86 protein-coding genes and 3 pseudogenes (1 of these 89 running past the window's edge) are annotated in these 95463 nt (G+C 68.4%); 52 read left to right on the plus strand and 37 right to left on the minus strand.

What is annotated here, in order from left to right; translation table 11 throughout:
- A protein-coding gene (locus D187_RS58915; RefSeq protein ID WP_051256652.1) for a sensor histidine kinase crosses the window boundary here: on the plus strand, positions 1-653 show its final stretch. Its footprint begins 1003 nt before the window's first position; only the last 653 of its 1656 coding nucleotides appear in the window; the start codon falls outside the window, past its left edge; the stop codon is at positions 651-653.
- A 28-nt stretch (positions 654-681) separates the two neighbouring features.
- Positions 682-900 carry a hypothetical protein gene (locus tag D187_RS33035; protein WP_002630523.1) on the plus strand — a complete coding sequence of 73 codons (219 nt, stop codon included), beginning with the start codon at positions 682-684 and terminating at the stop codon, positions 898-900.
- A 13-nt stretch (positions 901-913) separates the two neighbouring features.
- Here the strand turns inward: D187_RS33035 and D187_RS33040 are convergent, their stop codons facing one another.
- Entirely contained in the window at positions 914-2230 is a 1317-nt protein-coding gene (locus tag D187_RS33040) for a DnaA N-terminal domain-containing protein (protein ID WP_002630524.1), read from the minus strand.
- A 280-nt stretch (positions 2231-2510) separates the two neighbouring features.
- Between D187_RS33040 and D187_RS33050 the strand changes: the two genes are divergently transcribed.
- A complete protein-coding gene (locus D187_RS33050) occupies positions 2511-4169 on the plus strand; it encodes a methyl-accepting chemotaxis protein (protein WP_002630525.1) in 1659 nt (552 codons plus the stop codon).
- 6 nt (positions 4170-4175) lie between these two features.
- On the opposite strand, the gene D187_RS33055 is transcribed toward D187_RS33050, so the two are convergent.
- From D187_RS33055 to D187_RS33075, 5 genes are all read right to left on the minus strand, one after another.
- On the minus strand, positions 4176-5318 hold the full coding sequence (locus D187_RS33055) for a polysaccharide deacetylase family protein (protein WP_002630526.1): 1143 nt from the start codon (positions 5316-5318) through the stop codon (positions 4176-4178).
- A gap of 19 nt (positions 5319-5337) precedes the next feature.
- A complete protein-coding gene (locus D187_RS33060) occupies positions 5338-6528 on the minus strand; it encodes a DUF2135 domain-containing protein (RefSeq protein WP_002630527.1) in 1191 nt (396 codons plus the stop codon).
- Positions 6529-6679: 151 nt separating this feature from the next.
- A complete protein-coding gene (locus tag D187_RS33065; protein WP_002630528.1) occupies positions 6680-7846 on the minus strand; it encodes a hypothetical protein in 1167 nt (388 codons plus the stop codon).
- A 3-nt stretch (positions 7847-7849) separates the two neighbouring features.
- The gene (locus D187_RS33070; RefSeq protein WP_002630529.1) at positions 7850-9148 is read right to left on the minus strand and encodes a hypothetical protein; all 1299 of its coding nucleotides are present in this window, start codon (positions 9146-9148) and stop codon (positions 7850-7852) included.
- 180 nt (positions 9149-9328) lie between these two features.
- Positions 9329-9613, minus strand: coding sequence for a hypothetical protein (locus D187_RS33075; protein ID WP_002630530.1), 285 nt, complete (start codon positions 9611-9613; stop codon positions 9329-9331).
- A 138-nt stretch (positions 9614-9751) separates the two neighbouring features.
- Between D187_RS33075 and D187_RS33080 the strand changes: the two genes are divergently transcribed.
- The 5 genes from D187_RS33080 to D187_RS33100 all read left to right on the plus strand — a co-directional run bounded on the left by D187_RS33080 (position 9752) and on the right by D187_RS33100 (position 15652).
- Complete coding sequence (locus D187_RS33080) at positions 9752-10012, plus strand: NAD(P)-dependent oxidoreductase (RefSeq protein ID WP_002630531.1); 261 nt, start codon at positions 9752-9754, stop codon at positions 10010-10012.
- Between the two features lie 432 nt (positions 10013-10444).
- Entirely contained in the window at positions 10445-10903 is a 459-nt protein-coding gene (locus tag D187_RS33085) for an immunity 26/phosphotriesterase HocA family protein (RefSeq protein ID WP_043432634.1), read from the plus strand.
- A gap of 136 nt (positions 10904-11039) precedes the next feature.
- Positions 11040-12557 carry a carboxylesterase/lipase family protein gene (locus D187_RS33090; RefSeq protein ID WP_002630533.1) on the plus strand — a complete coding sequence of 506 codons (1518 nt, stop codon included), beginning with the start codon at positions 11040-11042 and terminating at the stop codon, positions 12555-12557.
- A 193-nt stretch (positions 12558-12750) separates the two neighbouring features.
- Positions 12751-15171 (plus strand): GxGYxYP domain-containing protein, encoded by a 2421-nt coding sequence (locus D187_RS33095; RefSeq protein ID WP_002630534.1) that lies wholly within the window; start codon positions 12751-12753, stop codon positions 15169-15171.
- 130 nt (positions 15172-15301) lie between these two features.
- Positions 15302-15652, plus strand: coding sequence for a YbaN family protein (locus D187_RS33100; RefSeq protein WP_002630535.1), 351 nt, complete (start codon positions 15302-15304; stop codon positions 15650-15652).
- Between the two features lie 45 nt (positions 15653-15697).
- On the opposite strand, the gene D187_RS33105 is transcribed toward D187_RS33100, so the two are convergent.
- The 4 genes from D187_RS33105 to D187_RS33120 all read right to left on the minus strand — a co-directional run bounded on the left by D187_RS33105 (position 15698) and on the right by D187_RS33120 (position 18693).
- Positions 15698-16375 (minus strand): tetratricopeptide repeat protein, encoded by a 678-nt coding sequence (locus D187_RS33105; RefSeq protein WP_002630536.1) that lies wholly within the window; start codon positions 16373-16375, stop codon positions 15698-15700.
- Positions 16376-16584: 209 nt separating this feature from the next.
- Positions 16585-17091 (minus strand): GNAT family N-acetyltransferase, encoded by a 507-nt coding sequence (locus D187_RS33110; RefSeq protein ID WP_002630537.1) that lies wholly within the window; start codon positions 17089-17091, stop codon positions 16585-16587.
- A 3-nt stretch (positions 17092-17094) separates the two neighbouring features.
- Positions 17095-18213: a mannan-binding protein gene (locus D187_RS33115; RefSeq protein ID WP_002630538.1), complete on the minus strand. Its 1119-nt coding sequence runs from the start codon at positions 18211-18213 to the stop codon at positions 17095-17097.
- A gap of 69 nt (positions 18214-18282) precedes the next feature.
- Positions 18283-18693 (minus strand): RidA family protein, encoded by a 411-nt coding sequence (locus D187_RS33120; protein ID WP_002630539.1) that lies wholly within the window; start codon positions 18691-18693, stop codon positions 18283-18285.
- A gap of 106 nt (positions 18694-18799) precedes the next feature.
- Between D187_RS33120 and D187_RS33125 the strand changes: the two genes are divergently transcribed.
- The 4 genes from D187_RS33125 to D187_RS33140 all read left to right on the plus strand — a co-directional run bounded on the left by D187_RS33125 (position 18800) and on the right by D187_RS33140 (position 24234).
- Positions 18800-19705, plus strand: a complete 906-nt coding sequence (locus D187_RS33125; RefSeq protein WP_002630540.1) for a LysR family transcriptional regulator — start codon at positions 18800-18802, stop codon at positions 19703-19705.
- Between the two features lie 130 nt (positions 19706-19835).
- On the plus strand, positions 19836-21467 hold the full coding sequence (locus D187_RS33130; RefSeq protein WP_002630541.1) for a trypsin-like serine peptidase: 1632 nt from the start codon (positions 19836-19838) through the stop codon (positions 21465-21467).
- A 190-nt stretch (positions 21468-21657) separates the two neighbouring features.
- Entirely contained in the window at positions 21658-22884 is a 1227-nt protein-coding gene (locus tag D187_RS33135; RefSeq protein WP_002630542.1) for a cytochrome P450, read from the plus strand.
- A 48-nt stretch (positions 22885-22932) separates the two neighbouring features.
- Positions 22933-24234: a transporter substrate-binding domain-containing protein gene (locus tag D187_RS33140; RefSeq protein ID WP_002630543.1), complete on the plus strand. Its 1302-nt coding sequence runs from the start codon at positions 22933-22935 to the stop codon at positions 24232-24234.
- A gap of 215 nt (positions 24235-24449) precedes the next feature.
- Here the strand turns inward: D187_RS33140 and tcmP are convergent, their stop codons facing one another.
- From tcmP to D187_RS33160, 4 genes are all read right to left on the minus strand, one after another.
- A complete protein-coding gene (tcmP, locus tag D187_RS33145; protein ID WP_002630545.1) occupies positions 24450-25652 on the minus strand; it encodes a three-Cys-motif partner protein TcmP in 1203 nt (400 codons plus the stop codon).
- 3 nt (positions 25653-25655) lie between these two features.
- On the minus strand, positions 25656-26459 hold the full coding sequence (locus tag D187_RS33150) for a DUF5131 family protein (RefSeq protein WP_043432636.1): 804 nt from the start codon (positions 26457-26459) through the stop codon (positions 25656-25658).
- A gap of 212 nt (positions 26460-26671) precedes the next feature.
- Complete coding sequence (locus tag D187_RS33155) at positions 26672-28033, minus strand: hypothetical protein (RefSeq protein WP_002630546.1); 1362 nt, start codon at positions 28031-28033, stop codon at positions 26672-26674.
- Between the two features lie 55 nt (positions 28034-28088).
- Positions 28089-29105 carry a zinc-binding alcohol dehydrogenase family protein gene (locus D187_RS33160; RefSeq protein WP_002630547.1) on the minus strand — a complete coding sequence of 339 codons (1017 nt, stop codon included), beginning with the start codon at positions 29103-29105 and terminating at the stop codon, positions 28089-28091.
- Positions 29106-29222: 117 nt separating this feature from the next.
- Here D187_RS33160 and D187_RS33165 point away from each other — a divergent pair, with 117 nt between their 5' ends.
- On the plus strand, positions 29223-30107 hold the full coding sequence (locus D187_RS33165) for a LysR substrate-binding domain-containing protein (RefSeq protein WP_043432691.1): 885 nt from the start codon (positions 29223-29225) through the stop codon (positions 30105-30107).
- Positions 30108-30158: 51 nt separating this feature from the next.
- Here the strand turns inward: D187_RS33165 and D187_RS33170 are convergent, their stop codons facing one another.
- The 4 genes from D187_RS33170 to D187_RS33185 form a co-directional block, all read right to left on the minus strand.
- The gene (locus D187_RS33170) at positions 30159-30995 is read right to left on the minus strand and encodes a cyanophycinase (RefSeq protein ID WP_002630549.1); all 837 of its coding nucleotides are present in this window, start codon (positions 30993-30995) and stop codon (positions 30159-30161) included.
- A 242-nt stretch (positions 30996-31237) separates the two neighbouring features.
- Positions 31238-33895: a cyanophycin synthetase gene (cphA, locus tag D187_RS33175; RefSeq protein WP_076606273.1), complete on the minus strand. Its 2658-nt coding sequence runs from the start codon at positions 33893-33895 to the stop codon at positions 31238-31240.
- A 43-nt stretch (positions 33896-33938) separates the two neighbouring features.
- Positions 33939-34628, minus strand: coding sequence for a cyanophycinase (locus D187_RS33180; RefSeq protein WP_081713954.1), 690 nt, complete (start codon positions 34626-34628; stop codon positions 33939-33941).
- Between the two features lie 13 nt (positions 34629-34641).
- Positions 34642-35973, minus strand: a complete 1332-nt coding sequence (locus D187_RS33185) for a hypothetical protein (protein ID WP_076606274.1) — start codon at positions 35971-35973, stop codon at positions 34642-34644.
- Positions 35974-36236: 263 nt separating this feature from the next.
- Here D187_RS33185 and D187_RS33190 point away from each other — a divergent pair, with 263 nt between their 5' ends.
- From D187_RS33190 to D187_RS33200, 3 genes are all read left to right on the plus strand, one after another.
- Positions 36237-37139 (plus strand): glycoside hydrolase family 16 protein, encoded by a 903-nt coding sequence (locus tag D187_RS33190; protein ID WP_002630554.1) that lies wholly within the window; start codon positions 36237-36239, stop codon positions 37137-37139.
- Between the two features lie 181 nt (positions 37140-37320).
- The gene (locus tag D187_RS33195; protein WP_002630555.1) at positions 37321-40692 is read left to right on the plus strand and encodes a hypothetical protein; all 3372 of its coding nucleotides are present in this window, start codon (positions 37321-37323) and stop codon (positions 40690-40692) included.
- 233 nt (positions 40693-40925) lie between these two features.
- On the plus strand, positions 40926-41129 hold the full coding sequence (locus D187_RS33200; protein WP_043432638.1) for a cold-shock protein: 204 nt from the start codon (positions 40926-40928) through the stop codon (positions 41127-41129).
- A gap of 114 nt (positions 41130-41243) precedes the next feature.
- Here D187_RS33200 and D187_RS33205 read toward each other — a convergent pair whose 3' ends face one another.
- A complete protein-coding gene (locus D187_RS33205) occupies positions 41244-41516 on the minus strand; it encodes a hypothetical protein (protein ID WP_002630557.1) in 273 nt (90 codons plus the stop codon).
- Positions 41517-41973: 457 nt separating this feature from the next.
- On the opposite strand from D187_RS33205, the gene D187_RS33210 reads away from it, so the two are divergent.
- Entirely contained in the window at positions 41974-44535 is a 2562-nt protein-coding gene (locus D187_RS33210) for a UvrD-helicase domain-containing protein (protein ID WP_162159730.1), read from the plus strand.
- Positions 44484-44765: pseudogene (locus tag D187_RS58920) on the plus strand (tyrosine-type recombinase/integrase); the annotation flags it as partial. The gene D187_RS33210 and the pseudogene D187_RS58920, both read left to right, overlap by 52 nt.
- Before the next feature lie 34 nt (positions 44766-44799).
- Here D187_RS58920 and D187_RS58295 read toward each other — a convergent pair.
- Both D187_RS58295 and D187_RS58925 read right to left on the minus strand, forming a co-directional pair.
- Positions 44800-45582, minus strand: coding sequence for a hypothetical protein (locus tag D187_RS58295; protein ID WP_002630559.1), 783 nt, complete (start codon positions 45580-45582; stop codon positions 44800-44802).
- Positions 45583-46162: 580 nt separating this feature from the next.
- Positions 46163-46873 carry an IPT/TIG domain-containing protein gene (locus tag D187_RS58925; RefSeq protein ID WP_043432643.1) on the minus strand — a complete coding sequence of 237 codons (711 nt, stop codon included), beginning with the start codon at positions 46871-46873 and terminating at the stop codon, positions 46163-46165.
- Between the two features lie 531 nt (positions 46874-47404).
- Between D187_RS58925 and D187_RS52930 the strand changes: the two are divergent.
- Positions 47405-47914 (plus strand): annotated as a pseudogene (locus D187_RS52930) (hypothetical protein); the annotation flags it as partial.
- 75 nt (positions 47915-47989) lie between these two features.
- On the opposite strand, the gene D187_RS33230 reads toward D187_RS52930, so the two are convergent.
- From D187_RS33230 to D187_RS33250, 5 genes are read right to left on the minus strand one after another with little or no spacing between them, the layout of a single operon-like run.
- Positions 47990-48784 carry a DUSAM domain-containing protein gene (locus D187_RS33230; RefSeq protein ID WP_002632394.1) on the minus strand — a complete coding sequence of 265 codons (795 nt, stop codon included), beginning with the start codon at positions 48782-48784 and terminating at the stop codon, positions 47990-47992.
- A gap of 54 nt (positions 48785-48838) precedes the next feature.
- Positions 48839-49528: a hypothetical protein gene (locus D187_RS33235; RefSeq protein WP_043432645.1), complete on the minus strand. Its 690-nt coding sequence runs from the start codon at positions 49526-49528 to the stop codon at positions 48839-48841.
- A gap of 36 nt (positions 49529-49564) precedes the next feature.
- Complete coding sequence (locus D187_RS58305) at positions 49565-50350, minus strand: c-type cytochrome (protein ID WP_002632392.1); 786 nt, start codon at positions 50348-50350, stop codon at positions 49565-49567.
- 11 nt (positions 50351-50361) lie between these two features.
- Complete coding sequence (locus D187_RS33245; protein WP_002632391.1) at positions 50362-51480, minus strand: metallophosphoesterase family protein; 1119 nt, start codon at positions 51478-51480, stop codon at positions 50362-50364.
- A 3-nt stretch (positions 51481-51483) separates the two neighbouring features.
- Positions 51484-52755 carry a cytochrome-c peroxidase gene (locus tag D187_RS33250; protein WP_043432649.1) on the minus strand — a complete coding sequence of 424 codons (1272 nt, stop codon included), beginning with the start codon at positions 52753-52755 and terminating at the stop codon, positions 51484-51486.
- Positions 52756-53123: 368 nt separating this feature from the next.
- Here D187_RS33250 and D187_RS56835 point away from each other — a divergent pair, with 368 nt between their 5' ends.
- The 3 genes from D187_RS56835 (at position 53124) to D187_RS33260 (ending at position 55388) form a co-directional block, all read left to right on the plus strand.
- Complete coding sequence (locus D187_RS56835; RefSeq protein WP_002632388.1) at positions 53124-53270, plus strand: hypothetical protein; 147 nt, start codon at positions 53124-53126, stop codon at positions 53268-53270.
- A 70-nt stretch (positions 53271-53340) separates the two neighbouring features.
- On the plus strand, positions 53341-54597 hold the full coding sequence (locus tag D187_RS33255) for a metallophosphoesterase family protein (protein WP_002632386.1): 1257 nt from the start codon (positions 53341-53343) through the stop codon (positions 54595-54597).
- Positions 54598-54608: 11 nt separating this feature from the next.
- Positions 54609-55388, plus strand: a complete 780-nt coding sequence (locus D187_RS33260; protein WP_002632385.1) for a hypothetical protein — start codon at positions 54609-54611, stop codon at positions 55386-55388.
- A 10-nt stretch (positions 55389-55398) separates the two neighbouring features.
- Here D187_RS33260 and D187_RS33265 read toward each other — a convergent pair whose 3' ends face one another.
- Complete coding sequence (locus tag D187_RS33265) at positions 55399-55851, minus strand: hypothetical protein (RefSeq protein ID WP_002632384.1); 453 nt, start codon at positions 55849-55851, stop codon at positions 55399-55401.
- A 128-nt stretch (positions 55852-55979) separates the two neighbouring features.
- Between D187_RS33265 and D187_RS33270 the strand changes: the two genes are divergently transcribed.
- On the plus strand, positions 55980-56687 hold the full coding sequence (locus tag D187_RS33270) for a glutamine amidotransferase-related protein (RefSeq protein WP_002632383.1): 708 nt from the start codon (positions 55980-55982) through the stop codon (positions 56685-56687).
- A 110-nt stretch (positions 56688-56797) separates the two neighbouring features.
- Here the strand turns inward: D187_RS33270 and nth are convergent, their stop codons facing one another.
- Positions 56798-57457: an endonuclease III gene (gene nth, locus D187_RS33275; RefSeq protein ID WP_002632382.1), complete on the minus strand. Its 660-nt coding sequence runs from the start codon at positions 57455-57457 to the stop codon at positions 56798-56800.
- Between the two features lie 80 nt (positions 57458-57537).
- On the opposite strand from nth, the gene D187_RS33280 reads away from it, so the two are divergent.
- Positions 57538-58311, plus strand: coding sequence for an ABC transporter ATP-binding protein (locus D187_RS33280; protein ID WP_002632381.1), 774 nt, complete (start codon positions 57538-57540; stop codon positions 58309-58311).
- Entirely contained in the window at positions 58308-60038 is a 1731-nt protein-coding gene (locus tag D187_RS33285; protein WP_002632380.1) for a putative ABC exporter domain-containing protein, read from the plus strand. The genes D187_RS33280 and D187_RS33285 overlap by 4 nt, the downstream gene beginning before the upstream one ends.
- A 1-nt stretch (position 60039) precedes the next feature.
- Here D187_RS33285 and D187_RS33290 read toward each other — a convergent pair whose 3' ends face one another.
- Positions 60040-60348 (minus strand): hypothetical protein, encoded by a 309-nt coding sequence (locus D187_RS33290; RefSeq protein WP_043432651.1) that lies wholly within the window; start codon positions 60346-60348, stop codon positions 60040-60042.
- Positions 60349-60367: 19 nt separating this feature from the next.
- Positions 60368-60724, minus strand: coding sequence for a hypothetical protein (locus D187_RS33295; RefSeq protein WP_043432653.1), 357 nt, complete (start codon positions 60722-60724; stop codon positions 60368-60370).
- 81 nt (positions 60725-60805) lie between these two features.
- Here D187_RS33295 and sppA point away from each other — a divergent pair, with 81 nt between their 5' ends.
- The 18 genes from sppA (at position 60806) to D187_RS33385 (ending at position 78125) form a co-directional block, all read left to right on the plus strand.
- Positions 60806-62521 carry a signal peptide peptidase SppA gene (gene sppA, locus D187_RS33300; RefSeq protein ID WP_002632377.1) on the plus strand — a complete coding sequence of 572 codons (1716 nt, stop codon included), beginning with the start codon at positions 60806-60808 and terminating at the stop codon, positions 62519-62521.
- Positions 62522-62534: 13 nt separating this feature from the next.
- Positions 62535-63065, plus strand: a complete 531-nt coding sequence (locus D187_RS33305; RefSeq protein ID WP_043432655.1) for a TFIIB-type zinc ribbon-containing protein — start codon at positions 62535-62537, stop codon at positions 63063-63065.
- Between the two features lie 283 nt (positions 63066-63348).
- The gene (locus D187_RS33310; RefSeq protein WP_002632375.1) at positions 63349-64326 is read left to right on the plus strand and encodes an ABC transporter permease; all 978 of its coding nucleotides are present in this window, start codon (positions 63349-63351) and stop codon (positions 64324-64326) included.
- Between the two features lie 25 nt (positions 64327-64351).
- Positions 64352-65341 carry an ABC transporter permease gene (locus D187_RS33315; RefSeq protein ID WP_002632374.1) on the plus strand — a complete coding sequence of 330 codons (990 nt, stop codon included), beginning with the start codon at positions 64352-64354 and terminating at the stop codon, positions 65339-65341.
- Entirely contained in the window at positions 65331-66320 is a 990-nt protein-coding gene (locus tag D187_RS33320; protein WP_051256653.1) for an ABC transporter ATP-binding protein, read from the plus strand. Before D187_RS33315 ends, D187_RS33320 begins: the two co-directional genes overlap by 11 nt.
- Positions 66317-67342 carry an ABC transporter ATP-binding protein gene (locus D187_RS33325; protein ID WP_002632372.1) on the plus strand — a complete coding sequence of 342 codons (1026 nt, stop codon included), beginning with the start codon at positions 66317-66319 and terminating at the stop codon, positions 67340-67342. Before D187_RS33320 ends, D187_RS33325 begins: the two co-directional genes overlap by 4 nt.
- A gap of 103 nt (positions 67343-67445) precedes the next feature.
- The gene (locus D187_RS33330; RefSeq protein ID WP_002632371.1) at positions 67446-68819 is read left to right on the plus strand and encodes a GH1 family beta-glucosidase; all 1374 of its coding nucleotides are present in this window, start codon (positions 67446-67448) and stop codon (positions 68817-68819) included.
- A gap of 68 nt (positions 68820-68887) precedes the next feature.
- Positions 68888-69514: a hypothetical protein gene (locus D187_RS33335; protein ID WP_043432657.1), complete on the plus strand. Its 627-nt coding sequence runs from the start codon at positions 68888-68890 to the stop codon at positions 69512-69514.
- Positions 69515-69641: 127 nt separating this feature from the next.
- Positions 69642-70730: an Mrp/NBP35 family ATP-binding protein gene (locus D187_RS33340; RefSeq protein ID WP_002632369.1), complete on the plus strand. Its 1089-nt coding sequence runs from the start codon at positions 69642-69644 to the stop codon at positions 70728-70730.
- A gap of 31 nt (positions 70731-70761) precedes the next feature.
- The gene (locus D187_RS33345) at positions 70762-71241 is read left to right on the plus strand and encodes a hypothetical protein (protein ID WP_002632368.1); all 480 of its coding nucleotides are present in this window, start codon (positions 70762-70764) and stop codon (positions 71239-71241) included.
- Positions 71242-71246: 5 nt separating this feature from the next.
- Entirely contained in the window at positions 71247-71654 is a 408-nt protein-coding gene (locus D187_RS33350) for a hypothetical protein (protein ID WP_002632367.1), read from the plus strand.
- Between the two features lie 65 nt (positions 71655-71719).
- Positions 71720-72568: a 3-hydroxyacyl-CoA dehydrogenase family protein gene (locus D187_RS33355; RefSeq protein ID WP_002632366.1), complete on the plus strand. Its 849-nt coding sequence runs from the start codon at positions 71720-71722 to the stop codon at positions 72566-72568.
- 15 nt (positions 72569-72583) lie between these two features.
- Positions 72584-73360, plus strand: coding sequence for an enoyl-CoA hydratase-related protein (locus D187_RS33360; protein ID WP_002632365.1), 777 nt, complete (start codon positions 72584-72586; stop codon positions 73358-73360).
- Positions 73361-73460: 100 nt separating this feature from the next.
- Positions 73461-74603, plus strand: a complete 1143-nt coding sequence (locus D187_RS33365) for an acyl-CoA dehydrogenase (RefSeq protein ID WP_002632364.1) — start codon at positions 73461-73463, stop codon at positions 74601-74603.
- A gap of 14 nt (positions 74604-74617) precedes the next feature.
- On the plus strand, positions 74618-75109 hold the full coding sequence (locus tag D187_RS33370) for an AgmX/PglI C-terminal domain-containing protein (RefSeq protein WP_002632363.1): 492 nt from the start codon (positions 74618-74620) through the stop codon (positions 75107-75109).
- Between the two features lie 10 nt (positions 75110-75119).
- Positions 75120-76265: an acyl-CoA dehydrogenase family protein gene (locus D187_RS33375; RefSeq protein WP_002632362.1), complete on the plus strand. Its 1146-nt coding sequence runs from the start codon at positions 75120-75122 to the stop codon at positions 76263-76265.
- 37 nt (positions 76266-76302) lie between these two features.
- On the plus strand, positions 76303-77562 hold the full coding sequence (locus tag D187_RS33380; protein WP_002632361.1) for an AAA family ATPase: 1260 nt from the start codon (positions 76303-76305) through the stop codon (positions 77560-77562).
- Complete coding sequence (locus D187_RS33385) at positions 77559-78125, plus strand: hypothetical protein (protein WP_002632360.1); 567 nt, start codon at positions 77559-77561, stop codon at positions 78123-78125. The genes D187_RS33380 and D187_RS33385 overlap by 4 nt, the downstream gene beginning before the upstream one ends.
- Before the next feature lie 25 nt (positions 78126-78150).
- On the opposite strand, the gene D187_RS33390 is transcribed toward D187_RS33385, so the two are convergent.
- Positions 78151-78837, minus strand: coding sequence for a TetR/AcrR family transcriptional regulator (locus D187_RS33390; protein ID WP_002632359.1), 687 nt, complete (start codon positions 78835-78837; stop codon positions 78151-78153).
- 35 nt (positions 78838-78872) lie between these two features.
- On the opposite strand from D187_RS33390, the gene D187_RS33395 reads away from it, so the two are divergent.
- Positions 78873-82040 carry an efflux RND transporter permease subunit gene (locus D187_RS33395; RefSeq protein ID WP_002632358.1) on the plus strand — a complete coding sequence of 1056 codons (3168 nt, stop codon included), beginning with the start codon at positions 78873-78875 and terminating at the stop codon, positions 82038-82040.
- Between the two features lie 37 nt (positions 82041-82077).
- On the opposite strand, the gene D187_RS33400 is transcribed toward D187_RS33395, so the two are convergent.
- A complete protein-coding gene (locus tag D187_RS33400) occupies positions 82078-83550 on the minus strand; it encodes a methyl-accepting chemotaxis protein (protein WP_002632357.1) in 1473 nt (490 codons plus the stop codon).
- A gap of 151 nt (positions 83551-83701) precedes the next feature.
- Between D187_RS33400 and D187_RS33405 the strand changes: the two genes are divergently transcribed.
- From D187_RS33405 to D187_RS33430, 6 genes are all read left to right on the plus strand, one after another.
- A complete protein-coding gene (locus D187_RS33405) occupies positions 83702-84508 on the plus strand; it encodes an SDR family NAD(P)-dependent oxidoreductase (protein WP_002632356.1) in 807 nt (268 codons plus the stop codon).
- 109 nt (positions 84509-84617) lie between these two features.
- Positions 84618-86243, plus strand: a complete 1626-nt coding sequence (locus D187_RS33410) for a DUF1800 domain-containing protein (protein ID WP_002632355.1) — start codon at positions 84618-84620, stop codon at positions 86241-86243.
- 11 nt (positions 86244-86254) lie between these two features.
- Positions 86255-87490: a DUF1501 domain-containing protein gene (locus tag D187_RS33415; RefSeq protein ID WP_002632354.1), complete on the plus strand. Its 1236-nt coding sequence runs from the start codon at positions 86255-86257 to the stop codon at positions 87488-87490.
- A 25-nt stretch (positions 87491-87515) separates the two neighbouring features.
- Complete coding sequence (locus tag D187_RS33420) at positions 87516-87995, plus strand: hypothetical protein (RefSeq protein WP_155893769.1); 480 nt, start codon at positions 87516-87518, stop codon at positions 87993-87995.
- Between the two features lie 115 nt (positions 87996-88110).
- Positions 88111-88395, plus strand: a complete 285-nt coding sequence (locus tag D187_RS33425) for a hypothetical protein (protein ID WP_043432660.1) — start codon at positions 88111-88113, stop codon at positions 88393-88395.
- Positions 88392-88850 carry a hypothetical protein gene (locus D187_RS33430; RefSeq protein ID WP_002632353.1) on the plus strand — a complete coding sequence of 153 codons (459 nt, stop codon included), beginning with the start codon at positions 88392-88394 and terminating at the stop codon, positions 88848-88850. The genes D187_RS33425 and D187_RS33430 overlap by 4 nt, the downstream gene beginning before the upstream one ends.
- 87 nt (positions 88851-88937) lie before the next feature.
- On the opposite strand, the pseudogene D187_RS33435 reads toward D187_RS33430, so the two are convergent.
- Positions 88938-89294: pseudogene (locus tag D187_RS33435) on the minus strand (patatin-like phospholipase family protein); the annotation flags it as partial.
- A gap of 87 nt (positions 89295-89381) precedes the next feature.
- Here D187_RS33435 and D187_RS33440 point away from each other — a divergent pair.
- Positions 89382-89627, plus strand: coding sequence for a hypothetical protein (locus D187_RS33440; RefSeq protein ID WP_306413583.1), 246 nt, complete (start codon positions 89382-89384; stop codon positions 89625-89627).
- On the opposite strand, the gene D187_RS33445 is transcribed toward D187_RS33440, so the two are convergent.
- A complete protein-coding gene (locus D187_RS33445; protein WP_002632350.1) occupies positions 89603-90847 on the minus strand; it encodes an MFS transporter in 1245 nt (414 codons plus the stop codon). The genes D187_RS33440 and D187_RS33445 overlap by 25 nt on opposite strands.
- A gap of 42 nt (positions 90848-90889) precedes the next feature.
- Positions 90890-91564 carry an HAD family hydrolase gene (locus D187_RS33450; protein ID WP_002632349.1) on the minus strand — a complete coding sequence of 225 codons (675 nt, stop codon included), beginning with the start codon at positions 91562-91564 and terminating at the stop codon, positions 90890-90892.
- Positions 91565-91704: 140 nt separating this feature from the next.
- Between D187_RS33450 and D187_RS33455 the strand changes: the two genes are divergently transcribed.
- Positions 91705-92511 (plus strand): DeoR/GlpR family DNA-binding transcription regulator, encoded by an 807-nt coding sequence (locus D187_RS33455; protein ID WP_002632348.1) that lies wholly within the window; start codon positions 91705-91707, stop codon positions 92509-92511.
- A gap of 102 nt (positions 92512-92613) precedes the next feature.
- Here D187_RS33455 and D187_RS33460 read toward each other — a convergent pair whose 3' ends face one another.
- Both D187_RS33460 and D187_RS56480 read right to left on the minus strand, forming a co-directional pair.
- Positions 92614-94533 carry an FG-GAP-like repeat-containing protein gene (locus tag D187_RS33460; protein ID WP_002632347.1) on the minus strand — a complete coding sequence of 640 codons (1920 nt, stop codon included), beginning with the start codon at positions 94531-94533 and terminating at the stop codon, positions 92614-92616.
- Between the two features lie 211 nt (positions 94534-94744).
- Positions 94745-95463, minus strand: a 719-nt coding sequence (locus D187_RS56480; RefSeq protein WP_162159731.1) for a hypothetical protein, incomplete at its 5' end; no start/stop codon positions are given.

A 95463-nucleotide genomic window follows, 5' to 3' on the forward strand; every position in this document is an offset into this window, starting at 1 on the left:
AGTTCAAGACGCCGCTGGCCGCCATCCAGGGCGCGGTGGAGCTGTTGCGCGACAGCGCCGAGGGCATGTCCGCCGCCCAGCGCGAGCGCTTCCTCTCCAACATCGACGCCGACGCCCGGCGCCTCACCCGGCTGGTGCAGCGGCTGCTGGAGCTCGCGCGTGCGGACTCCCTCGTGGCCCGGCCCTCGCGCACGCCCGTCGCCCCCGTGCTCGAGGCGCTCGCCGCCCGGGGCCGGGCCGAGGGGCTCACGGTGGAGGTGGGCCCCCTGCCTCCGGGAGTCGTCCTGAACCTGCCCGCCGAGGTGCTGGAGGATCTCCTCTGGCAGCTCATCACCAACGCGGCCCAGCACGGAGGCGAGGGGGTGCGCGTGCGGCTGGAGGCGGAAGGGGGGAGCGAGGGGGGCCGGGTGGTGGTGCGCGACGACGGCCGGGGCATCTCCGAGGCCAACCGGGCCCGCGTCTTCGACGCCTTCTTCACGACGGCCCGGGAGCGGGGGGGCACGGGGCTCGGGCTGACCATCGCCCAGTCCATGTTGCGCGCCTTCGGGGCCCGGCTGGAGCTGCTGCCCGCGGAGGGCAAGGGGGCCGCCTTCGCCGTGGTGGAGGGCACTTCCTGGAATTCCGGAGCAACTTCTGGCGCGCTGATGCGATAAGACAATGCCCTGGGCGGAGGGTTCACGCATGAGCATGCCGGGTATTCCAGTCGAGGTGCAGACGGGCTTTCGTCTCGAGTCCCGTGCCGAGCGGGACATGCTCGCCCAGGCTCCAGCGGAGATGCGTCCGTTCCTGGAGGCCCAGATGAAGATGGCGATGGAAATGGAGATGTGCGAGTTCCTCACCCGCATGTTCAAGAGCGATCACGAGCAGGCGACGACGGTGATGAAGAACATCGGCGGCTGAGGCCGGCTCCCGGCTACGCCCCCGTCGCCTGCCGCCCGGCGTCCGGGGAACCGGAGATCCGCCAGCGCACCCCCACGAGCCCCGCCTCCTTCACGAGCCCCTCCACCAGGGGGCCGTAGTTCTCCTCCACCCATTGACGGAAGTAGGCGTCGGGGGCCGCGAGCACCAGGTGCCCGTCCTCCACGTCCACCGCGCGAGCCTGGGCCAGCCACGAGAGCGCGTAGCGCTTGCCGTTGTCCCGCAGCCACCCGAGGCACTCGTTCCACCGGCGGCCCGCCTCGGTGGACTCGTCCGCGGACGGAGCGGGGGACGGCTCGGAGACCGGCTCCAGGTAGCGCGCCCACACCCGGGGCGAGCAGAACGCCTGGGCCGTGCAGCGCGGCTCGCGCGTGCGGCCCCACTCCGAGTGCAGGTAGCCGCGCCACGCCGCCTGGAGCCGGCGCTCGTCCCCCCCCACCTTGTCCAGGGCGAAGCGGTACCAGGCGCCCCACGTCCGGGGACGCTCCTCGGCGGGGATGCCGGGCAGCGTCTGGCAGCGCTCGCGCTGGCAGGACTCGAAGAAGGCCTCGGCCTGGGCCTCTTCCTCCGCCGGGCAGGGCTCGGCGGAGGCGGACGTGCTCCGGGTCGTCAGGGCGGTGGCGGCCGCCTGGAGCCGCACCTCCGGGGGCGGAGAGGCCGGCACCATGTGCATGCCCGGCAGGCAGCGCTGGATGGGCGTCGTCTCCTCGGGCACGTCCTCCACCGTGGGTGGGGGCACGGGCAGGAGCCTGCTCGCGGACGTCCCCGTTTCCCTGACCTCCGCCGCGGCAGCAGCAGAAGAAGTCTTCTTCTCACTCTCCCTTTCCTTCTTCTTTCTGGGCGAGGACGTCCCGGACGCGTCCGCCGGACGTCCCGCGGACACGCCGGAGCCCTTGGCGGCGCGCTCCTTCCTCTTGCGCTCGGCTTCCTTCTGCCTCTTTTCGAGGACTTGCACGTAGCGATCGCACAGCGTGAGGCGGACCGTGTCCCCCTCCCGGACGAGGATCCGGGCGCGCAGCAACGCGTCCCAGAACGCACCGGGGGTGCCCGTCCACCGGACCGCGCCTTCCAGGGCCTCGCACCACACCGCCTCGTCCGCGGACGCGTCCGGCACCTGTCCGCCGGACTGTCCTCCGGACATGGCGAAGGGCTCGAAGCGCCCGGAGGGCAGCGCCTGCACCGCCCAGATCTGCAGTTCCACGATGGAGCCCAGGAAGGCCCGCCGGTCCATCCCCAGGGTACGTGCCGCACACACCGCCTCGAGGCTCATGGGAAAGCCCACGTCGACCTGTACCCAGTCCAGTCCGGCCATGTCATCGCCTCCCGTGGAACCGCCGCGCGTCCGCCGCTCTGTCTCCGGGAGCACAGAGCTGATCCCCTCGCGAGTGAGGCTCGGGGAGGACGCTGATCGCCGGGTGATCCACGTTCGCGATCTGAGGCGTCCCCGCCCGGTCGTCTACCCCCCGGGGGTTCTGGCCCTCCAGGATCAGCGGATCCGCGTGCTCCAAGTGTCGCCTGGTCTCGTCGGCGGTAGTGGGCGGTAGCGGGCGCAACAGCCCGCTACAGGTTGTCTCCTGTTAGGAAGGGGCCCCATGAGCATTGGAAAGAAGATCGCCCTGGGCTTTGGCCTGTCGCTGCTGGTGCTGCTGCTCGTGGCGCTGGTGGCGTTCCAGGGCGCCCGGCAGCTACAGGAGACCACCGAGGGCCTGGTGGACAGCCGCGATCAGGGCCGCCGCATGTCCATGGTCCTCTCGCTCATCGTGGACGCCGAGACGAGCCAGCGCGGCTTCGTCATCACCGGCGACCCGACCTATCTGGAGCCCTACCATCGGGCCCGTCAGCGGCTGGACGAGGATCTCCTCCTCCTGCGCCGCGATCTGGCCGGCTCTCCCACGCAACTGGAGCGCCTGGAGCGGCTCGAGCCCATCATCCGCGAGCGGCTCGCCACCCTGGATCGCACGCGCCAGTTGCGCGAGCAGTCCGGAAGCATGGATGCCGTGGCGCAGGCCGTCCGCGCGAGCTCGGGCCGGGGCCGGCAGTTGATGGACGAGGTGCGCCGGGGACTCGGTGAGATGTTGAAGTACGAGGATCTGCGCTGGGCGGAGTTCGAGAGCCAGGCGCGGGAGAGCGCCTGGCGCAGCATCTGGGTGCTGGCCTCGGGCACGCTCCTGGGCCTGCTCATCGTGGGCCTGGGCAGTTGGATCATCACCCGGAGCATCACCGGCCCGCTGGACAAGCTGGTGAAGGGCACCGTGCAACTGGGCCGCGGCAACCTCGAGCACCGCATCGAGGTGCACAACCGCGACGAGACCGGGGAGCTGGCGCGCGCCTTCAATGACATGGCCGAGCGCCGCAAGGCCGCCGAGGCCCAGCTCGCCGAGCAGGCCCAGCAGCGCGAGCACACCCTGCGGACGGTGGCCGAGTTCGTCAACCAGCTCGCGGCCACCACGTCGGAGGTGTTGGTGAGCACCACGCAGCAGGTGGCCAGCGCCCAGGAGCAGGGCAGCGCGGTGGCCGAGACGGTGAGTACCGTCGAGGAGATCGCCCAGACGTCCGAGGAGGCGGCGGGACGCGCGCGCACGGTGAGCGAGTCGGCGCGCCACGCCGAGGAGGTGGGCCGCAACGGCCGGCGCACGGTGGATGAAGCGGTGGCGGCCATGTCCACCGTGCGCGAGCAGGTGGAGTCCATCGCCTCGCGCATCCTCGCCCTGGCCGAGCAGGCCCAGGCCATCGGCGACATCATCACCACCGTCAACGACATCTCCGAGCAGACGCACATGCTCGCCCTCAACGCCTCCATCGAGGCCAGCCGCGCGGGTGAGCACGGCCGGGGCTTCGCCGTGGTGGCCGCCGAGGTGAAGGCGCTCGCGGACCAGTCCAAGAAGTCCACCACCCAGGTGCGGCAGATTCTGGGGCAGATCCAGAAGGCCACCCAGGGCGCGGTGATGACCACGGAGGAGGGCACCAAGAGCGTGGGCACGGCCGTGCGCGTGGTGTCGCAAGCGGGCAGCACCATCCAGACGCTGGGAGATCTGCTCGGCCAGGCGTCGCTCACCGGGGCGCAGATCTCCGCTTCCGCCGCCCAGCAGGCCACCGGCATCGGGCAGATCCGCCAGGCCATGCGCGACGTGAGCCAGGCCACCCAGCAGATGCTCTCCAGTACCCGCCAGACCGAGCGCGCCATGCAGGACCTCAACGGCATGGGCCAGAAGCTCAAGAGCCTGCTGGGCGAGTACGGACGCGCCGCGTGAGCGCGCTCACAGCACTGCGCAGTCCTTCCAGGTGAGGCCCGTGTCCCGGGCGAAGTCCAGCAGCCGGGGCACCGCCTCGTGCACCTTGTCGTGCACGTCGTGGAAGAGGACGATGCCGCGCCGCCACAGCAGCATCAGGGTGACGACCCGGTCCGTGGTGGGCCCGGGCGCGACGGTGGCGTTCCAGTCCTGGGAGTCGATGTTCCAGAGCATCACCTCGCCGCCCTGGCCCGACAACCACCGGGTCAACTCCGGCGAGCGCTGTCCATAGGGGGGCCGGAAGAGGACCTTCCGGGTGCCCGCCAGGCCCAGGGTGGAGAGCCGCTCGCGCGAGCCCTCCACCGACTCCTTCCACGTGGCCAGCTTCTGGTGCGACACGTGCCGCTGTCCGTGGGAGCCGACGCACTGGCCCTGGTACAGCGCCTGGAGTGACGCCGCGCTCGTCCTTCCCAGGCGCGTCTCGAGCGCGTCGCCGAGCACGAAGAAGACGCCCTTGGCCTCCCGCGCGTTGAGCAGCGCCACCAGGCGGTCCGTGCCCTTGCCCGCGGGCGTGGGGCCATCGTCGAAGGTGAGCAGGAACTGCCGGTCCGGCCAGTCCGAGCCGGTGACTTCTCCGGGCCCGAGTGGGAGGATCTCACTGGTCGGGGAGGGGAACAGGGCCGCCAGCCGCAACTGCTCCTTCACGTAGAGCGTATAGAAGCGCGAGTCCATCGCCAGCCAGGCCTGGTACTCGGGGCCGAGGCCCGCCACGAACGCGCCGCCCAGCCGCACGACGTTCGCCGCGGTGGGCTCCTCCGCGCCGCAGCCCGGCTCGGAGGGAGCGCCACAGGCCGCCCGGGCCGCGCGCAGGTTGCGCGCCACGGTGTCCTTCACGCCCTCGAGCCAGCGGCGCACCGACTCGTCATGCACCTGCTTGACGCCGAGCAGGGCCGGAAACCCCTCCGCGCGGGCCTCCAGCTCTCCGAGCACGTGGGCGAACACGAGGTTCTCCGCGCGCGAGGCGAGATCGAAGTCCTGCGACGAGCGCAGCGGCCGGGGCCAGAGGGAGCGATCCGCGACCGCGACCTCCTTGGGACCCGCGGCCCGGGAGGAGGCACCGGACAGCAGCGCGAGGAGGGGGAGGGTGAGGGACAGGGAGCGGAGGTTCATGGGGTGGGGGAGTCCAAGGTCAGTTCTGGCCGAGCTTCTGCTTCATCTTCTCGATGCCACCGCGGTAGGCGGGATGATCCTTGTGCCCGAGCGCGGACTGATAGCTGTCGAGCGCCTCGGCCCACAGGCCATCGTTCTCGTAGACGCGGGCGATGTTGAAATAGGAGCTGGCCTTCACCGTGTCGGCCTGGGGCCCGGAGGCCAGGGCAACGGCCTTGCGGTTGGCCCACAGCGCCTCGGCGCTGCGGTTGAGCTTCTGGTACGCGAGACCGAGGTTGCTGTACGCCTGCCCGTGCTCGGGGTTGTTGGCGATGGCCTCGAGATAGAGCGACACCGCCTCGTCGAGCTTCTTGGCGTGGTAGGCGGCCTCGCCCTTCTTGTTGAGCGTGTCGGCGAGAGAGAGCTGCGCGCTCGTCACGGCCGGCGCGGACTTGAGCTCCTCTCCGCGCAGGCGCTTGAGCAAGCCGCCCACCTGCTCGCCGGTCTTCACGTCGGCGAACGTGTTGAGATCGTAGAACTCCCCATTCTCCCCGATGCCGAACACCACCCAGGTGTTGCCCTCCACGCCCGAGGGGGGCGTGAACGTGCGCACCAGGGACGAGCCCACGTAGACGAACACCTTGGCCTGGGCCCGGGTGGACAGCGTCGTGGAGCCCAGGGCGTCCGCCTCGGAGTAGTTGTGCACGGCGTAGAGGTACTTCACCCCGGGCTTCTTCTTCTCCAGGGTGATGGTCTCCGGACCGAAGCCCGATCGGTCATCCACGTCGAGGTTGGCCAGGTCTCCCTTCTGCCGGGAGAAGTAGACGTGGGAGGAGGCGTGGACGAGGTGCGAGTCGAGGTCCGCGGGGCGCTCGCCCCAGTTGAGCACGATGCGCAGCCCGTCCAGGTTGCGGGTCATCACCGGGCTCAACGCATACGTCAATCCCTTGCAGGGGCAGCGGGCCACGAGGTTGGAATACCCCTCCTTCTTGATGATGAGATTGACCGAGCCGTCATCCAGGCCGCCCGGCGGCGTGTCGAATTGGAAGGAACCATCCGCCGCCGTGGTGCCCTGCGCCGAGGCCTCTCCGTTCTTCTGCAGGATGACCTGGGCGCCGGAGATGGCCTGATCCTTCACCGTGGCGCTGAGGACCTGGACCCGGACGGGCTCGGCGCCGAGCGCGCTCAGAGGCAGGCCGAGGGTGAGTGCCAGCGCGAGAAACCGCTTCATGTCGTGTGCTCCCTTGGGGGGTGGATGACACGACGGGGTTAGCAAGGGGCACGCCACCCCCTCGCTCCCTCGGAAGGCCTGGGGAGGAGGCCGAGAGGCGTGGTCCCCGGTCCGCATCCGCGTGTCCGGGGAGCCTCATGGGGCCACGGCTTCAGCGGAAGTAGCTCTGGGAGATGTCCACCGAGTAGCCCAGTTCCAGCGTGGGCGCGGAGGCCGCCACGAGGTACTGGCGGAAGTCGAGCACCTTGCCGGGCAGGGACGTCGAGGCGTCCGGGGCCTCCTCGGTCCTCGCTTCGTCCGGCTCCATGCTGCCGCCCTCGCGCCGATAGTTGAAGACGGCGGGGAAGTGCGCCCGCGCTCGAATCGACGCCACCGGCCAGGACACCCGGGGCAGCGCCAGCTTCAACCGGCCGGACAGGTGGAAGACACCCAGATCCCGCGTCAGCACCACCTCCAGCGTGGCCTCCGTCTCGCCCACCCGCGTCGGCGCCACCTTCACGAGCAACCGGCCCTCCTTCTCCTCGGGCACGAGCGGCGCGGAGTCGAGCAGCACCCGCTCGAGGTGGTGGCCCTCGGGCAACGTCAGCTCCAGGGGCTGCTCACGATCCAGACGCAGCGCGTAGCGCACCCGCAGGCTGGCCTTGCCCTCGAGCGTGGACACCCAGGTGGCGTGGGCCTCGGGGATGCTCGGCTCCAGCGGAGGACGAATCACCTGGCGCGCCACCTTCGGCGCGACGGTGGTGCGCCAGCCCACCCGCAGCACGCCCTGCCGGGGATACACGTCCACCTCCTCGCCCGAGGCGAGCGCCGGCTCCGTCAGGGTGAAGGCCGTGGCATCCGCCTCCAACCGCAGCGGCACCGGCGTGACGTGGGGGCCGAAGCGCAGTTGCGCCTGACGCTCGGGGCCCACCGCCGTGGGCCGCAGGATGAAGCTCACGTCGAAGACATGGCGGCCGGGCCGCCGCGTCACCAACGTCAGGTGCTCGTCCAGGGCCGCCACCGTGGCGCCCCCCAGCGTGGGCAACGCGGTCAGGTATGTGTCCGCGTCGAGCCGCAAGAGCTTCACCTGCGTCCAGCTTCCATCGGCGAGCACCTCCACCTCGAAGTGCGCCTCCACCAGCAGAGCCTCCGCGGTGAGACGTCCCTTGAGCTGGCTCTGCACCACCAGGGCGCGCGCGGGGGGCTCGGGGGGCGCGGCTTCGTGCTCCTTCCGTTCGTAGAGCTCGAGCAGTTCCGGGAGGGGCACCGTCGCCGAGCCCGAGGCCAGGACATCCGTGGTGGTCAACAACAACCCGAGTACGAGAGAGGGCATCCTCATGGGTCACATCGCTTCCTGGGGAGAGGAGGGGGCGCGCGGCGGCTCGCCGCCTGGGGGGAGATCCGACAGCAGGGCGCGCACTTCGGCGCGGGTGGACAGGGCCATGAGCCCGAGCAGCGCCGCGAGGATCTCCAGGGTGTAGATGAGGCCGGTGTAGCCCTGGAGGATGACGGCGGTGGTGGGCACCACGAGGGTGGCGGCCCAGACGGCGGCCAGCCGGGAGGTGCGCTCGTGGGGGTAGAGGCGCCGGGCGTAGAGCACCACGGCGGCGCCCATTCCCGCGGTGGCCAGCACGTAGGCCACGTAGAAGTTCATGAAGGCGGCGAGGTAGGCGAGCAGCACGAAGTAGAAGCCATACGCGGCGGCGAGCAGGTAGGTCTCGTAGATGGCGAGGGGCCGCCGGTGGTGGAGGCTGAAGGCGGCCAGCAGCGCCATCAGGCCGAGGAAGGGCACCCAGGCGCGGCGGGCCATGGTGGAGATGAGCTCGTCATAGGCCTCCACCGAGGGGAGGATGACGCCCAGGCTCACCCCGGACTCGAGCGACTGGAAGGCCCAGTCGAGCACCACCGTGCCGTTGCCGGTCTCCACCTTGCTGGCGGCGAGGACCTGGGGCGGATAGTCGTAGTTCTCGCCTCCCGTCACGTTCAGTTGCAGACGCACGTCGTGGGCGGGCAGGGAGGGGTCCAGCTTGTACAGGAAGGAGTCGAGGCCCCGGGCGCGGTAGCGGATGGAGAAGCGGCGCGTGGCGCCCTGGGGGATGCGGCCCGTCCAGACGAGCCGGTTGCCGGACTCGCCCATGTCCAGGTCCGCCTCGGCCCCATCCACGAGGAAGCTCAAGTCGGACAGGAGCACCTGGGACTTGTCCATCTCGATGGGGAAGATGAAGGCCACGTCGATGTCATGGCCCTCGCGGTTGACGGCGGCGTAGTCGGCCGAGAGGGTGAAGTCGAAGCCGGAGAAGTAGCGCAGGCCGCGCTTGCGGTAGTTCATCCCCGCCTGCACCTGCACGTGCTGTTGAGCGAAGGGCAGGGGCTTGAGCTCGGTGAAGAGGGTGCCGCTCTGCACGTAGCGCAACGAGGGCGCGGGCTGCACGACGGGGGCACCCCAGCGCTCCATGACGCCGCGCTCCAGCTCCGAGCTGGCGAAGTCCGTCCGGTCCACCATCTGGCCGGAGATGACGGCGGTGGCGAAGAGGACGATGGCGAGGCTGCCGAGGACGTGGTGACGGATGAGCCACGCGCCGGCGCGCCGGGCGAGGCTCGGGGCCGGTCGCGGAGGAGGAGGAGGCGTGTCGAGGATCATGGAGCCGGAGAGTGGATCTCCGGCGTGCAACCCGGATGGGGGAGCGGTGCACCCGCCGAGGAATGTTCGTGCAGAATTCGTGGCGACGCGGCCGGAGGCGGACACGGAATCCGTCGCCAGCCCGCTGTCAGGAGCCGCCGATCGCTGGTGGCTCCTGGCGAGGCGCGGAGCGGCTTGGGCTCAACCCCCGACGGGGCAGAACTCGACGTTGACGTCCGTGTAGTAGAGCGACGTCCCACCATGCTGGAAGGCGGTGTTGGAGTCGCAATTGCACTCCCAACGGCCGACCTCGGTGAGCTTCGCCGGCTCCGCGTAGAAGATCCGCTCGAACTGCTTGTGGTTGCACGCCGGGAGCATGTCCTCCCGCGTGGCGAGGTCCGTCTGCTCGTCCATGGGCGCCTCGACACCGCCACAGCCCACGAGCCAGCCGGCACCCAACAGCGCGACGATCCTTGTCATCTTCATGTATGGCTTCCTTGTTGGATTCCCGAATTGTTTGTACGCATGGGAACTCCACCGGGGAGGGTAATACACTTTTGGCGCGCGCCTGCTCGAGGAATCTTCGTGCGGGATTCGTGGCGGCCCCGGGTAGGCTTGCCGACCATGCGCATCGCCTTCATCAGCCGGAGTTCCGGCTACCGTCCGCTCGCCGAGCGCCTCGCCGCGAAGCTGCCGGCCCACGAGGTGGTCGTCCGGGGGACGAGCCGGCCGCTGGTCTTGGAGGGGGTCGAGCGGGCTTTGAAGACCGAGGCGATGGAGGTGGCGCTGCGCTCGGAACGGCTCGGGGGGGCGGGGCTGGACGTCTTCTGGCAGGAGCCGGTGGATCCCCGGCATCCGATCCTTCTGCTCCGCGTGGGTTCATGATGCGGCCCGCGGTAGCCCTGCTGCTGCTCCTGTTCCTCGTAGGTTGCGGTAGTGCAACGCGAGGCTTCCGCCCCACGACCAGTCAGCACACGTTTCATTACTCTGGGATGTATGGGACTGCTCCTGCCCAGGGCGCTTCCAACGGGGGCAAGACGAATCGGGGCCGCATCTATGCGACCTACACGAAGTTCAATCCCCAGACCAGACGCTATTACTCAGGGCGCACCAGCATGGTGGTCGACTTGAACAAGCCCCTTCGCCCACAGGCAATTGATCGATTCCCTTGGGGGCGCCCAATCCGACACTCATCAACCATATCGAACTGAGAACGTCCAGCGCGGCGTGGCGAAAGACAATCCGCTGGGCAGGCTGTTCCACGACGCCGCGACGAAGCAATGGGGCCAACTCCATCCCTACACTGGAGCTTGAGAAATGCGCAAACATAAGCACACGACAGGAGCATTTGTCAGAATTGCCCTCGCCGATGGGTCTTTTGCCTATGCGAGGTTGCTCGAGTCGCCGTATGCAGCCTTCTACAACTACAGAACCACGAGCCCGGACTCTGATCTGGACAGGATTGCGTCAAGCCCCATCCTCTTTAAAATTGCTATCCGCCATCTGGCCCTGAAGGAGTGGGAGGTCATTGGGCAGAGGAAACTGGAGGATCAACTGACCCAGCCTGTTGTTCAATTCATGCAGGACCTGGGAGACTTCCGGCGTTGTACCATCTTCGACACCGCTGGCCATGAGAGAGCTGCTGAGCCCCAGGAATGCGTGGGGGTTGAGCGGGCGGCGGTCTGGGAACGGGAATCAGTTGAGGGACGCCTGCTGGATACCTTCCTGGGAAGGCCCAATGCCGATGAGGAGCACCTGAAGGTACGTCTGCTCTGACCCGGGCCGCCCACTGGCGGAGTACTCAGTACCCGGCACAGTCCCGCCCCGCTGTCAATGCAGTGAAACGCTCATATCTCGCCGCGAAGGCCATGCTGTAGATGAATGACTTCACTCGAATTGAAGGGGAGCATTCATGACGAGCAACAGCACACCCGTCATCAGCACACAGGAGGGTCTCGTCCAGGGCAAGGTCGAGAACGATGTCTTCGTGTTCAAGGGCATCCCCTACGCGAAGCCGCCCGTGGACAACCTGCGTTGGCGCCCGCCCGAGCCCGTCATCCCCTGGAAGCATGTGCGTCAGGCGATGGACCGCGTCCCCTCGTCCTTCCAGAACGCGGAGGAGTGCAGGAGGAGCGGCGGCGGCGATCCCGAGCCGCTCAGCGAGGACTGTCTCTATCTCAACGTCTGGATGCCCCCGTTCGAGGAGGGCTCCAAGCCGTCCGGTCTTCCCGTCATGGTGTGGATCCACGGCGGGGCCTACATCATCGGCGCGGGAGATCTGCCCATCTACAACGGCTCGCCCCTGGTGAAGAAGGGCGCGATCGTGGTCACGTTCAACTACCGGCTCGGGCAGCTGGGCTTCTTCTCCCACCCGGCGCTGGACGCGGAGAATCCCCAGAAGCCCATCAACAACTTCGGCCTGCTCGATCAGATCGCCGCGCTCCAGTGGGTGCAGCGCAACATCGCCCAGTTCGGTGGTGATCCCAACAACGTGACCATCTTCGGCCAGTCCGCGGGTGGCAAGAGCGTGCTGGCGCTGTTCTGCACGCCGCTCGCCAAGGGGCTCTTCCACAAGGGCATCGCCCAGAGCGTGTACGGACTGCCCGAGGCCACACAGGAGAAGGCGCGCGAGCGCGGCATCAACTTCGCCACGCTCGCGGGCCTGCCGGGCAAGGACGCCACGGCCGAGCAGCTGCGCAAGCTGGACGCGAGCACGCTCTGGTCCCTCGTCCCGGAGAAACCCAAGGAGACACCTGTCTCCAACGCGCCCGTCGCCATCGTGGGAGACATCGTGCTCTCCGAGCCCATCGCCGATACCTTCAAGGCGGGCACCGAGGCGAAGTTGCCCCTCATCCTCGGCAACACCAGCGACGACTCGAGCATCGTGAGTGACTTCGGCGTCGATCCGGTCGACGTGATCAAGAAGCTGCGGGAGAAGAACATCTACGTGGGGCCGCTCTACCCCGACATCAAGAACGACGACGCGGAGCTGGGTCGACAGGTGTGCCGGGACCTGCTCTTCACCGTGGTGCCCCGCCTGCTCGCGCAGCAGCACGGCAAGCGCGAGCGGACCTGGCGGTACTACTTCGAGTACACCGCCAGACTGCTGCGTCCGCGCAACCGTCTCGGCGTCCGCCATGGCGACGAGGTCCCCTACGTCTTCGGCACGGCCGAGATGTGCCCGCCCAATGAGGGCTTCTTCGACGACGACGACAGGACCTTCCAGGAGCGCGTCAATCAGTACTGGTTCGAGTTCGCCCGCACCGGCAATCCCACCAAGGAAGGGGACCCCGACTTCTGGCCCAATCACGTGGGCGACTCGGATTACACCCAGATCCTCGGTGAGACGATCTCGGCGAAGAAGAACTTCATGAAGGCTCGCCTGGATGCCTTCATCCTGGCCATCGGTTTGGGCAATCTCTTCGAGTAATGTCCCCTGGAGCGGAGGGACGCGTGTCCCTCCGTGCTGGCCTGTGTTGAGACTTTCACGTTAATCTTGATTTGATGGGGTGGAGAGGTGTATCAAGCGGGGGGCCTCCGCCGCTACTCCTCGCCGACCGTCATCGCGTGGCCCGCCTGCATGGGTGTGCGTCAACGATGTCGGAATCGGGAGAGATCGACTCATGAAGATTCATCGGTGGGCCCGGTGGGCGCCCGTCTTCGCCTTGACCCTGACGGCCCCCGCGGTGGCCCTGGCGGCTGGACTCACCTGGCCCGCGAATCAGGTGCTCCCGTCCTTCAGCGCGCCCGCGGCGACGCTGGACGTGATGGACCTGACCGCTGCCCGGGAGGACGAGGCGGCGCTCTTCACGACCCTCAAGGGGCTCGTCAACAGGACCCAGCCCCGCATCTTCACGTATGACACCGCCGTACGCGGCCAGGATGGCCGGTATGGCTGGCTCAATTCGCTGGGGCTTGGCTACACGGATGTGGCCGACAACTGGAGCCTCCTGAGCAAGTACAGGAGCGAGGTCGCGGGCATCGTCATCTACGACACCGCGGTGCCCGACACGCTGAACCTGGCCACCACCCTCGCGGGTCTGCGCGATGGCGTCGTCGCCTCCCCGGAGCTGGCCTCCCGGCTGACGTCCGCTCCCTACAACCTGCCCATCCTCATGGACCTGCGCGGCAGGTTCACGACGAAACTCCAGGTCTACCAGTACCTGTACGACAACCACTGGTCCCAGGTGACGCACCGGGTGCTCATCGGACTCGCGCCGGGCATCAAGGGCTTCCTGCGGGACTACGCCACGGCCACGAAGATGGCCGTCGTGTGGCTGGATCCCCGGGTCGCCGCGGAGGACTCGCTGCTCAGGAAGTTCCTGGTGGCCATGCCCTACGGCAGCGGGGGCATCTACATGGGCTGGTGGCCGGAAGAGGCCTCGGGCGTCCAGCGCGTCTCCGAGTACGGCATCTCCACGGTGGCCAGTGACTTCGCCTCGAACCTGACGGTGTTCGGAGGGACGTCCCGGGCGGTGAACGTCAAACCCGTGCCCAACAAGCCCCCGCTGGGCAACAAGATCTACATCACGCTCATCCTGAGCGATGGGGACAACCTCCAGTACGTGGAGCACCTCTTCAAGAAGCTCTGGGACAGCCCCGCCCGGGGACAGGTTCCCATCGGGTGGACCATCTCACCCGCCATGCTGGATGCCATGCCCGGCGTGCTGAACTACCTGCACGCCACCGCCACGCCCAATGACAACCTCATCTCGGGCCCGACCGGGCTGGGCTACACCTATCCCAACTACTGGGGGAACGCGTCCCATCTGGACAACTACGTGGCGCTGACCGGCGACTACATGAACCGCGCGGGACTGAAGGTCCTCACCGTGTGGAACAAGATCGACGGGGCCACGAACACGAACGTGGGCAACTCCTTCGCGTACAACGCGCCGTCCCTCCTGGGGTTGACCGCGCAGAACGCGGGTGGCGGCATCACGGTGTACAACAACCTCCTGCCGAGCCAGGGCCTCAATGCCACGTACTGCCCCACGGAGAGCTCGATGATCTCGGAGATCAACAAAGCCATCTCCGGCTGGAACGGCACGTCTCCCCGGTTCGTCAGCATCCAGGCCAATCCGTGGGAGGGCAACAGCATCCAGAGCTTCGTCAACGTGGTGAACGCCTTCAAGGGCAACGGCAACATCGTCTTCGTGAGGCCGGACACCTACTTCCAGCTCATGCGCGAGTCCTACCTCCTGCCCACGGATCCCTCCACGGTGGTGAAGACGTACGAGGCGGAGACGACGAGCTATGCCGCCTCGCCCTTCTCGCACACGGTCGGCCGCTCGAGCGACAATGGCTGGACGGCGAACGTCTCCCAGGACAACGCGGGCATGATGCTCTACGGCCCCTATGTCTCGACCTTCCCGGCCGGGCCACTCTCCACCACGTTCAAGATGAAGATCGACGCCAACACCGGCACCAACGATCACGTCGTGACGCTCGATGTCCGGGATGCCACCACGGGGCTCGTGTTGACGTCGTTCGATGTCTACCGCCACCAGTTCAAGGCCGCGGGCGTCTATCAGGACTTCAGCCTGACCTATGAGAACGTCGCCGGCCATCAGCTCGAGTTCCGGGCCGACTACAAGGACCGGGCCGCCCTCAACATCGACAAGGTCACGACGACGACCCGCCTCGGCCAGTACGAGGCGGAAGGGGCCGTGGTGGCGCATCACGCCGGACGCTCGAGCGGCGATGGTTGGCAGGCCTCGCCCTCCCTCGACGCGGCCGGGCACATGGTCTACGGCCCCTATGACGCCCAGGTGCCGGTTGGAAACCGGAAGGTGACGTTCCGGGTGAAGACGGACAACAACTCGCTCGGCGCCCAGGTGGTCGCGACCGTGGACGTGAGGGACAACACCACGGGAGCCGTCCTCGCGAGCATGGACCTGACGTCTCAACAGTTCGCCGCCGCCCACCAGTACCAGGACTTCCGCCTGGGCTTCCCGCAGACGGCGCTCAACCGCGTGCTCGAATACCGGGTCCACTTCCCCAGGACCGCGACGATCACCGTGGACCGGATCACCCTGCACTGAGCGGACACCCCCAGGGGGGCTCGCGGAGTGGCTCCTGGTGTATACGAGGGGGGTGCCAGACGAACCGACGATGGAGCCATCTTCCCCGAGCGCCGAAGAGGGCCGGAACCGGCGCCTCCGACCCCTCTTCATGGCGTTCGGTTTCGTGTGTGTCGGCCTGGGGATGCTCGGCGCGTTCCTGCCGCTGCTGCCCGCGATGCCCTTCCTGCTCCTGGCGTTGTGGGCGTTCTCGCGCAGCTCGCCCCGCTTCCATCACTGGCTGTACACGCACCCGCACTTCGGGCCTCGGCTCCAGGAATGGAAACAGTACGGCACCGTGCCGGTGAAGGTGAAGGCGAGCGCGATCTCCGCCATGGGGGTGAGCTTCGCGCTCATGACCTTCGTGCTGCGTGTGCCGTGGCCCGTGCTGGCCGTCTCCGGGTCGCTGATGCTCGTCGGGGCGGCGTACATTCTCAGCCGCCCCAGCCGTCCACCCGGCTGAGCGCTCGGCTCCATCCCGTGGGCTCCCTGGCTGGGACGCCGCGCTTCAGTGCTTGCCTGGCTTGCGCGCGGCCGCCCCCGACTTGCCTCCCTTGGCGCCACAGGGGCCCTGGGTCTCCAGGCGTGCGAGCCACTCCATCACCTCGAGCCGGCGGGCGGAGTCGGAGTTGACCCGCTGGTGCTCCTCGAGCACGCGGTGGGCCTCGCACGGTTGGCGCGACTGCTCGTAGGCGGTGGCCAGGTGGTTGGCCACCTGGAACTGCTCCGGCTGGAGGCGGAAGGCCTCCTGGAAGTCACCCAGTGCCAGCTCGGACGCGCCACGGGACTGATGGGCCAGGGCCCGCCAGACCCGGTAGCTCGCGTTGCCCGGAGCACTCTCGATGAGTTCCGTGGCGTCCCGGATGGCCAGATCGAACTCACTCAGGCGGATGTGCGCCGAGTAGCTGATGGAGCGCAGCTGGGGGAACTTGCCGCACCGGGTGACGAAGTCGTCGGAGAACCGGATGCTTTCCCGCCAGTCGTCGGTGGAGAAGAGCGCCTGGGCGTACTGCACCGCCCGGGTCCGATCACAGGGCTCCTTCTCGAGCTGGCCCCGCAGCACCTCGACGGCCGGGTTCTTGGGCCCGTGGGACGTCCTCGCCGGCGCGGGAGCGGATGAAAGCCACGCCAGCAGCCCTCCGCCGAGCACGAGCGCGGCGGTGCCCAGGGTGAGGGATACCGCCACCCGCCGCGTCCGTCCCCGCCGGTGGAGGGCGGCGCACTCGGGACAGCGGCACCGTTCTCCCTCGATGACCGAGCACCCGGCGCAGATGGGCTGGAAGCACTCCCCACAGCTACGGGTCGCGGATACTCCTGGATGGCGGTGACAGGGCGTCGCGGGCATGGGGCGGGCCTTCTATCCCGCCCGGTTCCGCGGGAGCAAATCCACCCCGGTCACGGCTTCTGGCCCGGCGCGCGGTGCGAGAGGGCTCGCTCCATCCGGAAGTTGCGCAGCACCTCCCCGGCGACGGGCACCTCCTGGGCCGCGAGGACCGTGAAGCCGCGGCGCTCGAAGAACGGCCGGGCGGTGAGGCTGGCCTCGGTGTAGAGGCGCCCGAGGCCCTCCGCCTTCGCGCGGACCAGGATGTGATCGAACAGGGCCGAGGCGACCCCTCGTCCCTGATGGTCCGCGTGGACGAACAGCATGTCGATGTGGCCATCGGGTTCCAGGTCGCTGAAGCCGGCGATCTGGCCACCCACCTCGGCGACGAAGGTCGGCCTGGCCGCCAGGCGCTCGAGCCAACGCTCCCGGTCCATCCGCCCCGCCCAGGCCCGCACCTGGGCCTCGGTGTAGTCGCGCCGTGCCACCTGGAGCACCGCGGTGCGGAACAGGGCCATCAGGGCGTCCACGTCCGTGGGGCGGTAGTCACGCACGACGATGGCGGTGGAGGTCCGGTCCATGGGTCAGCGGCAGTTCGGGAAGTAGTCGGCATGCACCGCGGCCGCTCGCGTCCAGGAGTCGGCCCCCTTGCGAATGGACTCGGTCTTCACCGCTTTCAACAGGGCCGACAGGTACGCCATCTTGAAGCAACCTGCCTTCGCCTTGTCATCACCCGTGCGCGAGTCCTTGCACCATTTCTTGCCGATCCCTTCCAGGTGCGCCCGGCTCAGCTCCTTCCCCGGCTGGAACAGCGCATCCAGCTCCTTGCCAATGATATACACCGGGCGGTGTTTTCCTTCCGGGAGCAGCTTGGAAGTCTTGCGCGCGAGCTGCGAGGATTCCAGCCGCTGCCCGATGGCGGCCATGCAGCGGGTGAAGCTCTCCTCTTCCTTCAGGCAGTTCGCCTTGTCCTTGCCCATCTCCTCGGAGAGGACGTTGATGCCCACCGCATCATCACTGACGCTTTGAATGTCGCCGCTCGTCTCGCCGGTGGCGAACTGCACCGAAACGCCTCCGATCTCCAAGGTCGAGAAGGGAGTCTTCTCCGTCGTGGGCTGGGTGGCCAACCAGGCCAGCTCGCCCTCCGTCTTCCCCGAGATGATCTCCACCTGTTGGACGTGTCTGGAGAGGCGCCCACGCAGCTCCCGCATCTTGCGCTCCCCCTGCATTCCCTTCTGGCGGAAGCCCCCCGTGCCCAGCAGCACCACGCGGGTCGGAGCCAGGGCCGTGATCCGTTCACCCAGCTCCTTCTCCGCCATCCTCGAGTCCATGTCCGCCAGGGCGCCGAGCGTGGAATCCTTCTTCTGTTCCTGGGCCTTGGGTGGAGTGAGCTGACAGCCCTGGGGACCCCGCGCCACCTCGTAGCGCAGGAGCCGGGTGCCTGAAGAGCCCGCGTCGATGACGAGGTGCTCGAAGGGGGGCAGGGCACAGTGGCAGCTGGACGCCTTCTCGGGGAGCGCCGTCCGCCACTGTCCCGTCCAGTACTCATTCTGGGTGGAGCAGGTCGAGGGGCACTTGTCCTGGGCGTCGGAGTCGTCGCGAAGCAGTCCCGTCTCCACGTCGTGCGAGCTGGCCTCGGCCTGTTGTCCGAGGAAGAGCGTCGCCGCCACCGCGAGTGACAGCGCGCCGAACCGCCTCTTCATGGTCTCTCCTGGCATGAGCGCGTAGGATTATCGCGTCAGGGGCCGGTGGATCCACGGTCCTGACGTGAATCAGCCCACGACCGCGGTGGCTTCGATCTCGACGAGGACGCCCGGCTCGAAGAGCACGGAGACCCCGATCAGCGATGCCGGCGCCGGCGCGATCTTCAACTCCTCGGCGACCTGCTCGATGCCGGCGAGGAAGTCGGAGATCATCTCGCGCTTCCAGTCGACCACATAGACCGTCAGCCGGACGACGTCGCTGAACGTCGCCCCGGCGGCCGCGAGGGCGATGGCGACGTTGCGGTAGGCCTGCGCCACCTGTCCAGCCAGGTCACCCCGAGCGACGAGTTGGCCGTTCGCGTCATACGCGACCTGCCCCGCGACGTGCACCTGCCGGGTGCCGGTGGCAATCGCCACCTGTCGGTATCGGAGCGCGTCGGTATTCAGGAGTCCGGCGGGGTTGAGCAGGGTCACGGGCATGGGAGTTCTCCGAGTTGAAGGGGTGATGGCCGAGTCGTATACCGAGCCCATTGACGAATGGACGTCCCCACTCCGGCGACCTGGGCTCCACAAAGGACAGCCATCAATGAAACGCGCCAACCTGGATGAAATCTTCGCCTTCATGTCCGTCGTGGACGCGGGCAGCTTCGTGGGCGGCGGCCGGGCCATCGGACTGACGCGCTCGGCGGCTGGAAAGGCATTGGCCCGGCTGGAATCCCGCCTCGGGGTGCGCCTGCTCAATCGCACGACGCGCCACCTGAGCCTCACCGACGATGGCCGTGTCTTCCATGAGCATTGCATGAAAGTCCTGGCGGCCCTGGATGAAGCGGAGGCCAGCGTCGGGCAGCGCACGGGCACCCCCCGGGGAGTCCTGCGGCTCACCGTGCCCGGCGCCTTCGGCAGACTGCATGTCCTTCCCTTGCTGCGGGACTATCTGCGGACCTGGCCCGAGGTGCAGGCGGAGGTGAGCTTCACCGATCGCGTCGCGGACATCATCGAGGAGGGTTACGACCTGGCCGTGCGCATCGATGCCTCCAGCACCGATACCCGCCTGATTTCCCGGCTCGTGGCGCAACACCGGGCGATCATCTGTGCCGCGCCCTCCTACATCGAGGCGCGCGGTGAACCCGAATCGCTGGAGGAGCTCGCGACACATGATTGTCTGATATTCAGCAGCCGGACGCGACGACAGAGTTGGCGTCTGCGCCAGAAGGGTGGCCCCTGGGTGAAGGTGGAGGGGCGCAGCCGCCTTCGTCTCGACAGTGGCGAGGCGATCCGGGACGCGGCCGTCGCGGGACTGGGCATCGCCTATCTTCCCGGCTTCCTGGTCGACGAAGATCTGGCGAGTGGGCGGCTCGAGGCGCTGCTGCCGTCTTGCGAGCCGGTGGACGTGCCGATCATGGCGATCTACCCGAGCAAACGTCACCTGCCCGCGAAGGTGCGACGCTTCATCGACCTGATGGTCGAGCGATGGAGCGCGAAGTCGCGCTAATCCAATCGTTCAGCGCGCCAGGAGAAACCAGGAATTCTTCTTACGAATACGGCTTTTCTGGGGTATCTAGCTTTCGCTTGCCTGCCATGGCAGGTTTTCTTGCCCCCCGAGAAAACAAGAAAGACATCCCATGAAACATTTCAAGCACGGGTTCCTGGTGCGTCCCTTCGTGGGCGCGGTGATGTGTACGCTCACGCTCGCGGCGGGCTGCGGCCCGGCGGCGGAGCAGGGCGCGCAGCAGGGTGCGCTCGGAGAGAAGAAGAGCACGGTTGTTTATGGCACGGACGACCGGCTGGACGTCTACGCCCACCCGGACGCCACGCTGCGCGCGCGGGCGCAGCAGTCCACCGTGGCGCTGATGCATCCCCCGCTCATCGACGCGACGGATCCCAACCACGTCGTCTTCACCGGCCAGACGCTGGGCGAAGGCCGCAACCTCTGCACCACCGAGCGCTTCCGGGATGACCCGCGGGCGGCCTTCTGCTCCGGCACGCTCATCGACGATGACCTGGTGCTCACCGCGGCCCACTGTGTCCCGACTCCCGAGGAGTGCGCCAACACCCGCTTCGTCTTCAACTTCTACCGGACCGCGGCGGGCCAGCTGCAGCAGGTCACCACGCAGGACATCTTCCGCTGCACCGCCATCGTGGCGCATGAGCTGAGCTGGTACATGGACTACTCCATCCTGCGCCTGGACCGGCCGGCCACGCCGCGCTTCACCCCGGCCCCGGTCCGCAAGGGCAACACCCCGCTGGCCGTCGGGCAGAAGCTGGCCGTCATCGGCAGCAGCAGCGCCATCCCCTTCAAGATCGCCTCCGGTGGCACGGTGCGCGACGCGAACGAGCACTCGCTGGACTACCTGGTGTCCACCACGGACACCTTCGCGGGCAACTCGGGCTCGGCCGTGTACGAGCTGGACAACTACACGGTGGCGAGCATCGCCGTGCGCGGTGACGCGGACTATGTCGCCAACGGGACCTGCAACGTGGTGAACACGTGCCCCGAGACGGGCTGCACCGGCGAGCATAGCACCTACGTCTACAACGCCATCCGCACCTTGTGCGCCGCGACCAACAACGCCAGCCCTCGGCTGTGCGCCGACATGCCGCCCCAGAACCGCCCGGCCACCTCGTTCACCTACTTCACGGGCGAGACCAACAGTGCCACGCAGAACACGACGGACAAGGTGCTCAGTCTCTCCGCGGGTGATGTGGTGGAAGTGGGCACCTGCACCCTGCCGGGCGCCTTCGCCGCCGGTGACACCTCGCTGCGCCTCTCCGACGCACAGGGCACCGAGATCGCCGCCAGCTCGTGTTACTTCAAGCACAGGGTGGGGGCCTCGGGCGACTACACCATTCGCGCCGGCTGCACCAACAGCGATCTCTGCGGTGGCGTCGTGGTGTGGAAGGTGACCCCGAACGCCAACCTCGTCCGGGGCACGTTCTCCTTCAACCTCACCAACACCAGCAGCGGCTCGCGCAACACCGCCAACCACAACGTGACGCTGTCGTATGGCCAGACCCTCGATGTGGGCACCTGCGGCGTGGAGGGCGCCTCTGGCGTCGGTGACACCATCCTGCGGGTGCACGAGTCGTCGGGCTCGGTGGCGGCCGAGAACGACGACACCTTCGGCACCTGCGGGAGCCTCTCGCACGTCGTCTACCGCGTGAACGTCCTGGGCGAGAACATGCCGCACCAAATCCGTGTCGGCTGCTTCCGCGACACGAGCTGCAGCGGTACGGCCTCCTACGTTATCTACTGATGACGTGAGGACGCGGTGCTCGCCCCCGATGAGGACGTCGGGGGCGAGCCACCCCGGTGAACGGGCTCCCCGTGTGGCGAGTGCGGCGAGGGCAGGGGAGGGGCTCGTCGAGCGCATCGGCGTACGCGTCGGGCGGGATGTCGCCGACCATCCGGAGCTGCGGGACGTACCCAGACACAGGAGCAATCCCATGCAATCCCCCCCCACCATCCCCCTGCTCAACCGGGACGTACTGGCCGATCCCTATCCCTTCTACGCACAGCTCCGGGAGTCCGCCCCGGTCCATTACATCGAGCCCTTGCTGGGTTCGTATGTCATCTGCCGCCACGAGGACATCGGCCCCACCCTGAAGAGCACGGCGATGTTCTCGTCGAAGGGGATGGAGCTCAGCAGGAGGACCACGGACAAGCTCAGCCCGGAGCTGCTCGGGATGCTGATGACCGAGAACTCACTCATCGCCTCGGATCCGCCCATTCACACGCGCCTGCGCAACATGGTGGGCCGTGCCTTCACCCCGAAGCGGGTGGCGGAGCTGGAGCCGCGCATCCGGGAGCTCACCGTCGAGCTGATCGACGACATGCTGCGCGAGGACAAGCTGGATTTGATGGAGGACCTGGCGGCCCCGCTCCCCATCACCGTCATCGCCGAGATGCTCGGTGTGGAGCCCGAGCGCCGCCGCGACTTCAAGCGCTGGTCGGATGACGCCATCAGCTCGTCCAACCTGTCGCTCGCCGACACGGATCCCGCCCGTCTGGAGGCCAGCATCCGCGCGCTCCAGGAGTACATGCGGCAGGCCATCGAGGAGCGCCGCCGCTCGCCGCGCAACGACCTCATCAGCGCCCTCATCGAGGCGGGAGGCAAGGAGGACTTCGTCACCTCCAACGACCTCATCGCCTTCTGCCGACTGCTGCTCATCGCCGGCAACGAGACCACCACCAACCTCATCGGCAACGGGATGGTCGCCCTGCTCCGCCACCCGGCCGAGTGGGAGAAGCTCGTGGCCGACCCCTCGCTCGTCCCCAACGCGGTGGAGGAGATCCTGCGCTACGACTCCCCCGTCCAGGGCGTCTTCCGGGAGACCACGCAGGAGCTCCAGGTGCGCGGACAGACGCTCCCGGCGGGCTCGCGGGTGATGGCACTGTTCGGCTCGGCCAACCGGGACCCCCGGAAGTTCCAGGATCCGGACCGTTTCGACGTCACGCGCGAGGTGCAGGGGCACTACTCCTTTGGCTACGGCATCCACTTCTGCCTGGGCGCGCCGCTCGCGCGGCTCGAGGCGAAGGTGGCCTTCGAGGAGTTGCTACGCCGCGTGCGCCGCTTCGAGTTCGCCTCCAGCCCGGCCGAGTCGCTCGACTGGAACTACAACCTCTTCCTGCGGGGCCCGAAGTCCCTGCGGCTCAAGGCGCAGCGACGGTAGCCAACCTCCACTCGCCCGGGAGGCGCGGCTCTGGGGCAGACTCGGAGAATGCGCTCATTCTCTTCTCCCCAGGTCCGACCCCTCCGTCTCCTCGCGGGCACCGTGCTGGCCCTGCTCGCGGCGTGCGCGGTACAGCCCCGGTCCCTCCCGCCCTCGAGCGAGCCCCGCGTCCTGCGCGTGGGAACGAGCAGCGACTACCCGCCCTTCAGCACCCTGCGCGAGGGGCAGGCGTCCGGCTTCGACGCCGAGCTCATGCAGGCCTATGCGTCCGACCGCGGCTACCGCCTCGAATGGGTGCGCTTCCGCTGGCCGGAGCTGGTGGCGGACCTCGGCGCCCACCGCTTCGACGTGGCGACCAGTGGCATCACCGTCCGGCCCGATCGCTCGCTGACCGGGCGCTACACCGTTCCGGTGGCTCGCAACGGGGCCCTGCTGCTCCTGCGCCGCCCGGCCTGGGCACCTGCTGCCGCGAGTCCCCCCGAGGAGCCACTCGCGCTCCTGCGCGCGCTCGATCGGCCCGAGTTCCGCCTGGCGGTGAACCGGGGCGGACACCTGGAGCGCGTGGCGCGCGCCCACTTCCACCACGCGAGCATCCGCGCCATCCCCGACAACGCGGCGGTGCGCGAGGCGCTGGCCAACGGGGAGGCGGACGCGGCGCTCACCAACACCTTCGAGGGGCCCCGCTGGGCCGAGGGCCTCTCCGGCATCGAGCGGGTGGGCCCGTTCACCCGGGACGTGGTGGCGCTCTACGTGGAGCCGTCGCGGGCCGATCTGGCCGCGGAGCTCGACACGTGGCTCCTGCAACAGGAGGCCAGCGGCGCGCTCGAGCGGATCCGCGCGCGTCACCTGGGCCCCGGTGCCACCGGGCCCACCGCGACGCCGGTGGACGCGCTGCTCGCCGCGACGGCCGAGCGGCTGGCGTTGATGTCCCGCGTGGCCACGGCCAAGCGCCGCGCGGGCCTCCCCATCGAGGTGCCCGCGCAGGAGGCCCGGGTGCTGGAGACCGCCCGGAAGGAAGTCCACGAGGCTGCGGCGGCCCTGGGTCTCGCGGCGCCCAGGGACGAGGCCATCATCACGTTCTTCCAGGCGCAGATGGACGCGGCCAAGCAGATCCAGCTCCGCGCTCCCGACACCGCGGAGGCCCCGGTGCACTCCCTGGATGGCGAGCTGCGGCCGGCGCTCGCGCGGATCAGCGCGCGCATCAGCACCCTCGTGCCGCGCGTTCCCGGCGGGCTGGAGCGAGAGGCCACGCGGCGCAAGGCCCGCGAGGAGCTCGCGTCCACCGGGCTCGAGGGCGCGGAGATGGACCGCCTCGCCGATGCGCTGGTAGAGCTCGGCACGGCCCGTTGAGCCCCGGAGGGGGAGGAACGGGGGCGCGCGGACCTAAGCCAACCCAAGTAAGTTCTGTCAGGGCAACAACCGCCGAGGCTGAGAAATCGAGCTTCGGCGCTGCTTCGTCTGAACGGATTTAGTTGGATGGCTTAGTAGATAAGGATGGGCCCGAACACGTCGGCGGATTACGGCACCGAGACCGTCCCGCCCTGTTCTGTTCCCACTTCGGCCAGTCAGCGCTGGCGAGCGTGCCAGACAAGGTGGACTCCGTGGCCCAGTTTCGGAACGCGCTCCCGCTCACCTAATCCCTCAATGGTGAGGAAACCCTCCTTCTTCCAGTCTTCGAGCCATCCCTTCACGTCTTGCTCCCACGTGAGCGGCGCAGCGAGTGCGAACGCCCATGCGTCGTCGTACAGAACGCGCCCATTTTTCTCGAGCATCCTGCGAACTCTATCGCGAGCCTTCGTGACGTAGCGGTCACGGAGTTGCTCGTAGTGGTCCGACTTTGGGTCCTCGCGCTGTCCGAAAAGGACCAACTCACCCTGGCCGGACCGCTCCATGCGGTCGCGCCGCTGAGCCTCAGCACGGCGCGCCTCCATCTCATTCATCGCGCTCCGCTCGGCGTTCTTGAAGACCTCGACTCCTTTGAGACCGCGGGTTGCGTAGATGAGATGGAAGTGCGTGGTGGCTCTCAGCGGATTCAGCACCACCGCCGTGCAAACGTGCTTGAACCGACCCGTACGCTTGACGTTCTGGACGTAGGCGCCCACAAGCCGATCCTCACGGTCCTGCTTGGTCAGCCCGATGATCTCCTCTTGAATCTCGCCTCTTCCGAAGAGGCGCTCGAAGGACTCGCGATGCACCTCCTGCGGGGAGTTGATGAACCGTCGGATGTGCTGGGTCATGAAGTTGATCAGCACCTCTCCGGGCTCAAGCTCAAGAAGCTGGCGGATCTTATCCATCGCGAAGCCGGACCATCCCTTGGGGTCGATGAAGATAAAGGGGAAGCCCTTCTTGCCTCCAGCCTCGATGAAGCGGCGAATCTCCGGGATGGCCTCCTCAAAGTCGCAGTTCTGCGTGCGGACCTCGGCGTCTGTGGTGGCCTTCGCGAAACTATCGAGGTGCTGGTACGCGGCCCGATTCTTCTCGATGAAGAAGCAGCGGATACCCAGCTCGATGTCACGAGCCCGAAGCGTGTTGCGCGCCTTCCGCAACTCCTCAAGGGCAATGGCGAAGGAGCTGTCTTCGAACGCCGACGACTGCGTGTTCCACGGGCCCGAAAAGCCGTCCACATACGTGATGGGATTCCACTTCGAGCCAACAATGTGCGCAAATCGCTCGAGGTACTTCCTCAGGATGAAGTGCTTGACCCACGTCTGATCACGGCCATCGTAGAGCGCTTGAGCATTAGCTCCCCCCTTCTCGGCATCGCTCATCCCTCACACCACCGTCCCCTCGTATTCAACATTTGCGATTGCCTCCAATCGTCGCTGGCGACTCATCACCGAGGCAACCGTGGGTACATCAGGAAGTGCATCGTATGTCTGGCCATCCAGCTCACGGCCAGTTCGGCTCTTTTGGACGCCCCCCCACTGCTTGAAGAAGAACGGAACCTGCGCGCAGCGGCACTGGTCCCTCACGGAGGTGACCCACGCCCTCTGCAGGGGTCGGGCGCCAGCCCCACTTTCACCCCCGACAATCACCCAGTGGATTCCGCTCAATTCGAATTGGCCAAGGTCTTCGAGCAGAGGTTCAACAGAGAGGAAGCGGACACGTGCTGGGGCGGAGCGCAAATGCTCGACTCGCGGTAGGCCATAGCGCCGATCCTCCACGCTGACTCCCCACCAGATGTGCGAGTGGTCCGCTGCAAAGCGCAGTTTGGTCCTCAGCAAGTCACGCATCCGCTCCGAGCGCTTGGTGAGCACCTGGTAGGTGTGCCAGTTCGCCACCGTCATGACCCGGACCACGGATACGATGTAGTTGTCGGGAACGTCCTTGTGAAACAGGTCGCTCATCGAGTTGACGAAGACCTTCCTTGGCGTCGCCCAGCGCAAGGGCTCAGCGAGCTTCTCAGGCACGAGGCGTAGGTCGAAGCCCTGCCCGTAGGGGTGGTCGGGCACACCTCGGAACCGTTCGGCGAAGGTCTCGGCGTAGCAGTGCTTGCAGCCCGGGGAGATTTTGGAGCAGCCGCGAACAGGGTTCCACGTTGCGTCCGTCCACTCGATCTTCGAGGTCGCTGCCATGTGTCCCGTCCGTGAGGTCTGAACCGGTGTTCAGACTATCATTCCCGCTCAGGGGTGTGATCCCCGGATTTGGCTTGGGAGGCTCTACCCCCGAGGCAATGTAGCGGCGGCCTCATTGGGACTCCTCATCCTCAGCCTCCTTGAGGAGCGTGGCGACTCGCACGGGTCCACGGCTTCGGACGCCTCCTCCGTCTCAGTAGCCTGCTGCGGGACTACTTCGGGCCGGAGTCCGCGGTGCCACCGGAGAGGGTGGCCCCCAGTTTCCGCTTGAGCGCCTCCCAGCCCCTGCCACCCGCCTCGCGGGCCGCGCCGAGCGCATCCCCCGCGCCGCTCGCCACCTGCTCCGGTGAGACCTCGCCCATGCCCTGGCGCACCCGGTCCATCCAGGCCAGGGGCGCGTAGACTTCCTTCGCGCGCTCGGGGCCGAGCAGGGTGACGAGGATCTTCTCCGGCCCGCCCGCGCGGGCGATGAGCGCCTGCCCCAGGATGATGGCGGCACGGGCCTGGAGGAAGATGGGCAGCCGGTCGCCGTGTCCGCGCAGCTCCTGCGCGCAGGCATGAATCTCCTGGCGCTCCTTCTCACCGACGTACGGGCTGGCGGCCAGCTTGTCGAGGGATGCCGCGGACTCCTCGTAGCGCTCGCGCCGGAAGTGGATGAAGGCCCAGCCCCACCACGTCAGCTCGTTCTCCACGCCCAGCTTCTCCAGGGAGTGCAGCCCACGCTCGATGTCGTCCTCCGCGGCGCGCTCTCGCTCGAGCGCCATGCGGTTCCACGCGCGCAGGAAGTAGCCGGTGGCCAGCAGCATCTCACGCGTCTGCTCGGGCCCCGCGTCGCGAATGGAGGGGAAGTCCGCCGGGGGCAGGGCCTCCGCCTCGGACAAAAAGGCGTTCAGCTCCTCCTCGGCCGCGTAGTGGTACTTCGCCTCGCAGAACGCGAGCCCGCGGTTGGCGCGCACGGCGACGCGGAGCACGGGATCCCACGCTGGCTGGGGCGTGGCGCGTGACAGCTCGTAGAACACCAGATCCGTGGCCGGGACCCGATTGCCCCGGTCCGCGCTGTCGAGCAGGAGCCAGGCAGTGGCCAGGAAGGCGTGCTCCTGCCCGACGTCGTACGCCGGGACGGGAGGAGGCTCGTTCGGGCTCCAGCGGGTCCACAGCAGGGGGAACTCGTCCTCGTCCCGCTTCTCGAGCGTCTTCTTGGCCTTGTAGAAGGCGACGCCCAGGTCCAGGTACTCCCCGGCGATCTGGCGGGCCTCCTCCTGCGTGACGGCCTTGTCGGGCAGCGCCCGCGTCGCCTCGAGGGCCTTCCAGAGCGCGGCGATCTCCTCGGGCGCGTGGGGTTGCCCCTCGGCGCGGATGGTCAGCTTGAGGGCCCGGTAGGGCACCAGCGTGTAGGAGTCGCGAATCTTCTCTTCAATCTTCGCGCGCTCCTCGGCGGCCCGTTCGGCGTCCGACTTGCGGCAGCCCCCCAGGACGGTCAGGAGCACGAGGGACAGCGCGGCGGTGTGGGCACGCCTCCGGACATTCCGGAACGAAGGCACTTCGGCGGAGGCGGACGCGAGCGGGGCAACCATCAGGCAGGGACGGTATCACGAGGTCCCTGTCCGCTCTCCGCGAGGTGCCCGTGCATCAGAAGCCGCTGAGCACCACCTTGCCCAGGGCGCGGCCGCTCTCGATGAGTTCGTGGGCCTTCTTGAGGTTCGCCGCGTTGATGGTGCCCAGGTTCGTCTTGAGCGTGGTGCGCACGCTGCCCGCGTCCACGAGCCGGGCCACCTCGTTCAGCAGGTGGTGCTGGGCGATCATGTCCGGCGTCTGGAAGCGCGCGCGGGTGAACATCAACTCCCAGTGCAGCGAGAGGCTCTTGGACTTCAGCTTGTTGATGGGCAGGGGCTCGGCCGGATCGTCGATCAGCGAGAGCGCCCCCTGGGGCTTGAGCACCTCGACGATCTCATCGAAGTGCTGCTCGGTGTGGGTGAGCGCGAGCACGTAATCCACTCCTTCCGGGACGATCTGCTTCACCTTCGCGGCCCAGGGCTCGCGGTGATCCACCACGTGATGCGCCCCCAGCTCGCGCACCCAGGCCTGGGTCTCCGGACGGGACGCCGTGGCGATGACGGTCAGCCCCGTGAGCCGCCGCGCCAGCTGGATGGCGATGGATCCCACGCCGCCCGCGCCGCCGAGCACCAGCACCGATTGCCCGTTCGAGCCCTCTCCACGCGGCACCCGCAGGCGATCGAACAGCATCTCCCAGGCGGTGATGGACGTGAGGGGCAGGGCGGCCGCCTCGGCGAAGTTCAGTGAGCGGGGCTTGTGGCCCACGATCCGCTCGTCCACCAGGTGCTGCTCCGCGTTGGCGCCCGGGCGATCCACCGAGCCGGCGTAGTACACGGCGTCGCCCACCTTGAACAACGACACCTCGGGGCCCACGGCCACCACCGTGCCCGCCACATCCCAGCCGAGCTGCTTGTTCTCGCCCTTCGGGTCCGCCCGCATGCGCACCTTCACGTCCACGGGGTTCACCGAAATGGCCTCCACCCGCACCAGCAGATCCCTCCCGGTGGGGGCCGCCGGGGCGGGGACGTTCACGTCGATCAGGCTCTCGGCGTGGGTGATGGGCAGCGACTGACGGTAGGCGACGGCTTTCATGGGCTTCTCCTCGGCGGCACTCGGTGCGCCGCGTTCACGAGTCGCTAGATAACCCCCTCGAAGAATATGCGTGATTGATAGTTGATATGCGCCCCATAAACGCTGAATATGGAGCACATGGGGTACACGGACCTGGACATGGATCTGCTCCGCTCCTTCGTGACGGTGGTGGACGCGGGGGGGTTCACGGCGGCGGGGGCGAAGCTCGGACGGACCCAGGCGGCGATGAGCATCCGCATCAAGCGGCTCGAGGAACTGCTGGAGCGGCGGGTGTTCGACCGCAGCAGCCGCCTGCCTTCGCTGACGGCCGACGGCGAGCTGCTCTTGAGCTACGCGCGGCAGATCCTGAAGCTCAATGACGAGACGGTGCAGCGCTTCGCCGAGCCGGACAGCGCGGGGGAGCTGCGCCTGGGCGTGGCGGAGTACTTCGTGCCGCAGCACCTGCCCGGCATCCTGTCGCGCTTCTCCCAGAGCCATCCCCGCGTGCACATCCAGGTGAAGGTGGGCCTCAACGACAGCCTGTTCGAGGCGCAGCAGCGCGGGGAGCTCGACGTGGTGATCGCCCTGTGCGCCAACCCGGGGCAGGGCGGCGGCCGGCTGTTGCGCCGGGAGCGGTTGCTCTGGGTGTGCGCGCGCGAGTTCCGGGTCGACGCGGCGGCGCCCGTGCCCATCTGTACGCTGCCGCCGCCGTGCATCTTCCGCGCGCGGGGCTTCGAGGCGCTGGAGGCGCTCGGGCGGGCCTGGCGGGTGCTCTACACGAGCGAGAGCATCATGGGCGTCACCGCGGCGGTGCGCGCGGGCCTGGGCGTCGCCGCGCTCCCGGAGTGCTGCATGACCGAGAGCATGCGGACCCTGTCCGTCGACGAGGGCTTTCCGGAGCTCGAGGGCATCGAGCTCAAACTCCACGGCGAGAACCCGGAGCGCGGCCACCTGATGACGCCCCTGTTGCGCTTCATCGACGAGAGCCTGCGTCCGGGAGTCCGCCCGTCAATGGACCACTGAAATGGACCACTGAACTGGACCCCTGACGCCCGATGAACGAGTAGACGTCCATCAGGTCGCGGGGAGGAGCGGTCTGCGCTCCTTGAGGCTGAACCGATCGTCCCGGGCCAGCACATGCACGCGCGCATCGTGGACGGTGAGGATGCCCTGGGTGTGCATGTCCGAGAGGCTGGTGTAGCGGATGCCCAGGCCGTCGATCACATAGACGCCGCCCGAGCCGAGCACGGTGAACTCCTCGTCGTTGTTCCTCACGAGCACGGCGGTGTCCTCGTCCAGGCCGATGCCCAGGTTGTGGGGATTCTGCGCGACGGCCCCCATCAGGCGCGCGAAGCGGCCCCGCTCGGAGAAGTGCGAGTCCACGATGACGCCCTCGAGCAGCCCGAGCCCTGGGGCCATGGCCAGTGAGGACAGACAGGGTGGGGGGCCGCCATTGATGGCACTGCCGGGGCCGCCGATGAGCATCGTCTCGGACATGGCCGCCGCGCCCGCCGACGTGCCGACGATGGGCACTCCCTCCTCGTGCAGCGCGAAGATGCGCTCGAGCAGTGGCGAGCCGCCCATCTGGCTGGTGATGCGCAGCTGATCCCCTCCGGAGAAGAACAGCACCGCGGCCCCCGAGAGCTTCTCCACGTTGGCCGGGTCATACGCCTGGTCGCGGTTGCGGATGTCGAGCACCTCCAGGCGGTGCACCCCCAGCCGGCTGAAGGCCTTGCGGTACGTCTCCGCCGTCTGCTGGGGCTCCATGGTGGCCACGGTGAGCAGGACGAGGTGGCCCCCTTCCTTCGCCAGCGCTCGCCTCGCGGCCTGCCGCAGGATGGCCTGCTCCTCGTCGGACTCCTTGTCCTCGCTACCGCCGATGATCAACAGGTCGCCCCGTTGCTTCGCCATGTGACGCGCCTCCTTACTCCCCCGCGATCAACCTACCGTCCCGCACCCGCTGCCGTCCCCGCGCGAAGACGTGAACGACCTCGAGTGAACGCACGTCCAACACCATCACATCCCCGTCCGCGCCCGGCTCGAGCCGCCCCTTGCCGCGCAGCTTCAGCGCCGCCGCGGAGCACCGAGTGGGCTGTCGTCGGGGCGGGCGTGTGGAGGACTCCGTTGCGGAGGAGGGTGAACATGGGCGTGGGTTACTCCAGACCTCGCGACACCGGGTCCTCGCACGTCTCTTCCTCGCCCACCTTCACGTCGGCGAGCGCCTCGAGCACCGCCAGGGCCTCGTTCACGATGTCCGCGATGACGACCAGCCGATCCCCGGGCTGGGTGCGCTGGAAGCCGCGCAGGATGCCCTCGCGCTGATCCATGGCGAAGGTGTAGGGCGTGTCGTCGGTCAGACAACCGCTCATCAACCGCGGCACCTCCATCACCGCGCGATCACTCCGGTCCTTCAAGTCATGCAGCACGTACTCGTCCACGAAGGGCAGCGAGGCCTTGAAGGTGGCCACCAGATCCTCGTCCCGGCGGTCTCCCGGCAGCCCAATCACCATGACGGTGCGGCGCGAGCCATCCTGGGTGAGCGTCTCGGCGATGGCGCGCATGGCCCCGACGTTGTGCCCGTAGTCCAGGATGACCTGCCGCCCCGCGAGGCCCAGCACGTTGAAGCGCCCCGGGGCCATGCGGTGATCCGAGCGGAAGGTGCTCAGCGCCCGCACGATGAGGGCGGGGTTGAGCCCCTGGGCCCAGGCCGCGGCGGTGGCCGCCAGCGCGTTCTCCAACTGGAAGCGCAGGGCACCCCCGGCGGTGAAGGTGACGCGCTCGAGCTTCACCAGCCGGTGACGGCGGCTTCCCTCGGCGGTGGAGATGGCCCCGTCCTCGACGAACACGGCCCGGCCGCCCTGGGCCAGGTGCGACTGGAGGATGCCGTTGTCCGGGCCGCGCGCGAAGTAGACGACCTGGCCCCGGCACGCGGCCGCCATCTCCGCCACCAGCGGATCGTCCGCGTTGAGCACCGCCGCGCCGTCCTTCGCCACCGACTCGATGACGACCTGCTTCACCCGCGCCAGTTGCTCCAGCGTGTTGACGCCACCCATGCCCAGGTGGTCCGGGCTGATGTTGGTGACGATGCCCACGCTGCACCAGTCGAAGCCGAGCCCCTCACGCAGGATGCCGCCGCGCGCCACCTCCAGCACCGCCACCTCCACGCGCGGGTGCAGCAGCACCGCCTGGGCGCTCTTCGGCCCCGCGCAGTCGCCCTCGAGGATGCGCTCGCCGCGGATGTACGTGCCGTCGGTGTTCGTCATGCCCACGCACTGGCGCGCCGTCTCGAACATGTGCGCCACCAGGCGCGTGACGGTCGTCTTCCCGTTGGTGCCGGTGACGGCGATGATGGGAATGCGCGAGGGCGCCCCGGGCGGGTAGAGCGACTCCACGATGGGCACGCCCACGTCGCGCGGCAGGCCGCTCGTCGGCTGCAGGTGCATGCGCAGGCCGGGGGCCGCGTTCACCTCCACGATGGCGCCGCCCTGCTCCATGACCGGACGCCGGATGTCCTTGCACAGCAGATCGATTCCGGCCACGTCCAGGTTGAGCACCTGCGCGGCGAGCTCCGCCATGCGCGCGTTGCTCGGGTGCACCTCGTCCGTCACGTCCGTGGCGGTGCCTCCGGTGGACAGGTTGCAGTTCTGCCGCAGCTTGACCGTCTGCCCGGCCTCCGGGATGGACTCCACGGTGAGGCCCTGCTGGGCGAGCACCACCCGGGCCGCCTCATCCAACTTGATGCGCGTCAGCGAGCTGCAGTGGCCCGTACGCCGGCGCGGATCCCGGTTGGCCGCCTCGACCAGCGCCGCCACCGTGCGCCGCCCGTCCCCGATGACCTGGGCGGGATCCCGGCGCGCCGCGGCCACCATGCGACCGTTGACGACCAGCAGGCGGTAGTCGTCTCCCTCGATGTGCCGCTCGACGAGCACGTCGCCGCGGTACTGGCGGGCGACCTCGTAGGCCGCGCGTACCTCGGCCTCGGAGCGCAGGTTGACCATCACCCCATTGCCCTGGTTGCCCGCCTCGGGCTTGAGGATGACGGGCAGCCCCAGCTCCCGGGCCACCTCCCACGCCTCGTCCGCCGAGCGCACGGTGCGCCCCTCGGGCACGCAGATGCCCACGTTGCGCAGCACCCGGTTGGTCAGCGGCTTCTCCTGGCAGATCTCCACCGCCAGCGCGGACGTGTCGGACGTCTGCGAGGCGAGGATGCGCTTCTGGTGGATGCCGTAGCCGAGCTGCACCAGGCTGCCGGTGGGCGTCAGCCTGCGCACGGGAATATTCCGGCGACGCGCGGCATCGACGATGGCGCGGGTGCTCGGGCCGAGCCGGTACTCGTCGGCGAGGTCTCGCAGGCGCTCGATGGCCGCGGCCGCGTCGTAGGGCTCGTCGAACATGGCGGCGAGCGTCAGCTCCAACGCCGTCTTGAACGCCTCGCGCGCGGGCTCCTCCTCTTCGTAGGCGACGATGACGTTGTACACGCCCGTCTCGCCCGTGCCCCGCGCCCGGCCATAGCCCACGTTGAAGCCCATCTCGTTCTGCAGCGCGAGGGTGACGTGCTCGGCGATGTGCGCCAGGTACGTGCCGCGCCTCAGCCGCTCCACGAAGCCGCCGGGCTTGCCGACGCTGCACTCATGCGTGTGCAACCCTGGCACCCAACTCGTCAGCCGTTCGACGAAACCTGGAAAGGAATTGCTCGGCCGCGTCTCGAGAGGACCGATGTCCAATTCAATCCGCAGCACGGTCTTGTATGCGTGGAGATTGGGACCCCGCAGGGCCTGCACCCTGCGAACCGTCACACCATGGGAACTCATGAGGGATATTCCCGACCTTCCGGACTGGCATCTGTCCTGGAGTTCAATGTGGCCCGTTGACACACACGGTCAACAACCTGGGGTGGTGCGGGTCATGCGGGTGGTGCCAGAGGGAGGCGTCAGTGCGTGGCCTCGGCGCCGGAGGAATGCTCGGAGCGGTCGAGCGCTCGGCGAAGTGCTGGTCGATGATGGTGTCCCGGAGGAAGCCGAGCCCCGGGGCCATCTGCAACGTCTCGCCAATCTTGTGCGTCTCCCCGCTCACGCCGGACACGAGCATCGTCTCGGCCATGACGGAGGCCCCGGCGGACGTACCCACCACCGTGCCACCCCGGCGGTAGAACTCCTCGAGCGCGGCGCACAGCCGGGTGCCCGCCAGGCGCGTGGTGATCTTCAGTTGCGCGCCGCCGGTGAAGAAGAAGACGTCGGCTCCCTCGAAGAGTTCCAGCGAGGGGTTGAGCAGCAGGTCCGCGCGCCGCTCGATGTCGAGGTGGACGACGTCCTTGCACCCCAGCTCGTGGAAGGTGCGCTGGTATTGCGCCCAGAGCTCCCCGGGCACATCACTCGCCACCGTGCAGACGATGACCCGGCCGCCCTTCGTGCAGCCGGTCACCTCCCGCAGGATGAGGCGCTCGCTGTCCTTCTCCCTGTCCTCGTGTCCTCCGATGATGAGGAGGCGTCCGGCGACCGGCCTCCGGGACTCGGAAGGGCTCGCGGTGCGAGCGGGCGGGGGCAGGCGGGCAGGGGACCTACTCGATGGTGAAGTGCACGGGGATGGTGAAGGGGGCGTAGTTGCGGCCGGTCAGCGTCACCTCGGCGTCGTAGGTGCCCGGGGGCAGCTTGTCGCCCTGGACGATGACGTGGAAGCGCGACACGGTGCCCGCCTTCATCCAGAGCGGATAGGCCACGGGGCAGGTGGAGAACAGGCAGGAGATCCACTCGCCAATGGCGATGAAGGGCGTGGTGATGGCGATGGGGATGGCGAGGACGGGGCCAGCGATCCCCGCATCACCCACCGCATCCCAGAGCTCTCCCACCAGCGTCTCCGGCTCGTCGATCGCGACGCGCACCGCCTCCTTGCCGCTGCCGGTGACCTGGAGATCGGCGAGCACGGCGTCCCCCCGCATCGTCTTCTCCCGGTAGACGACCGTGAGCAGCTCACGCCCGTGCTGGGCGACCTTGAGGGCCTTCTTCTTGTCGAAGGCCACCTGCACCTCGGCCGGAACGAGCAGGCCCGAGTCCGTCATGGCCTGGGTGAGCTGGAAGGAGTCCTCGCTGCGGGCGCTCCCGGGTTGCATGAGCACGCGGCCCTGCACGCCCACGAGCCCGCCGGGCAGCGGCGGGGGGGAGGAGAGCTCCGACGACGCGAGCGCGCCAGCCCGTGGCGCGCCACCGAGCGCGAACCGGGAGGACTCGATCACGCTCGCCTGATTCTCGATGAACGAGGTGGTGTACCAGTACATGTGTTTCGCGGAGTCCACCTTCACGCTTCCGGAGATCGCCGTGGAGCCGCTCGCGGTGACCAGCACGCCCCGGGTGAAACCAGACAGGCTCAGGCCGCTGGGTTGGATGGCCACGGGATCGGAGAAGAACAGGGCCTTCTGGGCCAGGTTCCAGTCCTCCGGGAACGAGACCTGGGGATCGCTCACGCTGGAGGCCATCCGGGTCTTCAGCTCGACGGCGGGCGCCGCGCTTCCATCCTCCCGGTGCGTGCGCGCCGTCGCCTTGGAAAGCGCCACGGCGCCCAGCGTGCCCGCGGTGACGGAGATCCGCTCTCCCTCCAGCAGCAACAGTCCCGTCTGCGCGCCGACCTGGGCCTCGGAGAAGAAGACGTAGTACTTGTCATCCGGGAAGCTGGCACCCGTCACCAGGGTGCTGGGGGCGTCGACGCGCGCGGTGCCATCCGTGGTGAGGATCAGCGGGCTGCCGGACAACTCGAAGGAGGCCGCGTGTCCGACCGGACGGCCCGCGTGCTCGGAGGTCCAACGTGCTTGGAGCTGCTCGGGCGTGAGCCCCTCCTCGAGATTCTCATCGGAGACCCCACAGCCGGACTGGCCCACGAGGACGGCTACGGCCGACATCACCACAAACGTTTCGATAAAATGTCTCACGGCTTTCCCCCACGGTTGGATGCTGCGTTCGCCCCATTCTTGGCGGTGGACCCACTGTTTGGATCTCCACGGTGCATCCGTCCATAGTCCCTGGGTGTACCCGCGTTGACCCGATGCGTCAGCTATTCCAGAAAAATCATTTATTAGGAATTTCACAAAGAATCATGTTAAACAGGTTTTACCTCGCGGGCGCCACGCCGACGTGATGCGCCGGGGTGAGGGGAAATCCCGACATGAACATGATCTCCAATTCGAAGCGTCTGAGTGGGTTCAAGCATCTGCTGGCGTGGGGTCTGGGCGGCGCATTGATGGTCTCCGCTGGCTGTGGGGCCGGTGCCGAGCAACCCATCGAGGAGACGGCCACCAAGCAGGAGGAAAAATCCCTGGCCGGCTGGGTGCAGATCTGGAGCGACGAGTTCGACGGCACCAGCGTGAACACCTCCAACTGGTCGTACGTCACCAACGTCCACGTCAACAACGAGCAGCAGCAATACACCACCTCGTCCCAGAACGTGTCGGTGAGCAACGGCACGCTGAAGATCACCGCCCGCCTCCAATCCAACAACGGCTATCCCTTCACCTCGGGCCGTCTGGAGAGCGCCGGCAAGCGGCAGTTCGGCCATACCCGCATCGAGTCGCGCATCAAGCTGCCCGTGGGCGCGGGCCTCTGGCCGGCGTTCTGGCTGCTCGGCCATGACATCAATACGGTGGGCTGGCCCGCGTGCGGTGAGCTCGACATCATGGAGAACGTCGGCTACAGCGACTGGATCTCGGGTGCCCTGCACGGCCCGGGCTACTCGGGCAATACGCCCATCAACAGCCGCTTCTACCCCAACTCCTCCGTCGCCAACTACCACGTGTACCGCACCGAGTTCTCCCCCTCGGACATCAAGTGGTACATCGACGGCGTGCTGGTGAAGACCACGCTCAAGTCCGAGGTCACCCGGTACGGCAACTGGGTGTATGACAAGCCTTTCTACATCATCCTCAACCTGGCCGTCGGCGGCAGCTACCCGCAGGGCGTGAACGGCGCCACCTACCCGTACCCTGGCGTGCCGCAGTCCACGGTGGACCTCATCCGCAACACGCCCCAGACGATGGAAGTCGACTGGGTGCGCGTCTACCAGTGGCAGTAGTCTGATCCCGGACCGGGGGAGGGCCATGACGCGAGCCGTCATCTCCCCCGTGCCCGAGCGGGACGCACTGCTGGCCCGCTCGGTCTGCATCCGAGAAGGGAAGGGGCCTCGCAACCTCTCGCCGACTTTGCCGATAATTGGGAAAACCCGCCTCATTTCCTGAACGGTAGGAGTCTCCCCCATGTCCCGCCCCGTTGACTCTGGCGCCGCCGCCGAAGCCGCCCGTCGTGCCGCCGCCGAGGCCGCTGCCCGCGCCGCCGCCGAGGCCGCCGCCCGTCGCGCCGCCGCCGAGGCCGCCCGTCGCGCCGCCGCCGAAGCCGCCGCGAAGGCCGCCGCCGAGGCCGCCTCCCGCCAGCAGGCCGAGTCCCAGAAGCCCCAGACGCAGCTCTTCAACCGCAACCAGTTCTCCGCGGGTGACAACCGGGCCCAGAACCGGCTGAGCGGCGAGTCCCCGGTGTCGGCCACCAGCACCTCCCCGTCCACGGGCTCCACCACGGTCCGCCAGCTCACCACGGCCTCTGGCTCCCCCACCGCGCGCAATGCCCGGACCGGAGAGACTCCGCCGGAGCGCGCCGACGCGCTGCCCGAGAATCCGAAGGATCTGCCCAAGCTCTTCCCGGAGCTCCAGGGCAAGGGCAAGGAGGAGATCAAGAAGGCGTACGACTCGCTCAACAAGCTGGCCACCGGCTCCTTCTCGGAGAAGGCCACGGCGCTCGGGGAGCTGGCCTCGCAGTTCCCCCAGACGGTGCCCAACGCGCTGGAGCGGCTGGGCGTGAAGGACTCGAAGCTGGCGAAGCTGGCCACCAACTCCGAGGCCCTGGGCGCGCTGGGCACCCTGAGCAACCCGGACAAGTCCGCGGTGGACAAGGCCAAGGCCAGCCTCACGCTGGCGAAGGCCGCCGGTGACATCCTCAAGCCGGCCGATCTCAAGGGCGTGCTGGACACCACGCTCAAGGGCCTGCCCTCGGCGGAGAAGCTCATCGGCGCCGTGTCGACGTGGGCGGACCCCAACGCCTCCGGCGTGGACAAGGCCAAGGCCACGCTCGAGCTGGGCAAGGCGCTCAAGGACTTCGCGGGCGAGAAGTTCCCCGATCTCGCCAATGACTTGCGCAAGCTGGACGGCCCGCTGCGCGCGGCCGGCGCCGCCATCACCCTCTTCGATCCCAAGGCCTCCGTGCAGGACAAGGCCGTGGCCGCCGCGCAGCTCGCCGCCGAGCTGCCCGACCTGAAGAAGAACGTCACCGGGTTCGCCCAGATGCTGCGCAACGCGGGCGTCTCCCAGGCCGACGAGGTGGCCCAGCAGGGCGCGCGTCTGGCCGAGGTCGCCGTGAAGGGGTTGGATCCGGCGCTGGCCTCGAAGCTGTCGCCCGCGCAGCTGGACAAGCTGAAGGCCGCCGCCACGAAGCTGGGGGGCCCGGACTCCCTCGAGTCCGTCCTCGGGGGCGTCACCGATCCGAAGGCGCTCGACAACCTGGTGGGACAGCTCGACTCGCTGGACGCCGCCGCGGGCAAGCGGCTGGTGGGGGCGCTGGGCGGCCTGGAGCACTCGGTGCTCAACGAGACGCTCGCCGATCCGAAGGTGGCCGGGCAGCTCTCCCAGCTCGCCACCAAGCTGGATGACGACGCGGGCAAGGTGCTGGCCAACGCCGTGAAGGACATGGACGCGGACGCGCTCAAGTCGCTGCTGCGCTTCACCGACGGGGTGGGGGCCGACGCCCTCAACACGACCATCAAGGGCCTGGGCCCGCTCGTGGACAAGGCGGGCAGCAAGCTCGTGGGCCAGGGCCTGAAGGTGCTGGACAAGGCGCTGGGCAAGATGGGCGTGGAGATCACCGCCGAGGTGGCCGGCAAGGTCTTCAAGAACCTGGCGAAGGCCATCCCGGTGGCGGGCGCGGTGCCCAACGCCATCGACGCGGTGAAGTACGAGAAGGAAGCGCTGGAGCTGCGCGGCAAGAACAACGACCTGGGCTACTTCGCGCACACCGCCGCCACGTTGAATGTCGTGGACGCGGGCCTGGGCCTCGCGCTGGACGCCGCTGGCGTGGTCACCGGGGGCGCGGGCGTGGCCGTGGACGTGGGCACGAGCGTGGTGCTGGGCGCGGCCGAGCTGGCGATGGACATCGGCTTCGACCAGGAGAAGGCGAAGTACGAGGCGGACCCGGAGAACTACGAGGCGCCGGGGTGGATGAAGGCCGTCAACCTGGCCGGAGCCGCGGCGCAGGGCCCGGCGGGCATGGCGCAGCTGGCCGCCTACTACGGCCCCGAGGGCGCCGCCGAGCTGGCGCAGTGGGGCGTGGAGACGGGCGCCAAGGGCGCCGTGAAGCTGGCCGAGTTCGCGGGCGTGTCGGCGGCGGAGGCCACGGGCGACGGCCTGAAGCTGACCGCGGGCTTCATCCACAAGATGGCGGACGTGGTGCGCAACCCCTCGCGCTACGGCGAGGCGGTGGCGCGGCAGGCCACCGAGGCCTTCAACGCCGCCATCGCCAAGGGAGGCGAGATCGCGAAGGAGGCCCAGAGGGTCCTCGACAACGTCATCACCGAGGCCAAGGAGCTGGGCACCAAGGGCCTGGAGACGCTCAAGTACCTCGCCGAGAACCCGGGCGAGGTCGCGAAGAAGGCGCTCGACGGCATCCAGAGCCTCGTCAACTCGGGCATCGATCTGACGACGAAGTTCGGCAAGGACCTCTACAAGAAGGCCGTGGATACGCTCGAGGGCCTGAAGGCCGGCTGGGAGAAGCTGACCGGCGCCGCGAAGGAGAAGGCCCAGGAGCTCATCAACGGCGCGAGGGATCTCGTCAGCTCCACGGTGAACAAGGCGAAGGAGCTGGGCGAGAAGGGCCTGGAGCTGCTGGCGTGGACGGCCACCCACCCGGGCGAGGCCGCGGAGAACGCGAAGCGGTTCCTCTCCGACACGCTGGCCAAGGGCGGCGAGCTGGCGAAGAAGGCGTGGGACTCGGTGCGCGCGCTGGGCGAGCAGGGCCTGGCGGTGGCCGAGGACGTCGTGCGCGGCCTGGCCCAGGCGGGCGAGGCGGCGGTGGACACGCTGCGCTACGTGGCCGAGCACCCGGGCGAGGCCGCCGCGAAGGTGCGCGACTGGGCGGGCCAGACGCTGTCGGACCTGGCGCGCAAGGGAGGCGAGGCGGCCAAGGCCGCGGCCACCGCCGTGAAGGACTTCGTGGACCGGCGCGCGGACTGGGCGAAGACGTTCGCCAGGGATCTGCTCAAGGATGGTGTGGAATCCTTCAAGGAGGTCGCCAAGGCCTGGAAGGACAACCTGACTGAGGGGGGCAAGGAAGTGATGGGGGCCTTGGCCGACCTGGGCGACGCGGGCGTGGACGCGCTGAAGGATCTGGCCGGTGCGGGCGGGCAGCTCGCGGAGGCAGCGGTGGGCCACCTCGACAACCTGGCGCGCGCGGGTGTGGGCGTGGCGAAGGACGCGCTGGAGGGCCTGGTGGACCTGGGCGGCGACGTGGGCAAGCTCGCCGGCGATGCCTTCGACTCCGTGTCGGACTTCCTCGAGGACAGGATCCGCGACGTCATTCCGGGCATCTGAGCCATCCGGCCTGACACCTCCCGGGTAATCCTTGGCGAAAACCCGCGGAATGGAAGCCCGAGACCCGGGGTTCCATCCCCAGCCGCCAGTCACGGGGACCACTTTTCGGAGACATTCGAAAAGAACCCCTGGGCACGAGCCTGGAAACGTGACACACGGCAATGGCCGCCCCCAACAGGGAGCGGCCTCCGCCTCAACTCATTGAGGCCGGACCAGAAAGAAGACACGAGTAAATGGCAATCGGTACCGTGAAGTGGTTCAACGACGCGAAGGGCTTCGGTTTCATCACGCAGGACGGCGGGGGCGAGGACCTCTTCTGCCACCACAGCGCGATCCAGACCGACGGCTTCCGCTCCCTGCAGGAAGGGCAGAAGGTCGAGTTCGACGTCTCCCGTGGCCCCAAGGGCCTGCAGGCGCAGAACGTTCGCCCGTCCTGAAGCGCGTCCTCTAGGACCCGCACCGGCCCAGTCTCCTCGCGAGGCTGGGCCTTTTTCGTTTTCCCTGTCCAGGTCAGCCCAGCTCGCGCTCCTGATGGCTTGCAGGTTTCGTCATCATGATGCAATTGATTGCAGCAGTGCCCGGACGCGGGAGACATCCTCGGCCCGGCGCAGCGGTGCTCCGTGCGAGGGCACGAGGATGGGCTCGCCCTCCAAGGCCTCCAGCAAGGTCCGCGCGATCCGCCCCGGCTCGGTGCACAACACCGTCTTGAAGATGCGATTGATGCGCAACCCCGGAGCGCTGCCGCTCACCCAGAAGGCGAACTTCCAGAAGGGGTGGGGTGGAGGCGCGGCCTGGTTGCCCAACAACTCGTCGATATAGAGCACGGGCCGCCCCCGCCCGGAGCACGTGCACCAGGGTGCCACCGTTCTTGGAGCCGAGCAGCTCGCGGAAGACGACCTCGGGAGGGGTGGGCAGGCCCGAGAGGTCCGTGAAGGACTTCAGGCCGGGCCGGTGTAGCGGACGCGCGAGAAGCCGTTCGCCAGCACGCCACAGCCCAGGTACTCTTCCAGCACACGGACGACGTATGTGTGGTGACATCCGCGGTCGGACGAGTCCCTGACGAAATCCGGAAGGGTGTTCCGTAGAGCAGCGTGGAGCGTTGACTGCTCTGGCCGACGAGGACGGTGTCGCGAGGACTCCGCGCGGGGCTCCGCAGGAGAATGCAGGAGAGGACGTCGGCCACCCGGGCTCTACCTCCCCCGTTCTGCGCCGATGCGGGCGCCTGCGGTGCTACCCTCCCCCCACCCAAGATGGCGAACGGGATGGGAGTGACCGGTGGTAGTGATCTGGTACCAGTTGGCGATCGTGGTCACGTTGATCTTGGTTCGCCTCATCTCACCAAAGCACTTGCAAGGGGCCGCGCTGGTCTGGACGGCATTGACGGTCATCAACCTGTTCTGGCCGCCGCTCATAGTCGTGCAGCTGATCGTTATCTGGGTCACTTACGGCGGTCTCAAGCGATCCGACCCTCCGCCAGAGCCACCCAAGCCAGCACTCGACCGGCCCATCCGCGTCGCCCCCGAGAAGCCGACCATTGACCTCGGTGCCTACGCCGCCCCCGTACCGCCTCCGGCTCCTCCGCCAGCCGTCGTGCCTACGGCCCGGCCAATCCGCGCGGTTCCAGCGTCCGCCGTAGCGCGGGTGCCGGCGTCCCAGGCGGGCGAGCAGCCGCCACGACAGGCACCACCACCCTCGGGAGCCAAGGCGGACACAAAATGGAAATGGTCGGTTCAGCAGAATGCAATCTTCGACTTCTTTGCCACAGGGAAGGGCAACGCGGTAGTTCGCGCGAGGGCGGGCACGGGCAAGACCACCACCATCCTGGAGGGCATCACCTACGCCCCCGAGAGCGACATCGTGCTTGCGGCGTTCAACAAGCGCATCGCGGAAGAGTTGGTGACGAAGCTGAAGAACCCCGCCGCCACGGCGAAGACCCTGCATGCGCTCGGCTTCGCTGCGGTGAAGACGTACTGGAACGGCACTGCGCTCGATAAGGACCGGGGGTTAACTCTCGCCCGCCGGGCAGCCGGGAACCAGAGTCCCGACCTGATGATCAAGCTCATCAGGAAGCTCGCTGAGTACGGCAAGAACATTGCTCCGTTCGGCTTCGTAGCCGACTTGGTCGAGTTGGCGATCCAGTTCGACGTCGAACCCGACGCGAAATGGAGCGAGCGCGGTTGGGACACCGAGAAGGTCGCCAAGTGCGCCCACGAAGCCATGCGGCTTGCCACGCAACGCGACGGCACCGTGGACTTCGACGACATGATCTTCGTCCCCGTGGCGATGAAGATGGTCCACCCGAAGTACGACCTCGTGGTGATCGACGAGGCGCAGGACATGAACCTGACCCAGCTCCTGCTTGCCCAGAAGCTGGTCCGCAAGGGTGGGCGCACGGTGGTCGTGGGCGATGACCGACAGGCCATCTACGGGTTCCGTGGCGCCGACTCGAAGAGTCTTGACCGGCTCAAGAGCGAGTTGAGCGCGGTCGAGTTTCCCCTCACGACGACCTACCGCTGCCCGAAGAAGGTAGTGGCCCTCGCCCAGCAACTTGTGTCCGATTACAGGGCAGCAGACACCGCCCCCGAGGGCATCGTCCGCGACGTGTCGAATTCGAAGCTGGTTGACGAAGCCACGCCCGGCTGTTTCATCCTCAGCCGCAAGAACGCGCCGCTTGTCTCGACGTGCATCAAGCTCCTCAAGCGGGGCAAGAGGGCGAAGGTCGAGGGGAAGGATATCGGGCGCAGCCTCCTGACCATCGTCAAGAAGCTCGGCGGGACGACCATCGAGAGCTTCCTCTCCAAGCTCGCAGCCTGGGAAGAGCGCGAGACGAATCGCGCTCGCTTGGCGGCGAAGGACCCAGAGCCGGTCATCGAGCGCATCGCAGACCAGGCCGGAATGCTCGTGGCACTCTGCGAGGACCTCTTCACGACGAAGGAGCTGGAGGCTCGCATCGAGAACCTGTTTGACGATGCCGCCAAAGGCGCCCAGCCTCTCATTATTTGCAGTTCAGTCCACAAGGCCAAGGGGTTGGAGCGCGAGAGGGTGTTCCTCCTCAAGGACACGTTCAGCCGAACCGGAACGGAAGAATGCAATATCGAATATGTTGCGATTACGCGCGCAAAGCAGGAGTTGATCTGGGTGGTCAACGAGGCTTCGAACCGTTCACTTGTCCCGATGACACTAGAGGAATTTGTGCTCGATGACCGTCATGACGGGGTGCCTCCGTTCGACGGGGTAAACTGCGCCCCCAAAGGAAGTCTCGGCGGCTCGTTTCAAACCGCGACAGAGGGACGAGAACCCATGAAAAGCACCGACCAGGAAGTCCGAATTCTCGCCGGCGAAGAAGCAGACAAATATCTGTCAATGGCACCAGACCTACTGCCGCTTGGGAACAAGCTTATTTTCCGCATCTCCGAAGGAGCACTCGAGACGCACCGCGAGCGCCTGCGAGCGACGTTTCCCGCGGCTGTGCTTCGCCCAATCCCTCCGCCGAAGCCGTACACCAGTGGCCGACCGGTGGCGTACGAGCACATGCAGAAGCTTTTGGATGTTGAGGGTAGCTTTCGGGATTTCCCCCCGTGCGTAAAGTTGCCGACGGTGGATCCTCCCGGGGGTGGCTACGAGAGAACCTACGTGGGCTCGGGCGTTCCGGCCTCGGAGCATCCGCTTGCGAATGGCTGGTTCTCCCGCTGCATGAACTGCGCGAGCAAAGAGACCCGCGTCATCTACGCAAGCTCTGCGACGCACTTCGGAAGCATTGAGACCTCGCGGTGGAATGAGTGCTGGTACGAATGCCTCGAGTGCGGAAAATTCAATTACCATCAGACCAACTACGAGTTCTGACGGCGCGGCGCCCGGCGTGCTACGCGGATAGGAAGAACAAACCGGGGTCAGAGAGTACCGCTGCGGCCCGCGCTTCACCACCGAAGGGCAGTCGAGTGGGGCAGGACTCCGTGAGGTGCTGGCACACGCTCCGCCACGCGTTCGCCAGCCACTTGGTGATGAAGGGCATGACGCTCAAAGCAGCACAGGAACTGCTGGGTCACGCCACCATCGACATGATGATGAAGTACGCGCACCTGAGCCCGGACGCGCGCCGGGAGGCGATCAAGGTCCTGGAGAGAGCCGCGAGGCCGCCTGCTCGAGGTCACCGATGCCTGCCTGACTGGAAGGCCCCTTCGACAGGAACGCGACCGGCAGCTGCAAAGACGTCCCAATGGCCCACGCGCCCACGGCCCACCGCGTACCCGCCTCGGCCCCGAAATCGCGCACCTTGAACTCTGCGCCGCGGCCCCAGAAGCGCTTCATGGTCGCGGAGCCTCCATCCGGGGGGCAGTACCCCATGATGAGGACGCGGGGCAGCTGGTGCTCCTCCACGAGCAGGCGGACAAGCGGACGCAGCAACTCGTCGGACTCCCGCTTGAGGAGATCAATCGCCCGTGCGCGCTCCTCCGGCGTTCGTTCAGAGGCATCGAAGACCGTGTCGAACTTGCCGGCCGTCGGCAGGGGCGACACGTCGAGGTGCACGCACCGTCGTCCCGTCCCGTACACGCCGCCGTAGGAGACCTCTCCGCCCGAAGCCGTCCGAACGATGCGCTCAGCCTTGTCGAACCAGGTGCGGTACGGACGCGTGAAGTACCCAGTCTGCCGGTCCCAGTGACTCTTGGCATCGTCCGACTTCGGCACGAAGCCCTCGGTCACCTCTCGGTCACTCGGATTCAGGGCAATCGTCACGAGATGGACCGGCGCCTCATCGGCTGGAAGCCCGAACCCGATGATGGGCGGCAATGCCGTGTTCTTGAACCAAGGGGCCAGCGAGGGGTCGGAGAGATAGTGCTGCCGCCGTTCCAGAGCAGCGCTGAACAGCACCTGGAAGACCTCGAATTTCACGCGAGTGTCCTTTCATCAAGCAAAACCCAGGAAGCCTAAGTCAGGACCTACCCATCCCGCCACCCCTGGAACTCCTCCCGACGCATTCGAGTCGGAGCCCGGTGCGGAAAGGCTCGCCGAGCCATCCCGGGCAGGCCGGCGAATACCCGAGGTGCTCCACAAGCTCGGCCAACTCCGGCGCTAGTGGACTGTCCACGAAGTTCGTGGACATAGCCACTGGGATGAATAGCTCTGGTGGATGAGAATCTGGGCCGCATACGCCTCGACCGCTGCCCTTTGGTCGGTCTGGGTGATAACCAAAAGATGATGTCTGGGATACAGAGCCCGGGAATCCATCAGTCGCTCAGCGTAGTGTTGCAACTGCTCCCGCCCGACCGCATTCGCCAGGAACATCCGCGAAGGCCCCAGGAGGCTGAGGAAAAGGCGAAGGGCCCGGAATCGTCTCGCGAGTCCGGGCCCTTCTATTGGCGAGCAGTACTGGAGCCGGAAGGCGACTTTACCGCCCCATGCGACTCACGTCATCAATCTCCTCAACAGTTGATGAACGTTCGTAACAAACGCATTTTTACCAGACGCGGTCTTACTTCACACAGGCGAACGCCACGTTTCCGGCGCCGTGTTCGAAAGGACCGAAACCCGTCGCATATCCATTCCATGCGCAATACCGGTGGACTGCTGACCTACACGCCAAGTCCATGACTGCGGTTGGAGTACAACTAGAGACCACCGACGTGAGAGTAGAAAAAGGCGTACTGAATACTCTCGCGCCAGGGCCGGGGATGCCCTGAAGCCCTTGAGGACCAGTGTCGCCCTTGGGACCTTGCGGGCCCGGAATACCCTGCACCCCCTGCGGACCGGTGTCGCCCTTCTCACCCTTCTCGCCCTTGGGTCCCACCGCGCCCAGAGTCACATCGAAGGAGTCATTCTGTTCTACATTGGAGCCGGTCGACATCGTTAGCCGGTAAGAGCCGGAGCGCATGAGTACCGGAGGTAGGGCGACGACGACAGTGTAAGGGGTATAGGTCTTGACTTGCACCCCAATATCCATGAGGTAAACGCTGGGCGCGAGTCCGGTGGAAGTGACGAAGTTGCGGCCATGGATGGTCATCTGGTCCAGGTCGTAATCCACCTCCAAGTCTGTGATGTGCATCCGATTAGGGGTCGTCTGCGCCTGCGCCTGTGCCGAGATCGTCAGTCCCGCTATCAGGCCGGTCAGTACGCCCAAGCGGATGGCCATGGATGACATGCGCAGGTGAACCCCCAACGTCCTACTCCGGAAGGCTTTCATCATGAATTGTTCTTGTTTCTCTTGATGTGTGGATTTGTGACGCGCATGGAAGCGCAATCGCTGGCACCCACTCTTACAGCAAAAAGGCTTCGTTCAAAACGGCTTCGAGAACCGGTACTTCAGGCAGGCTGCTACGCGAGTAAGCAGATGAATACCCGGTTTACGATTTTTGCCAGTGCAAACCCTGCCGAGCGGTCAAGGTTACGGTGGTGTTGCTTGCTCATGGTGCACACTCCGCCCTTCCTGTTGCTCCCCCACGCAGGAAAGGAGGGGGCGAGCGCGGCACCTGAAGCAGTGGTCAGCAAGGAGCCGAAGAAGGAGCGGATGCCGCGAGTGGACTGGGCGAAGCTGCTGCGCAGGAGGTTCGCGTTGGCGGTCTCCCGGAGTCAGATCCTTGAGCGGAACAATGACCACGGACCTTCCGCCAACAAAAGGGGCTCGAAGTGATCTTCCCATGCCAAGAGCCTGGTCTTGCTCGGATCATGCGGAACTCTCCATGAGATGGATGCTCCTGTGCACCGGAGCTTCTCGAAGGTGGGGCAGGTGTCCGCTCGGCACCTGAGCCTCAATCAGCCCTGCTTCATCGACTGCACCTTCGAGGTGAAGCAGGAGTTGAAGAATTACCAGAGCTGGGTGGCCGCGTCCCTCAAGGGCTGCCGGTTCAAGGGTCGGCTGACAGGGTGTGACTTCGGCTACTGGCCTGAATACATGAGCCTGCCGTGGTATCAGCATGGCTTCATCGAGGACTGCGACTTCACCGAGGCCCAGATGGATGCTTGCCGCATCATGGGCTGTGACCCTGCCACCATCCGCTTCCCCAAGTGGCCCTGATTCACCATTCTGGACCCCATTGGGCGAGCCCGCGAACTCAACAGCATCCAGTGGCCGGGAGGTTTTCGCCCCATCATCGTGGAGAGGCAGTACAGGGATCCTCCCCGCACAACGGCCGTGACGTTCTACGCCCCCGCCCTCGCCAGGCGCCGCAAGACCACAGCGGAAGCGTTCAGGGCCGTCATCGAGCAGTTCGACTGCATCGTCTACTGACTGGGCCATGCCGAAGTCGCGCGACACCTTCCGGAGGGTCGTACTGCCGCGGAGGCGAAGTCTCCGCCAATAAGGTCACGACGCCGAGGGCAGTTCGTCCAAGCTCCTCAGGTTCTCCTCGGCCATGCGGCGGTACTGCGGGACAATCTCCACGGCCAGCACCGCTCGCAGTTGATGACGTGCCCCTTCGAGATCTCCTGCTTCCTGACAACGGATCATCCGGTGAAGAGCTTGTGAAAGCCGCTGCTTTCCGTCGTCCATGCGCTTCAACATCACCGCCAGGAGTGCCTCGGTGCCTCCCACGGTCCTGAGAGACTCTTCGGTTTCGGTCTCACTGATGGCCACGATAGGCGCGGTCCGCCGCAGGAAGTCGCGCAGGTCGTCGCGGAGTTCCAGCGATTGGCCCTGTTGAACCCGGAGAGCCAGGGCTCGGATCTGCCCCCATGGGTGAAAGTCCTGTTCGACCTGCCCGGTCAGGAAGATCGTCTCGAATGTTGCCAGATAGTCGAGTCGGATCTCGAGCTGCTCCCGGTAGTGAGAAACGACCTCGGCTGCGAGGGCATCTTCGATCACCTTCCGCGCGCCAGCGAAGTCGCCCTTGTCGCGCAGGGCATCGACTTGGGAATCCACCTTCCCCAAGCGCAGGGAGCCGTCCCGGATACGACGACCGATCTCCCGCAGGAGGGTGGTCGCTGTCGAGACACCGCGCAGGGCGTCTTCGATGTCCCCGGTGCTGATCGTCACGAGTCGGGCGCCTCCGCTCAGCAGGGCGCGGGTTTCGTCACTCAGCTCGAGCGCCTCTCCCTGCTCCAGTACTCGCTGCTCCAGTTGCTCGAATCGTCGCCAGACAAGCCGTTCCTCGTCGGTCATGGCTTCTTCTACCGCCTACGCGTGGGTTCCACCTGCGCTACACCTGCTTGCTTCTCATGATGCAATCGATTGCAACAGAGCCCGGGCGCGGACGACATCCTCGGCCCGGCGCAGCGGCGCCCCGTGGGCGGGCACGAGGATGGGCTCGCCCTCCAAGGACTCCAGCAGTGTCCGCGCGATCCGCCCCGGCTCGGTGCACAACACCGTCTTGAAGATGCGATTGATGCGCAACCCCGGAGCGCTGCCGCTCACCCAGAAGGCGAACTTCCAGAAGGGGTGGGGTGGAGGCGCGGCCTGGTTGCCCAACAACTCGTCGATATAGAGCACGGGCCGGGCCCCCCGGAGCACGCGCACCAGGGTGCCTCCGTTCTTGGAGCCGAGCAGCTCGCGGAAGACGACCTCGGGAGGGGTGGGCAGGCCCGAGAGGTCCGTGAAGGACTTCAGGCCGGGCCGGGTCAGGGCGGCGAGCGCCGCCGAGGGCGCGTAGGAGCGGGCCTCGGGATAACGGGCCTGCCACGCCGGCAGGCCCAGGTCATGTCCGGAGTGGGGGGCGACGATCGCCGTGACCCGGCCGTGGGCCTCGAGCGCGGCATGGTCCGCGTCCGACAGAACCGGCGGCGGGCTGACCACCGCGAGTTCTCCCGGGTGGAGCTGGACGGCGAACGCGTTGGTGGGCCCGAAGTGCCGGACCTCATACGCGTGGACCCACACCCCCGAACCTTCCAGCACCTCGTTCCAAGCCATGGTCACCCCCCGAAGCGGCGGCACGCTCCCCGCCGCTCAGTGCTTGCCGTACTCCAGCTTCACGCCCTTGCGCTGGGCGAAGATATAGGCCTCCATGGCCTTCATCCTCGGGTCATCCTCGGCGAGCGCCTTGCCACGCACGGGGTTCTCGATGCACCAGTTCACCATGTCGCGCAGCAGCGCCACGCGGCCGAGCTGCACCTGGTACTTCGGATAGGTCTCCGGGTGCGTGTTCGCCCCGTCCGGGTGGCACATGTCGCAGGAGATGGCCACGGTGCTGCCCAGCTCCTTGGAGTCATGGAACACCCGGTGCCCTTCCTTCACCATCTGCTCGGCCGAGGCCTTCCACAACGCCTCGTCCCGGGCGCTGAAGGCCCCATACGTATGGCCCGCCTGTTCCTGGTCGCCCTTCTGCTTCGCGACCCCTGCCGCGTCGGAGGCGGCACTCTCCCCCTGCTTCTTCACGTCCGCCTTGGCGGCCGGCGGAGGCGTGGGCGGCTGGGCCAGGGCCACGCGAGGGGGCACCGGATCCCAGTTCGCCTGGGGGTTCTTGCGATACCACTCCGCCATGAGCTGGTCGGAGATGGCCTGGGCCTGCTTCTTGTCGATTTGCGCGGGGTCCTTCACGCCCTTGACCTCGAGCGTCGTCTCGCCGTCGCACAGGGCGATCACCACGTTGCCCTCCGCCGAGCGGGGAACCTGATGCGTCGCGGGAGCGGGGGAGGTGCCCGGAGTGGACGCGTCCTTCGCGGACGCGGCTCCGAGCGACAGCAGACCGAGGGCGCCGAGCGCCGCGATGCCGGGTGTCTTGCGTGCGTTCATGGTGTGGGCTCCTAGTAGGACGGCAGTTTCGTCGCGGCCGGGCGGTCCTTCTTGCCCTTGGACGCGAGGTAGCTGGAGCGGACCGTGACGGGATCCCGGTCCCAGAGGTTGTAGAGCTTGTCCGCCAGCCCCTCGGCGGTCACGTCGAAGCGGCCGTCGCCGCACCCGTCGAAATTGCTGAAGGGATCCGCGCGGTTCATCTGCACCGTGAGCGAGGGCAGCCCCTCGGGGGCGTAGGGCCACGGCCACGCGGTGGACAGCATCCCGTGGAACTGGATGTTGCCGATCTGGTTGCTGAGCATCTGGTGCGTGTGGCCGTGGATGACCGTCACGTTCTCGAAGGGCCTGAGCAGCGCCTGGATCTCGTCCGCGTCCTCGGTCCAGAAGTTCCACGGCCGGTAGTATTTGTAGAGCGGCGAATGGCTGAAGATGATGAGGGGCGTCTTCTTGTCGACCTTGGCCAGGTCCTGCTTGAGCCACTCGCGGCCCGCCGCGCCCACCTCGAAGCGCGACTGCACGCCGTTGTCGAGCCCCGCCACCGTCTGCATGCGCTCCTCGGGCGTCATGCCGCGCTCGGTCCAGAAGTCCTTCTCGTTCACGCTCATGAGCGTGACGAAGTGCACGCCCTTGTGATCGAACGAGTACTGGGGCTCGCCGAAGTTGGTGCGCCAGTGCTCGCCCATGTCGAGGAACCAGTCGTGCTCGCCCACCATCATGCGCACGGGCGCCTTGACCGACTTGAGGAGCTCCCGGCCCAGGTCGAGCTCCTCCTTCTTGCCCAGTTGCGCCAGGTCGCCGCCGAAGAGGACGAAGTCCGGCTGGGGATCCAACCGGTTCACGTCATCCACCGCGCGCAGGATGGAGCGCACGAAGCGATCGTTGAGCTCCTTCTTGTACAGGTGTGTGTCGGAGATGTACGCGAAGGTGAAGCGGGGGCGGGCCGAAGGGGCGGCGTCGGCCACGCTGACGAGCTGGAAGCTGTGCGGGGTGATGAGGCTCTTGGCGGCCACGATGCCCGCGGACAGGCCCGCGAGCTTCATGAAGCCGCGGCGATCCAACCGGCGCAGGCCCTCGAAGAAGGCGTCGCGCTCCTCGTGGTGTTTCGTCTCGATGCTCTTGATGTGCTTCATGGCTCACTTCTCCGAGGACGGGCCCACGGGCCCATAGAAGCCGCGATCGGCGGGGTTGGAGATGGAGAGATCCGGGCTGACCCCGATGTCGCCGAGGTTGCCCTTCTTGCCCAGGGCCACGGCGGTATCGCGCTCGGGGCGTTTGTTCTTCCGGGCGCGCTGGCTCGCCAGCTCCTTCTTCTCCAGCGCCGCCAGGTCCTCCGACGTGAGCGCGAAGAGGAAGGCCACCACGTCGTCGATCTCCGGCTCGGTGAGGCCCAGCCGCTGCATGCCTCCATCGAGGAAGGGGTTGGGGATGCCGCCCTTGTTGTAGTGGTCCATCACGTCCCACAGGGTGGCGAGCGAGCCGTCGTGCATGTAGGGGCCGGTGACGCCCACGTTGCGCAGGGTGGGCGTCTTGAAGCTGCCGATGTCGTTCTCGTTCTTGGTGACGAGGAAGCGGCCCATCTCCGACAGGTTGGTCTGGATGGCCAGCTCGTCGATCTGCTTGGCGTCGCCGGTGCGCACCACGCGCAGGGCCTCGGCGGCGAGCTTGGGGAAGTCGTGCTGGTGCGCGGCGATGCCGATGTTGTGGAACTTCTGGTCGGAGAACAGGGGGGACACGGCGTTGCCCGCGTGGCAGCTGTTGCAGCGCGCCTTGCCGTTGAAGAGCGCCCACCCGCGCTTCTCCGCCGCGCTGAGCGCCTTGGAGTCACCCGCCAGGAAGCGATCGAAGCGGGCGTTGCCGGAGAACTGCGTGCGCTCGAACGCGGCGATGGCCGTGGCGAGATCCTCGGCGGTGGGCTCGCGGCCGAACACCTTCTGGAACTCGGGCGGGTACTCGGGCAGCCCCTTCACCTTGGCCACCACGGCCTCCACGTCGGGCATGCCCATCTCGATGGGGTTGATGATGGGCAGAAGCGCCTGCTCCTCGAGCGTCCCCGCGCGCCCGTCCCAGAACTGGGTGGCGTTGAAGAGGGCATTGAGCACCGTGGGGCTGTTGCGCTGGCCCCGCTGCTTCTTGATGCCCTCGGACCGGGGGAGCCCATCCGTGAAGGCGCGTTTGGGATCATGACACGTCGCGCAACTCACCGAGTCGTCCGCGGACAGGCGTTTGTCATTGAAGAGTTTTTCGCCCAGGGTGATCTGCGCCGCGGTGGGCCGCCGCTCCGGGGGCACGGAGAGCTCGTACAGCACCGGGGAGACCCCCGGGGGAAAGGGTTTCTGGGGCGGCGCGGGCTGCGCCAGGACGGTGCCGCCCAGCGCGAGCACCGCCACACACGTGAGTGCTTTCATGAACACCTCGCTCGGAATGAATCGGATCGCGTGCGTCGTTCGAAGAGGGGAGGGGGCGCCCCTCGGTCCAGGGTCCGTGTCACTAACAGGCGCTTTTATTTCCGCATGAACTCGAATCCGGCCTCGGCCCCACGGACAATTGATTGTCGGCAAGAGGTCAGTTCACACGGCCCGGGTTTTCGCCAGACAACAGGTCCCGGGGTCCGCGAGGCAGGGCGCCACCGGTCCTCTCCGCGGTGCACGTGAGGTCTCGCTCCACCAGGACTCCGCGTGACGTCGCGCCCGTGTTGGCATTTTTTCGACAGCACCCCGGTTTATCCGGGTAGAATGGGAAAAGCAGTGAAACCCTCCACTCCAGGAGCTTCCCCATGAAGCGCATCATCGCTCTCGCCGCCGCCGTGCTCGCCTTGGGAATGGGACTTGCCTCCACGTCCGTGCAGGCCGTGGATTGTCAGCCGCCGTGCTGGAAGGATCCGATCACCGGGAAGATCATCTGCGGAACGCCCTGCCCGTAGGGCGGGCATCGGGCTTCGTTGCCCCCACAAGAGGGGTGACGAAGCCCGCGCGGCAGGGCACGCTTGCTTCATGGCGAGTCCCCTGCCGGAGATCTCCCCCGCCGCTCATCCCGTCGCCTACCTCACGGACGTGGAGGGGCTGTGGGAGAAGCTGGCCAGTTTCTGCCGGGACAACCCCCATGTGTCGCTCGAGGCCGGAGGGCGGCTCGTCGTCCGGCCGGGCGCCACCTTCGTGTATGGCGGGGACGCGCTCGACCGGGGCCCCGACGGGCGCCGGGTGGTGCGCACGCTGCTGAATGCCTGGCGCGAGTTCCCCACGCAGGTGGTGCTGCTGGCGGGCAACCGGGACATCAACAAGCTGCGCCTGGTGCGCGAGTTGAACGGACACCCCCTGGCGCGCACGCCCGAGGAGGTGCGCCGCGCGCCCCGGCCCGTGCTCCTGCGGTGGATCTTCGCGAACACCATGGGGGCGCGCGGCGCCTTCGAGTTCCGCCACGCCGAGCTGGCCCGGGAAGAGCGCGCCGTGAGCGAGGAGGACGTGGTGGACAGCTTCCTCGAGGACCTGGCACCCGGAGGCGTGCTGCGCGACTACCTCACCGCGTGCCAGTTGGCCCACCGCATCGGCAACACCCTGTTCGTGCACGGCGGCGTGCGCGAGGAGAGCCTCGGCTTCGTGCCCTCGCGGGGCCGGGTGGAGGGGGTGGATGCGTGGCGGGAGGCGCTCAACGGCTGGTACGCCGGGCAGCTCGCGGCGTTCGCCGAGGGTCGGCTCGAGGGCGGTGTTCCGGACTGGGAGCCGCTCATCGCCTACCAGGCCCCCATCCCGGGCCAGCGCGTCAACCCCGCGAGCGTGGTGTACGGGCGCATGGCCGACGCGAACAACCATCCCGGGCTGCCTTCCGCCGGCCTCATCGCGGCGCTCGCCGACGCGGGCATCCACCGGCTCGTGGTGGGGCATACCCCGAGCGGGGATTGTCCCTCGGTGCTGCGCGAGGGGCGCTTCGAGCTCATCCTCGCGGACAACTCCTATGGCCGGGTGGAGGAGGCCTCGCGGGTGTTCCTGCGCGACGACAGCGTGTGCGTGGAGGGCGGCGTGGTGCTGGAGGATGGGCGGCACGAGCGGGTGCGCTTCCAGCTCGCGCTCGAGGACACCTCCACGCCCATTGGCCGGCAGGTGCTCGACACCGGGCACCTGGTGAAGGGACCACTCGCGGGCAGCGGGGACTGGTTGCTGTTCCGCGCCCTGCCCGGGCTCCGGGTCGAGCAACTGGCCTGGTCCCCGAGCGCGCTCGCGGGCCGCCCCCTGGGGTCCGCGCGGGCCGTATGATGCCCGGCCACATGCGCCTCCTGTTCCTCGTCGTCGTGTGGCTGCTCTCCCCGCGGGCGGCGGCCCAGCCCGAGCTTCCGCCGATCGGTTCGCTCGGCGAGCGGACGCTGCTGATGTGGGGAGGGGGCCGCACGCGCGAGGAGGCGGAGTCCGTCCTGTCGTCCTACCAGGAGCGCGCGGAGAGCTGGGCGCGCGTGGTGGAGCTCGGGCCCGGCTTCCCCCGAATCCTCGAGGGCTCGGAGGTCCCCGGCTTGCGGCCCGGCACCTATGTCGTGGTGCTGGGCGTGTGTGACCGGGCGTCGGGCACGGAGCTGGCGAAGGTGTTCAAGGCCCTGGAGCCGCTCGCGACCACGCGCTGGGTGATGTGGGAGGAGGGGGAGCCACGCGCGTGTCCGTCGATGGCGCCGGGCTGGTCGCTGGGCGGGAGCGCCCGGGTGTGGGCCAAGGGGGGCAGCCTCGCGGCGACCCTGTTCCGCTCCATCGAAGGGGAGGGCGCGGGGGCGCGACACGGCTGGCTGCTCGTGCTCGGGCTGCTGGGCAAGGAGGACGTCACGACCACGGTCGTCGAGCCCCCGGAGGAGGGCGTTTCGTCGGAGGCGAAGCGCCTGAAGGGGGGCCGCAACGAGGTGGTGCTGGAGGAGTGGCTGAAGGATCCGACGTGCGACACGGGGCCGCGTGCGGAGTTGCACGCCCGCACCTGGACCTTCTCCGCGCTCAAGGGGGAGCTGGTGACGAAGCAGGTGAAGAAGCCGCTGCGTCACGAGGACTGCGCGCGGGAGCCGGGCGACTGAAGCCGGGGCGTCAGCCCACGTGGGCGCTGGACGCGGCGAAGTGCCGCTGGATGCGCTCGGCGTCGGCGACGCGCCCTGACTCCCGGAGCTTGTCGAGCGCGTACTCGAGGGCCGACTCCATGTCCGACATGGCCCGGTGGGGCATCGGCTGGGGCTTGAGGTGGAAGACGAGGCTCATCGACAGGCGCATGGCCGCGGAGGTGACGATGATGGCGTTGCAGAGCACCTGCTCGCGCAGCCGATCCGAGTTCGTGTCGAGCCACTCCGACAGTCTGCGGAGCTGATCGAGCGGGGGCATTCCCGCCTGGCGCGCGTCGGTGATGCTGACGTACGGCTCGCCCCGCTCCAGGTAGGACGCGGAGCGGGTGAGGAACTCCTCGAACTGGCCGTTCGTCATCACGCCCGCGGGGCGGAAGATGACCAGGGGCCAGAGCGAATCATCGAAGGTGAGGCGGGCACTCATGACGGCTCCGGCGGGGGACGGATCTCGTGAGGGGACTCGGGTGGGTTCGGGGGAAACCAGCCCCCCACTGTAGCGCCGAATGGGTAGATTGCACGGGCGACCTTGCCCATTCTCATTCGGAGAGAATCATGCGCGCGGTGGTGATGCAGCACGAGGAGCACGAGGGGCCGGGGATGCTCGGTCCCGCTCTGGAGGCGGCGGGGTTCACGCTCGTCAAGCGCTTCCGGAGCGTCAAGCGCGAGGACGTGGACGCGGAGCTGGTGGTGGTGCTCGGAGGCCCCATGGGTGTCTACGAGGCCGAGCGTCACCCCTTCCTCGCGGAGGAGCTCGGGCTGTTGAGCGAGCGGCTCGCGTTCTCGCGGCCCGTGCTGGGCCTGTGTCTGGGCGCGCAGTTGCTGGCGGCCGCGGCGGGCTCCGAGGTCTTCGTGGGGAAGAACGGCCTGGAGGTGGGAGTGGCCCCGGTGCGCTGGACGAAGGAAGGCCTGGCGGATCCTGTGCTCGGTGGCGTGCGCCCTCGGGCCACCGTGGCGCACTGGCACCAGGACACCTTCAAGCCGGTGCCGGGCGCCACGCTCCTGGCCTCGACGGATCGCTATACCCAGCAGGCCTTCCGGCTCGGGGACTCGTATGGACTCCAGTTCCACCTGGAACTCACCGCGGACGAGCTCGAGCGCTGGTTCACGCAGGGCGCGGAGGAGCTGGTGGAGTTGTACGAGAAGAACGTGGACGAGCTGCGCGCCCAGCTTCCGAAGCTGCGCGCGGCGGAGGGTGAGAACAGGGAGTTGCTCGAGCGGCTCGCCCACCACTTCGCCCGGGTGGCCCGCGCCGCCCGCTGAGGCGCCACCTCCCTGGGAGGTGGATGGCTTCATCGGCGCCATGGAGTTCCGTCTCTCCGCGGACGAGGTGCGGGAGATCGAGGGCGTCCTGCCGTAGCCGGAGGCCGGTGCTACCCGGGCGGCGCCTCCACTCCGAGCTTCGGACAGAAGTCGGCCAGGGGGCAGGCGTCGCACTTGGGTTTGCGTGCCATGCAGGTGTAGCGGCCGTGCAGGACGGTGGCGGGCCCGAGGAAGGTCCACTCCTCCTTGGGGACGAGCTTCATCAGCTCCTGTTCGATCTCCTCGGGCTTCTTCTTCTTGGTGAGCCCGAGCCGCTGGCTCACGCGCACCACGTGGGTGTCGACGATGATGCCCGAGGGCAGGTTGAAGGCGGTGTTGAGCACGACGTTGGCCGTCTTGCGCGCCACGCCCGGCAGGGTGGTGAGCTGCTCGAGGGAGTGGGGCACCTCGCCGCCGAAGTCCATGAGCAACGCGCGGCTGAGCGCCTGCACCGCCTTCGTCTTCTGCTTGTAGAAGCCCGTGGGACGCAGGTCCTCCTCGAGCTCGGCCGGCTCCGCGTCGGCGAGCGCCCGGGGGCCTCCGGGGTATTTCTGGAAGAGGGTGGCCGTCACGCGGTTGACGCGCTCGTCCGTGCACTGCGCGGCGAGCACGGTGGCCACGAGCAGCTCATACGGCGTCTTCCAGTTCAGCTCGTAGCGGGCCTCCGGGTAGGCGGTGTGGAGGCGGGTGAGCAGCGTCTTCACTGTCTTCGCGGGCGTCATGGGCGTCATGAAGGGGCACGTACCCTAACGGCTCGAGTCCGCCGCCCGCAGTGGAAACCCCCTGGGGGGACGCGTATTTTGTCACCCCTATGAGCGAGGTGACGGCGCCGGTGCTGCGGGTCGGCGGGCTGGAGAAGACCTACGGCGAGGTGAAGGCGGTACAGGGCGTGACGTTCCAGCTCGCTCCGGGTGAGGTGCTCGGCCTGGTGGGGCCCAATGGCGCGGGGAAGACGACCACGCTGCGCTGCCTGGCGGGCATCCTGCCCCCGTCGGCCGGACGCATCACGGTGGCGGGGTATGATCTGGCGCAGCATCCCGTGGAGGCCAAGCGCTCCCTGGCGTTCCTGCCGGACGAGCCGCGCCTCTTCGAGTACCTCACCGTCTGGGAGCACCTGAACTTCGTGGCCCGGTTGTATGGCGTGGAGGACTGGGAGCCGCGCGCCCGGGCGCTGCTGGACGAGATGGAACTCGTGGGCAAGGAGAAGGCCCTGCCGGGCGAGCTGTCGCGCGGGATGAAGCAGAAGCTGTCCATCGCGTGCGGCTTCCTGCACACGCCGCGGCTCATCATCCTGGACGAGCCGCTCACGGGGTTGGATCCCCTGGCAATCCGCCGGATGAAGGCCTCGCTGCGCCGGCGCGCGGAAGAGGGCACGGCGCTGGTGCTCTCCTCGCACCTGTTGCCGCTGGTGGAGGAGCTGTGCCACCGCCTGCTCGTCATCGCCGGGGGGCGGGTGGTGGCGCTGGGGACGCTGCCGGAGATCCGCGCGCGGCTGAGCGGGCCCGAGGCCGCGGGCGCGTCCCTGGAGGAGCTCTTCATCCGCATCACCAGCGCGGCGCCCGGGCCGGAGCGCGAGGCGCCATGAGCTTCGCGCGCGCGGTGGTGTTCCTCTGGGCCGCCTCGGCGCGCAACCGCGCGCTGCACCAGGTGCGGCGGTTGCGCCAGCCGAAGTACCTCGTGGGGGCCCTGGTCGGCGCGCTGTATGTCTACTCGCTGTTCCTGCGGCGCCTGGGCTACCAGCAGGAGTGGGCGGTGGTGTCGCCCATGGCCCGGCTCTTCAGCGAGTTCATGCTCGGCACGGCCATGCTGGGCACGCTGCTGTCGGCCTGGGCGCTGGGGCCCGACCGGCCCGCGCTGTCCTTCAGCGAGACGGAAGTCCAGCACCTCTTCCCCGCGCCCGTGTCGAGGAGGGAGCTGCTGCACTTCAAGCTCGCGCGGGGGCTCGGGGGCGCGGCCGTGGGAGCGCTCGCCGCCACCGTGTTCGTCGGGCGCGTGCTCTCGCCGCACCCCGTGCTCTTCTTCCTGGGCACCACGGTGACGCTCACCACGGTGAGCCTGCACGTGACGGCGGCCTCCTTCATGCGCACGCGGCTCGCCCGGCGCGGCACGTCCGGCACGGTGGTGCGCTGGGTGCTGCTCACGGCCGTGTGCGCCCTGCTGATCGGCGCGGCCATGGAGGCGTTGAGCCACCATCCCTTTCCGGAGGAAGGGTGGAATCCCCTGATGCTGCGGCAGTGGGTGCTCGCGTTGAGCACGTCGCCGGCGCTGTGGCCGGGGCGCGCGCTGGTGGCCCTGCCGCTCGCACAGGACGTGGGCGCCTTCCTGCGGCGCCTGCCCCTCGGACTCGGCCTGCTCGCCGTGCACTACGCGTGGGTGATGAAGGCGGCGGTGCCCTTCGAGGAGTCGGCGGTGGGGCGCGCCGAGGAGCGGGCCCGGATCCGGGAGCAGCTGGCCCAGCGCGGGGGCCGGAGCCTGCCCCCGCGGACGAGCGCGCCGCCCTTCCGGCTGGCGGCCGTGGGCCGGCCGGAGGTGGCGATCCTCTGGAAGAACCTCATCGCCGGCAAACGGACGGGGAGCGTGGGACGGCTCGTCGGCGCGGCGCTGCTGGGCGGGGTGGTGGCCGTGGCGGCCTCGGGCGAGAGTCCGGGCGAGGCGCTCGCCCAGCTCAGCGGCTTCCTGTCGCCCTTGTGTGGGGGCTTCGCGGTGCTGCTGTGCTTCTTCGGCCCGTCCGCCGTGCGGACGGATCTGCGGATGGATCTCCCCCGGTTGGAGCAGCTGCGCGCGCTGCCGCTCACGGGCCGGCAGGTGGTGGCCGCGGAGCTGGCCGCGCCCGCGCTGCTGCTCGGCGTCGCGCAGGTGGGGTTGCTGGGGGTGGCGGTGGGCGGCTCGGTGTGGCGCGCGGAGGGGTGGAACGAGCTGTGGGTGGCGCTGGGGCTGGGGGCGGTGTGGCTCCTGCCCGCGGTGACGCTGGGCGGGCTCTTCGTGCAGAACGCGGCGGTGGTGCTCTTTCCGGCCTGGCTGCCGCCCGAGGGCGAGCGGGCGCGGGGGCTGGAGGCCATTGGCCAGCGGCTGTTGACGCTGGTGGGCACGATGGTGGTGTTGCTCGTGGGGATGCTGCCCGCGGCCTTCCTGGCGGCGGTGGTGGGCTTCGGGCTGTACCAGCTCCTGGACGCCGGGGTGTGGGCGCTGCCCTTCGCGGGCTTCACCGCGGCGCTGGTGCTGGTGACCGAGGTGGCCCTGGGCATCGTGGCCCTGGGCCATGCCTTCGATCAGCTCGACGTGTCGGTGGAAGGCACGGGCGTGACGTCCTGAGTCAGTGGGGCTCGGCCACGTCGGGGGGCGCGGACAACGTGCGCACCAGCACCGCGCGGCAGGCCCCGCACACGCTGCCGCCTCGTTCCCAGTGCACCTGCGCCTCCAACTCCTCGGCGGACTCGGACCCGGCCTCGAGCCGCTTGAGCAGCGTGGCGAGCTCATCCTCCGCGTCCGGGGTGCCCGGCCGCGCGGCGGTGCCGATCACGTCCTGCTCCCCCTCGAGCACGAGGGTGAAGCGGTAGTACAGCTCGACCGGGGCGATGGCGCGCCCGCAGGCGGCGCACGTCTTGGGTCGGGGGCCGGACATGTGGGGAGGCACCACGGGACTACTGCTCGCTGGCGTCCTCACCCCCGCGGGTGCTGGAGGTGCCGAAGGTGTTGGCCGCGGCGATGTCCCGGGTGGTGCCCTTGTAGGCGCGCCAGGCGAAGGGCGCGGTGACGGCGAAGGCGATGACGGCCAGTCCGATGGCCTTCCAGGGAATGGGCTCTTCCTTGACCTTGATGTCCTTGGTGTAGGCGTTGATGTTGGACTTGGGCCGGGCGCGCGCGGCGTTGCGCTCCTCCAGGGTCATCTCCGAGTCCTGGTAGGAGCCGAGCTGCCGACGCTGGGGCTGGGCGAGGGCGGCGCCTCCCGAGACGAGCACGAGAAGGGCCAACAGACGCGACAAGCGGGACAAGTGCATGGGCGGGCAGCCTATCACGACCCGACAGCAGCCAAGAACAGGGCTTGCTTCGCTTGCCGGGCTCCACTAGGCGCGGCTGCCGTGCGCCTGCTCTTCGTTCCCCTGGTCAACCTGCTGTTGTTACTCCGCGCCCTGCTGGGCCTGCCGCTGCGCCTGTTGGGGGCCCGGAGCCGCCCCGCCTTCGTGCGCTTCCGGTTGTCCGGAGAGCCCTCCTACCGCGAGCCGGGGCGCGCGCCCCGCCTGGGCCTGCTCGGGAGCCAGGGCCGTCCGGAGCCCGCCACGGTGACGTCCCTGGAGCGGCTGCGCGAGGATCTCGCCCTCCTGGCGAGGGACCCGGCGATCAAGGGCATCCTCCTGGAGATGGGGGAGCTGGCGGTGCCGCCGGCCAAGCGGGACGTGCTGGTGAAGCTGCTCGGGGACTTCCGGGCGGCGGGCAAGCGGGTGGTGGCCTGGGCGGTGAGCACGGACAGCCTGGGCTACCAGGTGATGTGCTCGGCGGACGAGGTGCTGCTCAGCCCCGCGGGGCGGCTGGAGCTGGTGGGCTACGCGGCGGAGGCCACCGCGCTGAGCGAGGGCCTGGGCCGGCTGGGCATCCAGGCGCACTTCTTCCGGCGCGGCGAGTACAAGACGGCGCCCGAGCTCTTCACGCACCCCCAGGTGTCGGACATCCAGCGGCGCACGCTGGAGGCCTTCCTGGATGAGCGCTACGGGGAGCTGGTGGACATCGTGGCGAGGGGCCGGCGCCGCGCGCCCGAGGAGGTGCGGCGGTGGATCGACGTGGGGCCCTACAGTGCCCGGCGCGCGGCGGCCGAGGGGCTCGTCGACGGGCTGTGTGACGAGATGGACCTGCCCAAACGGCTGGGCCTGAGCACCGGCGAGGACGAGGAGGGGGAGGGCGAGGGGGTGGAGTCCATGGAGCTGTACCGGGCGCGGCTGCCGTGGCCGCCGGTGCGGTGGCGGAGGCTCAAGCGCAAGCCCCGGCTCGCGGTGGTGCCGGTGTCGGGGATGATCGTCACGGGCAAGGGCGGCACGGGCGTGGGCCCGGAGCTGTCGGGCTCGGAGACGGTGGTGAAGGCGCTGCGCGCGGCGGGGAGGGATCGGCGCTCGCGCGCGGTGGTGTTGTACGTGGCGAGCTCGGGGGGCTCGGCGGTGGCCTCGGAGATCATCCTGGAGGCGGTGCAGCGGGTGGCGCGCAAGAAGCCCGTCATCGCCTTCGTGGACCGGGTGGCGGCCAGCGGCGGCTACATGGCGGCGCTGGGCGCGCGGGAGATCTGGGCCACGCCGCACGCCATCGTGGGCTCCATTGGCGTGTTCGGGGGGAAGTTCGACATCTCCGGGCTGCTGGCGAAGCTGGGGGTGCACCGCACGCTCATCACCCGGGGCGAGAGCGCGGGCATGTTCTCCTCGTCGCGGGGCTTCACCGAGCGCGAGCGGGAGTTGATGGAGGCGGAGATGGAGGAGACCTACCAGGCCTTCCTGGAGCGGGTGGCCCGGGCGCGGGGGCGCACCAAGGAGGAGATCCACGCGCTGGCGGAGGGGCGGGTGTACAGCGGGCAACGGGCGCGCGCGGCGGGGCTGGTGGACCGGACGGAGGGCGGCTTCGAGGAGGCGTGCGCGCGGGCCATGGAGCTGGCCAAGGCGCCGGGGCCCTTCGAGCTGAAGACGTTCGGAGGCGGCGGTCGGCGCTTCTCGCTGCTGCGGCTGTTGTTGGGTGGCGGCGCCCAGACGGGCACGTATGCCTTCTGCCCGACGGCGTGGAGCCTGGAGGGCTTCGGAAGAGGGGAGCGCTTCGAGTAGCCTCGTGCCTGGCATGGCGCGACCCTGTCCCCTGTGCGCGAACGAGCAGCTGCGGCCCCTGCGTGTCTCCCACGTGGAGGTGGGCACGTGCGCCCATTGCCACGGGCTGTGGTTCGGCCGGGGGGCATGGGCGCGCGTGCCGGATCGTCCTCCCATGCGGGCCTTCCTGGGGGCGGCGCGCCGGGCTCCCTCCCGGTGCCGGAAGAGGGGCCACCTGATTCCCCCGGAGCGCGGCACCTGCGCCACCTGTGGCGGCGCGCCCCTGGCGTGTCCGGACTGTGGCCGGCGGCTCGCCCGGGTGGTGACACGTGCCAGCCCGGTGGAGGTCTGCCCTCATTGCGAGGGCCTCTGGTTGGACGCGGGGGGCTACGCGCGGCTGGAGGGGGTGACGGACCTCCAGGCGGCTCCCGCCAGCGTGGGGAAGACTTCCATCCAGACATGCTCGGCCTGCGCTGACACGATTCAGGCAGACATGTTCGTGCATGAGGGAGATGTCTATTGTTCCCGCTGCCGGCCTCCCGGCGCCGTGCCCCGGCGACGGTAGAAGGCGCCTCGGAGCGCGTCGCCGTTCAAATGCAGACATTCCGGCCCGACGCATCGCGGCAATTGACGCGCCGCAACACCCTCTGGGGGAATCGAAACGTTTGCGGAAGTCGAATTGGAGGGCTTCTTCTGCTGGAGATTCGTGGTAATCAACGATGCGTGGAGGAGGTCCGAGAGGACACTCCCTCGCGCAGCCGATCCCCCACAGCCCCTGCGGACCCACCCGCTCCGTCCCCGGAGCGGGCCCAAGCCCAAGACATCTTCATCGCGGAGAATCAAGCGCCGTGCGTCATCTCTTGAAGAACCTGGGGCTCTATGCCCTCGCCGCGTGGGCGTCGCTCACGCTCAATTTCATCATCCCCCGGATGATGCCGGGAGACCCCGCGTCGGCGATGTTCGCGCGCTTCGCGGGTCAGCTTCAGCCCGAGGCCATCGAGGCCCTGCGCGCGGCGTTTGGCTTCACCAACGAGCCGCTGCTGCAGCAATACTTCACATATCTGTCCCATATGTTCCAGGGGGATCTGGGCATCTCCGTGGCGTATTTTCCGTCGTCGGTGACGGAGGTCATCGGCACGGGGTTGGGGTGGACGCTGCTGTTGTCGGGCACCGCGGTGCTGATCAGCTTCGGGCTGGGCTCGCTGCTCGGGGTGGTCGCCACCTGGCGGCGCGGCGGCTGGCTGGACTCCACGCTGCCCCCGCTGTTGAGCTTCCTGGGCGCCTTTCCCTACTTCTGGCTGGCGATGGTGCTGCTCTACGGGCTGGGCTACACGCTGGGCGCCTTCCCGCTGCGCCATGCCTACAGCGACATGCTCGCGCCGGAGCTCAGTGGCGAGTTCATCGGGAGTGTGGCCGAGCACATGGTGCTGCCCGCCCTGTCGATCGTGATCGCCTCGCTGGGCGGCTGGATGCTCGGCATGCGCAGCTCGATGGTGGGGGTGCTGGCCGAGGACTACATCTCGCTGGCCAACGCCAAGGGCCTGTCGCAGGGGCGCATCATGTTCCACTACGCCGCGCGCAACGCCCTGCTGCCCAACATCACCGGGTTCGGCATGGCCATTGGCTTCGTGCTGTCCGGCTCGTTGCTCACCGAGATCGTGTTTTCGTATCCCGGTCAGGGCTACCTGCTCATCCAGGCGGTGCGCAATCAGGACTACCCGCTCATGCAGGGCATCTTCCTGACGATCACCCTGGCGGTGCTGGGCGCCAATCTGCTCGTGGACATCCTCTATGTATGGCTCGATCCCCGGACGCGTGCGCGCTGACGGGAGTCGAGGGCGGGAGCCTACAATGCAAGTCGCGAATCAAAGTGTGAGTGCGCAGATTGGCGAGGCGGGCGTGAAGCCGGCGGCCCGGAGGAGTCCGCGCACGGGACTGCTCTGGCAATTGCTGAGCAATCGCAAGGCGTCGGTGGGGGTGGGCCTGGTGCTCTTCTTCATCGCGATGGCGCTCGTCGGTCCGCTGCTCGTGTCGCATGATCCGGGTGCGTTCGTGGGTGCCCCGAACGAGGCCCCCTCGGCCGAGTTCCTCTTCGGCACGACGGGGCAGGGTCAGGACGTGCTGGCGCAGACGGTGGCGGGCGCGCGCACGTCGCTCGCGGTGGGCTTCATCGTGGGCCTGGTCGTCATGGTGATTGGCGCCATCATCGGCATGACGGCGGGCTACTTCGGGGGCTGGGTGGACAGTGTCCTGTCGCTGCTCACCAACGTGTTCCTCATCATCCCCGGTCTGCCCATGACGGTGGTCATCGCGGCCTACCTGCGGCCCGGGCCCGTCACCATCGGCGTGGTGCTGGTGGTCACCGGTTGGGCCTGGAACGCGCGCGTGCTGCGCTCGCAGATGCTCGCGCTGCGCGAGAAGGACTTCGTGTCCGCCGCGCTCGTGAGCGGCGAGGGCCACCTGCGCATCATCTTCCGGGAGATCCTCCCCAACATGACGTCGCTCTTGATGAGCGGCTTCATCTCCGCGACCGTCTACGCCATTGGCGCCCAGGTGGGCCTGGAGTTCCTGGGCATCGGCGACGTGGGCGTGGTCACCTGGGGGACGAACCTCTACTGGGCGAGCAACAACGCGGCGATGCTGACGGGCGCGTGGTGGACGGTGGTTCCCACGGGCCTGTGTGTCGCGCTCATCGCGTTCGCGCTCGTGCTCATCAACTTCGCGATCGACGAGATGACCAACCCCCGGCTGCGCACGGATCGCGGTTGGACGCGCATGCTCAAGCTCAACAAACTGGAAGAGGGTCTGTCGACCCCGGTGGTGAAGCGCCATGTCCGCTAACGCAATCGCGACCGCCCCCGCGCAGCCGCTGCTTTCGGTGCGGGACTTGCGGGTGGAGTACATGACGCCCGCCGGGCCCGTGTGCGCCGTGGATGGGGTGTCCTTCGAGATCGGTCGCGGCGAGGTGCTCGGGCTGGCGGGCGAGTCGGGCAGTGGCAAGTCCACCGCGGCCCAGGCGCTGCTGCGGCTCTTGCGCCCGCCCGCGATGATCACCGGCGGCGAGGTGATCTTCGACGGCCAGGACGTGCTCGCGATGAACAACGAGCAGCTGCGCCAGTTCCGCTGGAGCAAGATGTCGTTCGTGTTCCAGAGCGCGATGAACGCCCTCAACCCGATCCTCACGATCGGCGAGCAGATCGCGGACGCCATCCAGGCGCACGTGCCGATGAAGCAGGCGCAGGCGCTGGAGAAGGCCGCCTCGCTGCTCAAGCTCGTGGGCATCGACAGCTCGCGACTGTCGAGCTACCCGCACCAGCTGTCGGGCGGCATGCGCCAGCGCGTGGTGATCGCCATCGCGCTCGCGTTGGATCCGCCGCTGATGATCATGGACGAGCCCACGACGGCGCTCGACGTGGTGGTGCAGAAGGAGATCCTCCAGCAGATCACCGAGCTGAAGAACAAGCTGGGCTTCTCCATCCTGTTCATCACGCACGACCTGTCGCTGCTGCTCGAGTTCTCCACGCGCATCGCCATCCTGTACGCGGGGCGGGTGGTGGAGACGGCCACCGCGAGCGAGCTGTTCCACACGCCCAAGCACCCGTACACCAAGGGGCTGTTGAGCTCGGCGCCCTCGCTGCGCGGGCCGCGGGGCAAGCTCATGGGCATTCCGGGCTCGCCGCCGGACATGCGCGTTCCGCCTCCGGGCTGCCGCTTCAACCCCCGCTGCCCGCAGGTGATGGCTCACTGCCGGACCGAAGAGCCCAAGGTGAGCACGTTCGGATCCCACCACCTCAGCGTCTGCCACCTCCACGCCCCATGACCACCCCCGCTCCCGAGCGTCAGCCGCTCCTCGAGGTCAAGAACCTCACCAAGTACTTCAACGTGGGCGGTGGCTTCAAACCGAAGCGCCTGCGCGCCCTCAACGACATCTCCTTCTCGCTCCACGAGCGCGAGGTCATCGCGCTGGTGGGGGAGTCGGGCAGTGGCAAGAGCACCATCGCGCGGCTGATCGCGCGGCTCATGCCCGTGTCCGGAGGGGAGATCCGCTTCAAGGGCCGCAACGTCCTCGCCGATGAGCCGAAGCACGCGTCGCGGGACTACCGCTCGCTCGTGCAGATGATCTTCCAGGATCCCTTCGGCTCGTTGAACCCGGTGCACACGCTCGGCTACCACCTCGAGCGGCCGTTGATGCTGCACAACAAGGCCCGGAGTGACGAGGAGTTGCGGGCGCGCGTGCACGAGCTGCTCACGACGGTCGATCTCAACCCGGCCGCGGAGGTCGCGGAGAAGCACCCGCACCAGCTCTCGGGTGGACAGCGCCAGCGCGTGGCGATCGCGCGTGCCCTGGCGCCCGAGCCCTCCGTCATCCTGGCCGACGAGCCCATCTCCATGCTGGACGTGTCCATCCGGGTGGGCGTGCTCAACCTGATGGAGCGCCTCAAGGAGGAGCGGGGCATCTCCTACCTGTACATCACGCACGACCTGGCGAGCGCGCGCTACTTCGCGGACCGCACCATGGTGCTGTACGCGGGGAACCTGGTGGAGAGCGCGCCGAGCGAGGAGCTGATGCAGCGCCCGGCGCACCCCTACACCCAGCTGCTGCTGTCGGCGGTGCCGGATCCGACCACCCCCATGACGGGGGAGTTCAAGGCCAGGCCGGGCGCGCCCGTGCTCATCGATCCGCCTCCGGGCTGCCCGTTCGCCGCGCGCTGCCCCCACGTCATGCCCGTCTGCCGCGAGCAGATGCCGGGCAGGACACAACTGGACGCGAGCCGTTGGGTGAGCTGCCACCTTCACGGTCAGGGCACCGAGGCCGCGCCGCAGAAGGCCGCCGAGGCGTAGCGTCCTTCCGTCTTCCCTCCATCATCAGGGCGCCGCTCCGGAGAAGTCCGCCGAGGCCTGGCGCCCTTGTTTCTTCCCTCGATCAAGAGGCTCCAGCACACGCATGGCACTCATCAGCTTCCCGAAGGATTTCCTCTGGGGTACCGCCACCTCCTCGTACCAGATCGAAGGCGCCGCCATGGAGGACGGGCGGGGCGAGTCGATCTGGGATCGCTTCTCCAAGACGCCCGGCAAGGTGGGCGATGGGACGAACGGCGACGTGGCGTGTGATCACTATCACCGCTATCGCGAGGACATCGCGCTGATGAAGAGCCTGGGGATGCAGGCCTACCGCTTCTCGGTGGCGTGGCCTCGCATCCTGCCCACGGGCCGGGGCAAGGTGAACCCGAAGGGGCTCGACTTCTACAACCGCCTGGTGGACGGGCTGCTCGAGGCGGGCATCACCCCGTTCGTGACGCTCTACCACTGGGATCTCCCCCAGACGCTGCAGGATCAGGGCGGCTGGCCCCGGCGCTCCACCGCCGAGGCGTTCGTCGAGTACACGGAGGTCGTCGCGCGCGCTCTCGGGGATCGGGTGAAGAACTGGATCACCCACAACGAGCCCTGGTGCATCAGCCTGCTCAGCCACGAGAAGGGCCTGCACGCGCCGGGCCTCAAGGACTTCCGGCAGGCGCTCGCGGCGAGCCACCACGTGCTGCTGTCGCATGGCTGGGCGGTGCCCGTCATCCGCGCCGCGAGCCCGGGTGCCCAGGTAGGCATCACGCTCAACCTGTCGCCCGCGGAGCCCGCCTCGCCGAGCGCCGCCGACTACGATGCGTTCCGCCACCACGACGGCTACTTCAACCGCTGGTTCCTGGATCCGCTCTACGGGCGTCACTACCCGGCGGACATGATCGCGGACTACGTCAAGGCCGGACACCTGCCGTCCGAGGGCTTCACGGTGGTGCAGCCGGGAGACCTCGAGGCGATCGCGGTGGACACCGACTTCCTCGGCGTCAACTACTACAACCGCGCGGTGCTGCGCAGCGACAAGGTGCCCGAGGAGAAGAACCACCCGCGCACGGTGCACCTCGCGCCCGAGTCGGAGTGGACGGAGATGGGCTGGGAGGTCCACCCGGACAGCCTGCGCAAGCTGCTCACGCGGCTGCACGTCGACTACGGGCCGCGCAAGCTGTACGTGACGGAGAACGGGGCGAGCTTCTCGACTCCTCCGGACGACAAGGGCCGGGTGCCCGACGAGAAGCGGCTCAACTTCCTGCGCGACCACTTCCTCGCGGCCCGCAAGGCGATGGACGCGGGCGCGCCGCTGGCCGGCTACTTCGTCTGGTCCTTCATGGACAACTTCGAGTGGGATCGCGGCTACCTGCAGCGCTTCGGCATCGTCTGGGTGGACTACAAGACCCAGCAGCGCATCCCCAAGGACAGCGCGCTCTGGTACCGGGACGTCATCAAGGCCAACGGCGTGCAGGTGCCCTGAGTCCCCGCGTCGTCTCTCCAGCGGCGCGGCACGGGGGTTTCCGCTAACCTCGGAGACTCCTCGTGCCCATGTCCCGCTCGACTCCTCCCCGTTCCTCCCCGCTCACCGTCGGCCTCGCGCTGGTGTCGTCCCTCGTGGGCTGTGTCCACGCGCCGGGCCCCCGCGAGGTGGCCACGGCCTATGTCCGGGCCCTGGAGGAGAACCGGCTGGAGGCGGCTTCCGCCCTGACGAGCTTGCCCCCCGAGGAGCGCGCCACGTTCCTCTCGCACTACGCGGACGCCGAGGCGCGGCGGGCGCGGATCTCCCAGGTGCGCGCGGCCCTTCCCGCGCTCCGGGCCCAGGGCCCCTCGCTGTCCCTCATCGAGTCGAAGGAGGGCTGGCGGGTCGTCGAGGAATCCCCCCAGGACGCGCCCCGGGCCAGCCTGACGCGGTTCCTCGACGCGACGGAGGCCGCCGACTGGGAGACCGCCTGGTCGCTCCTGTCCTCTTCCCTGCGGGCCCGGTACACCCCGGAGCGGCTGCGCGAGGACTTCCAGCGCGAGCCCCTGGCGGCCGAGAGGGTGCGCCGGGCGCGACTCGCGGTGAAGGGCCCGGTGGAGGTGACGGAAGGGGGGGCGGCGTTCCCCCTGGGGGAGCAACGGGCGGTGCGGCTCACGCGGGAGGCGGGCGAGTACCGGGTGGAGGCGCTCGAATGAGGCGGCGTGCATCCGGGCCGGTGGGAGATTAGAGGAGGTTGACACCACCGGGCCCGCTGGCTATTGCGCGCCCCATCCGAGGGCCGTCCCCCGCCCTCGGGGTTCCACAAGGATTCAGGTACTCCAGATGAGCGTTTCCGAGCGCGACATCCTCGCGGCGATGTCGAAGGTGATGGATCCCGAGCTGCACATCGACCTCGTGAAGGCCGGGATGGTGAAGGACGTCCGCGTGGAGGGCGACAAGGCGAAGCTGAAGATCGAGCTGACCACGCCCGCCTGCCCGATGAAGGGGAAGATCCAGGCGGACGCGGAAGCGGCGCTCAAGCAGGTGCCGGGCCTCAAGACGTTCGACATCGAGTGGGGCGCGCAGGTGCGCTCGACGCCCGCCGGCATGGGAGGCCCCCAGGGCCAGGCGCTGCTGCCCCAGGTGAAGAACGTGATCCTCGTGGGCGCGGGCAAGGGCGGGGTGGGCAAGAGCACCGTGTCGGTGAACCTGGCCACGGCCCTGGCGCGCGATGGCGCCACGGTGGGCCTGCTCGACGCGGACTTCTACGGCCCGTCCATTCCCCTGATGACGGGCATCACCGAGAAGCCCACGAGCCCGGACGGCAAGACGCTGCTGCCCATGGAGAAGCACGGCCTCAAGGTGATGTCCATCGGCTTCCTCGTGGAGGCGGAGCAGGCGCTCATCTGGCGCGGGCCCATGCTGCACGGGGCGCTGATGCAGCTCATCCGCGACGTGCGCTGGGGCGAGCTGGACTACCTCATCCTGGACCTGCCCCCGGGCACGGGTGACGTGGCGCTGACGCTGTCCCAGTCGGTGCGGGCCGCGGGCGCGGTGCTGGTGACGACGCCTCAGGACGTGGCGCTCGCGGACGTGGTGCGCGCCAAGCAGATGTTCGACAAGGTTCACATTCCCGTGCTGGGCATCGTGGAGAACATGAGCCAGTTCATCTGCCCGAACTGCTCGCACGCCACGCACATCTTCAACCGGGGTGGCGGCCAGAAGGCGGCGCAGATGTTCAGCATCCCCTTCCTGGGGGAGATCCCGCTCGACTTGAAGATCCGCGAGTCGGGTGACGCGGGTGTGCCCGTGGTGCTCAGCGCGCCGGACAGCCCCGAGGCCCTGGCCTTCCGGACGATGGCGCGCAACATCGCCGGCCGCGTCTCCACCGAGAACATGCGCGTGGCGGTGAAGCTCCCGGTGGTACGCTAGCCGCCTCCCCGTCCCCCCACGAGGCCCCCCGATGACGACCGGCAAGGAACCCGACAAGGACTTCGATCCGCTGCTCGATGAAGGGCAGGACAGGGGCGAGGGGTCTCGCGCGGGGTTCGTGCCCGAGTTCATGCGCAAGGTGGCCGTGGCGGGGCTGGGCGCCCTCTTCATGACGGAGGAGGGCCTGCGCGCGATGGCCGGCCAGCTCAAGCTGCCCAAGGAGGTGCTCGGCTACGTGCTCGGGCAGGCGGAGAAGACGAAGGACGAGGTGGGCCGGGTCGTCTCCGAGGAGCTGCGGCGCTTCCTCCAGTCGGAGAAGCTGCGCGACGAGGTGCTCAAGCTCCTGTCGGGGATGACCATCGAGGTGAAGGCGCAGATCCGCCTGGTGCCCGCGGACAAGGACGACAAGGAGCAGAAGGAGCAGGCCGAGCCGCCCCTGCGCACCAAGATCGCCATCTCCGAGTTGGGCACGCGCCGGGGCGGCAAGAAGGCCGCCGCGAAGAAGGAGTAGGGCGGGTGCAGGACGAGGCAGGGAAGCGGGACTGGCGTCGGCATCCTCTCGTGCGGCGGCTGCCGTTGCTGCTGCTCCTGGCGCTGGGCCTGTGGTGGTGGAAGGGCTCGGACGTGCCCGAGCGCGAGCTGGTGTGGTGGCTGGAGGGCCCGGGCTGGAGCGACGTCCGCGCGCTCGACGTGCAGGTGAAGGACGCGCAGGGCGAGCTGCTCAAGCGCGTGACGCTCACCTTCCCGAGCGGCCCCCCGGCGTCACTCACCGTGAAGGCGGAACTGGCCGCCGGGACGTACGAGGTGTGGGTGTTTCCCCGGGGACAGCACGGACCGTCCCTGCCCCCCCGCGTGGAGCATCTGACACTGGGAACCGAGGATCTCCGGGTGGAGCGGAACCTGAGGATGGCCAGGAGTCGTTGACCGGTGGGGGGGCGAGGGCTATAGCCCGCCCGGTTCCAAACCGCTCGAAAGAGGTCGCGAACGCCATGGCAACGGAGCACGTCGTCGTCGTCGGGGCAGGACAGATGGGGTCGGGCATCGCCCAGGTGGCGTTGCAGGCGGGCCTGCGCGTCACGCTGGTGGATGTGTCGAAGGACGGACTCGCCAAGGGGGCCGAGCGCATCCGCGCGGGCCTCAAGAAGCTCGCGGACAAGGGCAAGCTGGACGAGACCCGGCTCCAGGCGGCGTACGCGAACCTGGCCACCGCCGAGCGCGCCACCGAGGTGCAGGGCGTGGACTTCGCCGTCGAGGCGGTGACGGAGAACGAGGAACTCAAGCGCCGCATCTTCGTGGAGCTGGACGGCGTGGTGAAGCCGGGGGGCATCATCGCCACCAACACCTCGTCCATCTCCATCACCCGCATCGCCGCGGCGACGAAGCGTCCGGAAAACGTCATCGGCATGCACTTCATGAACCCGGTGCCGATCATGCAACTGGTGGAGATCATCCGGGGCGCGGCCACCTCCGAGTCGACGTACCAGACGACGCGGGCGCTCGCGGAGAAGATGGGCAAGACGACGGTGGTGTCCAAGGACTTCCCGGGCTTCATCGTCAACCGCATCCTCATCCCCATGCTCAACGAGGCGTGCTTCGCGCTGATGGAGGGGGTGGGCTCGGTGGAGGACATCGACACGGCGATGAAGCTGGGCACCAACCAGCCCATGGGCCCGCTGCAACTGGCGGACTTCATCGGCCTGGACACCGTGCTCTACATCGCCGAGGTGCTCCACAAGGGCCTGGGCGACGACAAGTACCGCCCGAGCCCCCTGCTGCGCCAGTACGTGGACGCGGGCTGGTATGGCAAGAAGAGCGGCCGCGGTTTCTACACGTATTAGGACGAGGGACACACCATGGCCTACGAGAACATCCGGCTGGACACCGAGGGCGCCGTCGCCGTCCTCACCATCGACCGCCCCAAGGCGCTCAACGCCCTCAACACCCAGACGTTCCTCGAGATGGAGTCGGCGCTGCTGCTCCTGCCCTCGCAGGTGCGCGCGCTCATCGTCACCGGCGGGGGCGACAAGGCCTTCGTGGCGGGAGCGGACATCGCGGAGATGGCCACCATCGGCTCGGCGCAGGCGCGGGAGTTCTCCGCGCTCGGCCATCGCGTCATGCACCTGCTCGAGCGGCTCACCATGCCGACGATCGCCGCGGTGAACGGCTTCGCGCTCGGCGGCGGATGTGAACTCGCGCTCGCGTGCGACCTCATCTACGCGTCGGACAAGGCGAAGCTGGGGCTGCCCGAGGCCAGCCTCGGCGTCATCCCGGGCTTTGGCGGCACCCAGCGCCTGGCGCGCGCGGTGGGCAAGATGCGCGCGAAGGAACTCATCTTCACCGGCGACCGGCTGGACGCGGCCAAGGCCAAGGAGATTGGCCTGGTGCTCGAGGTGCTTCCCGCCGACCAGCTCCTCGCGCACTGCAAGGCGGTGGCGAACAAGCTCATCAAGAACGGCCCCATGGCCCTGTCCCAGGCCAAGCGCGTCATCGAGATCGGCGCCGATCAGGATCTCCGCACGGCCAACGAGCTGGAGAGCCAGGCGTTCGGCGTGCTCTTCGGCTCCGAGGACCAGAAGGAAGGCATGAAGGCCTTCCTGGAGAAGCGCCCGGCGGTCTTCTCCGGCCGGTAGACGGCCCGGCGGGTGCTCGGGTGCCCCGCCTTTCAGCCAACCCTGTTTCCGGGGCCCATGGCCCGTACTATGTACCCCGCGTCTTTCCCCCAGGAGTGTCATGAACTTCGAGCCGAGCGACATCCAGCGTGAGATCCAGCGGGTATGCCGCGAGTTCGCCGCGCGCGAGCTGACCCCCAACGCCCGCAAGTGGGACGAGCACCACCAGTGGCCCACCGAGGCGGTGAAGAAGCTGGCGGAGCTGTCCCTGATGGGCGTGGCGGTGCCCGAGGAGTACGGCGGCGCGGGCCTGGACAACGTCTGTTACGCCATGGCCATGGAGGAGATCAGCCGCGGCTGTGCCTCCACGGGCGTCATCATGAGCGTGAACAACTCGCTCTACTGCGATCCGGTCAAGCGCTACGGCACCGAGGAGCAGAAGAAGGAGTTCCTCACGCCGTTCGCCCGGGGTGAGAAGCTCGGCTGCTTCGGCCTCACCGAGCCCGAGGCGGGCAGCGACGCGGCCGCCCAGAAGACCACGGCGGTGCGCAAGGGCGACGAGTACATCATCAACGGCTCGAAGAACTGGATCACCAACGGCCCCAAGGCCGACGCCATCGTGCTGTTCACGATGACGAACAAGGAAGCGGGCAACCGGGGCATCAGCGCGTTCCTCGTGCCCACCAACACGCCGGGCTTCGTCCGGGCCGAGCCCGACAAGAAGATGGGCATCAGCGCGGCGCACTCGTGCAGCATGTTCTTCGAGGACATGCGCGTGCCGGCACGCAACATGCTCGGTAAGGAAGGCGATGGCTTCAAGGTGGCGATGAGCACGCTGGACGGCGGGCGCATCGGCATCGCGGCGCAGGCGCTGGGCATCGCGCGCGCGGCCTTCGAGGAGGCGGTGCGTTACTCGGGCGAGCGCAAGAGCTTCGGCAAGGCCATCCGCGAGCACCAGGCCATCCAGTTCATGATCGCCGACATGGCCACGGAGATCGACGCGGCGCGGCTGCTGGTGCTGCGCGCGGCGCTGCTCAAGGATCAGGGCGTGCGCCACTCCACCGAGAGCGCCATGGCCAAGCTCTACGCGAGCGAGATGGCCAGCCGCGTGGCGAACAAGGCCCTGCAGGTGCACGGCGGCATGGGCTACTCGAAGGAGATGGACGTGGAGCGCCACGTGCGCGACGCGCGCATCACCGAAATCTACGAGGGGACGAGCGAGATCCAGCGCATCGTCATCTCGGCCAATCTGCTCAAGGACTAGGGAGTCGACAGCTCATGAAGCGACCGTTGATCACGATGGCGGTGGTGTTGTCGGCGGGCCTGGCGCTGGCGCAGGGCGCGGTGGGCAAGAAGGGCGCGGCCGCGCCCTCGGACGCGGGCACCCCGGCCGCCGAGCCGGGTGGCTCGGGGAAGAAGGCCGCGCCGCCGGCCCGGCCGCAGCCGCCGGACGTCACCAAGCTGCCCTTCACCCCGGACTCCATCCGCATGGTGATGAACTACTACTCGCGGGACATCCAGGATTGTTACGAGGAGATCCTCGCGAGGAAGGGCAGCAATGTGGAGGAGGGCCGCATCCTGACGACCTTCACCATTTCGCCCGACGGCTTCGTGCGCAACGCCCAGGTGGCCAAGGCGGGCACGACGATCAAGAACCAGCGGCTCAACGAGTGCGTGGTGAACGTGCTCACCAGCATCACGTTCCCCGAGCCCTCGGACAAGAAAGAGCATCCGATCGAGTACCCGTTCAACCTCAAGGCCATCAAGTAGGAAGCCCCCCGTGAACCACGAACTCACCGAGACCCAGACGCTCATCCGGGACACCGCGCGCAAGTTCGCGCGCGAGCGGGTGGCGCCCCAGGCGCGCACCTTCGATCGCGAGGAGACCTTCGCCACGGAGCTGTACCGGGAGCTGGCCTCGCTCGGGCTCATGGGGGTGAACATCTCCGCGAAGTACGGCGGCGCCGAGGCGGGCGTCGTGGCGTACTCGCTGGCGATGATGGAGATGTCGGCGGCATGCGCATCGACGTCGGTGACCATGGCCGTCACCAACATGTGCGCCGAGCTCATCCACACGTACGGCACCGACGCGCAGCGCGAGAAGTTCGTGACGCGGCTGACGTCGGGCGAGGCGGTGGCGGGCTCGTTCGCGCTCTCCGAGCCGCACGCGGGCTCGGATCCGCGCGCCATGCGCACCACGGCGGTGCGGCGTGGGGACACGTGGGTGCTCAACGGCAGCAAGCAGTGGATCACCTCGGGCGAGTACGCGGGGGTGATGGTGGTGTGGGCGCAGACGGGAGGGCAGGGGGGCAAGGGCATCTCCGCCTTCATCGTGGAGGGCGGCACGCCGGGGCTGCACGTGGGCAAGCACGAGGACAAGATGGGCCTGCGCGCGTCCAACACGGTGAGCCTCACCTTCGAGGACTGTGCCATTCCCGCGGCCAACCTCCTGGGCAAGGAGGGGGACGGCTTCAAGCTGGCGATGATCGCCCTGGACGGTGGGCGGATTGGAATCGCCTCGCAGGCGTGTGGCGTGGCCCGGGCGGCGCTGGAGGCGAGCGTGCGCTACGCGAAGGACCGCAAGGCGTTCGGCCAGGCGATTGGCGAGTTCCAGGGCGTGCGCTTCATGATGGCGAACATGGCCACGGAGCTCGAGGCGGCGGAGCTGCTCACGCTGCGCGCGGCGACCCTCAAGGAGGAGGGCAAGCCCTTCACCCGCGAGGCCTCCATGGCGAAGCTGTTCGCCAGCGAGATGTCCAACCGAGTGGTGGACAAGGCGGTGCAGATCCACGGCGGCTACGGCTACATCGACGAGTTCCCCGTGGAGCGCTACTTCCGCGACGCGCGCGTGCAGACCATCTACGAGGGCACCAGCGAGGTGCAGCGCCTGGTGATCGCCCGCGAGACGTTCAAGCTGCTCGGCTGAGTGGAGCGGCGCACTCGTTGTTCAATGGGGTGGCACCGTGCTCAAGAGGCTGCGCCTCGAGGACTTCAAGAGCTTCGTCGATGAGGACGTCCCGCTCGCCCCGTTGACGTTGCTCCTTGGGGCCAATGCCTCCGGCAAGAGCAACTTCCTGGACGCGTTGCAGTTCCTGCACGCCAACTCGTTCGACCTCGATCTCGAACAGATCCTCAATGGAGAGCAGCGCGTCTCCCCTGATGCGTGGCGAGGACTGCGCGGGGGCGCCTCAGAGGCCGCGCGGCTGGGAACTTCGCGGTTCACGCTCGAGAGCGACTGGACCGTGGTTCTTCTGGATATTGAGTTCTCGGCCAGTTCCGTTGGCCGACGGCTCATCGACAATCCGTACCGAGAGATCTCCCTCGACATCACCCATCGAATGGCCTGTCGGACAGCTCCTCAACCGCTCTTGGAGGAGGAGCGCCTTTCTCATGAGGGAGGAGGAACTGCGAGGACAGGGGCCCTTCGAGGTGATCGCATCGAGGTGAGCGTGCTGCCACCAGGGGCTGATACTGCTGAGTCCGAGACAAGGCTCGTTAGCGCGCACCGGAGCGTGTTTCCGTTGAATCAGCAGGTGCCACGCGCTGACAAGATGTTGCTCCCCTCAATGGCACTCGCTGAGGCGTTTTCTCAAATCGAGTTCCTGAACATCCAGCCCTCGGCGATGCGCGGCTACGGCCGCAGGAATGCGCCTCTTGGAGGCGAGGGACGGAACATCTCCGGAGTCCTTGCCCAACTCTGCGATGATGCCGAGACCAAGCGAGCGATCACGGACTGGCTGGCCGAGTTCTGCGCGCCTGAGATCACCGACATCGACTTCGTGGAGGTCAAGGAACTGGGTGATGTCATGGCCATGTTCGTCGAGAAGAGTGGACGGCGGGTGTCCGCGAGGAGCGCTTCAGATGGGACGCTTCGTTTTCTCGGAACCCTCCTGGCCCTCCGGCTCGCGCCCAGGGACTCGGTCATCCTCCTGGAGGAACTCGATTCGGGCTTGCATCCGACCCGCATCAAGTTGCTGGTGGAGTACCTGGAAACGGTGACCCGCGAGCGCGGCATCCAGGTCATCGCGACCACCCATTCCCCCGTCATCCTCCAGTGGTTGAGTCAGCAGACCCTGCGCGACAGCCTCGTCTTCGGCCGGGTTCCCGAGCACGAGGGCACGCTCGTGCGTCGCCTGGGAGACCTGCCGCACTTCGACGAAGTGGCCCAGCACAAGAGCATTGACGAGCTGTTCACCACGGGCTGGATGGAGATGGCCCTGTGAAGGTGCTCGTCGTCCCAGAGGACCCGACGCTCGACCAGTACATCCTCAAGCCCATCGTCGAGCGGCTTCTGGCCGACCTCGGGAAGCAGGCGCGGGTCCAGGTTCTCTCCAAGCCTCGACTGCGCGGCGTTGCTCAGGCTCTTGATGCCGCCATCATCGCGGACATCATTCAGACCTGGAGGATGATCGACCTGTTCCTGATCATGGTGGACCGCGACGGCGATCCCAAGAGACTGGAACGAGCCACCGCGCTGGAGAGCACTCAGCAGCGGCTCTTCGTCTGCCTCGCCATCGAGGAGATCGAGGTCTGGATGCTCGCGGCCCATCGGGACACCCTGTCCGAGGCATGGAGCGAGATTCGCCGGGAACACCACCCCAAGGAGCGCTACGCCCATCCGTTTCTCGCCGAGCGGGCGCCCAAATTCGACCCGGGTGACGGACGCGTCTGGGCCATGCGCGAACTCGCCGGGAAGTGGAAGGGTGTCCTGAGCGCGTGTGATGAACTCGAGGGGCTCAAGCACCGGCTCCACGAGTGGATGCAACGAGGGACGGAACGCACGTAGCGCGGCCGCACTCTCTTCGTGGCGCTCAACGCCCTCGGGGCGGTTCCAATCCGAGGGCGGCGTCGAGGAGCGCGGCGAGCACGGCGCGAAAGCGCGCATCCGCCTGGGCGTACTCGGTTCGCCCGAGCCCCGGCAGCAGCATGTGCCGGGCGAGCGTGTACCCCTGCGCGGCGCACAGCCCCACGAGCAGCGTCATCTCCAGGGCCTCGCGCGACGGGGGCGGCAGCCCCTGCACCGTGGCGACCCGGTCCACCTGAGACTCCAGCACATCCATCACCCGGCGCAGTCCCTGGCCCAGGGCCAGGTGCTCGCCACGCCCGGTGAGCAACGCCCACGCCATCAACCGGACGTTCCCCTCGTCCTGGAGGAGCGGCGAGAAGAGTTCCAGCCACTGGGCGATGTCGGGAGGCTCCCTGGACTCGAGCATCCGTTGCCAGAAGCCGTCCGCCAGGAGCCGGGCCCGGCGCTGGAACACCTCGCGCACCAGCGACTCGTAAGTGCCGAAGTAGTGGGTGACGAGCCCGTGGCTCACCCCCGCGGCGCGCGCCACCGCCTGCAGTCCCACCCCGTCCGGCCCCCGTTCACTCAGCAGCGACTCGGCCGCCTCGAGGATGGCCTCCCGCGCCTGCTCGGGGGAGCGGCGCCGGGAGGGGGAGGGGGAACGGGAAGCGCGCGGGGTCTTCTCGCGACGGGCGGGGCGCCTGGTGGCCATCGCGCGCCAACCTACCTTCCGCCCCCTCCCGCCACGTGTCCCTCATTGGCGGGGATGACAACGAGCCGACGCTTGTTGGCAGCCGTGCCAGCGAATCCTCCCTCTCGCATCGCCTCGCGGTGCTCATCGTCGCGAGCGTGATGCTCGTGGGGGGGGCCTACACCGCCTCGCGGATGCCGGTCGACGTCTTCCCGGACCTCACGGCGCCCACGGTGACCGTCATCACCGAGGGGCACGGCATGGCTCCCGAGGAGCTCGAGACGCGGGTGACCCTGCCCATCGAGTCCTCCCTCAACGGCGCGCCGGGGGTCAGGCGTGTGCGCTCGGCGACGGGGGTTGGCATCTCGGTCATCTACGCCGAGTTCGACTGGGGAACGGACATCTACCGCGCGCGGCAGACCGTGAGCGAGAAGCTCCAGCTCGTGCGCGACACGCTGCCCGCCGAGGTCGAGGCGCCGGTGCTCGCCCCCATCTCGTCCATCATGGGGGAGATCCTCTTCCTCGCCGTGACGGCCGGGCAGGGAACGGAGATGGAGGCGCGGACGTTCGCGGACTTCACGCTGCGCAGGCGGCTGCTCGCCGTGCCCGGCGTGTCGCAGGTCATCGTGACGGGCGGCGAGCGCAGGCAGTTCGAGGTCGTGCTCCGGCCCGAGCGTCTGGCGGCCCAGGGGGTGACGGTGGGGGAGGTGGTCCGGGCCCTCGAGGAGACGAACACCAACGTGTCGGCGGGCTTCGTGAACGAGGGGGGACAGGAATACCTGGTGCACGGCGTCGGCCGGGTGCGCACGCCCGAGGATGTCGCGGAGACGCTCGTCACCTGGCGCGGGGAGCAGCCCGTCCTCGTGCGTCACCTCGGCGAGGTGCGTATCGGCGCCGCGCCCTCCCGGGGTAAGGGCTCCTTCGGTGGCCAGCCGGCGGTCATCGTCGGCGTGCAGAAACAACCGGGCTCCAACACCCTGGAGCTCACCCGGCGCATCGATCGGGAGCTCGACGAGCTGGCGCGCACGCTGCCCGGGGGAAGGACCCTCCAGCGCGACATCTTCCGCCAGGCGGACTTCATCGAGGTGGCGATTGGCAACGTGCTCGAGGCGCTTCGGGATGGCGTCGTGCTCGTGCTCCTCATCGTCCTCGCGTTCCTGCGCAGCGGGCGCGCGAGTGCCATCACCCTCATCGCCATTCCGCTCTCGCTGGTGACGGCGGTGTTCGCGTTGTCCGCGTTCGGTGCGACCCTCAACACCATGACCCTGGGCGGCATGGCCATCGCCGTCGGCGAGCTGGTGGACGACGCGGTCATCGACGTCGAGAACGTCGTGCGGCGCCTGCGGCAGAACGCGCTGCTGCCCGAGGAGACCCGGCGCCCCGCGCTCGAGATCGTCCTCACCGCCAGCCAGGAGATTCGCGGCAGCATCGTCTTCGCGACGCTCATCGTGGTGCTCGTCTTCCTGCCGCTGTTCTTCCTCTCCGGGGTCGAGGGGCGTCTCTTGCAGCCGCTCGGCATGGCGTACGTGGTGTCGCTCGCCGCCTCGCTCTTCGTCGCCGTGACGCTCACCCCCGTGCTGTGCTCCTACCTGCTGCCCGGCTCGAAGGCCGTCTCCGCCGCGCATGAGCCGCGCTTGTCCCGGTGGCTCAAGCAGCGGTACACGCCGCTGCTCGAGGGCGCCATCCAGCGCTGGCGGCTCGTGGCCTCGGTCTCGTTCGCCTTGTTGGCGACGGCGGGCGTCGCGCTCGCGCTGTCGGGCCGTTCCTTCCTCCCCGAGTTCCGGGAGGGCACGCTGACCATCGCGGCGGTGACGCTTCCTGGCACCTCGCTCGCCGGGTTCGATGCCACCGGGAGGCGCATCGAGCAGATCCTCCTGCGGCATCCCGAGGTGGTCTCCGTCGCGCGCCGCACGGGACGCGCCGAGATGGACGAGCACGCCCAGGGGGTGAATGCCTCCGAGCTCGACGTGAGCCTGCGCGAGACGGAGCGCTCCCGGGAGGAGTTCCTCGAGGCCCTGCGGCGGGACTTCTCGCTGCTGCCGGGGGTGAGCATCACGATCGGCCAGCCCATCTCCCATCGCATCGATCACATGCTCTCCGGCACGCGGGCGAGCATCGCGGTCAAGGTCTTCGGAGACGATCTCGCCGAGCTGCGCCGTGTGGGCACCGAGGTCGAAGCCGCGATGCGAGGGGTGCCAGGCGTGGTGGATCTCTCCCGGGAGCAGCAGGCCGACATCCCCTTCGTGCGCGTCCGCTTCGATCGCGTCGCCATCGCCCGCCATGGCCTGCGCATCGCCGACGTCGCGCGCGCCCTGGAGGTGGGCTCGGGCGTGCACGTCGTGTCTCAGGTGATGGAAGGTCAGGCGGTCTTCGATCTCGTGGTGCGCACCGAGCCGGGCCGGGTCCAGTCCCTCGAGGATCTCCAGGAGTTGCTCGTGACGACGCCGCGCGGAGCCAGGGTTCCCCTGCGAGCGCTCGCGCACGTCCACCGCGACCGGGGACCGAACGAGATCGGCCGCGAGAACGTGCGGCGCAAGTTCGTCGTGAGCTGCAACCTCGCGGGGCGTGACGTCGTGAGCGTGGTGCGCGACATCCAGACGGCGGTGGAGCGCTCGGTGCGCCTGCCGGCCGGCTACCAGATCGTGTATGGGGGGCAGTTCGAGAGCGCGGAAGGCGCCACCCACACCCTGGGGCTGCTCGGCCTCGCGTGCCTCGTGGGCATGTTCGGGCTGCTGTACACGGCGTTCGGCTCGGTGCGTGACGCGGTGCTGGTGATGGCCAACCTTCCCCTGGCGCTCATCGGAGGCGCGGCCGGCGTTCTGCTCCAGGGCGGGGTGCTCTCGATCGCGTCGCTCGTGGGCTTCATCACGCTGTTCGGCATCGCGACGCGCAACGGCATCATGCTCGTCTCGCACATCCGGCACCTGGTCCACGCGGAGGGCGTACGCGACCTCGACGAGGCCGTCCGGCGTGGCGCCCAGGAGCGGCTCGTGCCCATCCTGATGACCGCGCTCGCGGCGGGGCTCGGCCTGGTTCCCCTCGCGCTCTCCGGCGGCGAGCCGGGCAGCGAGATCCAGGCGCCCATGGCCGTGGTGATCCTGTGCGGCCTGTCGAGCTCGACCGCGCTCAACATGTTCGTCGTGCCCGCCCTGTACCGCCACTTCGGCGCGCTGGCGCGTGACGCGAGCCGGGAAGGAGCCGGGCTCCCCCCCGGGGCCGCGTGACGTGGACCGCCAGGGGAGGGCGCCTCGGCCCGCGGCGTCAGGCCTCGGCGCGCGCGTTGAGGATGGCGTGCAGCTGCTTGGACAGCTGCGAGAGCTGGTTGGCCGTCTGCATCGTCTGCGAGGAGGTCGTCTCCGCCTGACGGGCCGTCTGCGCCACCTCGAGGATGGCGGTGTTCACCTGCTCCACCGCCGTCGTCTGCTGCTGGGTGCTCAGCTCGATCTCCCGCGCCACGTCCAGGTTGCTGCGCACCAGCTCCGCGATGCGCCGGAAGTTGCCGGCCACCTCGCTGAACTGCTTGGCGCTGCTCTGCACCGCCTTGGAGCCGTCCTCGGTGGCCATGATGGTGGTGTTGGAGGCGGCGCGGATCTCGTCGATGAGCACGCGGATGTCCTTGGTCGCCCCGCCCACCCGGTCCGCCAGCTTGCGGATTTCATCCGCCACCACGGCGAAGCGCTTGCCGTGCTCGCCCGCGCCCGCGCTTTCAATCGTGGCGTTGATGGCCAGGATGTTCGTCTGCTCGGACAGCTCGTTGATGATGTCCAGGATGCCGCCGATCTCCTGCGAGCGCTTGCCCAGCTCCAGCATGTGCGTGACGATCGCGTCCACCTGGCGGCTCACCACGTCGATGGCCTCCTGGGCGCGCTGCACCGTGTCCTTGCCCGTCTGCGCCGCCCCCGCCGTGTCGTCCGCCACGCGCGCCACCTGTTGGGCGCTGCCGGCGATCTGCCGCGACGTGGACAACAGCTCCTTCACGGTGATGGAGATCTCCGTCGTGGCCGAGGCCTGCTCGCGCGCGCCGGACACCTGCTGCGACGCCGCCGAGTGCAGCTCGGCCGACGAGCCCTGCACCTGGGCGATGGCCGTCTGCAGCTTGCGCTCCAGGCTCCTGCCGATGACCAGCGCCACCAGCGAGGTGAAGAACAGGAGCGCGAGGCCGTCGATCCAGAAGAACCGGTCCAGCTCGGCCGTCTCGTCCGTGCGCCCCTGCTCGCGCGCCGCGAGCTGCTTCTCCTCGTGCTGGAACAACTCGGCGACCGTCCCACGCAGGCTCTCCATCACCCGCGGGCCCTCACTGGTCTTCAGGCGCGCCAGCGCGGCGTCGAGCCCCTGGTCGCGGCGCACGTCGATGTTGGCGCGCAGGCTCTCCAGGCGCTGCGCGGCCAGATCCTTGAACGTGTCCAGCCGCCGCAGTTGCTCGGGGCTGTCGGAGAGCAGCACGCGCAGGGGCTCGAGCTCCCGGGTCAGGGCGGACGACGCCTGGCGGACGGGCTCGAGCGCGCCCTCGTTGCCGGTGATGAGGTAGTCGCGCTGTCCCGACTCCGCGTCCTTGATGATGGAGAAGACCCGCTCGATCTGCCCGAGCGTCTGATGGCTCCGCTCGACGAGGAGCGCGGCGTTCATGAGCTTCTGGGTGCTGTTGCGGGTCAGGAAGATGAAGCACATGATCAACGTCGAGATCAGGAGCAAACCCACGAAGAACTGCCGCCCCACGGTCCATCTCGAAAACATCGTCTCGTCTCCTCGGCCGGGGGTGGTCCCCCCCACACAGCGTTCCCGGAGTGTACGCGAACCGTGGGCGTTCGGCGCGCCCCTCCGCCCGCTCCCTCTGGCCCCACAAAGCGGTTGACGGCCCGTGCGGGCCCGGGGAAGCGTGGGGGATATGGACCAAGACTCGCGGACGCGGCCGTATGCACTGGTGACGGGGGCCTCCAGCGGCATTGGCCGGGAGCTGGCGGTGGTGCTCGCGCGCGAGGGGCACGCGCTGGTGTTGGTGGCCCGGCGCACCGAGCCCCTGCGCGCCCTGGCGGAGCAGCTCGAGCGCGCCCATGGCACTCCGTGTGTGGTGGTGGGCGCGGACCTCGGCATCCCCGAGGGCGTGGCCGAGGTGACGCGCGAGGTGGAGGCGCGGGGGCTCGCCATCGAGGTGCTGGTGAACAACGCCGGCTTCGGCCTGGCCGGCCCCGTCGCCACGCTGCCCGCCGAGTCCCAGTTGGGGATGATCGATTTGAACATCCGGGCGCTCACCGCGCTCACCCGGGCGTTCCTGCCGGGGATGGTGGCCCGGGGCCGGGGCTACGTGCTCAACGTCGCGTCGACGGCGGCCTTCCTGCCGGGCCCCCTCATGGCCGTCTACTTCGCCTCCAAGGCGTACGTGCTGTCCTTGTCCAACGCGCTCCACGAGGAGCTGCGAGGGCAGGGGGTCCGGGTGACGGCCCTGTGCCCGGGCTACACCGAGACGGAGTTCGCCACGCGCGCCTCCGAGCACCAGCGGCCCCGGCTCTTCGGGGGACCGCTCGGCACGGGCAGTGCGCGCCAGGTGGCCGAGATAGGCTACCGGGGCATGAAGCGGGGCCGCGCGGTGGTCATTCCGGGCCTCCTCAACAAGCTGAGCGCCTGGTTCGTGAGGTTCACGCCGCTGGCGCTCAAGCTGCGCATGACCCGCTACCTCAACGGGAGCGGGAAGTAGGGCCCGGGAATCCCCAGGAGTTCCAGGCGTTTGAACGGTGTCCCCGGGTTTCGTTGGCGGAGCAATCAACCTGGGACTTCTCGCGGTGTGATGACGGAGGATGAGCCCCATGTCCCGAGCCCTCCTGTTGAGCCTCCTGGGCCTGCTGACCCTGCCGGGGTGTGCGTCCGGCCCCTGGGAGCGAGCGACGACGCCCCCGCGCCTGACGTGGCCCGCCACCGGGTGGAGCGCGGACAAGCAGGCCCTGCACGTGCTGCGGCGGCTCGCCTTCGGGCCCTCGCCCCGGGACTGGGAGGAGGTGCGCCGCGTGGGCGTCGCGTCCTGGGTGGAGCGGCAGCTGTGGCCCGAGCGCATCCCCGACGAGGCCGTGGAGCGCCAGTTGGCAACCCTGCCAACGGTGACCTTCGGCATGAAGGCGCTCAGGGAGCGCTATCCGCTGCTCCAGGATCATGCGCGGGAGCTGGGGATCCGGCTGGAGACGCAGGAGGATCGGGATCGGCTCACGGAGATGCTGGGAGCGGACATGTTGCCCGGACGCGTGGACCAGGAGCTGCGCACCCAGAAGCTCTTGCGCGCGGTGGACGGCCAGCGCCAGTTGCAGGAGGTGCTGGTGGACTTCTGGTTCAACCACTTCAACGTGTCGGTGGACAAGGGGCCGGTGCGCTGGATGGTGATGTCCTTCGAGCGCGATGCGCTGCGGCCCCACGTCTTCGGGCGCTTCCGCGAGCTGTTGGCGGCCACCGCGCGCCACCCCGCCATGCTCTTCTACCTGGACAACTGGCGCAGCGCGGGCGAGGGCCCCGCACCGGGCAAGGGCGGGGGCAAGAAGAAGGCGTCCACCGGACTCAACGAGAACTACGCCCGGGAGCTGCTGGAGCTGCACACGCTCGGGGTGGATGGCGGCTACTCGCAACAGGATGTGCGCGAGGTGGCGCGGGCCTTCACGGGCTGGACGATCGACGAACCCGATCGCGCGCCCGTCTTCGTCTTCCAGCCCGACATGCACGACGCTGGAGACAAGCACGTGCTCGGCGTGGCGCTGCCGGCGGGGGGGGGACAGGAGGACGGGGAGCGGGTGTTGGACATCCTCGCGCGCCACCCCGCCACCGCGCGCTTCATCGCCACGAAGCTGGCGCGCAAGTTCGTGTCGGAAGCACCGCCCCCGGCACTGGTGGAGCGGCTGGCCCAGGTGTTCCTGCGCACCGAGGGGGACTTGCGCGCCGTGTACTCGGCCCTCTTCACCTCGCCCGAGTTCTGGTCCGACGAGGCCCTGGGCGCGCTGACCAAGACGCCCCTGGAGTTGGTGGTCTCCAGCCTCCGCGCCCTGGGGGCCCGGACGGATGGCGGGCCGGCGCTCTCCCGCGTGGTGGAGCGCATGGGCCAGTCCCTCTACCGCGCCCCCGCGCCCACGGGCTTCCCGGAACACGCGGCCCCCTGGGTGAACACCGGCGCCCTCGTGCAGCGCATCAACTTCGCCCTCGATCTCACCGAGGGCAGGGTGCGGGGCACCCGCGTGGAGTTCCCCTGGGGATGGGCCTCGCCTCCCGCGAACGTGGCGGCGCTCCTGGACTCGCTCGTCCCCCGGCTGCTCTTCGAGCCCCTGTCCGCCGAGACCCGCGCCACGTTGCTCTCCGCGCTCGCGCCCGATTCCATGCCGGATGGGGAGATGCGGCCCCTGGACGTCCGCCGCGCGGCGGGCCTGCTGCTCGGCTCCCCCGAATTCCAGAAGCAGTGAGGTCAACCGCCATGCCGCACCTGTCGCGCCGTCTGCTGCTCCAGGCCTCGGGCCTGTCCCTGCTGGGCCTGGCCACCGCGCCCCCCTTCCTCGCCCGCGCCGCGCAGCAGGTGCCCGGAGGTGAGCGCCGGGTGCTCGTCACGCTCTTCCTGCGCGGAGGGGCGGATGGGCTCTCGTTGGTGGCTCCGGTGGGGGACGCGGACTACAACCGGCTGCGGCCCACGATCGCGCTGCGCGCCACGGGGGAGCGCGCCGCGCTGCGCCTGGATGACACCTTCTGGCTGCACCCGGGGCTCGCCGCGCTGATGCCCCAGTGGAGCGACGGCACGCTCGCGGTGGTGCACGCGGTGGGGCTGCCCCAGGCGATGCGCAGCCACTTCGACGCCCAGGACTTCGTCGAGACCGGGACGCCCGGGGTGAAGTCCACCCACGAGGGCTACCTCAACCGCGTGCTGGCACAGCTCCCCGCGGAGCCGGCGAGTGCCTTTCGCGCCGTGGCGATACAGGACACCCTGCCGCTAGCGCTCGCGGGCACGGCTCCGGCGCTGGCGCTGGAGGCCCTGGCGGACTTCCGGCTGAGAGACCCCCAACGCGGCGCCACCTTCGCGTCCCTCTATGCCGGAGCGGTGGACGAGGCCCTGCGCACCACGGGCGCCGAGGCGAGCGCGGCGCTCGCGCGGGTGCGGGATGACGGCCTGGCGGACATGCCCCCGGCGCACGGAGCGGCCTATCCTCGCTCGCCGCTGGGCAAGCGGCTGCAGGACATCGCGCGGCTCATCCGCGCGGACGTGGGACTCCAGGTGGCCGCCACCGAGATGGGGGGATGGGACACGCACATGGCGCAGGGCATCACGACGGGCCACTTCGCCTCGCGGGCCCGGGAGCTCGGCGAGGCCCTCGGGGCGTTCGTCCAGGACCTGGGGCCGCGGTGGAGCGACGTGCTCGTCGTGGTGATGACGGAGTTCGGCCGCACGGTGAAGGAGAACGGCAGCCGGGGGACGGACCATGGCACGGGGGGCGCGATGCTGGTGCTCGGCGGCGGCGTGCGCGGGAGGCGCGTGGTGGGGCCGTGGAAGGGGCTCGCGCCCGAGCACCTGCTGGAGGGGCGGGACGTGCCCTCGCTCACGGACTTCCGCACCGTGCTCTCCGAGGCGCTGGAGGGACACCTGGGCGTGCGCTCCCTGGCGTCCGTGTTCCCGGGCTTCCAACTCCGGCCCGAGGCGCGGCTGAGGTTGTTGCGCGGGTGAACGCGCGGTGAGTGGGCGGTGAAGTATGGTGGCATCTACGGGCGGGCCCTGGAGTTCGCGAGGCGTTGCGCTTGGCGGCAAGTACGACCCGGCCAACTGTCCGACGGAAGATGACCTGAAGACGCCCTCCGAGTTGGACGTGCGCAGCCCGCCCCGGTTGCAGTGCCTCTACGGGTATGAGCAGGCAGCCGGGGTCATGCGCAGGCTCCAGCAGGGCCGCCCTTTGCCGGAGGATCTCACCCCATGCCAACCGGGGGATGGGCGCTGTGGCAGGCTCCCGCTTCTGTATTACGGCTGCGTGCTCGGCGACTGCCTGCTTGGGAGATGGACCTATACCTGCGAGCTGCGGGGCCAGCGCACGATTACCCAGTGCGAGGGAGTGCGCCGGCCGGACGCGGATATCGGCTACGCCATGTGGTGCGATGCCGAGGGACGTGAGCACTCAACGCCAATTGCCGACCCCGTGAAGTGGAAGAGGGAGCACGAAGAACGCTGCGACTGGTGAGGGCCACCGAGTCCCACCTCTCCAGGGGAGTCCGCGCGCGTGAGCGGGCAGGACCAGCCCATGTCCGCCCCAAAAGGTAGGGTATCCAGCCCACGACCTGGAGAGGCTGTAACACATGGATCGCCGAACGCGCGTGTTGACGTGTCTGCTGATCGCCCTACTGGCTGGCGGCCTGAAGGCAAGCTCCAAGCCAATCGCGATGCTCGACCCCAAATCTCCTGTTGGCCACTATGTGGTCTTCACTCGCTGGGACGGGGATTACCAGCATGTGGTATATGGACGAGTGACTTTAACCAGGCGCGTCATCATCTATGACCCACAGTCAATGGAGCGCATGACTTATCAAGAAATGCTGAAGCGTTACGGCAAAGCCAAGACCTACCTTCTGGAGGCGCCATGAGCGACGAACAGTTCTTCTGCGAGTACTGCGGGCATTCCTCCACGAGCCCGACGCAGTGCACGAATTGTGGGAAGGATATCTCGGATTCCGATCCCAACCCCTCCTTCAGCGTGCCCATCAGTGGCAGGCTCACCCTGCGCCTCTACGACCGCTCCCGCGCCGCGGAAGCGTGGAAGGCCCTGGCCGAGCTCTGGGACAGGCTCGAGCGGGAAACCAACCTCTGCATCTGGCCCAGTCAGATGAACAAGTTTCCACCCCAGGGAGACGTCCTGGAGTTGTATGGCTCGACTGCCGAGATCCGTGATATCCGCAGACACCTGCCCGGGATGTTCACCTGTGAGTTCCAGGAGCTGCCGGAGTCGGAAATCCCCAAGCACCCGCCCTCGCCTAGATTCCTTGAGGTTCTCGAGCGAATCAAAGAGATACGGGAGCGCTGGGCCAGGAAGCAGCGCTGACCCACTGCCGCGCACGCTCACCCCACGAGCATGCGCACCGCTGTCAGGCCCCTGCGCCACCATCGGCAGCATTGTTGATTCCTTGATTCACGCCTCCTCGAAAGGCACGGGAGGCCGCGCCATGGCGCGCTCGGCGCTGAGCTTCGCCTGGTGCAACGCATCGAAGCCGCGCGCCATCTGCGACGGGGACACCGGCGGCAGGTTGGACACCACCACATAGACGGGGAAGCCGCGCTCCTTCAGCAGTGACAGCCGCAGCCGGAAGTGATCATGCCGCAGCGCCGCCGAGCCCGCCGCAATGCCCTGTGCATACGCCATGGGCCCGCCCAGCATCTTGCGCGTGCGGCTCGGCAGGTAGTGCACGAGGATGGCGTCCAGCTCCTTGCCGAAGCGGCTCTCCCGCCTCGACAGCGCGGGCGCCTTGTCCACCAGTCCTCCGTCCCAAGACGTCTGCTCCAGCAGCTTGTCGAGCTGGACGTCAACCAGACCGACGCCAGTCCCATCACGCTGTATGACGGACCCGTGGAGAGCATGCTCAACAGCCCCCTGGGTCCGTTCCCGTCGGTCAGCCGACTCTATGGGCGGGTATGGACGGGAGGACCCCAGGCCGTCATCCGGTATTACGAAGTGCAGCCCCCGGAACGCGAGCCCATTCCCATCTGCGCCGTGGCCCGGCTCGGGCTGGGTCAACTCCGCAAGAAACCCGAGTCCAAGCCAGGCACGGCCATCCTCGAGTTCTCCAGCGCGGCGATCTACATCGTGAACGCGTTTCGCTGAGCGACCGCGGCGCTCCGGCGCTCCAGGCCCATGGACACGGCGAAGAAGGTCAGTCCTCCGATCGCCATGGCCGCGCCCACCACGCCGGTGGCGTTCCAGCCGAAGCCCGCGGAAATCACCAGACCGCCGAACCAGGCCCCGAGCGCGTTGGCGAGGTTGAAGGCCGAGTGGTTGAGCGACGCGGCGAGCGTCTGCGCGTCGGCGGCGACGTCCATGAGCCGCGTCTGCAGTCCCGGCACCAGCGCGAAGCCCATGCCGAGCGCGAACGCGGACAGCGATGCGGCCCACGGATTGCGCGCGGTGAGCCAGAACGACACGAGCGTGAGGACGTTCCAGAGCAGCGCCGCGACAATTGTCTTCGGCAGCGAGCGGTCCGCGAACGAGGCGCCCACCAGATTGCCCACGACCATTCCGAGCCCCACGCCCGCCAGGACGAAGGGGACGAGGCCCACGCGCAGTCCCGCCAGCTCGGTCATCGTCGGCGTGATGTAGGTATAGACGGCGAACAAGCCCCCGAAGCCCACCGAGCCCACGCCCAGGGTCAGCCACACCTGCACGCGCCGCAGCGCGCCGAGCTCCCGCAGCGGACTGGCCCCCGCGACGGCGGCCGCCCTCGGGATGTTGAGCAGCGTGAGCAACCAGGCGCTCGCGGCGATCCCTCCGATGAACAGGTACGCGGTGCGCCAGCTCGCGTACTGGCCGATCCCCGTGGCCAGGGGCGAGCCCACGACGCACGCGATCGTCAAGCCGAGCATCAGCCGTCCGACAGCCCGCGCGCGCGCCGCGGGCCCCGCCAGGTCCGCCACCACCAGGGCCGCCATGCCGAAGAAGGTGCCGTGGGGAAAGCCCGAGAGGAAGCGCAGCACCATCAGGCTCTCGTAGGAGGGGGCCAACGCGCTCGCGATGTTGCCGAGCGCCAGGGCGGCCATCAATCCCAGGAGCGCGAGGTGCCGCGGGAGTCTGGCGCACGCCACCGCGAGCACGGGCGCTCCCACCATCACACCGAGCGCATACGCGCTGATGAGATGCCCCGCCTGGGGCACGGACACGTGCAGCTCCCGGGCGACGTCCGGCAGCAGGCCCATGATGGAGAACTCGCTCGTGCCAATGGCGAAGCCTCCGAGCGCCAGCGCGAACTCCGTCCAACGGGTCTGGGTGCGCGGCCTGGCGGACGAGGGGGCAGGGGGGGCTGTATCGGTGGTGGCGACGGGGGGATGCATGCGGGAGCCTCGGGATGAACGGGCGGGAACTCAGCGGGCGATTCAGAGGGAGACAGAGACGGGCATCGAGCGGAAGTCCTCCACGAGCCACTCCGGTTCCTCTCTCAGCAGGACATCGCGCGGGAACGAGGTGGTCAACGCCACGCACTTCGCCCCCGCGGCCCGGGCGGCGCGCAGCCCGAGCACGGAGTCCTCGAACACGACGCACGCGGTGGGCGGCACTCCCAGCGCCGCGGCCGCTTTCAGGTACACCTCGGGGTCGGGCTTGCCCCGCGTGACGTCCGCCGCCGTCACAAGCACGTCGAACAGCTCGCGCAGGCCCAGGCGGGACAGGGCGAGCTCGGCGTTCATGGGCACCGCGCTCGTCCCCACCGCGTAGGGGACACCCGCCCGCCGCAGCGCCGAGATGAACTCATGCACGCCGGGGATCGCGGACACCGGCTCGATCGCGAGCTTGCGGTTGAAGAGCATCTCGCGCTCGTGGACCAGGGCAGCCAGCTCGCTCTCCCCGAGCCGCTCGCCGAACCAGGCGCGCAGCGTCTCGTCGGCCCGGCGCCCGTTGGTCGCGAGGAGTTCGGTCTGGCTCGGGATGTAGCCGTGCGAGCGCGCGAACGTGTCCCACGCCCGGTAGTGCATGTCGGTGGTGTCGATGATGACGCCGTCCAGGTCGAACAGGACGGCCTCGAACGGATAGGGGCGGGAGCTGCCTGGCTTCATCTGGTTGCACTCCTGGCAGGTGGGCGAGCGGAAAGGGAGATCCGTTCCGGCTGCCGGGCCCGGCGCCGGTGCGGCTTCCGGCGAGATGACTCGTGTCACATTCCGAATCAGGTACATTCTATATAGAATCGGGAGGCGATATGCACGATCCGGCGGATTCGAAGCCTGAACAGGCGAAAGAGGTAGGACGCACGCTCACCCGTGAGCGGCGCAAGCGGATCCTGGAAGCCCTGGCGAGCGATCAGCGCGTGCTGGCGAGCGATCTGGCCGCCCGGTTCGGCGTGTCGGAGGACACGGTGCGTCGCGATCTGCGCGAACTCGCCGAGGAGGGGCTGCTTCGACGCGTCTACGGAGGCGCCGTCCCCCGGTCACCGCCCCCGCTCACCTATGCGGGACGGCGGAGCAAGTCCGTGGAGGCCAAGGACGCCATCGCCGCCACCGCGGCCCGCTTCCTGCGCCCCGGTCAGGTGGTGTTCTTCGACGCGGGGACCACGGCCATGGCGGTCGCGGCTCACGTGCCGAGGGATCTGGCGTTGACGGTGGTCACCCACAGCCTGCCCGTCGCCTCGGCGCTGGCGGAGCATCCGACGGTCGAGGTCATCGTGCTCGGGGGGAGGTTGCTCAAGGAGTCGCTCGCCATGTTCGGCGCCGAGACGGTCGACGGCTACCGAGGGGTACGCGCGGACCTGTGCGTGCTGGGGACGGCGAGCGTGCACCCGGAGCTCGGCCTGGGCGTCTTCAGCCACGAGGACGCCCAGGTCAAACGCGCGATGATGAGCACGGCCGCGGAGGTGATGGTCGTCGCCGCGGGCGAGAAGCTGGGCATCACGGCCTCGTACCTCGTGGGACCGCTGTCGCTCGTGGATCGGCTGGTGACGGACGGGGCCGCGCCCGACGAGGTGACGCGGGCCCTGGCACTCGCGGGCATCGAGATCGTGCGCGGGTGACGGGGGCCCCGGTTCCGCCCCCGCTTGATCCTACCGAGACCGCGCTGAGATCAGGGCACATCGCCCCCTAGCGCCCGCTTGCCCGGTATCGCGGACGGCTACTCAGAGCCCGTTGGGGACCACGGTCACGGTGCCGGAGCCCCTGTTGGTCAGGATGAGATCGGCGTACCCATCCGCGTCCATGTCCGCGGTGGCGATGGCGTTGAGGCCAGGCGAGGCGCCGGTCGTGACGACGGTGCCCGAGGTGAAGCTGCCGTTGCCGTTGCCGGTCATCGGGCGGACGCCGCCCGAGGCCGTTGTCACGAGGATGTAGGCGTCGAGCTTGCCATCGCCGTTGAAGTCATCGGCCACGACGCCCAGCGCCGAGTTGGCGGCCGTAGTGGCCGCGGCGGCGGACTGAACGCCGCTCGCGAAGGTGCCGTTGCCGTTCCCTTGGAAGAAGAAGAGGTACCGGCCGGCCGCGCCGTTCGAGAGGATGTCGAGCGTGCCGTCGCCGTTGGCGTCGCCGAAGGCGATGCCCGCCGTCTGGCCGCCGACGGCGTTGGCGTAGGAGACGGGTGCGGCGAACGAGCCGTTGCCCTGGTTGATGAGGATCGACAGGCGTGCGCTGGCGGGGCTCGTCACCACGAGATCGGAGAAGCCATCGCTGTTCAGGTCACGGCAGGCGATCGTCGACTGCGCGCCGCCGGTGTTCGGGATGCCGATGAACGTGGGCGCGCCGAAGCTGCCCGCGCCGGTGCCGAAGAGCATGCTCACCTGGCTCAGGGTCACGCTTGTCGTGGCGATGTCAGCCACCCCGTCGTGATCGAAGTCCCCGGTGCAGAGGTGGACGGAGCCCGGGGTTCCGGTGGTGAAGCTCGTCGGCGCGCCGAAGGTCCCGGGCGCGCTCGGGCCCAGGTTCTTGTAGACGCTGATGTTTCCGTTGTTGAGGGGCAGGTTGGTCTGGCCGTTGACGGTGACGGCGTCGAGCCACCCGTCGCCGTCCACGTCCACGGCCACGACCGCGTTGCTGGAGAGCGAGGCGCTCCCGTAGTTGACCTCCGACTGGACGCTGCCGTCGCCGTTCCCCAGGAAGACGGAGAGCGAGCCGGAGGGGAGCAGGATCGACCCGGATTCGGCGTTGGCCACCAGGATGTCGAGCTTGCCGTCGCGATTCACATCGGCGACCGCCGGGGCCAGCGGGTTGTGGTTCGCGGGGGAGCTGATCGGCGTGCCGGGGACCTGGCCGGTGGGCGCGGTCTGGCAGGTGCCGTTCGAGCAGATCTGGCCCGTCGTGCACGCGATGCCGCAGGCGCCGCAGCTCTCGGCGTCGCTCTGGAGGTTCACCTCGCAGCCGTCGGACGAGTTCCCGTTGCAGTCCCCGAGGGTGCCGGAGCAAGCCTGGCAGTTGGTCCCCTCGTAGGTGGGCGCGCACGCGCACGTGTAGCTATTGATGCCGTCGGTGCAGGTGCCACCGTTCAGGCACGGGCTTGCGGCGCACTCGTCGATGTTGGTGCAGGTCACGCCGTCGCCCTCGTACCCCGCGTTGCAGGCGCAGGTGAAGGAGCCCACGGTGTTGGTGCAGGTGGCGTTTTCGTTGCAGTTGTCGGTACCGGCGGCGCACTCGTTGACGTCGACGCAGGTGCCGCTCTGGCACGTGAGGCCGTCGCAACAGGGGACCGTGGCGTCGCACGGCGCGTTCACGGGCAGACAGCCCTGGCCGCTGCACGTCGGGTCGTAGAGCGACGAGGTCGGGTCGAGGCTGGTGACGTAGTCGCCGTTGTGAGCGCCGTGCGCGTTGATACACGCCTGCTCGCTAATCCGGACGATCGTGTAGGGATGAGTCGTCGAGCTGGTCTTGTGGCAGAGCTGGACCGTACCGTTGACATCGAAGTAACTGCACTGCTCGTCGATGATGGCGGAGTCGGCCGAACCGACGTGCGCGTCGTTCTCTCCGACGGAGGTCACGCTGCAACCGCCAACGAGGCCGAGCAGACTGGCCCCCGCGAGCATGACGAGGAGAGATGAGGTTTTACGTTTCATTGGGAATCTCCTGAAAGGACACACCACGGCCCAGCCGCTCACGAGGAGCGCGCGGGCATTCATCCAATAGACTGGTGTTGGCTGCGGGTCGCTCTGTCTTCACCCGCAGAGTGAGAGACTACAGTATTGCTGTCGCTTTTGACAAATGCTGTCTCGAGAACACCCGTGCAAGGTATGGGCGGAATGGGGGGCCCTGTTGCTCAGCGGCGCGTCAGTCCTGCCGCCCCCAGCTGTCGGCCGCGCCCCACACGACATACCCGGGCATCGCGAAGAACGCGGCCGTGCCGTTGATCTTGTACGCGGCGCCGGAGAGCGCGGCCGACTTGACCTTGTCGACGATGTTGCTCACACGTGTGAGCGTCTGGTCGGACACACCCGCGGCCTTGGCGATGTTCACGCGCTCACTCCAGGCACCGCTGGCCGCGCTGGAGCCAGCGCCCTTGGCGAAGCCGGTGACCGTGCTCTTGGCGAGCCCCTGGTACCAGGGCTGGTGCTGCTGGACGTTGGTGAGGATCGTCGTCACGTCGCCCGACACCGCGCCCGACACTCCGCCCACGGCGGCCTTGGCGCCGATGCGCGCGGCGATGCCCGAGCGCCCCTTCTTGCCGGAGAGCCCGCTCGTCGCGTGCCCCCCGACGCCGCCCACGACCCCTGACGCGAAGCCCGCGGCGGCGCCGATCCCCATGGCCTCGAAGAAGCCCTTGGCCGTGAAGTCGCGGCCGTGCTGCACGTCGTATTTCAGTCCGGACATCCCGGCGCTCGAGAGCGTGCTCCCCGCGACATTGAGACCGAACTGGGTGAGTTTCGTGGAGAGGGACGAGGCCGAGCTCGCCGCGCCCTCGGCCACCGAGGCCCCCGCGGCCACCGCCTCCGAGCCCGCCGCCGCCGCGCCCTCCGCTCCGGCAGATCGGAAGAGCCCACGTCTGAACT

This window comes from Cystobacter fuscus DSM 2262 (genome assembly GCF_000335475.2).
GTDB classification, from domain to species: domain Bacteria; phylum Myxococcota; class Myxococcia; order Myxococcales; family Myxococcaceae; genus Cystobacter; species Cystobacter fuscus.

Bases quoted from the DNA above. Each gene is read 5' to 3' on its own strand.
- D187_RS33270 (WP_002632383.1), top strand. From the start codon at position 55,980: ATGCGCGCGGTGGTGATGCAGCACGAGGAGCACGAGGGGCCGGGGATG.
- D187_RS33460 (WP_002632347.1), bottom strand. From the start codon at position 94,533: ATGAAACGTAAAACCTCATCTCTCCTCGTCATGCTCGCGGGGGCCAGT.
- D187_RS33085 (WP_043432634.1), top strand. From the start codon at position 10,445: ATGCGCAAACATAAGCACACGACAGGAGCATTTGTCAGAATTGCCCTC.
- tcmP (WP_002630545.1), bottom strand. From the start codon at position 25,652: ATGAGCGATGCCGAGAAGGGGGGAGCTAATGCTCAAGCGCTCTACGAT.
- D187_RS33355 (WP_002632366.1), top strand. From the start codon at position 71,720: ATGGCAACGGAGCACGTCGTCGTCGTCGGGGCAGGACAGATGGGGTCG.
- D187_RS33315 (WP_002632374.1), top strand. From the start codon at position 64,352: ATGCAAGTCGCGAATCAAAGTGTGAGTGCGCAGATTGGCGAGGCGGGC.
- D187_RS33360 (WP_002632365.1), top strand. From the start codon at position 72,584: ATGGCCTACGAGAACATCCGGCTGGACACCGAGGGCGCCGTCGCCGTC.
- D187_RS33365 (WP_002632364.1), top strand. From the start codon at position 73,461: ATGAACTTCGAGCCGAGCGACATCCAGCGTGAGATCCAGCGGGTATGC.
- D187_RS33035 (WP_002630523.1), top strand. From the start codon at position 682: ATGAGCATGCCGGGTATTCCAGTCGAGGTGCAGACGGGCTTTCGTCTC.
- D187_RS33235 (WP_043432645.1), bottom strand. From the start codon at position 49,528: ATGGCTTGGAACGAGGTGCTGGAAGGTTCGGGGGTGTGGGTCCACGCG.
- D187_RS33290 (WP_043432651.1), bottom strand. From the start codon at position 60,348: ATGTCCGGCCCCCGACCCAAGACGTGCGCCGCCTGCGGGCGCGCCATC.
- D187_RS33295 (WP_043432653.1), bottom strand. From the start codon at position 60,724: ATGCACTTGTCCCGCTTGTCGCGTCTGTTGGCCCTTCTCGTGCTCGTC.
- D187_RS33100 (WP_002630535.1), top strand. From the start codon at position 15,302: ATGGCGTTCGGTTTCGTGTGTGTCGGCCTGGGGATGCTCGGCGCGTTC.
- D187_RS33140 (WP_002630543.1), top strand. From the start codon at position 22,933: ATGCGCTCATTCTCTTCTCCCCAGGTCCGACCCCTCCGTCTCCTCGCG.
- D187_RS33130 (WP_002630541.1), top strand. From the start codon at position 19,836: ATGAAACATTTCAAGCACGGGTTCCTGGTGCGTCCCTTCGTGGGCGCG.
- D187_RS33080 (WP_002630531.1), top strand. From the start codon at position 9,752: ATGCGCATCGCCTTCATCAGCCGGAGTTCCGGCTACCGTCCGCTCGCC.
- D187_RS33135 (WP_002630542.1), top strand. From the start codon at position 21,658: ATGCAATCCCCCCCCACCATCCCCCTGCTCAACCGGGACGTACTGGCC.
- D187_RS33430 (WP_002632353.1), top strand. From the start codon at position 88,392: ATGAGCGACGAACAGTTCTTCTGCGAGTACTGCGGGCATTCCTCCACG.
- D187_RS33165 (WP_043432691.1), top strand. From the start codon at position 29,223: ATGGGGTACACGGACCTGGACATGGATCTGCTCCGCTCCTTCGTGACG.
- D187_RS33115 (WP_002630538.1), bottom strand. From the start codon at position 18,213: ATGAAGAGGCGGTTCGGCGCGCTGTCACTCGCGGTGGCGGCGACGCTC.
- D187_RS33150 (WP_043432636.1), bottom strand. From the start codon at position 26,459: ATGGCAGCGACCTCGAAGATCGAGTGGACGGACGCAACGTGGAACCCT.
- D187_RS33230 (WP_002632394.1), bottom strand. From the start codon at position 48,784: ATGACCGACGAGGAACGGCTTGTCTGGCGACGATTCGAGCAACTGGAG.
- D187_RS33075 (WP_002630530.1), bottom strand. From the start codon at position 9,613: ATGAAGATGACAAGGATCGTCGCGCTGTTGGGTGCCGGCTGGCTCGTG.
- D187_RS33170 (WP_002630549.1), bottom strand. From the start codon at position 30,995: ATGGCGAAGCAACGGGGCGACCTGTTGATCATCGGCGGTAGCGAGGAC.
- D187_RS58305 (WP_002632392.1), bottom strand. From the start codon at position 50,350: ATGAACGCACGCAAGACACCCGGCATCGCGGCGCTCGGCGCCCTCGGT.
- D187_RS33050 (WP_002630525.1), top strand. From the start codon at position 2,511: ATGAGCATTGGAAAGAAGATCGCCCTGGGCTTTGGCCTGTCGCTGCTG.
- D187_RS33060 (WP_002630527.1), bottom strand. From the start codon at position 6,528: ATGAAGCGGTTTCTCGCGCTGGCACTCACCCTCGGCCTGCCTCTGAGC.
- D187_RS33440 (WP_306413583.1), top strand. From the start codon at position 89,382: ATGCTCAACAGCCCCCTGGGTCCGTTCCCGTCGGTCAGCCGACTCTAT.
- D187_RS33335 (WP_043432657.1), top strand. From the start codon at position 68,888: ATGTCCCGCTCGACTCCTCCCCGTTCCTCCCCGCTCACCGTCGGCCTC.
- D187_RS33445 (WP_002632350.1), bottom strand. From the start codon at position 90,847: ATGCATCCCCCCGTCGCCACCACCGATACAGCCCCCCCTGCCCCCTCG.
- D187_RS33245 (WP_002632391.1), bottom strand. From the start codon at position 51,480: ATGAAGCACATCAAGAGCATCGAGACGAAACACCACGAGGAGCGCGAC.
- D187_RS33195 (WP_002630555.1), top strand. From the start codon at position 37,321: ATGTCCCGCCCCGTTGACTCTGGCGCCGCCGCCGAAGCCGCCCGTCGT.
- D187_RS33260 (WP_002632385.1), top strand. From the start codon at position 54,609: ATGCGCCTCCTGTTCCTCGTCGTCGTGTGGCTGCTCTCCCCGCGGGCG.
- D187_RS33055 (WP_002630526.1), bottom strand. From the start codon at position 5,318: ATGAACCTCCGCTCCCTGTCCCTCACCCTCCCCCTCCTCGCGCTGCTG.
- D187_RS33455 (WP_002632348.1), top strand. From the start codon at position 91,705: ATGCACGATCCGGCGGATTCGAAGCCTGAACAGGCGAAAGAGGTAGGA.
- D187_RS33200 (WP_043432638.1), top strand. From the start codon at position 40,926: ATGGCAATCGGTACCGTGAAGTGGTTCAACGACGCGAAGGGCTTCGGT.
- D187_RS33345 (WP_002632368.1), top strand. From the start codon at position 70,762: ATGACGACCGGCAAGGAACCCGACAAGGACTTCGATCCGCTGCTCGAT.
- D187_RS33450 (WP_002632349.1), bottom strand. From the start codon at position 91,564: ATGAAGCCAGGCAGCTCCCGCCCCTATCCGTTCGAGGCCGTCCTGTTC.
- D187_RS33340 (WP_002632369.1), top strand. From the start codon at position 69,642: ATGAGCGTTTCCGAGCGCGACATCCTCGCGGCGATGTCGAAGGTGATG.
- D187_RS33320 (WP_051256653.1), top strand. From the start codon at position 65,331: ATGTCCGCTAACGCAATCGCGACCGCCCCCGCGCAGCCGCTGCTTTCG.
- D187_RS33280 (WP_002632381.1), top strand. From the start codon at position 57,538: ATGAGCGAGGTGACGGCGCCGGTGCTGCGGGTCGGCGGGCTGGAGAAG.
- D187_RS33110 (WP_002630537.1), bottom strand. From the start codon at position 17,091: ATGGACCGGACCTCCACCGCCATCGTCGTGCGTGACTACCGCCCCACG.
- D187_RS33190 (WP_002630554.1), top strand. From the start codon at position 36,237: ATGAACATGATCTCCAATTCGAAGCGTCTGAGTGGGTTCAAGCATCTG.
- cphA (WP_076606273.1), bottom strand. From the start codon at position 33,895: ATGAGTTCCCATGGTGTGACGGTTCGCAGGGTGCAGGCCCTGCGGGGT.
- D187_RS33265 (WP_002632384.1), bottom strand. From the start codon at position 55,851: ATGAGTGCCCGCCTCACCTTCGATGATTCGCTCTGGCCCCTGGTCATC.
- D187_RS58925 (WP_043432643.1), bottom strand. From the start codon at position 46,873: ATGATGAAAGCCTTCCGGAGTAGGACGTTGGGGGTTCACCTGCGCATG.
- D187_RS33040 (WP_002630524.1), bottom strand. From the start codon at position 2,230: ATGGCCGGACTGGACTGGGTACAGGTCGACGTGGGCTTTCCCATGAGC.
- D187_RS33065 (WP_002630528.1), bottom strand. From the start codon at position 7,846: ATGAGGATGCCCTCTCTCGTACTCGGGTTGTTGTTGACCACCACGGAT.
- D187_RS33325 (WP_002632372.1), top strand. From the start codon at position 66,317: ATGACCACCCCCGCTCCCGAGCGTCAGCCGCTCCTCGAGGTCAAGAAC.
- D187_RS33420 (WP_155893769.1), top strand. From the start codon at position 87,516: ATGGTGGCATCTACGGGCGGGCCCTGGAGTTCGCGAGGCGTTGCGCTT.
- D187_RS33410 (WP_002632355.1), top strand. From the start codon at position 84,618: ATGTCCCGAGCCCTCCTGTTGAGCCTCCTGGGCCTGCTGACCCTGCCG.
- D187_RS33090 (WP_002630533.1), top strand. From the start codon at position 11,040: ATGACGAGCAACAGCACACCCGTCATCAGCACACAGGAGGGTCTCGTC.
- D187_RS33305 (WP_043432655.1), top strand. From the start codon at position 62,535: ATGGCGCGACCCTGTCCCCTGTGCGCGAACGAGCAGCTGCGGCCCCTG.
- D187_RS33125 (WP_002630540.1), top strand. From the start codon at position 18,800: ATGAAACGCGCCAACCTGGATGAAATCTTCGCCTTCATGTCCGTCGTG.
- D187_RS33120 (WP_002630539.1), bottom strand. From the start codon at position 18,693: ATGCCCGTGACCCTGCTCAACCCCGCCGGACTCCTGAATACCGACGCG.
- D187_RS33185 (WP_076606274.1), bottom strand. From the start codon at position 35,973: ATGTCGGCCGTAGCCGTCCTCGTGGGCCAGTCCGGCTGTGGGGTCTCC.
- D187_RS33095 (WP_002630534.1), top strand. From the start codon at position 12,751: ATGAAGATTCATCGGTGGGCCCGGTGGGCGCCCGTCTTCGCCTTGACC.
- D187_RS33370 (WP_002632363.1), top strand. From the start codon at position 74,618: ATGAAGCGACCGTTGATCACGATGGCGGTGGTGTTGTCGGCGGGCCTG.
- D187_RS33390 (WP_002632359.1), bottom strand. From the start codon at position 78,837: ATGGCCACCAGGCGCCCCGCCCGTCGCGAGAAGACCCCGCGCGCTTCC.
- D187_RS33400 (WP_002632357.1), bottom strand. From the start codon at position 83,550: ATGTTTTCGAGATGGACCGTGGGGCGGCAGTTCTTCGTGGGTTTGCTC.
- D187_RS33415 (WP_002632354.1), top strand. From the start codon at position 86,255: ATGCCGCACCTGTCGCGCCGTCTGCTGCTCCAGGCCTCGGGCCTGTCC.
- D187_RS56835 (WP_002632388.1), top strand. From the start codon at position 53,124: ATGAAGCGCATCATCGCTCTCGCCGCCGCCGTGCTCGCCTTGGGAATG.
- nth (WP_002632382.1), bottom strand. From the start codon at position 57,457: ATGACGCCCATGACGCCCGCGAAGACAGTGAAGACGCTGCTCACCCGC.
- D187_RS33255 (WP_002632386.1), top strand. From the start codon at position 53,341: ATGGCGAGTCCCCTGCCGGAGATCTCCCCCGCCGCTCATCCCGTCGCC.
- D187_RS33250 (WP_043432649.1), bottom strand. From the start codon at position 52,755: ATGAAAGCACTCACGTGTGTGGCGGTGCTCGCGCTGGGCGGCACCGTC.
- D187_RS33425 (WP_043432660.1), top strand. From the start codon at position 88,111: ATGGATCGCCGAACGCGCGTGTTGACGTGTCTGCTGATCGCCCTACTG.
- D187_RS33160 (WP_002630547.1), bottom strand. From the start codon at position 29,105: ATGAAAGCCGTCGCCTACCGTCAGTCGCTGCCCATCACCCACGCCGAG.
- D187_RS33285 (WP_002632380.1), top strand. From the start codon at position 58,308: ATGAGCTTCGCGCGCGCGGTGGTGTTCCTCTGGGCCGCCTCGGCGCGC.
- D187_RS33330 (WP_002632371.1), top strand. From the start codon at position 67,446: ATGGCACTCATCAGCTTCCCGAAGGATTTCCTCTGGGGTACCGCCACC.
- D187_RS33155 (WP_002630546.1), bottom strand. From the start codon at position 28,033: ATGGTTGCCCCGCTCGCGTCCGCCTCCGCCGAAGTGCCTTCGTTCCGG.
- D187_RS33070 (WP_002630529.1), bottom strand. From the start codon at position 9,148: ATGATCCTCGACACGCCTCCTCCTCCTCCGCGACCGGCCCCGAGCCTC.
- D187_RS33405 (WP_002632356.1), top strand. From the start codon at position 83,702: ATGGACCAAGACTCGCGGACGCGGCCGTATGCACTGGTGACGGGGGCC.